The organism is Halosaccharopolyspora lacisalsi, assembly GCF_014137975.1.
GTDB lineage: Bacteria > Actinomycetota > Actinomycetes > Mycobacteriales > Pseudonocardiaceae > Halosaccharopolyspora > Halosaccharopolyspora lacisalsi.
On the sequence record NZ_JACGWZ010000001.1, the window covers coordinates 453,255 to 567,282 of the forward strand.

General features: G+C 69.3%; 103 protein-coding genes, 5 tRNA genes, 3 rRNA genes, 6 pseudogenes and 1 riboswitch (2 of these 118 only partly in view). Of the genes and pseudogenes, 67 read left to right on the forward strand and 50 right to left on the reverse strand.

The window, feature by feature from the left end:
- A protein-coding gene (locus FHX42_RS27230; protein WP_328795847.1) for a HigA family addiction module antitoxin crosses the window boundary here: on the forward strand, nucleotides 1–88 show its end. The gene continues 509 nt to the left of window position 1, outside the view; 88 of the gene's 597 nt are visible here — the last part of the coding sequence; its start codon lies off the left edge, out of view; the stop codon is at nucleotides 86–88.
- Nucleotides 89–312: 224 nt separating this feature from the next.
- Here FHX42_RS27230 and FHX42_RS02225 read toward each other — a convergent pair whose 3' ends face one another.
- From FHX42_RS02225 to FHX42_RS02250, 6 genes are all read right to left on the reverse strand, one after another.
- On the reverse strand, nucleotides 313–774 hold the full coding sequence (locus tag FHX42_RS02225) for a pyridoxamine 5'-phosphate oxidase family protein (RefSeq protein ID WP_182542491.1): 462 nt from the start codon (nucleotides 772–774) through the stop codon (nucleotides 313–315).
- Between the two features lie 30 nt (nucleotides 775–804).
- Nucleotides 805–1,497: a hypothetical protein gene (locus FHX42_RS02230; protein WP_328795848.1), complete on the reverse strand. Its 693-nt coding sequence runs from the start codon at nucleotides 1,495–1,497 to the stop codon at nucleotides 805–807.
- 33 nt (nucleotides 1,498–1,530) lie between these two features.
- Nucleotides 1,531–2,553 carry an ABC transporter substrate-binding protein gene (locus tag FHX42_RS02235; protein ID WP_328795849.1) on the reverse strand — a complete coding sequence of 341 codons (1,023 nt, stop codon included), beginning with the start codon at nucleotides 2,551–2,553 and terminating at the stop codon, nucleotides 1,531–1,533.
- An 18-nt stretch (nucleotides 2,554–2,571) separates the two neighbouring features.
- Nucleotides 2,572–3,348 (reverse strand): ABC transporter ATP-binding protein, encoded by a 777-nt coding sequence (locus FHX42_RS02240; protein ID WP_182542493.1) that lies wholly within the window; start codon nucleotides 3,346–3,348, stop codon nucleotides 2,572–2,574.
- Complete coding sequence (locus tag FHX42_RS02245; protein ID WP_220479780.1) at nucleotides 3,348–4,370, reverse strand: FecCD family ABC transporter permease; 1,023 nt, start codon at nucleotides 4,368–4,370, stop codon at nucleotides 3,348–3,350. The genes FHX42_RS02240 and FHX42_RS02245 overlap by 1 nt, the downstream gene beginning before the upstream one ends.
- A gap of 282 nt (nucleotides 4,371–4,652) precedes the next feature.
- A riboswitch (cobalamin riboswitch) is annotated at nucleotides 4,653–4,792 on the reverse strand.
- Nucleotides 4,793–5,248: 456 nt separating this feature from the next.
- Nucleotides 5,249–5,322 (reverse strand) — tRNA-Leu (locus FHX42_RS02250).
- 142 nt (nucleotides 5,323–5,464) lie between these two features.
- Between FHX42_RS02250 and FHX42_RS02255 the strand changes: the two genes are divergently transcribed.
- A complete protein-coding gene (locus tag FHX42_RS02255; RefSeq protein WP_182542495.1) occupies nucleotides 5,465–5,686 on the forward strand; it encodes a DUF3618 domain-containing protein in 222 nt (73 codons plus the stop codon).
- Nucleotides 5,687–5,721: 35 nt separating this feature from the next.
- On the opposite strand, the gene FHX42_RS02260 is transcribed toward FHX42_RS02255, so the two are convergent.
- The 10 genes from FHX42_RS02260 to FHX42_RS02300 all read right to left on the reverse strand — a co-directional run bounded on the left by FHX42_RS02260 (nucleotide 5,722) and on the right by FHX42_RS02300 (nucleotide 15,968).
- Complete coding sequence (locus FHX42_RS02260) at nucleotides 5,722–6,369, reverse strand: TetR/AcrR family transcriptional regulator (RefSeq protein WP_328795850.1); 648 nt, start codon at nucleotides 6,367–6,369, stop codon at nucleotides 5,722–5,724.
- Nucleotides 6,370–6,424: 55 nt separating this feature from the next.
- Nucleotides 6,425–6,745: a hypothetical protein gene (locus tag FHX42_RS02265; RefSeq protein WP_182542496.1), complete on the reverse strand. Its 321-nt coding sequence runs from the start codon at nucleotides 6,743–6,745 to the stop codon at nucleotides 6,425–6,427.
- Nucleotides 6,746–6,860: 115 nt separating this feature from the next.
- A complete protein-coding gene (locus FHX42_RS02270) occupies nucleotides 6,861–7,448 on the reverse strand; it encodes a nucleotidyltransferase family protein (RefSeq protein WP_182542497.1) in 588 nt (195 codons plus the stop codon).
- Nucleotides 7,441–8,547 (reverse strand): XdhC family protein, encoded by a 1,107-nt coding sequence (locus tag FHX42_RS02275; RefSeq protein WP_182542498.1) that lies wholly within the window; start codon nucleotides 8,545–8,547, stop codon nucleotides 7,441–7,443. Before FHX42_RS02275 ends, FHX42_RS02270 begins: the two co-directional genes overlap by 8 nt.
- 28 nt (nucleotides 8,548–8,575) lie before the next feature.
- A complete protein-coding gene (locus FHX42_RS02280; RefSeq protein ID WP_182542499.1) occupies nucleotides 8,576–10,036 on the reverse strand; it encodes an NCS2 family permease in 1,461 nt (486 codons plus the stop codon).
- A 235-nt stretch (nucleotides 10,037–10,271) separates the two neighbouring features.
- Entirely contained in the window at nucleotides 10,272–10,721 is a 450-nt protein-coding gene (locus FHX42_RS02285; protein ID WP_182543453.1) for a nucleoside deaminase, read from the reverse strand.
- 192 nt (nucleotides 10,722–10,913) lie between these two features.
- Nucleotides 10,914–13,235: a xanthine dehydrogenase subunit D gene (gene pucD / locus FHX42_RS02290; RefSeq protein ID WP_182542500.1), complete on the reverse strand. Its 2,322-nt coding sequence runs from the start codon at nucleotides 13,233–13,235 to the stop codon at nucleotides 10,914–10,916.
- On the reverse strand, nucleotides 13,232–14,620 hold the full coding sequence (locus FHX42_RS02295) for an 8-oxoguanine deaminase (RefSeq protein WP_328795851.1): 1,389 nt from the start codon (nucleotides 14,618–14,620) through the stop codon (nucleotides 13,232–13,234). The genes pucD and FHX42_RS02295 overlap by 4 nt, the downstream gene beginning before the upstream one ends.
- The gene (locus tag FHX42_RS26205) at nucleotides 14,617–15,096 is read right to left on the reverse strand and encodes a (2Fe-2S)-binding protein (protein WP_235986878.1); all 480 of its coding nucleotides are present in this window, start codon (nucleotides 15,094–15,096) and stop codon (nucleotides 14,617–14,619) included. Before FHX42_RS26205 ends, FHX42_RS02295 begins: the two co-directional genes overlap by 4 nt.
- Entirely contained in the window at nucleotides 15,087–15,968 is an 882-nt protein-coding gene (locus FHX42_RS02300) for an FAD binding domain-containing protein (protein WP_182542502.1), read from the reverse strand. Before FHX42_RS02300 ends, FHX42_RS26205 begins: the two co-directional genes overlap by 10 nt.
- A 266-nt stretch (nucleotides 15,969–16,234) precedes the next feature.
- Between FHX42_RS02300 and FHX42_RS02305 the strand changes: the two genes are divergently transcribed.
- The 4 genes from FHX42_RS02305 (at nucleotide 16,235) to FHX42_RS02320 (ending at nucleotide 20,671) form a co-directional block, all read left to right on the forward strand.
- A complete protein-coding gene (locus tag FHX42_RS02305; protein ID WP_182542503.1) occupies nucleotides 16,235–17,755 on the forward strand; it encodes a PucR family transcriptional regulator in 1,521 nt (506 codons plus the stop codon).
- 271 nt (nucleotides 17,756–18,026) lie between these two features.
- On the forward strand, nucleotides 18,027–19,274 hold the full coding sequence (locus FHX42_RS02310) for a type III PLP-dependent enzyme (protein WP_182542504.1): 1,248 nt from the start codon (nucleotides 18,027–18,029) through the stop codon (nucleotides 19,272–19,274).
- Nucleotides 19,275–19,354: 80 nt separating this feature from the next.
- Nucleotides 19,355–19,756 carry an adenosylmethionine decarboxylase gene (gene speD / locus FHX42_RS02315; protein ID WP_182542505.1) on the forward strand — a complete coding sequence of 134 codons (402 nt, stop codon included), beginning with the start codon at nucleotides 19,355–19,357 and terminating at the stop codon, nucleotides 19,754–19,756.
- Nucleotides 19,757–19,843: 87 nt separating this feature from the next.
- On the forward strand, nucleotides 19,844–20,671 hold the full coding sequence (locus tag FHX42_RS02320; protein ID WP_220479786.1) for a spermidine synthase: 828 nt from the start codon (nucleotides 19,844–19,846) through the stop codon (nucleotides 20,669–20,671).
- 150 nt (nucleotides 20,672–20,821) lie between these two features.
- Here the strand turns inward: FHX42_RS02320 and FHX42_RS02325 are convergent, their stop codons facing one another.
- A complete protein-coding gene (locus FHX42_RS02325) occupies nucleotides 20,822–21,940 on the reverse strand; it encodes a hypothetical protein (protein ID WP_182542506.1) in 1,119 nt (372 codons plus the stop codon).
- 87 nt (nucleotides 21,941–22,027) lie between these two features.
- Between FHX42_RS02325 and rbsK the strand changes: the two genes are divergently transcribed.
- Nucleotides 22,028–22,951, forward strand: coding sequence for a ribokinase (gene rbsK, locus FHX42_RS02330; RefSeq protein ID WP_182542507.1), 924 nt, complete (start codon nucleotides 22,028–22,030; stop codon nucleotides 22,949–22,951).
- Nucleotides 22,952–23,057: 106 nt separating this feature from the next.
- On the opposite strand, the gene FHX42_RS02335 is transcribed toward rbsK, so the two are convergent.
- On the reverse strand, nucleotides 23,058–23,423 hold the full coding sequence (locus FHX42_RS02335) for a histone-like nucleoid-structuring protein Lsr2 (protein WP_182542508.1): 366 nt from the start codon (nucleotides 23,421–23,423) through the stop codon (nucleotides 23,058–23,060).
- Nucleotides 23,424–23,783: 360 nt separating this feature from the next.
- Between FHX42_RS02335 and FHX42_RS02340 the strand changes: the two genes are divergently transcribed.
- Nucleotides 23,784–24,275: a histone-like nucleoid-structuring protein Lsr2 gene (locus FHX42_RS02340; RefSeq protein ID WP_182542509.1), complete on the forward strand. Its 492-nt coding sequence runs from the start codon at nucleotides 23,784–23,786 to the stop codon at nucleotides 24,273–24,275.
- A gap of 171 nt (nucleotides 24,276–24,446) precedes the next feature.
- Here the strand turns inward: FHX42_RS02340 and FHX42_RS02345 are convergent, their stop codons facing one another.
- Nucleotides 24,447–24,704, reverse strand: coding sequence for a hypothetical protein (locus FHX42_RS02345; protein WP_182542510.1), 258 nt, complete (start codon nucleotides 24,702–24,704; stop codon nucleotides 24,447–24,449).
- Nucleotides 24,705–25,409: 705 nt separating this feature from the next.
- Between FHX42_RS02345 and FHX42_RS02350 the strand changes: the two genes are divergently transcribed.
- The 4 genes from FHX42_RS02350 to ilvD all read left to right on the forward strand — a co-directional run bounded on the left by FHX42_RS02350 (nucleotide 25,410) and on the right by ilvD (nucleotide 32,379).
- Nucleotides 25,410–26,942 (forward strand): 16S ribosomal RNA (locus FHX42_RS02350).
- A gap of 294 nt (nucleotides 26,943–27,236) precedes the next feature.
- Nucleotides 27,237–30,333: ribosomal RNA gene (locus tag FHX42_RS02355) — 23S ribosomal RNA — on the forward strand.
- A 78-nt stretch (nucleotides 30,334–30,411) separates the two neighbouring features.
- A 5S ribosomal RNA gene (gene rrf, locus FHX42_RS02360) occupies nucleotides 30,412–30,529 on the forward strand.
- The 16S, 23S and 5S rRNA genes sit together here, the layout of an rRNA operon.
- Nucleotides 30,530–30,678: 149 nt before the next feature.
- Complete coding sequence (gene ilvD / locus FHX42_RS02365) at nucleotides 30,679–32,379, forward strand: dihydroxy-acid dehydratase (RefSeq protein WP_328795852.1); 1,701 nt, start codon at nucleotides 30,679–30,681, stop codon at nucleotides 32,377–32,379.
- Nucleotides 32,380–32,466: 87 nt separating this feature from the next.
- Here the strand turns inward: ilvD and FHX42_RS02370 are convergent, their stop codons facing one another.
- The 6 genes and pseudogenes from FHX42_RS02370 to FHX42_RS02395 all read right to left on the reverse strand — a co-directional run bounded on the left by FHX42_RS02370 (nucleotide 32,467) and on the right by FHX42_RS02395 (nucleotide 37,825).
- Nucleotides 32,467–33,222: an anti-sigma factor gene (locus FHX42_RS02370; RefSeq protein ID WP_182543456.1), complete on the reverse strand. Its 756-nt coding sequence runs from the start codon at nucleotides 33,220–33,222 to the stop codon at nucleotides 32,467–32,469.
- Complete coding sequence (sigK, locus tag FHX42_RS02375; RefSeq protein ID WP_182542511.1) at nucleotides 33,219–33,833, reverse strand: ECF RNA polymerase sigma factor SigK; 615 nt, start codon at nucleotides 33,831–33,833, stop codon at nucleotides 33,219–33,221. The genes FHX42_RS02370 and sigK overlap by 4 nt, the downstream gene beginning before the upstream one ends.
- A 3-nt stretch (nucleotides 33,834–33,836) precedes the next feature.
- A complete protein-coding gene (locus FHX42_RS02380; protein ID WP_328795853.1) occupies nucleotides 33,837–35,093 on the reverse strand; it encodes a cyclopropane-fatty-acyl-phospholipid synthase family protein in 1,257 nt (418 codons plus the stop codon).
- A 41-nt stretch (nucleotides 35,094–35,134) separates the two neighbouring features.
- A pseudogene (locus tag FHX42_RS26210) lies at nucleotides 35,135–35,856 on the reverse strand (DUF1365 domain-containing protein).
- A 14-nt stretch (nucleotides 35,857–35,870) separates the two neighbouring features.
- Nucleotides 35,871–37,136 (reverse strand): annotated as a pseudogene (locus tag FHX42_RS02390) (NAD(P)/FAD-dependent oxidoreductase).
- Nucleotides 37,133–37,825: an alpha/beta hydrolase gene (locus FHX42_RS02395; RefSeq protein ID WP_182542513.1), complete on the reverse strand. Its 693-nt coding sequence runs from the start codon at nucleotides 37,823–37,825 to the stop codon at nucleotides 37,133–37,135. The pseudogene FHX42_RS02390 and the gene FHX42_RS02395 overlap by 4 nt, the downstream one beginning before the upstream one ends.
- 594 nt (nucleotides 37,826–38,419) lie before the next feature.
- On the opposite strand from FHX42_RS02395, the gene FHX42_RS02400 reads away from it, so the two are divergent.
- A complete protein-coding gene (locus FHX42_RS02400) occupies nucleotides 38,420–39,289 on the forward strand; it encodes a cyclopropane-fatty-acyl-phospholipid synthase family protein (RefSeq protein ID WP_328795854.1) in 870 nt (289 codons plus the stop codon).
- A gap of 1 nt (nucleotide 39,290) precedes the next feature.
- A pseudogene (locus tag FHX42_RS02405) lies at nucleotides 39,291–40,083 on the forward strand (DUF1295 domain-containing protein).
- 80 nt (nucleotides 40,084–40,163) lie between these two features.
- On the opposite strand, the gene FHX42_RS02410 reads toward FHX42_RS02405, so the two are convergent.
- Nucleotides 40,164–40,511, reverse strand: a complete 348-nt coding sequence (locus tag FHX42_RS02410) for a type II toxin-antitoxin system PemK/MazF family toxin (RefSeq protein WP_182542514.1) — start codon at nucleotides 40,509–40,511, stop codon at nucleotides 40,164–40,166.
- Nucleotides 40,508–40,726, reverse strand: coding sequence for a hypothetical protein (locus FHX42_RS02415; protein WP_182542515.1), 219 nt, complete (start codon nucleotides 40,724–40,726; stop codon nucleotides 40,508–40,510). Before FHX42_RS02415 ends, FHX42_RS02410 begins: the two co-directional genes overlap by 4 nt.
- Nucleotides 40,727–40,747: 21 nt before the next feature.
- On the opposite strand from FHX42_RS02415, the pseudogene FHX42_RS02420 reads away from it, so the two are divergent.
- Nucleotides 40,748–40,909, forward strand: a pseudogene (locus FHX42_RS02420) (DUF1295 domain-containing protein); the annotation flags it as partial.
- A gap of 127 nt (nucleotides 40,910–41,036) precedes the next feature.
- Here the strand turns inward: FHX42_RS02420 and FHX42_RS02425 are convergent.
- Together FHX42_RS02425 and FHX42_RS27590 are read right to left on the reverse strand one after the other, a co-directional pair.
- A pseudogene (locus FHX42_RS02425) lies at nucleotides 41,037–41,198 on the reverse strand (DUF397 domain-containing protein); the annotation flags it as partial.
- 48 nt (nucleotides 41,199–41,246) lie between these two features.
- Entirely contained in the window at nucleotides 41,247–41,492 is a 246-nt protein-coding gene (locus FHX42_RS27590) for a Scr1 family TA system antitoxin-like transcriptional regulator (RefSeq protein WP_220479446.1), read from the reverse strand.
- A gap of 95 nt (nucleotides 41,493–41,587) precedes the next feature.
- Between FHX42_RS27590 and FHX42_RS26215 the strand changes: the two genes are divergently transcribed.
- A complete protein-coding gene (locus FHX42_RS26215; RefSeq protein ID WP_182542517.1) occupies nucleotides 41,588–41,773 on the forward strand; it encodes a DUF1707 SHOCT-like domain-containing protein in 186 nt (61 codons plus the stop codon).
- A gap of 8 nt (nucleotides 41,774–41,781) precedes the next feature.
- Here the strand turns inward: FHX42_RS26215 and FHX42_RS02435 are convergent, their stop codons facing one another.
- The 5 genes from FHX42_RS02435 to FHX42_RS02455 form a co-directional block, all read right to left on the reverse strand.
- Complete coding sequence (locus FHX42_RS02435; RefSeq protein WP_407926194.1) at nucleotides 41,782–42,654, reverse strand: slipin family protein; 873 nt, start codon at nucleotides 42,652–42,654, stop codon at nucleotides 41,782–41,784.
- An 87-nt stretch (nucleotides 42,655–42,741) separates the two neighbouring features.
- The gene (locus tag FHX42_RS02440) at nucleotides 42,742–42,969 is read right to left on the reverse strand and encodes a zinc-ribbon domain-containing protein (protein ID WP_220479449.1); all 228 of its coding nucleotides are present in this window, start codon (nucleotides 42,967–42,969) and stop codon (nucleotides 42,742–42,744) included.
- Between the two features lie 166 nt (nucleotides 42,970–43,135).
- Nucleotides 43,136–44,380: an amidohydrolase gene (locus tag FHX42_RS02445; protein ID WP_182542518.1), complete on the reverse strand. Its 1,245-nt coding sequence runs from the start codon at nucleotides 44,378–44,380 to the stop codon at nucleotides 43,136–43,138.
- Between the two features lie 139 nt (nucleotides 44,381–44,519).
- Entirely contained in the window at nucleotides 44,520–45,299 is a 780-nt protein-coding gene (locus tag FHX42_RS02450; RefSeq protein ID WP_182542519.1) for a phosphatase PAP2 family protein, read from the reverse strand.
- A 167-nt stretch (nucleotides 45,300–45,466) separates the two neighbouring features.
- Nucleotides 45,467–45,538: transfer RNA gene (locus FHX42_RS02455), tRNA-Lys, on the reverse strand.
- A gap of 343 nt (nucleotides 45,539–45,881) precedes the next feature.
- Between FHX42_RS02455 and FHX42_RS02460 the strand changes: the two genes are divergently transcribed.
- The 5 genes from FHX42_RS02460 (at nucleotide 45,882) to FHX42_RS02480 (ending at nucleotide 50,868) form a co-directional block, all read left to right on the forward strand.
- Entirely contained in the window at nucleotides 45,882–47,051 is a 1,170-nt protein-coding gene (locus FHX42_RS02460; RefSeq protein WP_235986879.1) for a L,D-transpeptidase, read from the forward strand.
- A gap of 78 nt (nucleotides 47,052–47,129) precedes the next feature.
- Nucleotides 47,130–47,735: a DUF6461 domain-containing protein gene (locus FHX42_RS02465; RefSeq protein ID WP_328795955.1), complete on the forward strand. Its 606-nt coding sequence runs from the start codon at nucleotides 47,130–47,132 to the stop codon at nucleotides 47,733–47,735.
- On the forward strand, nucleotides 47,732–48,427 hold the full coding sequence (locus tag FHX42_RS02470) for a hypothetical protein (RefSeq protein WP_182542522.1): 696 nt from the start codon (nucleotides 47,732–47,734) through the stop codon (nucleotides 48,425–48,427). The genes FHX42_RS02465 and FHX42_RS02470 overlap by 4 nt, the downstream gene beginning before the upstream one ends.
- 84 nt (nucleotides 48,428–48,511) lie before the next feature.
- The gene (ligA, locus tag FHX42_RS02475; RefSeq protein ID WP_182542523.1) at nucleotides 48,512–50,686 is read left to right on the forward strand and encodes an NAD-dependent DNA ligase LigA; all 2,175 of its coding nucleotides are present in this window, start codon (nucleotides 48,512–48,514) and stop codon (nucleotides 50,684–50,686) included.
- Entirely contained in the window at nucleotides 50,683–50,868 is a 186-nt protein-coding gene (locus tag FHX42_RS02480) for a type II toxin-antitoxin system RelE family toxin (protein WP_182542524.1), read from the forward strand. The genes ligA and FHX42_RS02480 overlap by 4 nt, the downstream gene beginning before the upstream one ends.
- Nucleotides 50,869–50,886: 18 nt before the next feature.
- Here the strand turns inward: FHX42_RS02480 and FHX42_RS02485 are convergent, their stop codons facing one another.
- Nucleotides 50,887–51,540, reverse strand: a complete 654-nt coding sequence (locus FHX42_RS02485; RefSeq protein ID WP_182543459.1) for an ACT domain-containing protein — start codon at nucleotides 51,538–51,540, stop codon at nucleotides 50,887–50,889.
- Between the two features lie 292 nt (nucleotides 51,541–51,832).
- Between FHX42_RS02485 and gatC the strand changes: the two genes are divergently transcribed.
- The 4 genes from gatC to gatB are packed head-to-tail and all read left to right on the forward strand — an operon-like array spanning nucleotide 51,833 to nucleotide 55,369.
- Nucleotides 51,833–52,132, forward strand: a complete 300-nt coding sequence (gene gatC, locus FHX42_RS02490; RefSeq protein ID WP_182542525.1) for an Asp-tRNA(Asn)/Glu-tRNA(Gln) amidotransferase subunit GatC — start codon at nucleotides 51,833–51,835, stop codon at nucleotides 52,130–52,132.
- Nucleotides 52,132–53,670 carry an Asp-tRNA(Asn)/Glu-tRNA(Gln) amidotransferase subunit GatA gene (gene gatA, locus FHX42_RS02495; RefSeq protein WP_182542526.1) on the forward strand — a complete coding sequence of 513 codons (1,539 nt, stop codon included), beginning with the start codon at nucleotides 52,132–52,134 and terminating at the stop codon, nucleotides 53,668–53,670. Before gatC ends, gatA begins: the two co-directional genes overlap by 1 nt.
- Nucleotides 53,667–53,864, forward strand: a complete 198-nt coding sequence (locus tag FHX42_RS02500; RefSeq protein ID WP_182542527.1) for a hypothetical protein — start codon at nucleotides 53,667–53,669, stop codon at nucleotides 53,862–53,864. The genes gatA and FHX42_RS02500 overlap by 4 nt, the downstream gene beginning before the upstream one ends.
- Nucleotides 53,861–55,369: an Asp-tRNA(Asn)/Glu-tRNA(Gln) amidotransferase subunit GatB gene (gatB, locus tag FHX42_RS02505; protein ID WP_182542528.1), complete on the forward strand. Its 1,509-nt coding sequence runs from the start codon at nucleotides 53,861–53,863 to the stop codon at nucleotides 55,367–55,369. The genes FHX42_RS02500 and gatB overlap by 4 nt, the downstream gene beginning before the upstream one ends.
- A 250-nt stretch (nucleotides 55,370–55,619) precedes the next feature.
- Here the strand turns inward: gatB and FHX42_RS02510 are convergent, their stop codons facing one another.
- Nucleotides 55,620–56,786 carry a PQQ-dependent sugar dehydrogenase gene (locus FHX42_RS02510; RefSeq protein ID WP_328795855.1) on the reverse strand — a complete coding sequence of 389 codons (1,167 nt, stop codon included), beginning with the start codon at nucleotides 56,784–56,786 and terminating at the stop codon, nucleotides 55,620–55,622.
- A gap of 112 nt (nucleotides 56,787–56,898) precedes the next feature.
- Between FHX42_RS02510 and FHX42_RS02515 the strand changes: the two genes are divergently transcribed.
- Nucleotides 56,899–57,627, forward strand: a complete 729-nt coding sequence (locus FHX42_RS02515) for a DoxX family protein (RefSeq protein ID WP_328795856.1) — start codon at nucleotides 56,899–56,901, stop codon at nucleotides 57,625–57,627.
- A 23-nt stretch (nucleotides 57,628–57,650) separates the two neighbouring features.
- Here the strand turns inward: FHX42_RS02515 and FHX42_RS02520 are convergent, their stop codons facing one another.
- Nucleotides 57,651–58,193: a PH domain-containing protein gene (locus tag FHX42_RS02520; protein ID WP_182542530.1), complete on the reverse strand. Its 543-nt coding sequence runs from the start codon at nucleotides 58,191–58,193 to the stop codon at nucleotides 57,651–57,653.
- A 320-nt stretch (nucleotides 58,194–58,513) separates the two neighbouring features.
- On the opposite strand from FHX42_RS02520, the gene FHX42_RS02525 reads away from it, so the two are divergent.
- From FHX42_RS02525 to FHX42_RS02560, 8 genes are all read left to right on the forward strand, one after another.
- Nucleotides 58,514–60,346, forward strand: coding sequence for an acetolactate synthase large subunit (locus FHX42_RS02525; protein ID WP_182542531.1), 1,833 nt, complete (start codon nucleotides 58,514–58,516; stop codon nucleotides 60,344–60,346).
- Nucleotides 60,347–60,354: 8 nt separating this feature from the next.
- Nucleotides 60,355–60,861, forward strand: coding sequence for an acetolactate synthase small subunit (ilvN, locus tag FHX42_RS02530; RefSeq protein ID WP_182542532.1), 507 nt, complete (start codon nucleotides 60,355–60,357; stop codon nucleotides 60,859–60,861).
- A gap of 54 nt (nucleotides 60,862–60,915) precedes the next feature.
- A complete protein-coding gene (gene ilvC, locus FHX42_RS02535; RefSeq protein ID WP_182542533.1) occupies nucleotides 60,916–61,911 on the forward strand; it encodes a ketol-acid reductoisomerase in 996 nt (331 codons plus the stop codon).
- A 192-nt stretch (nucleotides 61,912–62,103) separates the two neighbouring features.
- The gene (locus FHX42_RS02540) at nucleotides 62,104–62,349 is read left to right on the forward strand and encodes a DUF397 domain-containing protein (RefSeq protein ID WP_182542534.1); all 246 of its coding nucleotides are present in this window, start codon (nucleotides 62,104–62,106) and stop codon (nucleotides 62,347–62,349) included.
- 227 nt (nucleotides 62,350–62,576) lie between these two features.
- A complete protein-coding gene (gene serA, locus FHX42_RS02545; protein WP_182542535.1) occupies nucleotides 62,577–64,166 on the forward strand; it encodes a phosphoglycerate dehydrogenase in 1,590 nt (529 codons plus the stop codon).
- Between the two features lie 320 nt (nucleotides 64,167–64,486).
- Nucleotides 64,487–65,530 carry a 3-isopropylmalate dehydrogenase gene (locus FHX42_RS02550; protein WP_182542536.1) on the forward strand — a complete coding sequence of 348 codons (1,044 nt, stop codon included), beginning with the start codon at nucleotides 64,487–64,489 and terminating at the stop codon, nucleotides 65,528–65,530.
- Between the two features lie 425 nt (nucleotides 65,531–65,955).
- Nucleotides 65,956–67,611 carry a citramalate synthase gene (cimA, locus tag FHX42_RS02555; RefSeq protein ID WP_182542537.1) on the forward strand — a complete coding sequence of 552 codons (1,656 nt, stop codon included), beginning with the start codon at nucleotides 65,956–65,958 and terminating at the stop codon, nucleotides 67,609–67,611.
- A gap of 85 nt (nucleotides 67,612–67,696) precedes the next feature.
- Complete coding sequence (locus FHX42_RS02560; RefSeq protein ID WP_182542538.1) at nucleotides 67,697–68,479, forward strand: fumarylacetoacetate hydrolase family protein; 783 nt, start codon at nucleotides 67,697–67,699, stop codon at nucleotides 68,477–68,479.
- A 9-nt stretch (nucleotides 68,480–68,488) separates the two neighbouring features.
- Here the strand turns inward: FHX42_RS02560 and FHX42_RS02565 are convergent, their stop codons facing one another.
- A complete protein-coding gene (locus FHX42_RS02565) occupies nucleotides 68,489–69,721 on the reverse strand; it encodes an FAD-dependent oxidoreductase (protein ID WP_182542539.1) in 1,233 nt (410 codons plus the stop codon).
- Nucleotides 69,722–69,836: 115 nt separating this feature from the next.
- Between FHX42_RS02565 and gltX the strand changes: the two genes are divergently transcribed.
- The 6 genes from gltX (at nucleotide 69,837) to FHX42_RS02595 (ending at nucleotide 73,386) form a co-directional block, all read left to right on the forward strand.
- The gene (gene gltX / locus FHX42_RS02570; RefSeq protein WP_182542540.1) at nucleotides 69,837–71,336 is read left to right on the forward strand and encodes a glutamate--tRNA ligase; all 1,500 of its coding nucleotides are present in this window, start codon (nucleotides 69,837–69,839) and stop codon (nucleotides 71,334–71,336) included.
- A gap of 92 nt (nucleotides 71,337–71,428) precedes the next feature.
- On the forward strand, nucleotides 71,429–72,181 hold the full coding sequence (locus FHX42_RS02575) for an HAD family hydrolase (protein ID WP_328795857.1): 753 nt from the start codon (nucleotides 71,429–71,431) through the stop codon (nucleotides 72,179–72,181).
- A gap of 192 nt (nucleotides 72,182–72,373) precedes the next feature.
- Nucleotides 72,374–72,444, forward strand: a tRNA-Gln gene (locus tag FHX42_RS02580).
- A gap of 34 nt (nucleotides 72,445–72,478) precedes the next feature.
- Nucleotides 72,479–72,551: transfer RNA gene (locus FHX42_RS02585), tRNA-Glu, on the forward strand.
- Between the two features lie 177 nt (nucleotides 72,552–72,728).
- A tRNA-Glu gene (locus tag FHX42_RS02590) sits at nucleotides 72,729–72,801 on the forward strand.
- A gap of 321 nt (nucleotides 72,802–73,122) precedes the next feature.
- Nucleotides 73,123–73,386: a zinc ribbon domain-containing protein gene (locus FHX42_RS02595; protein ID WP_328795858.1), complete on the forward strand. Its 264-nt coding sequence runs from the start codon at nucleotides 73,123–73,125 to the stop codon at nucleotides 73,384–73,386.
- A 134-nt stretch (nucleotides 73,387–73,520) separates the two neighbouring features.
- Here FHX42_RS02595 and FHX42_RS02600 read toward each other — a convergent pair whose 3' ends face one another.
- A complete protein-coding gene (locus tag FHX42_RS02600; RefSeq protein WP_182542541.1) occupies nucleotides 73,521–74,222 on the reverse strand; it encodes an IclR family transcriptional regulator in 702 nt (233 codons plus the stop codon).
- Between the two features lie 106 nt (nucleotides 74,223–74,328).
- Between FHX42_RS02600 and leuC the strand changes: the two genes are divergently transcribed.
- From leuC to FHX42_RS02615, 3 genes are all read left to right on the forward strand, one after another.
- Nucleotides 74,329–75,729 (forward strand): 3-isopropylmalate dehydratase large subunit, encoded by a 1,401-nt coding sequence (gene leuC, locus FHX42_RS02605; RefSeq protein WP_182542542.1) that lies wholly within the window; start codon nucleotides 74,329–74,331, stop codon nucleotides 75,727–75,729.
- 52 nt (nucleotides 75,730–75,781) lie between these two features.
- Nucleotides 75,782–76,384, forward strand: coding sequence for a 3-isopropylmalate dehydratase small subunit (leuD, locus tag FHX42_RS02610; protein ID WP_182542543.1), 603 nt, complete (start codon nucleotides 75,782–75,784; stop codon nucleotides 76,382–76,384).
- Between the two features lie 223 nt (nucleotides 76,385–76,607).
- Nucleotides 76,608–77,564 (forward strand): HU family DNA-binding protein, encoded by a 957-nt coding sequence (locus tag FHX42_RS02615; protein WP_182542544.1) that lies wholly within the window; start codon nucleotides 76,608–76,610, stop codon nucleotides 77,562–77,564.
- Between the two features lie 33 nt (nucleotides 77,565–77,597).
- Here the strand turns inward: FHX42_RS02615 and FHX42_RS02620 are convergent, their stop codons facing one another.
- From FHX42_RS02620 to cofC, 3 genes are read right to left on the reverse strand one after another with little or no spacing between them, the layout of a single operon-like run.
- Complete coding sequence (locus FHX42_RS02620) at nucleotides 77,598–78,590, reverse strand: NUDIX hydrolase (RefSeq protein WP_182542545.1); 993 nt, start codon at nucleotides 78,588–78,590, stop codon at nucleotides 77,598–77,600.
- A gap of 7 nt (nucleotides 78,591–78,597) precedes the next feature.
- On the reverse strand, nucleotides 78,598–80,901 hold the full coding sequence (locus FHX42_RS02625) for an RNA degradosome polyphosphate kinase (RefSeq protein ID WP_235986880.1): 2,304 nt from the start codon (nucleotides 80,899–80,901) through the stop codon (nucleotides 78,598–78,600).
- Nucleotides 80,889–81,566, reverse strand: coding sequence for a 2-phospho-L-lactate guanylyltransferase (gene cofC, locus FHX42_RS02630; protein ID WP_328795859.1), 678 nt, complete (start codon nucleotides 81,564–81,566; stop codon nucleotides 80,889–80,891). The genes FHX42_RS02625 and cofC overlap by 13 nt, the downstream gene beginning before the upstream one ends.
- 117 nt (nucleotides 81,567–81,683) lie before the next feature.
- Here cofC and FHX42_RS02635 point away from each other — a divergent pair, with 117 nt between their 5' ends.
- The 4 genes from FHX42_RS02635 to FHX42_RS02650 all read left to right on the forward strand — a co-directional run bounded on the left by FHX42_RS02635 (nucleotide 81,684) and on the right by FHX42_RS02650 (nucleotide 85,281).
- Nucleotides 81,684–82,463, forward strand: a complete 780-nt coding sequence (locus FHX42_RS02635; protein WP_182542547.1) for a lysophospholipid acyltransferase family protein — start codon at nucleotides 81,684–81,686, stop codon at nucleotides 82,461–82,463.
- The gene (locus FHX42_RS02640) at nucleotides 82,456–83,475 is read left to right on the forward strand and encodes an NAD(P)H-dependent glycerol-3-phosphate dehydrogenase (RefSeq protein WP_182542548.1); all 1,020 of its coding nucleotides are present in this window, start codon (nucleotides 82,456–82,458) and stop codon (nucleotides 83,473–83,475) included. Before FHX42_RS02635 ends, FHX42_RS02640 begins: the two co-directional genes overlap by 8 nt.
- Before the next feature lie 12 nt (nucleotides 83,476–83,487).
- On the forward strand, nucleotides 83,488–84,597 hold the full coding sequence (locus FHX42_RS02645; protein WP_182542549.1) for a cystathionine gamma-lyase: 1,110 nt from the start codon (nucleotides 83,488–83,490) through the stop codon (nucleotides 84,595–84,597).
- Nucleotides 84,598–84,840: 243 nt separating this feature from the next.
- Nucleotides 84,841–85,281: a cysteine dioxygenase gene (locus tag FHX42_RS02650; protein WP_182542550.1), complete on the forward strand. Its 441-nt coding sequence runs from the start codon at nucleotides 84,841–84,843 to the stop codon at nucleotides 85,279–85,281.
- Here the strand turns inward: FHX42_RS02650 and FHX42_RS02655 are convergent.
- A complete protein-coding gene (locus tag FHX42_RS02655; RefSeq protein ID WP_328795860.1) occupies nucleotides 85,248–85,874 on the reverse strand; it encodes a class I SAM-dependent methyltransferase in 627 nt (208 codons plus the stop codon). The genes FHX42_RS02650 and FHX42_RS02655 overlap by 34 nt on opposite strands.
- A gap of 197 nt (nucleotides 85,875–86,071) precedes the next feature.
- Between FHX42_RS02655 and FHX42_RS02660 the strand changes: the two genes are divergently transcribed.
- A complete protein-coding gene (locus FHX42_RS02660) occupies nucleotides 86,072–86,704 on the forward strand; it encodes a hypothetical protein (RefSeq protein ID WP_182542551.1) in 633 nt (210 codons plus the stop codon).
- A 69-nt stretch (nucleotides 86,705–86,773) separates the two neighbouring features.
- Here FHX42_RS02660 and FHX42_RS02665 read toward each other — a convergent pair whose 3' ends face one another.
- Both FHX42_RS02665 and FHX42_RS27595 read right to left on the reverse strand, forming a co-directional pair.
- Entirely contained in the window at nucleotides 86,774–87,580 is an 807-nt protein-coding gene (locus FHX42_RS02665) for a DUF397 domain-containing protein (RefSeq protein ID WP_182542552.1), read from the reverse strand.
- A gap of 71 nt (nucleotides 87,581–87,651) precedes the next feature.
- Nucleotides 87,652–87,873, reverse strand: a pseudogene (locus tag FHX42_RS27595) (helix-turn-helix domain-containing protein); the annotation flags it as partial.
- 29 nt (nucleotides 87,874–87,902) lie between these two features.
- Here FHX42_RS27595 and FHX42_RS02670 point away from each other — a divergent pair.
- On the forward strand, nucleotides 87,903–88,100 hold the full coding sequence (locus tag FHX42_RS02670) for a hypothetical protein (RefSeq protein ID WP_182542553.1): 198 nt from the start codon (nucleotides 87,903–87,905) through the stop codon (nucleotides 88,098–88,100).
- 78 nt (nucleotides 88,101–88,178) lie between these two features.
- Here the strand turns inward: FHX42_RS02670 and FHX42_RS02675 are convergent, their stop codons facing one another.
- Nucleotides 88,179–88,829, reverse strand: a complete 651-nt coding sequence (locus tag FHX42_RS02675; RefSeq protein WP_182542554.1) for a pyridoxamine 5'-phosphate oxidase family protein — start codon at nucleotides 88,827–88,829, stop codon at nucleotides 88,179–88,181.
- A gap of 60 nt (nucleotides 88,830–88,889) precedes the next feature.
- On the opposite strand from FHX42_RS02675, the gene pdxR reads away from it, so the two are divergent.
- Nucleotides 88,890–90,293, forward strand: a complete 1,404-nt coding sequence (pdxR, locus tag FHX42_RS02680; protein ID WP_182542555.1) for a MocR-like pyridoxine biosynthesis transcription factor PdxR — start codon at nucleotides 88,890–88,892, stop codon at nucleotides 90,291–90,293.
- Between the two features lie 47 nt (nucleotides 90,294–90,340).
- The gene (locus FHX42_RS02685; RefSeq protein ID WP_182542556.1) at nucleotides 90,341–91,432 is read left to right on the forward strand and encodes a D-alanine--D-alanine ligase family protein; all 1,092 of its coding nucleotides are present in this window, start codon (nucleotides 90,341–90,343) and stop codon (nucleotides 91,430–91,432) included.
- 90 nt (nucleotides 91,433–91,522) lie between these two features.
- Here FHX42_RS02685 and FHX42_RS02690 read toward each other — a convergent pair whose 3' ends face one another.
- Complete coding sequence (locus FHX42_RS02690) at nucleotides 91,523–92,110, reverse strand: DUF3515 domain-containing protein (RefSeq protein ID WP_328795862.1); 588 nt, start codon at nucleotides 92,108–92,110, stop codon at nucleotides 91,523–91,525.
- 20 nt (nucleotides 92,111–92,130) lie between these two features.
- Nucleotides 92,131–92,364: an Lrp/AsnC ligand binding domain-containing protein gene (locus FHX42_RS26220; protein ID WP_182542557.1), complete on the reverse strand. Its 234-nt coding sequence runs from the start codon at nucleotides 92,362–92,364 to the stop codon at nucleotides 92,131–92,133.
- Nucleotides 92,365–92,458: 94 nt separating this feature from the next.
- Between FHX42_RS26220 and FHX42_RS02700 the strand changes: the two genes are divergently transcribed.
- The gene (locus FHX42_RS02700) at nucleotides 92,459–93,424 is read left to right on the forward strand and encodes a thiamine-phosphate kinase (protein ID WP_182542558.1); all 966 of its coding nucleotides are present in this window, start codon (nucleotides 92,459–92,461) and stop codon (nucleotides 93,422–93,424) included.
- Between the two features lie 46 nt (nucleotides 93,425–93,470).
- Here FHX42_RS02700 and FHX42_RS02705 read toward each other — a convergent pair whose 3' ends face one another.
- Nucleotides 93,471–94,814: an MFS transporter gene (locus tag FHX42_RS02705; protein ID WP_182542559.1), complete on the reverse strand. Its 1,344-nt coding sequence runs from the start codon at nucleotides 94,812–94,814 to the stop codon at nucleotides 93,471–93,473.
- A 368-nt stretch (nucleotides 94,815–95,182) separates the two neighbouring features.
- Here FHX42_RS02705 and FHX42_RS02710 point away from each other — a divergent pair, with 368 nt between their 5' ends.
- On the forward strand, nucleotides 95,183–95,860 hold the full coding sequence (locus FHX42_RS02710) for a uracil-DNA glycosylase (protein WP_182542560.1): 678 nt from the start codon (nucleotides 95,183–95,185) through the stop codon (nucleotides 95,858–95,860).
- A 343-nt stretch (nucleotides 95,861–96,203) separates the two neighbouring features.
- On the opposite strand, the gene rpmB is transcribed toward FHX42_RS02710, so the two are convergent.
- On the reverse strand, nucleotides 96,204–96,395 hold the full coding sequence (gene rpmB, locus FHX42_RS02715) for a 50S ribosomal protein L28 (protein WP_182542561.1): 192 nt from the start codon (nucleotides 96,393–96,395) through the stop codon (nucleotides 96,204–96,206).
- A 306-nt stretch (nucleotides 96,396–96,701) separates the two neighbouring features.
- Between rpmB and FHX42_RS02720 the strand changes: the two genes are divergently transcribed.
- The 14 genes from FHX42_RS02720 to FHX42_RS26930 all read left to right on the forward strand — a co-directional run.
- Nucleotides 96,702–98,270, forward strand: coding sequence for a DAK2 domain-containing protein (locus tag FHX42_RS02720; RefSeq protein ID WP_182542562.1), 1,569 nt, complete (start codon nucleotides 96,702–96,704; stop codon nucleotides 98,268–98,270).
- Between the two features lie 268 nt (nucleotides 98,271–98,538).
- Nucleotides 98,539–100,761 carry an ATP-dependent DNA helicase RecG gene (gene recG, locus FHX42_RS02725; protein WP_328795863.1) on the forward strand — a complete coding sequence of 741 codons (2,223 nt, stop codon included), beginning with the start codon at nucleotides 98,539–98,541 and terminating at the stop codon, nucleotides 100,759–100,761.
- Between the two features lie 211 nt (nucleotides 100,762–100,972).
- The gene (locus tag FHX42_RS02730; protein ID WP_182542564.1) at nucleotides 100,973–104,350 is read left to right on the forward strand and encodes a pyruvate carboxylase; all 3,378 of its coding nucleotides are present in this window, start codon (nucleotides 100,973–100,975) and stop codon (nucleotides 104,348–104,350) included.
- Between the two features lie 450 nt (nucleotides 104,351–104,800).
- Nucleotides 104,801–105,268, forward strand: a complete 468-nt coding sequence (locus FHX42_RS02735; protein ID WP_182542565.1) for a L,D-transpeptidase — start codon at nucleotides 104,801–104,803, stop codon at nucleotides 105,266–105,268.
- Nucleotides 105,269–105,344: 76 nt separating this feature from the next.
- Complete coding sequence (gene rsmD, locus FHX42_RS02740) at nucleotides 105,345–105,923, forward strand: 16S rRNA (guanine(966)-N(2))-methyltransferase RsmD (protein WP_182542566.1); 579 nt, start codon at nucleotides 105,345–105,347, stop codon at nucleotides 105,921–105,923.
- 54 nt (nucleotides 105,924–105,977) lie between these two features.
- A complete protein-coding gene (gene coaD, locus FHX42_RS02745) occupies nucleotides 105,978–106,463 on the forward strand; it encodes a pantetheine-phosphate adenylyltransferase (protein ID WP_182542567.1) in 486 nt (161 codons plus the stop codon).
- 159 nt (nucleotides 106,464–106,622) lie between these two features.
- Nucleotides 106,623–107,072, forward strand: a complete 450-nt coding sequence (locus FHX42_RS02750) for a ribonuclease domain-containing protein (protein WP_182542568.1) — start codon at nucleotides 106,623–106,625, stop codon at nucleotides 107,070–107,072.
- A gap of 193 nt (nucleotides 107,073–107,265) precedes the next feature.
- Nucleotides 107,266–108,003 (forward strand): DivIVA domain-containing protein, encoded by a 738-nt coding sequence (locus FHX42_RS02755; protein ID WP_182542569.1) that lies wholly within the window; start codon nucleotides 107,266–107,268, stop codon nucleotides 108,001–108,003.
- A 285-nt stretch (nucleotides 108,004–108,288) separates the two neighbouring features.
- Complete coding sequence (locus FHX42_RS02760; RefSeq protein ID WP_182542570.1) at nucleotides 108,289–108,864, forward strand: YceD family protein; 576 nt, start codon at nucleotides 108,289–108,291, stop codon at nucleotides 108,862–108,864.
- A 2-nt stretch (nucleotides 108,865–108,866) separates the two neighbouring features.
- Nucleotides 108,867–109,049, forward strand: a complete 183-nt coding sequence (gene rpmF, locus FHX42_RS02765) for a 50S ribosomal protein L32 (protein WP_182542571.1) — start codon at nucleotides 108,867–108,869, stop codon at nucleotides 109,047–109,049.
- Nucleotides 109,050–109,063: 14 nt separating this feature from the next.
- Nucleotides 109,064–109,819: a ribonuclease III gene (gene rnc, locus FHX42_RS02770; RefSeq protein ID WP_182542572.1), complete on the forward strand. Its 756-nt coding sequence runs from the start codon at nucleotides 109,064–109,066 to the stop codon at nucleotides 109,817–109,819.
- A 28-nt stretch (nucleotides 109,820–109,847) separates the two neighbouring features.
- Nucleotides 109,848–110,720: a bifunctional DNA-formamidopyrimidine glycosylase/DNA-(apurinic or apyrimidinic site) lyase gene (gene mutM / locus FHX42_RS02775; protein WP_182542573.1), complete on the forward strand. Its 873-nt coding sequence runs from the start codon at nucleotides 109,848–109,850 to the stop codon at nucleotides 110,718–110,720.
- Nucleotides 110,721–111,111: 391 nt separating this feature from the next.
- Complete coding sequence (locus tag FHX42_RS02780; protein WP_182542574.1) at nucleotides 111,112–112,380, forward strand: bifunctional glycosyltransferase family 2/GtrA family protein; 1,269 nt, start codon at nucleotides 111,112–111,114, stop codon at nucleotides 112,378–112,380.
- Nucleotides 112,377–114,028, forward strand: partial view of a glycosyltransferase family 39 protein gene (locus FHX42_RS26930; protein ID WP_182542575.1) — the 5' portion only. It continues 424 nt past the right edge of the window; the window shows 1,652 of its 2,076 coding nt (coding positions 1–1,652); the start codon lies at nucleotides 112,377–112,379; its stop codon lies beyond the right edge, outside the window. Before FHX42_RS02780 ends, FHX42_RS26930 begins: the two co-directional genes overlap by 4 nt.

Here is a 114,028-nt window from a genome sequence, read left to right on the forward strand (position 1 = left end):
CCGCCGGGAGCTCTACGACCTGGAGGTCGAGAAGGACCGCATCGGGTCAGAACTGGACCGGACCACACCCCTCCGACACGCCTGCTGACTTTCGGGCACGAGCGAGTGACCCTCACTCGTCGCGTCCTTCGTGCAGCACGGACGGGATCGTGGCCCGGTCGGCTCGCCCTCGGAGTTCAGCCTGGGCTCGCCGGATGGCGGCAGCGTTGTCCCGGGACGTCCGCGCGCACTCTGTCGGCTGTTCCGGCTCCCGTCGTTGACCGGCCACCGCCCGGGCTTCCCCCGGAACTCCCGCTCTGTGGCCCTTCGCCGTCACGCACGAGTCCGCCTGGACCAGCCGCGCGAGGTGTGCCAGGACTCGATCACGAGATGATCCGCTGGTGCGCCGACGTACGTGAGCGCGACTTCGCGGATGTCGACCCTGAAGAAGCTCGAACCGGCGAAGGGCCCCTCGGTCGGCCCCTCGATCTCGACGAGGCGGCCGGCCAGCTTCGCCTCGCCGCCCCACTCGCTCGGATCGGTCGAGGTGGGTTCCACCGTCGGGCTGTGCAGCGCTGTCCGCGGGTCGCGCCGCACGTCCAGCAGCTTCATCGACCCGGGCATCATCCCCAGCGTGATGTCGCTGTTCGTGAAGGTGATCTCATTCGCGCTGATACGGGGAGAGCCGTCCTCGCGCAGGGTCGCCAGCGTCTTGTTGGTGCCCACGTCGAAACGGTGTCGTACTCGTGCCGCGAATTCGGGAGCGTCGTCCGCGATCTCCGTCCATGAGGCCATGCGCGGAGGTGTAGCACGAACCCCCGACGCTCACCGCGTCCGAGGGGAGTCGTGCAGGACGCACTCGGCGCAGTAGCCGCCTCCTGTCCTGCGCCACCACTGGCAGCAGGTGCGCCTGCGCGCCCACGTGCCGGACAGCTCCGGGTCGATGCGCAGCAGCTCCGGTCGTCCCGTGGCGGCCGACAACCGCCGCGCGCTCTCCATCACGTTCCCCGGCATCCCGGCGCGCTCCAGTCGACCGAGCACCGTGCCCACCAGGCCGACCGGGTTTCCCCAGTACTCGTGACTGCCCGGCTTCGGTCCGCCGAGCGCGTGCAGCGCCTCGGTCAGCGGTGCGAACGCGGCCGAGACCTCCTCCCACCAGCGGCGCTCCGAGATCGGAGCCTCCACCGCCTCGCCCGTGAGCCGCAGGCCGGCCAGCCGGCCCCCGTCGTCGACGGAGACCCGCAGGCCTTCGAGCGACGGCAGCGCCGCGCCGAAGTGGTGCTCCGGCACCGTCGCGCAGGCGGCGAGCCAGCCGAAGCGGAACGCGACGAGCACCAGTCCCGCCCTGTGATGCCGGAATTCGCCGCGCTCCTGCCACTCCTCGGCGCAGCGCGACAGCCACGGGCCGTCCGGGTCGCAGAACTCCGGCCAGGACACCGTGGGCTCCGCCCGTTCGGCGGGCACCGATCCCGGACGCGGTAGCAGCCGGTCGCACTCGCGCAGCCTCCCGGACAGCACGGCCGGTGATGGTGCCGTTTCCGGCATTCGAACTCACTTCGATCGGTGCCACAGGTAGTCGGTGAAGGTGCGCACCGCCGAGGGGTTGCGGGGCCCCTCGACCAGCGCCGCGTAGGGCAGGGCGAAGAACCGCCGCTCCCGGACGGCGTCCACCCGTTGGAGTGGTGGGTAGCTCGTCAGGAAGTCGATCTTGTCCTGCACCGTCTTGCCCGCCCCGTAGTCGTTGATCAGGATGACGTCCGGGTCGGCCCGCACGACAGCCTCCCAGCTCACCCCGGTCCAGCTGTCGTCGAGGTCGGCGAAGATGTTGTGGCCACCGGCCTTGGCGATGATCTGACTGGCCGCGCCCCCGTTTCCGGAGGTGACCGGCTGGCTGGTGCCGGAGTCGTAGAGGAACACCTCCGGCCGTGGCCGCCCCTGCGGCACCGACGCGTGGGCCTCGGCCACGGTCCGCTCGTACCGGCTGATCAGTTCCTCGGCTCGCTCGGGGACTCCGAAGATCCTGCCGAGGTTGCGCAGGTCGGTGTGGAGGGCCTGGAGGGGTGGCATGATGCCGCGCTTCTCGCCGCTTCCACTCCGGCACGACTCGGTCAGGACGTAGGAGTCGATGCCCGCCCGGTCCAGGCGCCGGGGGGTGAAGCGCTCCGTCTCGCTGAAGCCGTATTTCCACCCGGCGAAGACCGTGTCCGCGTTGGCGGCCCGGACGACCTCCTTGTTGATCTCCTCGGCCAGGTGGGGGACCTGCTCGAACCGCTCGCGGAACGGCGAGCTCTCCACACCGCGCCGCTGCCCGTCGGAGAGCACGTATCCGGCCATCCGGTCCTGCAGCCCCAGGGCGAACATCAGCTCGGTGATGCCGATGTCGTTGGTCACCACCCGCTGAGGTGGCTCGTGGAAAGTACGCGGCCGGCCGCAGTTGGTGACGGTGATCGGGAAGTCGGCGGCGTTGGCGGCCCCTCCCGATCCGGGGTCCGGAGCGATTCGCGCCCCGCATCCCGTGATCAGCGTCATGCCGGTGATCAGCAGCGCCGTCCGGCGCAGCAGTCTGGTGGACACGTCGACCTCTCGTCGTGGTCATGCGGCGGGGCGGGAAGGTTCGAAGAGCAACTGGGGAGCTCCGGTGCCCGGGTGGTCGACCACGTGGGCCCGCACCCCGAACACCTCCCGCACGATCTCGGGAGTGAGGACCTCGCGGGGCGGACCGGCGGCGACGATGCGCCCCCGGTCGAGCACGTGGACCCGGTCGCACCACGAGGCCGCCATGTTGAGGTCGTGCAGCGCGGTCACGGTGGTCAGGCCGAGGCGGTGCACCAGGGCCAGCACGTCGAGCTGGTGGCGGATGTCGAGGTGGTTGGTCGGCTCGTCGAGCACGAGCACCTGCGGCTGCTGGGCCAGGGCGCGGGCGATGAGCACCCGTTGCCGCTCGCCGCCGGACAACGTCCGGAAGTCCCGCTCGGCCAGGTGCTCGCAGCCGACCTCGGACAGTGCTCGCGCGCGGATCCGCCGGTCCTCGTCATCGTGCCGCGCGAAAGTCGACTTGTGCGGAGCGCGTCCCATCGTCACCACCTCGGCGGCGGTGAAGTCGAACTCCGGTTGTGACTCCTGGGTGAGCGCGGCGATCATCCGGGCGCTGTCGCGCAGCGACATTCCCGCGACGTCCTCGCCACCGAGCCGGACCGTCCCCCGGTTCGGGGTCAGCGTCCGGAACACGCACCGCAGGGTGCTGGACTTGCCGCTGCCGTTCGGGCCGACCAGGCCGACGAGTTGGCCGGAGCGCACGTGCGCGTCGATGTCGGCGATGAGCCGTCGCCCGGACGCGGTCACGGTCAGACCGTCGAGTTCCAGATCCATCAGCGACCTCCGAACGAGTAGCCGCGCCGGCTCATCAGCAGCAGGAAGCACGGCACGCCGATCGCCGCCGTGATCACGCCCAGCGGCAGCTCCTCCGGGGCGGCCAGGGTGCGGGCGAGCACGTCCACCCACACCAGGAAGATCGCCCCGGCCGGGGGCGCCAGCAGCAGGACCCGCCGGTGATCCGAACCGGTCACCAGCCGCACCAGGTGCGGCAGCATCAGCCCGACGAAACCGACCGCCCCGCTGACCGCGACCACGACACCGGTCACGGCGGCGGTGACGACGAACAGCTCGCGGCGGAGCCGCTCCGGCGCCACTCCGAGGGTCGTGGCGGTCTCGTCGCCCATGGACAGGGCGTTGAGGCGGCGCGCGGACAGCAGCAGGTAGCCGATTCCCAGCGCCACCACGACGGTGGCCACCGGCAGGGAGCTCCAGGTGACGCCGCCGAGACTGCCCAGCAGCCAGAACAGGGTCGACTGGGCCGCGTTCCCGTTGGGTGCCCGGAACACCATCAGCGTCGTGATCGCCGAGAAGCCGTAGGACAACGCCGTTCCGGTCAGCACGAGTCGCAGCGGAGCGAGTCCACCTCCGGAACGGGCGATGAGGTAGACCAGCAGAGTGGCGCCCAGCGCGCCGAGGAACGCCGCCGTGGACAGCGCGTAGAGCCCCAGCGCGCCGAGGAACCCGAACAGGGCGACCGCGCTGGCGCCGACCGAGGCGCCGGAGGAGATGCCGAGCACGAACGGATCGGCCAGGGCGTTGCGCACCATCGCCTGCACCGCCACTCCCACGGTGCTGAGCCCGGCGCCGACCACGGCGGCCAGCAACACGCGGGGCAGTCGGATGTTCCAGACGATGGCGTAGGTGCCCGCGTCCTCGGCGCTGACGACACCGCCGCGCAGCGCCTCGTGGAGCAGCGACAACGCCTTGCCCGGCGCGATGCTGGTGGGCCCCAGGGCGACACCGCCGATGACGGAGGCCGCCAGCACCACCAGCGCCACGGCCAGCGTCAGCAGCAGGCGGCCGTGTTCGGAGGGCGATCCCTCGACGGGACTCGAATCGACTTCGGTCTCGGGAGCCTTCGTCGGGGCACTCACGACCGGGCGCCCGTCCCTCGTGGCAGCGGGAGCGGTGCGGGGCGAAAGGCGGGGTCGGGCACGGGGTACCTTCCTCGGTTCGGAGGTCGAGCAGGTACCCGGTGGGCACGTCGCCGTGACGGGAAAGCGCCGTTCCGGGCTCCCTGCCGCAGTCCTCGACGGTCGTGGAGCTGATCACTGCGCCGCGTCCGGTCGGACCGGAAGGACGCACTGGCGGTGGCGACGGGTCTTCGGGCTCGCTCGCCTGCGGCGAGCTCACCGTTGCGGGTCAGCGCCGGAATCGCACCGGCTTCCCCCGCCGCGCATCGATCTGTTCTGCGAGCATCGTCGTGGAGCCGTGTCCCGCGTGTCAAAGTTTGTGCGAAGCACCACCGCGGTCGGCCGCCGTCCGCCTCGGTCGGTGCGAGCGGTTTCCCCGGTGCGCGGTTCGACCGCACGACGGTTCGGCGATCAGTATCGCCAATGGGGTGAACGGACTTTTCCGGGACTCGCACCGCCGTCCCGGCTGCCCCCCGCGCACGCACCGGCAACGAATCGGTTCGGATCGGACTCGCTGCCACGGCCCGGTCGTCACACCGGCCGGAAGAGCCCGATCATCCGAGTGCTTCGGGACGTCGTGCGGTCGTGGCGCGCTTCGGCGCCGAAGGTCGGTTCGAGCGCCTGGGACCGTCCCGTGCTGGGAGCGAAAGCCGGCAGCCCCGCTCCTGGTTCCGGAAACGGAGCTGTGTGGGACTTGTGCACGCTGTTCGCACGTCGCACGCCTCGGCGTGCGGTGTTCGCTCTCCGGCGTCGCGGTTCGGTGAGGCCGGCGGGATTCGAACCCGCACTGCCTAGGACCTAAACCTAGTGCCTCTGCCTGTTGGGCTACGGCCCCGCTGCGTTCCAGCTTAGCGTGTCGCCGTGGGCGTGAGGACGGCGGTCGCCTCGCACGTGGGCGCGACACGCGGAGACCGCCAGTGAGTACGGTGCGAGCGCGTGATCTACCGTAGGTAGGAGCTGACCGACGAGGAGGACACGTGGCCCGTGACCCCGACGAAATCCAGCGCGAGATCGAGAAGGCTCGCGAGGCGCTGGCCGTGACGCTCGACGAGCTGGAGACCAAGGCGAACCCGACGCGCGTGATCGAGTCCGGCAAGGCCGGTGTGCGGGAGAAGCTCGAGGATCCGAGGGTGCGCTACGCGCTGATCGGCGTCGGTGCGGTCGTGACCGTCGCCCTCGTGCGCAAGCTGTTCCGCTGACCCCCACTGGGCGCGCGGCCGGCTGCCCGAAGCGCTCAGCGCAGCAGCGGCAGCAGGGCGTCGTACAACAGGCGGTCGACGAAGCGCTGATCCAGCGGTTCGCCGGTGAGCATCAGCCGGTGGATCAGCGCGGCGCCCGCCAGCTCGACGACGGTGTCCACCGGTGCCGCGTCGCGGATCTCACCGCGCTCGATCCCGCGGTCGATCAGCCGCCGCAGCATGTCGCGCTGGGGGAGCAGGAAGGACTCGCGAAACGCCGCGGCCAGTTCCGGCTCGTGCGGCAGTTCACCGACCAGAGCCTGCGCGGCCTTGCCGATCGGGCCCGACAGGAACGTGGCGAACGCGCTGAGGAACTCGCCGAGGTCCCGCTCGATCGAGCCGTGGTCGGGCTCGGGGATGTTGCGCTGGACCAGCTGGGTGCAGGTGTCGATGACCAGCTCCAGCTTGGACTCCCAGCGCCGGTAGATGGTGGCCTTGCCCGCCCGCGCGTGCGCGGCCACGGCGTCCATCGTCAGCGCCCGGTAGCCCACCTCGGCGAGCACTTCCAGCGCGGCGTTGCGCAGCGCCGCGTCCCTGGTGGCGTCGCGGGGACGTCCCCGTCCGGGGGACGTGGCGACCTCGGCCGTGGCGATCGCGGAGCCCTCGGCTTCGTGGCTCGACGAGCCACTGGTCGCGGCGTTCACGGAGAACACCCCCCAACATCCGTTTCGTCTCGAACGCTACCGGTCGTGGTGCCGCTCACCGAGTGGCGTGGCTGTTCTGACCCTTGTCGGCCGCAGCTGCCGCCGACTGAGCCGCGGCGTGCGTGGCCTCGTCGGAGAGGCCGTGCCGGGCCTGCAGATAGGCGGTGCTGAACGCGAAACCGTCGCCGTCGAGCAGGTGGATGACGACCCGACCAGCGGGGTTCGGCGCGAGCTGCTCGATGAGCTGGTCGGCCTTGTCCCGTGCCGCGATCAGACCGGGCGCTCTCGCGCTCTGCGATTCCGTTCCCGAGGTCACGGTGACCGACCAATCGTTGCCATCCGGCAAGTAGTTGGCGGTGATGTGTCCGGTAGCCATGGTGCCTCCGCGTCGAGCATGCTCCTGAGCGTGTGACGTCGCACTTCGACACCGACTGAGAACGGCCCCGCCCGGTATCGAAACAACTCGGTCACTCCACGCGTGTTCACTGACTTTACGTGTCGTGCTCCCGTAACTCTTCGGGGCGGTCGATGTCGTATCCCGAAGCGACGTCTTCGCAGGGCACAGGGATCACGTGCTGGCGCCGGAGGTAGTTTCGCGCACCGGAGTCGCCTCGTGACTCCTCGTGCACACCGTTCCAGTGGTCCCGGCCGAGCAGGACGGGATGGCCCCGGCTGCCGTCGTAGGTCGCCGCCGCCAGCGCCGAAGCGGTGGTGTGCGCGGCGACCCGGCGCGCGGCCTCCGGCGTGACTCCGGGCATGTCGACGGGCAGCACGAGCGCGGCCGTGACAGCGTCGTACCGCGTCGTCAGGGCGTCCAGCGCCGTGTGCAGCGAGGAGGCCATGCCGGTCGGCCAGTCCGGGTTTCGCAGTACCACCGCGCCGGGCAGGTCCGCCCTGGACACCACCGTCTCCGCCGCCGCTCCGAGCACCACCAGCACGGGATCGCACCCTCCCGCGCCGAGCACCTCGACGGCACGTTCGACGAAGAGCTCGCCCCCGTACTCGGCCAGCGCCTTCGGGCCGCCGAAGCGACTCCCGGCTCCGGCGGCCAGCACCACACCGGCCGGTCGGTCAGGCATGGGCGTGGATCGGTCCACTGGTGTGCGTCAGCGGCAGCGTGCTGGCCCTGGTGCGCAGGGCGACGATCTCCGCGGCGATCGAGACCGCCGTCTCCTCCGGGGTGCGGGCTCCGAGGTCGAGCCCGATCGGGGCGCGCAACCGGCTCAGTTCGCCCTCACCGGCCCCGTCGTCCCGCAGTCGACGGATCCGGTCGGCGTGGGTGTGCCGGGATCCCAGCGCGCCGATGTAGCCGGCGCGACTCCGCAGCGCCTCCCGCAGCACCGGTACGTCGAACCTGGCCTCGTGGGTCAGCACGCAGATCACCGTGCGGGAGTCCACGTCGGTCTCGGCGAGGTACTCGTGCGGCCACTTCACGACGACCTCGTCGGCGTCCGGGAAACGCTTGGCGGTGGCGAACACGGCGCGGGCGTCGCACACCGTCACGTGATATCCGAGGAACTTGCCCATCCGCGCGAGCGCGGCGGCGTGGTCGATGGCTCCGAACACGAGCATCCTGGGCGGTGTGCTCCAGGACTCGACGAAGAGGGTGCGATCCGCACTGCCGCCGTCGGCGCGCGGCTGGCACACCTCGCGCAGCCCCGTGACGTCCTGCTCCAGCATGGCCCCGGACTCGGCGGTGATGCGTTCGTCGAGGTCGGTGTCGCCGGTGCCGCCGAGCCGGTCGGAGTCCACGACGGCCAGCGCGGCACCGGTCTCCAGGACGCGAGCCAGGGCGACGCGGTGCCCGTCGCGCTCGGCCCGCAGGGCGGCCGTCAACGTGGTGGCGCGATCGGCGTCGACGGGCTGGACGTGGACGTCGATGTCCCCGCCGCAGGTCAGCCCCACCGACAGCGGCGCGGAGTCCGCCGTCGGTGCCTGCACGGCGGTGAAGCTCTCCCGCAGCGGCTCGCCGGTGGCCAGCGTTTCCATGGCCAGGGCGTGCACCGCGCCCTCGACGCACCCGCCGGAGAGGCTGCCGACCACGGTGCCGTCCGAGCGCACCGCCATGGCGGCTCCGACGCCTCGCGGGGCGCTGCCCCGCACCGAGATCACCGAGGCCAGCGCGAAGTGCTCACCCGCCTCGATCCACTCCAGCAGTTCCCCGGCGATGTCCCGCATGGCACTCCACTTCCTCTCCCCGTCGATACTAGCTCGCTCCGAGCAGGTCCTTGATCCCTTCGATGCCGAAGTAGACGGCGAACACGGCGGCCAGCACGCTCACGATCCACCCCAGGTCCCGGCCCCGACCCTTGATGATCTTGATGACGCAGTAGGAGATCAGACCCGCGCCGACACCGTTGGTGATGGAGTAGGTGAACGGGATGATCGCGACCGTGAGGAACACCGGCACGACGTAGTCGCTGTCGTTCCAGGGGATGTTGGCGCACTGGGCCATCATCATGCCGCCGACCAGCACCAGCGCCGGTGCCGCCGCCTGGGCGGGGACCACGGCGGCCAGCGGGGTGAACAGCATCATCGCGGCGAACAGCCCCCCGCTGACCACGCTGGCCAGTCCGGTGCGGGCGCCCTCGGCGACCCCGGCGGCCGACTCCAGGAACACCGTGTTCGGCGAGGAACCCGTGACACCGCCGGCGACCGCGCCGAGGCCGTCGACGAACAGGATCCGGCCCATTCCCTGCACCTTGCCCCGCGAGTCGGTCAGCCCGGCCTCGTTGCTGACGCTGGTGATGGTTCCCATGGCGTCGAAGAAGCCGGAGAGCACGAGGGTGAACAGGAAGACCGTGGCCGAGATCGCGCCGGCGTTGACGAAACCGCCGAAGAGGTCGATGTTGCCGAGCAGGCCGAAGTCCGGCAGCGAGACCAGGTTGTCCGGCAGCGTCGGGGCGACCCGTCCCCAGGAGTCGGCGGGGATGTCGAAGACCGCGTTGACCACGACCGACAGCACCGTGCCGGTGGCGATGCTGATCAGGATCGCTCCCGGGACGTTGCGGGCCGACAGCGCGAGCATCAGCAGCAGCGTGATGCAGAACAGCGCGATCGGCCAGCCGCCGAGGTGCCCGTCGGAGCCCAGCTGCACCGGCACGGTGCTGTCGGCCGAGTCCGGCCTGCGGGTGACGAAGCCGGCGCTGACCAGACCCACCAGCGCGATGTAGAGGCCGATGCCGACGGTCAGCGCGGTCTTCAGCGGTAACGGGATCGCGTTGATGATGCGCTCCCGCACCCCGCTGACGGCCATCAGCACGATGCACACGCCTTCCAGCACCACCAGCCCGAACGCCTGGGCCCAGGTCATCTCCGGCGCGATGGTGAAGGCCACCACCGGGATGACGCCGAGCCCGGCGGCCATCGACAGCGGAGCGTTGCCGACCAGGCCCATCAGGATGGTCGTCAAACCCGCCGACAGCGCGGTGGCCGTGGTGAGCTCCGCGGTTCCCAGCGTCGCCCCGGTGATGTCGGCCGTGGAGCCGAGGATGAGCGGGTTGAGCAGGATGATGTAGGACATCGCGACGAAGGTCGTCAGCCCGCCCCGCAGCTCGCGGGAGTAGGTGGAACCGCGTCGGGTGATGGAGAAGTAGCGGTCCAGGAACGAGCGCGGCTCGTTCGGCGTCGGTCCCTCGCCGGTGTCCTGGCTCAACTGCTGTGTCATGTGGTCTCCCGTGCCGGTGGGCGCCCCTGCTGCGGCGAACGCGTCCTGGCCGTGCTCGCGACGGAGTACGGTACTGAATGCTCGTCGGACGGCTTTCGGCATGTCCGCGCCCTTTCCCGGGGGCGTTTCGCGGTGTGAGTGGATCGCCACGTTCGGCGACCGCCGGACGACCCGGTCGTCGATTCCGGCTTCGAAAGCAAAGGGATTTCGGATCGAGTTGTGTCGTGCTCTCGGTTCAGTATTCGACGCGGTCGGACTTGGCCAGCCACGTGTCGAACGGTTCGGTGCGGTTGTCGGCGTGGACTCGCCGCACCGGTGTGGGCCACACCGCGTCGGGGTCGGTGAACAGGTCGTAGAAAGCCCTGTCGTCGAATCCGGCGACCGCGGCGTCGTGCCTGTCGGCGGCGTAGACGACGCTGTCCAGGCGGGCCCACAGGGCCGAGGCCATGCACATCGGGCACGGTTCGCACGAGGTCACCAGCACGTACCCGTCGAGCTTGAACGTGGCGAGTTCGCGGCAGGCATTGCGGATGGCGGTCACCTCGGCGTGCGCGGTGGGGTCGTGAGCGGTGGTGACGAGGTTGCTGCCGCGGGCGATGACGCCGTCTTCGGAGGCGATCACCGCGCCGAACGGTCCGCCCCCGTTCGCGACGCTGTCGGTGCCGATCCGGATCGCTTCGGCCATCCAGTCGTTCTCGGGTCTGTGGGCAGCTTTCACCAGGGACTCCTCATGAATACGGTACTCCGCGAAGGAGAATTCGGGTTCGTGGATTCCGGTCGCGTCCGTGACCCTTCGCGCGCGAAACGTCACGGACGCTCGGACGTGCGGAATCCGCCTCGGGGCCGACTTCGCCGCGGACGAGATCGGCCGGTTCTCTCACTCGCCGAAGTCGACGACGTGTTCGGGTGACACCGGGACGTGCGTCAGGTCCTTGCCCGTGGCGGCCCGGACGGCCGCGACCACGGCCGGGGTGGACGAGATCGTCGGTGGCTCGCCGACCCCGCGCACGCCGTAGGGCGAGTTCGGGTCGCCGCGCTCGATCACGTCGATCTTCATCGGGGGCGTGTCCAGGATCGTGGGGATGAGGTAGTCGGTGAACGAGGGATTGCGGATAGCGCCGTCGCCGACCCGGATCTCCTCCATGACGGCCAGCCCGAGACCCTGCGCCGAACCACCCTGGATCTGACCGACCACGGCGTCCGGGTTCACCGCCTTGCCGACGTCCTGCGAGCAGTCCAGCGCGACCACCTTGACCAGTCCCAGCTCGACGTCGACGTCGACCACGGCCCGGTGCGCGGAGAAGGCGTGCTGGACCTGCACCCGCTCGCTGGAGCCGTCCTCGGCGTCCATCGGGTAGGTCTCCCGGTGGTGGTACTCCCGCGTCTCCTCGATCACCTCGTCGCCGAGCACGTCGACGATCTCGGTCAGCACCCCGGTGCTCGCCGAGACGATCTTGCCGCCCGCCAGCGACAGGTCCCCGAAGGCCTCGCCGAACCGCTCGGCCACCCGGTCCAGCAGCCTTCGCCGGACGGCCTCGCAGGCGGTCTTGACCGCGCCCCCGGTCATGTAGGTCTGCCGGGACGCCGAGCTGGAGCCGGCCTTGCCGACGTCGGTGTCGTTGGGGTGGACGGTGACGCGTTCCACGCCGAGCTCGCTGCGGGTGATCTGCTGCTGCACGGTCACCACCCCCTGGCCGACCTCGGCGGCGGCCGTGTGCACCATCGCCGCCGGTTCGCCGCCGAGCGCCTGGAGCCGCACGCGGGCGGTGGAGTAGTCGTCGGCGCCCTCGGCGTAGCAGATGTTCTTGATGCACACGCCGTATCCGACGCCCCGGTACACGCCCTCGCCGTGGGTGGTGTTGGACGCGCCCCCGGGCAGCTCGCGGATGTCGAGCTCGGTGCCGTCGCGTTCGGGGGGCATCGGCAACGCCCGGACCCGCTCCAGCAGTTCGGCCACCGGCGCGGGGTAGTCCAGCACCTGGCCGGTCGCGATGCTCTCGCCTCGGCTGATGGCGTTGCGGATCCGCACGTCCACGGGATCCATGTCCAGCGCCTCGGCGAGCTTGTCCAGCTGCGCCTCGTAGGCGAGGGCGGGCTGGACCGCACCCAGCCCGCGCATCGCACCGCACGGCGGGTTGTTGGTGTAGACGCCCCACCCCTCGATCCGGACGTTGGGCACCACGTAGGGGCCGACGCCGAGGGTGGTGCCGTTGCCGACCACCACCGGGGTCTTCGACGAGTAGGCGCCGCCGTCGAAGTACAGCTTGGCGCGGACGTAGACCAGCCTGCCGTCGGCGTCGGCGCCGTGCTCGTAGTACATCGTGGCCGGATGCCGGTGGACGTGACCGTAGAAGGACTCCTCGCGGTCGTAGACCATCTTGACCGGCTTGCCGGTGCGCAGCGCCAGCATGCACACGTGCACCTGGATCGACAGGTCCTCGCGGCCACCGAACGCGCCGCCGACGCCGGACAGCGTCATCCGCACCTTCTCCTGCGGAAGCCCCAGCGCACGAGCGGTCTGGGCCTGGTCGGAGTGCAGGTCCTGAGTCGCCAGGTACAGGTCCACACCGCCGTCCTCGGCCGGGATGGCCAGCCCGGACTCCGGACCGAGGAACGCCTGGTCCTGCATGCCGAGGGTGTAGGTGCCGGAGACGACGACCTCGGCGGTGGCCTCCGGATCGCCCTTGAGGATCGGCTGATAGCGCACGAGGTTGCCGTCGGGGTGCACCTTGGGCAGCGTCTCGTCGTGCGCGGCCCGCTCGGCGTCGGTGACCGGTTCCAGCACCTCGTAGTCGACGTCGATGCGTTCCCTGGCACGCCGCGCGGTCTCCGGGTGATCGGCGGCCACCAGCGCGACCGCCTCGCCCTTGTAGCGCACCACGTCGGAGGCCAGCACCGGCTGGTCGACGTCCTTGAGCCCGTAGAGGTTGTCGCCGGGGACGTCCTCGTGCGTCAGCACCGCGTACACCCCGGGCGTCTTCAGCGCCCCGGAAACGTCGATCGAGCGGATTCGCGCCGAGGGGTGCGGACTGCGCAGCGTTACGCCCCAGAGCATGTCCTCGGCCCACAGGTCCGAGGAGTAGGCGTACTCGCCGCGGACCTTCAACGCACCGTCCGGACGTATCGGTGACTCGCCGATACCGCCGGCGATGGCGTCGTCGAGGTCCTGCGGGCTGCGTGCGGGAGCGTGGTCGTTCAACGAGGGGCCTCCTGCCCGGTACGGGCGAGCCGGCTGCCGGCCCGGCGCAGTTCGTGAGTGAGATCGGTTTCCGATGCCGACACCAGACGGCCGTCCTCGACCACGGTGTCGCCACCGCACAGCAGGCGCTCCAGCCGGGGGAGCGGCCCGAGCACCAGGGCGGCCACGGGATCGGCGATGCCCGCGTGCCCGAGCCCGTCGAGCCGCCACACCGCGACGTCGGCGAGCTTGCCCGGCTCCAGCGATCCGAGCTCGCTCTCACGGCCGAGACAGCGCGCACCCCCGCGCGTACCCATCCACAGCGCGTCGCGGACGGACAACGCCCGCGGGCCGTAGTGCGCGCGCGAGGTCAGCAGCGCCTGGCGGAGTTCGTCACCGAGGCGCCCGGACTCGTTGGAGGCCACCCCGTCGATGCCCAGACCGACGGGGACGCGCTCCCGCAGCAGCGGACTCACGGGGGCGACTCCGGCGCCGAGGCGGCCGTTCGAGCTCGGACAGTGGGCCACCCCCGTGCCGGTCTCGCCGAGCCGCCGCACCTGTTGCTCGGCCAGTTGCACGCAGTGCGCCAGCCACACGTCGGAGCCCAGCCAACCGAGGCTCTCGACGTACTCGACCGGGCCCATGCCGAACTCGGCCTCACACTGCTGCTGCTCGTCGAGGGTCTCGGCCAGATGGGTGTGCAGCCGTACTCCCCGGTCGCGGGCGAGTTCGGCCGCCGAGCGCATCAGTTCGGTACTGACCGTGAACGGCGAGCAGGGACCGACCGCGACGCGGACCCGCGAGTTCGGCGCCGGATCGTGGAAGCGGTCGATGGCCTCCCCGGTGCGATCCAGCGCCCGGTCGGTGTCCTCGACCACGGAGTCCGGCGGCAGGCCGCCGTCGGACTCGCCGCGGTCCATCGAACCGCGCACGCCGTGCAGGCGCACGCCCACGCGCTCGGCGGCGGCCACGATCGACCCGAAGACGTCACCGCCGTGGCGGGGAAAGACGTAGTGGTGATCGGCGGCGGTGGTGCAGCCCGACAGCGCCGCCCAGCCGAGCCCGGCGGAGGCCGCGGCGTGGGTGCTCTCCTCGTCGAGGCCCGCCCACACGGGGTAGAGCTCGGTGAGCCACTCGAACAGCGTCGAGTCGCACGCGTAGCCCCTGCTCGCCCACTGGTAGAGGTGATGGTGGGTGTTGACCAGCCCCGGGGTGAGCACGCACCCGCTGGCGTCGACGCGCCGCACCGGCACGGGCTGCGCCGGAGCAGGCCCCGCACCGACCTCCAGGATGCGCTCACCTTCGACGACCAGGTGCCCGTCGGAGTGCTCGGTGCCGACGCCGGTGGACGAGTCGACGGTGATCACCGACCCTCCCTCGACGACCACGCGCTCCGGCCGGCTCACGACCGGGCCTCCTCTGCCCTGCGGTCGGCGGCCAGCCGCACGGCGTCCATGATCTTCTCGTAGCCGGTGCAGCGGCACAGGTTGCCGGCCAGCGACTCCCTGATCTCGGAGTCGGACGGGCTGGGGCAGCGTTCGAGCAGGTCGTCGGCGGCCACCAGCAGGCCGGGGGTGCAGAAACCGCACTGCACCGCGCCCGCGTCGACGAAGGCCCGCTGGACGGCGTCGAGCTCGTCCTCCCCGGCCAGTCCCTCCACGGTGTCGACCTCGCGGTCCTGGACCTGACCGGCGGCCACCAGGCAGGCGCAGGCGGCGACACCGTCCAGGCGGACGGTGCACGAGCCGCACTCTCCCTGCTCGCATGCGTTCTTCGACCCAGGCAGGCCGAGCCGCTCGCGCAGCACGTACAGCAGGCTCTCGCCCTCCCAGACGTCGTCGGCCTCGGCCTGCCTGCCGTTGACGGTGAACTTCAGGCGCATTGCTGCCTCCCGGTGCGGTGTTCGTTCCAGACCCAACCCAGCGTGCGGCGGGCCATTACCGCCATCGCGTGGGTGCGGTAGTTCGCCGTGCCGCGGACGTCGTCGATGGGCGCGGTCGTCGCCGCCACCAGCTCGCCGAAACGCCGCACGACGGACTCGGGCAGCGGGCGCGGCCGGTTCCACTGGTCGGTGTCGGTCAGTTCCGCTGCGAGGAATTCCGCGGCCTCCGTGGCCGGGCGCGGCGTCGGAGCGGCCGAACCGAGACCGGTGCCCACGCGCTGCTGTTCGGGGTGCAGCGCCACGGCGAAGGTGCACACGGCGATGACCATCGCGTTGCGGGTACCGATCTTGGAGAACTGCTGAGCTCCGGTGGCGGGAGCGACGTGCACGGCGGCGATCAGCTCGTCGTCGGCCAGCACGTGGCGCTTGACCCCGGTGAAGAACTCCCCGACGGGCACCGTGCGGGTGCCGCGCAGCGACTGCACCTCGACCTCGGCGTCCGAGGCCAGCAGCGGCGGATGCCCGTCGCCGGCGGGGGAGGCCGAGGCGAGGTTGCCGCCGAGCGTGCCGCGATTGCGGATCTGCGGGGAGCCCACGGTGCGGGAGGCGATGGCCAGCCCGGGCAGTCGGTCCCCGAGCTCGTCGATGAGCCGCGCGTAGGGCACTCCGGCCCCGATGCGCAGCCTGCCGTCGTCGAGCGACCAGTCGGTGAGCTCGGGGACGCCGGTCAGATCCAGCAGGGTGCTCGGGCGCCGGCGACCGAAATTGATCTCGACCATGACGTCGGTGCCGCCCGCGATCGGTGTCGCGTCGGGATGGTGGGCCTTGGCGTCGAGCGCGTCGCGCCAGTGGGTCGGGCGGAGGAAGTCCACGGTTGTTCTCCAGGTCGCGGATGTCGCCGCGAGGGCCGGTCTCGGGGTGTGAGTCAGTACACAACTCCCACCCGGGTGTTGACTAGCGGCGGAAACCATGAAAAGGAGCGCGGCGTGGGCGGCGCGGTTCGTGCTTTCCTCCAAACGGCCGGTTCGGCGGTTTTCGTCGACAACGCCCTCCCGAGGTCGGGTGCCCCCTTCCGGCACCGGTGTATGCGTGGTCACAGCTTCGGCGGGACGTGGACGACTGCTATAGGGTGCGGCGGGTGCTGCTACGTGATCTTCTCGACGACCGGGAGCTCGGGCTGGTCCCGCTGACCGGTCGGCAGTACCTGGACCGGCCGATCCACGGGATCTACATCACCGATCTGATCGACCCCCGTCGCTACCTGCACGGTGGGGAACTGGTGCTCAGCGGCCTGGTCTGGCACAGCGAACCCGCCGACTCCGAGCGGTTCGCCGCCGCGCTGGCCGACGCGGGGGTGGCCGGGCTCGCCGCGGGAACGGCGCGCCTCGGTGGTGCCCCGCCCGACCTGGTCCAAGCCTGCGCCCGGCACGCCGTACCGCTCGTCGAGGTGCCGTTGGCGGTCAGCTTCAACACCCTTTCCGAACACGTGCTGCGCTTCCTGCGCCGGGACACGGCGCCTCGGCGCGACCTCGTCGACGCCGTGGCGGCGGGCGCGGAGCTCCCGCGGGTGCTGGCGCTGGCCGCCGAGCAACTGGACACCGACTGCTGGGTGCTCTCGGCGGCCGGAACGGTCGTCGGCACGGCCGAGCTCACGGAACGGAGCCGGCGCTGCCTGGTGCGGGGCTTCCTCGGCTCCGTCGAGCCCCCCGGGACGGTGACCGCCCCGGTGGACGAGACCGGCGGGGCGTTCGTGCTGTGGCCGGTCGGGTCCGAGGCCGAACCGCGCGCGGCGCGCTGGTTCGTCGCCCTCGCCGGTGACCGGCAGGAGTGGGGCCCGGAGGCGGAGGCGATCGCCGCGGACCTGGGCACGGCCGTGGCACTGCTGCGTTCCAGACTGGAGGAGGGCAGGCAGGCCGCGAGTCGTTCGGTGCGGGCGGCGCTGCACCGGCTGCTCGACGGCTCGGCGAGTCCACCGGAGGTCGGCGCCCGGTTGGAGGCCGCCGGTCTTCCCGCCGACGAGCCGCTGCGGGTCGTCGCCGTCGAGGCGGGTGATCACTCCGAGGCGGCGACGAGGCTGCTGCGCGAGATCACGGCCGCGACCGGACTCGCCGCGGTCACCGCCCCCCTGGAGCCCGGAGCGCTGGCCCTGCTGGCCGCCGACCACGGTGAGCTGGCCGGGATCGACGAGCGCCTGCGCCGCGTGCTCGACGACGTCGAGCACGGCGGGGACGAGAACCTGGTGATCGGAGTCAGCGACATCAGCGACACGTCCAGCCTGCGCGGTGCGGTGGAGGAGGCCCGGCACGCGCGTGATCTCGCCGCGCATCGCGGTGGCAGGCGCGGGATGGCCACCGCCGCCGAACTCGCCTCCCACCAGGTCCTGCTGGCCTCGTTGCCCGAGCGGCTGCGGTGCTCCTACCGCGACCGGCTGCTGTCACCGCTGATCGACTACGACCGCGGGCACCAGTCCGAGCTGGTCCGCACGCTGCGGACGTTCTTGGAATTCTCCGGTTCCTGGTCGCGTTGTGCCCAGACGCTGCACGTGCACGTGAACACCCTGCGTTACCGAATTCGCAGGATCGAGGAGATCACGGGGCGCGACCTGACCGACTTCGCGACCCGTGTGGACTTCTACCTCGCCCTGCGACTGCTCACATAGGAGTATCGCGAACAGCTCCACGAGAGGTGTGGCTCACCCGGAAAGTCTAAGCTGACCACCACCCCTCGTGTTCATGGTCACGTCGTGCTCGGCTAGCCGGGGGAAAGGCGGCTCACTGTTGGCGTCGCTACTTGTGAGACCGGTAGGATTTTCGGTCGGCATGAGACACCCAGCTCGCGATGATCACCCTTATGGCAACGCCGGTGTCGACCGGTCTACGGGCGGTAAGGGCGCTGACCCACCCCGCTGTTGAGGAACGGAGGTATCGGGATTGACCGACCTGTCCGCCACCACTGGTGTGACGGACCGCCCGAGCGGTGCCAGCGCCGCGCCCCGCGCGGCGGATACGTCCTCGTGTGTCCGAGACTTCCTGGATCGGCAGGTCCCTCCGACACCGTGCCTGGTGCTGGACCTGGCCGTGGTACGCAGCCGCTACACGGGTCTGCGGTCGATGCTTCCCGACGCCCGCGTCTGCTACGCCGTCAAGGCGAACCCGCAACCGGAGGTGGTGGCCGAGCTGGTCGGCCTGGGGGCCTCCTTCGACGTGGCCAGCCCCGGTGAGATCGACCTGTGCCTGGCCAACGGCGCTACACCCGAGTCGATCTCCTACGGCAACACCATCAAGAAACCCGTCGACATCGCACGGGCCCACGAGCTGGGTGTGCGCCTGTTCGCCACCGACAGCGCGGCCGACCTGGACAACATCGCCGCCGCCGCGCCCGGCGCGAGCGTCTTCTGCCGCGTCCTCGTGGACAACGAGGGTTCCCGCACGCCGTTCGGCCGCAAGTTCGGGTGCGACCCGGAGACCGCCGCGCGGTTGCTGGAACGGGCGAGCCGGCTCGGTCTCGACCCCTACGGCGCGTCGTTCCACATCGGTTCCCAGCAGCACGACCCCGAGGCGTGGGAGCACGGCATCGTCGCGGCCCGCGAGGTCTTCGACCAGGTCACCGGTGTCAGGCCGCGCATGGTCAACCTCGGTGGTGGGTTGCCCGCCTCCTACACCCAGGCAGCTCCACCGCCACGGGACTACGCCGAGCGCATCGAGGCCGCGCTGGACCGGAACTTCGGTTCCGAGCGGCCCGAGCTGCTGATCGAGCCCGGTCGTCACCTGGTCGGCGACGCCGGCGTGCTGCGCAGCGAGGTCGTGCTCGTCACTCCCGAGACCGGCGGACAGCGCCGTTGGGTGTACCTGGACGTCGGCCGCTACAACGGGTTGGCCGAAACCGAGGGCGAAGCCATCACCTACCGACTGCGTACCGCACGCGACGGTGACGCGACCGGACCCGTGGTGCTGGCCGGCCCCACCTGCGACGGCGACGACGTGCTCTATCAGGACACCAGCTACGAACTCCCGGTCACGCTGCGCGGCGGAGACTGGGTGGACCTGCTCAGTGCGGGGGCCTACACGGCCAGCTACTCCTCGGTGGGCTTCAACGGATTCGCGCCGCTGCCCACCTACTGCCTGGACAGCCGGGCAGTCGGTCACACCGCCGGTGATGTGCGAACCGAGCGACCCTGACCGCCGCACACGCGGCGGTGGGCAGCGGCTCGCGAGAGTTTTTCCCAGGCGGAATCTGCGAAATGTTGGGAGGTCGATAGATGTCGATTGACGCCGGAACCCTGCAAACCCCCGTGGGTTTGTTCACCGGGCAGCACGTCCTCGCCGAACTGGAGGGCGTCGAAGCGAGCCTGCTCGATGACGAGCAGTTCCTGCGGGACACCTTGCACAGCGCGTTGGAGCGTTCGTGGGCAACCGTGTGTGATGTGATGGCCAAGCGATTCGATCCGCAGGGCGTTACCGTGTTGGCACTGCTGTCGGAGTCCCACGCTTCGCTGCACACCTACCCGGAAAAGGGCTCGATCTTCATCGACGTGTTCACCTGTGGTGACCAGGCGCAGCCGGAGCGGGCGGTGGAGTTGCTCGCCGAGGCGCTGTGTCCGAGCTCGGTGCACAGCCAGACCATCCGCCGTGGTCGTGATCAAGACACCGAACTCGCGTGAGGATCGGTCGAGGGACTTTTCGTGAAGGAGCAGGAGTTGATCGAGCTCGACGGCAAGCACTGGATCCAGGAGCCGCTGGGTGAGGACATGCGGCGGCTCTGGCGGGTCGACGAGGTGCTGTGGGAAGGAGACACCGCTTACCAGCACGTGACGATCGCACGGACGGGACAGGGCGTCTCGTTGTTCTGCGACGACGATCGGCAGAGCACCGAGTACTCCCAGCTCGTCTACCACGAGGCGCTCATGGTGCCGGGATTCCTGCTCGCCGACAAGATCGAACGGGTGCTCGTCATCGGTTCGAGCGAGGGTGTGGCCAGCAAGATGGCCGTCGACGCCGGGGCGAGTCGAGTCGACCACGTCGACATCGACCACGAGTGCGTGCGGGCCTGCGCCGAGCACCTGCCCTACGGTTACCGCGCCGCGGAACTGTCGGAGCTGGAACAGGGTGACGGGACGATCACGCTGCACTACTCCGACGGGTGGAGCTTCCTCGACCGGGCACTGGGCAACGGGGACCGCTACGACCTGGTGGTGGTCGACCTTCCCGACGAGCGGGCGGACGACGACGAGAGCCAGCACAACCGGCTCTACGGGGTCGAGTTCATCCGCCGTTGCCAGGCGGTGCTGGCTCCGGGGGGCGTCGTCGGCTTCCAGGCCGGCAGTCCCACGGTGTGGCGCAACACCACCCTGACCCGGGCCTACAACCGGTTCCGCACGGTGTTCGACACCGTGACCTACTTCGGTTCCGACGAGCACGAGTGGTCGTTCCTGTTCGGCAGGGTCGAACAACTCGACGACCCGATCAACGTCATGCTCGAAGCTCTTCCGGAGTGCTCCTACGAGCCGGTGTCGGTGGACGACGCGAGCCTCATCGGTTCCACCGTGCCGCCCTACTCCGTTCGTCACCAGGAGTGAGGCGTTCGGGAGTCCTCCCGGGCCGGCTCGCGTAGCGGTGCTGGCAGGGGGAACCTCACGAGGCTTTCCCAAAGGGGCGAACGGGCCGTTTCGGGCACTCACACCGCCGAAACGGCCCGTTCACCGGCCACCTGCGGAGGTGGCCACGACTCACCGCAGGTACGGGTGGATCCCCTCGGTCGTGGCCGCGTCCCGCCGCTGCTGGAACCACTGGTCGAAGGCCAGCCCGCGAGTGCGCAGTTCGCCCTCGACCTCCTCGATGCGCAACGGGGAAACCTCGGACTCCTCGAGGCTCTTCGTGGTGAGCGGAAAGTCGATCTCGTACAGACTCTCGTGCTCGTTGTCGGCGAAGGGCCCCAGCGCCGTGAACACCGCTTCGCTGTCCTCCCAGCTCATGAGCTCGGCGGCTTCCAGCACCATGCGAGCCTCGTCGATGAACAGCCGCAGCGCCAGCGTCTCGGCCACCGTGCGCGGCGGGGTCCAGATCGATTCGGTCAGGGCGGAGGCCACCGCCGCCGAGGCCAGCAGCAGCCCACGAGTGAACCGCGCGTCGTAGCGGTGCTGGTAGCAGGACGGGAGTTCCTCCAGCACGAGCAGCCCGACTGCCTCGGAGACGGTGGCGTCGTTGATCGTCAGGGCCAGCTCGTCGTAGAAGAGCTCGTCGGTGACCACGTGAACGGCGTGCACGAGCGCACCCGCGGCCATCCTGGAACGCTCCTCGTCCCGATCGAGACCGCCCGGGGTGAAAGCGCCGAGGTCGAAGGCCCGCAACCGGGAGCTGAGATCGACGAGTTCGTCCTTCCAGGACCGGCTCTCCGCCTGCTCGACCTCCTCGGAACCCTCCAGGGCCTCCTCGACCGCCGCCTCCAACGCCGCCTCGGCCTCGCTGCGCGGTTCCTCGTCGGTCTGGTCCTCGGCCGCGGCCAGGCTCTGGTTGAACTCGTCCTCGGTGATCCGGACCTCGGACCGCGCCACGGTCCACTCCGGCAGCGACTCGCTCTCGGCGATCAGCTCGTTCAACACCGTCTTGGCGGCCTCCTCGGCCGCCCGCAGCGTGGGAGCGTCCAGCGCGAGCATCACGTTCGCTCCCTCGGAGGTCACCGCGATCCGATAGTCCAGGACGTCGATGCTCTCCTCTTCCGGACCCGCCACACCCTCGATCTGGCCGAGCTGGCGGTCCAGCAGTGAGACCACTCCCTCCTGCTGTAGTGCGTCCAGCCTCGTGGCCTGCACCGGCGGTTCCACTGCCGCCGTGACTACGTAATCCACCGGGTCTCGCCTTCCCTTAACGGTTGAGACGCATGGTACGTGCCCGTACCGGACCGAGTCGGTGCCCGCACCGCATCATGGGTGAGTATGAACGACGTGAGAAAAACCGTGACCGTATTCGGTAGTTGCAACATGGATCTGGTGACCTACGTCGAGACGGCGCCACGGCGCGGCGAGACGGTACACGGCAAGCGGTTCCACACCGTGCCCGGCGGCAAGGGCGCCAACCAGGCCATCGCGGTGGCGCGGGCCGGCGTCGACGTCGGGATGATCGGAGCCGTCGGCGCCGACGAGTTCGCCGCGCAGATCCGCGAAACGCTTTCCGCGGCGCACGTCGACGTCGCGGGAGTGCGAACCGTGTCGGGGCACAGCGGGACGGCGCACATCGTGGTCGACGACGACGGGGGAAACTCCATCATCGTGATCCCCGCGGCCAACGGAACCGTCGACGGGCTCGCCGCGGGAGACGAGGAACGCATCGCCGGTTCGGCGAGCCTGCTGCTGCAGCTGGAGACTCCGCTGGAGGGGGTGGCCGCCGCGGCCGAAGCGGCCCGGCGCCACGGGGTTCAGGTGGTACTGACCCCGGCCCCCGCCGTGGAGCTGCCCGCCGACCTGCTGTCCCGGGTCGACCTGCTGGTACCCAACGAGCACGAGGCCGCGGTACTGACCGGCTACGAGGATCCCAACCGCGCGCTGCCCGCACTGCTCGAACTCGTGCCCGAAGTCGTCATCACGTGGGGTGGCCGAGGGCTGCTGTACGGCGACCGCTCCGGTGAAGTCATCGAGATGCCCGCGCATCAGGTACCCGTGGTGGACACCACGGCGGCGGGGGACACGTTCGTCGGCGTACTCAGCGCGGCGGTGGCCGCGGGGGTGGATATGCGGGAGGCCCTACGCAGGGGAACGGCCGCGTCGGCATTGTCGGTCCAGCGCAATGGTGCCAGCAGTTCGATGCCCACCGATCGGGAGATAACCGAGTTCATGTCCGGTGAAAACCGGGCGAAGGACTGATGACAATCAGTGTGGTCGTCGTGGCTGCGCGTGAGCGGAACGCCGACGATCCGGGCGGCCGGGACGAAAATTGACCGCGAAACCCGGCCGCCCCGGGACTGACTTCTTACTGGGCCTTGTCGTACGCGTCGACGATCTCCGCGGGAATGCGCCCCCGGTCGGAAACCTGCATGCCCTGTTGCCGCGCCCATTCGCGAATCGCCTGATTGCGCTCGCGGTCGGCGGCGGTGGGGGCCTTACCGGCTTTCCCGGACTTGGCGGCGGCCTTGCTCGACTTGGTACCGGTGCGTTTGCGGCCGCCGGTGCGGCGAGCGCTGGCCACGTAGGACGCCAGGGAGTCGCGAAGCTCTGCGGCATTGTCGGCCGACAGGTCGATCGTGTAAGTAACGCCGTCCAGGGCGAACTCGACGGTCGACTCGGCTTCCGAGCCGTCGATGTCGTCCAGGAGTTGAACGGTGACCTTCTGAGCCACGGGTAACCTCGATTCGGGATCGCTTTTCTCGATCGTCGGACAGTTTGCGACGAACTGCGGGCGCACAATAAACGACTGTTGCCGGAAAGCGCCAACCCGGGCGGCGCGAAGAGCGGGAGAGGTCGGCGATATGTGCGCGAGATTACTCGTGGCGCTTTCCTGTCGACTTCCGCTCGCCGAAGGTGTCGACGAGTCTGTCGTCGGCCGAGGTACGGGCGGTTCCCGAGGCCGTGGAAGGCTGTTCTATGGTTGGGTGCGAGACAACCGCGACGCGACGTGCTACAACGGGGATGGGTCGTACGGGGTCTCGCCTGCAAGTGTCGCGGATCGAGGCGGGGCACGTTCCCGAGACAGGTGATCATGGCCGAGCGGATTCAGGTCGAACTCGTCGATGACATCGACGGGTCCGAAGCGCAGCAGACGGTGACTTTCGCGCTCGACGGCGTGGCGTACGAAATCGACCTGAACGAGCAGCATGCTCGGCAGTTGCGATCGGTGTTCGCCCGTTATGTCGAGCAGGCGAGGACTCCGGAACGACAAACACCTCGTACCACGCGTCAGCAGGAGCGTGAGCAGCGTCGTGAGCGGCAGACGAACCGTCAGCTCACCGAGCAGATTCGGGGTGCGGCTCAACGGTCGCGGGAGCGGTTGAACAAGTCTCAGGACGAGACCGAGCAGCAGCCGGCCGAAGCGGAACAACAGCAGGAGCAGCAGGAGGAGCCGATCCTGCTCACTCGGGAGGCGACTGCCGAGGCTGCTCCGGAGGCCACTTCGGACTCGGATTCGGAGGAGGACGCCGCCGACAGGCACGCCCCCGCCGTCTCGCTGCCGCAGTTCTCCGCGGCCGAGTAGGGCCGCGATTTTTCGCGCGTGGGCGCTCGACTCCTCCCTGAACGATGAGTCGGGCGCCCACGAACTCTCTCATCGGGTGACGGGGAACTTTTTCGACGAATCACCGACCCGATGGTGGTGACGCTCGCATCCCGCGAGCGCGCGATCCGGGGCCGTGCGCGAGCGCGCTCGTCAGTCCTCGGCCCGGTGCCTTCGGCCACCACTACGACTGGCGTGCTTCTTGGGCGACTCGTCCCATCCAACCTCCGACTGCGTCTCCTCCTGCACGCTCGCCTGCTCCTGGGAGTGGGCGGCGTGCTGAGCGGCGTGCTGAGCGGCCTGCTGATGGAGCGCGGAGGCGAACTCCGGTGGGGAACTCGTGCCCCAGTTGTCGTCCTCCGGGTCGATCAGCGTCTGCTGTAGTTCGGTGTAGATCGGTGTCGAGTCCACTCTTACCCCCGTTCTCGCGGTTGGGGCCGAGGTTACCCCGCGCCACCCCGCGGTCACGAAGGACCGCCGACGATCAGCCCGCACGCGAGTTCGGCTGCCGGTAGAGGCCGGGTGCCCGTGCGGTGTGGGTGTTCATCCGCGATTGAACCCGTGTTGTGCTGGTGTTTCGGTGGTGAGTGGGGGTGGGTGTGCGGTGGGTGGTGGGTGGGATGTAGATTATTCGTCGTCAGCACGGAACGGACTGCGCGGTGGGCCGGGTGCTGGGGGTCGGATTCGGTCTGCTGGTGTTGCTGGTAGGGTGGATGCGGCGTTGTTCCAATATTGTTTCGGGTGACCTTGAGGTCGTGGTCGGGCCAGCTGTGGCTGGGTCGGGTGGGGCTGTAGTTGGTTCCGTGGAGCGTGCTCCGTGGGACTTGCCGGGTGTTCGGGGGGTGACCCCCGGGTGAATGCCGGGTTGTGGGTTTGCTAGAGTGGTGTTGGAACGAAGCGAAGGATAATTGATTCTGCGGTGTGTCCGTGGGTGCCTGCCGGTGGGTGGGTGTGTTCTTTGAGAACTCAACAGTGTGCCTGTTTTGGTGAGTGTTTGATGCGGAGCCGTTGATTCGGTTTTGTTTTTTGTCAGCGCCATGCGGGTCCGGCCGGTGATGCCCTGTTTGTGGGGTGTTGGGTTGGATGTGTGTGGTGTGCTGGGGTTTTGATGATCCATGGATGGAGAGTTTGATCCTGGCTCAGGACGAACGCTGGCGGCGTGCTTAACACATGCAAGTCGAACGCTGAAGCCCTTCGGGGTGGATGAGTGGCGAACGGGTGAGTAACACGTGGGTAATCTGCCCTGTACTCGGGGATAAGCCTTGGAAACGAGGTCTAATACCGGATAGGACATCTGGCCGCATGGTCTGGGTGTGGAAAGTTCCGGCGGTATGGGATGAGCCCGCGGCCTATCAGCTGGATGGTGGGGTAATGGCCTGCCATGGCGACGACGGGTAGCCGGCCTGAGAGGGTGATCGGCCACACTGGGACTGAGACACGGCCCAGACTCCTACGGGAGGCAGCAGTGGGGAATCTTGCGCAATGGGCGAAAGCCTGACGCAGCAACGCCGCGTGAGGGAGGACGGCCTTCGGGTTGTAAACCTCTTTCGACACCGACGAAGGCCCCGTGTGGGTGTGACGGTAGGTGTAGAAGAAGCACCGGCTAACTACGTGCCAGCAGCCGCGGTAATACGTAGGGTGCGAGCGTTGTCCGGATTTATTGGGCGTAAAGAGCTCGTAGGCGGTTTGTCGCGTCGGCCGTGGAAACCTGCCGCTTAACGGTGGGCGTGCGGTCGATACGGGCAAACTTGAGTTCGGTAGGGGAGACTGGAATTCCTGGTGTAGCGGTGAAATGCGCAGATATCAGGAGGAACACCGGTGGCGAAGGCGGGTCTCTGGGCCGATACTGACGCTGAGGAGCGAAAGCGTGGGGAGCGAACAGGATTAGATACCCTGGTAGTCCACGCCGTAAACGTTGGGCGCTAGGTGTGGGGACTGGTTCCACGGTTTCCGTGCCGTAGCTAACGCATTAAGCGCCCCGCCTGGGGAGTACGGCCGCAAGGCTAAAACTCAAAGGAATTGACGGGGGCCCGCACAAGCGGCGGAGCATGTGGATTAATTCGATGCAACGCGAAGAACCTTACCTGGGTTTGACATGCGCCAGATTGCCTCAGAGATGGGGTTTCCCTTTGGGCTGGTGTGCAGGTGGTGCATGGCTGTCGTCAGCTCGTGTCGTGAGATGTTGGGTTAAGTCCCGCAACGAGCGCAACCCTTATCCTGTGTTGCCAGCACGTGATGGTGGGGACTCGCGGGAGACTGCCGGGGTCAACTCGGAGGAAGGTGGGGACGACGTCAAGTCATCATGCCCCTTATGCCCAGGGCTTCACACATGCTACAATGGCCGGTACAGAGGGTGGCGAGACCGCGAGGTGGAGCGAATCCCTTAAAGCCGGTCTCAGTTCGGATCGGGGTCTGCAACTCGACCCTGTGAAGTCGGAGTCGCTAGTAATCGCAGATCAGCAGTGCTGCGGTGAATACGTTCCCGGGCCTTGTACACACCGCCCGTCACGTCACGAAAGTCGGTAACACCCGAAGCTCATGGCCCAACCACACTGTGTGTGGGGGGAGTGGTCGAAGGTGGGACTGGCGATTGGGACGAAGTCGTAACAAGGTAGCCGTACCGGAAGGTGCGGCTGGATCACCTCCTTTCTAAGGAGTTCAGTGGGACCATCAAACCCGCGCGTGGACGATGCCTCCGGATGGGGGTGTGGACGTGTGGTCGCTCTCGGCGTGGTTTCCCCGTGTGGGGGGACGCGGTGGGGGTGTGCTCGCTGCAGGCATGCTGTTGGGTTCTGAGGGAACATGCCCCCGGAGCCCGCCCGTGAAGGTCGGAACGGTGTTTCGATCTGGGGGTGGGTGGGGTGGGTGTGTTGTCTGGGTTGTTGTTTGAGAACTGGATAGTGGATGCGAGCATCTGTGCTGTAATTTGTTTGTGTGGCTTGTGTGGCAAGTTAGACGGGCACATGGTGGATGCCTAGGCACCAGGGGCCGATGAAGGACGTGGGAGGCTGCGATAAGCCTCGGGGAGTTGTCTACCGAGCGGTGATCCGAGGATGTCCGAATGGGGAAACCCAGCCCGAGTGATGTCGGGTTACCCGCACCTGAATGTATAGGGTGTGTGGAGGGAACGCGGGGAAGTGAAACATCTCAGTACCCGTAGGAAGAGAAAACACTGGTGATTCCGCTAGTAGTGGCGAGCGAACGCGGAACAGGCTAAACCACGCGCGTGGAAACCGGATAGGGGTTGCGTGTGTGGGGTCGTTGGGGCCCGCTGGGCGGATCTATTCGTCTGCCAGGGTCGTGCTGTGGTGAGCCGAACACCGTGGAGGCGGTGACCGGAGTGGGTGATGAGTCCCGTAGGTGAACACTGCAGGCATGGCCTGGGGCGGTGGCCCCGAGTAGCAGCGTTTCCGTGGAGGGCGTTGTGAATCGGGCGGGACCACTCGCTAAGCCTAAATACTTCCTGGTGACCGATAGCGGATAGTACCGTGAGGGAATGGTGAAAAGTACCCCGGGAGGGGAGTGAAAGAGTACCTGAAACCATGTGCCCCCAAACCGTCAGAGCGCCCTGTGCGGGTGTGATGGCGTGCCTTTTGAAGAATGAGCCTGCGAGTCGCGGCTGCGTGGCGAGGTTAACCCGTTGTGGGGTAGCCGGAGCGAAAGCGAGTCTGAATAGGGCGTCGAAGTCGCGTGGTGCGGACCCGAAGCGGAGTGAGCTACCCATGGCCAGGGTGAAGCGCGGGTAAGACCGTGTGGAGGCCCGCACCCACCAGGGTTGAAAACCTGGGGGATGAGCTGTGGGTAGGGGTGAAAGGCCAATCAAACTTCGTGATAGCTGGTTCTCCCCGAAATGCATTGAGGTGCAGCGTCACGTGGTGCCCGGGTGGGGTAGAGCACTGGTTGGTGGCGGGGCCCGATGAGGGTTACCAACGTCAGCCAAACTCCGAATACGCCCGTGGTAGCAGCGTGGCAGTGAGTCCGTGGGGGAAAAGCTCCACGGTCGAGAGGGAAACAGCCCAGAACACCGGCTAAGGCCCCTAAGTGTGCGCTTAGTGGAAAAGGATGTGGGATTGCCCAGACAACCAGGAGGTTGGCTTAGAAGCAGCCATCCTTGAAAGAGTGCGTAATAGCTCACTGGTCGAGTGATCCTGCGCCGATAATGTAGCGGGGCTCAAGCGTACCGCCGAAGCCGTGTCACCGTGCCCAACACTGTTGGGTGGGGTGGGTAGGGGAGCGTCCCCCACTGCGCGGAAGCATCGGTGTAAACCGGTGTGGAGTGTGGGGGAGTGAGAATGCAGGCATGAGTAGCGCATGGAAAGTGAGAATCTTTCCCGCCGAATGACCAAGGGTTCCTGGGGCAGGTTCGTCCGCCCAGGGTGAGTCGGGGCCTAAGGCGAGGCCGACAGGCGTAGTCGATGGACAACGGGTTGATATTCCCGTACCCGTGGGCACGCGCCCATGGCGGAACCGGGGACACTAACCATCCCGCTGCCCGCGCCGGCTTTCGAGCCGGTGTGGAGTCCAGTGGCATGGGACCTGATCCGGGAGTAGTCAAGCGATGGGGTGACGCAGCAGGGTAGCCCGAGCCAGTGAGTGGTAGTACTGGTGTAAACCCGTAGCCCGCCGTCCAGGCAAATCCGGACGGCTGCAGGGGTGAGAGGTGAGACCGAGCCGTTGTGGCGAAGTCGGTGATCCCGCACTGCCGAGAAAAGCCTCTAGCGATGTGTGTCCATGGCCCGTACCCGAAACCGACACAGGTGGTCTGGTTGAGTATACCAAGGCGATCGGGTGAACTGTGGTTAAGGAATTCGGCAAATTGCCCCCGTAACTTCGGGAGAAGGGGGGCCACCCCCGGTGTAGCACCGCGCGTGTGAAGCTCGGGGTGGCCGCAGAGGCCAGGGAGAAGCGACTGTTTACTAAAAACACAGGTCCGTGCGAAGTCGTAAGACGAGGTATACGGACTGACGCCTGCCCGGTGCTGGAACGTTAACAGGACTCGTTACCCACCATGTGGGGAAGCGGAGAATGGAAGCGCCAGTAAACGGCGGTGGTAACTATAACCATCCTAAGGTAGCGAAATTCCTTGTCGGGTAAGTTCCGACCTGCACGAATGGCGTAACGACTTCTCCGCTGTCTCGACCACAGGCCCGGTGAAATTGCAGGACGAGTAAAGATGCTCGTTTCGCGCGGCAGGACGGAAAGACCCCGGGACCTTTACTATAGCTTGGTATTGGCGCGGGCTACGGCTTGTGTAGGATAGGTGGGAGACTGCGAAGCCCTCTACGCCAGTGGGGGTGGAGTCGTTGGTGAAATACCACTCTGGTCGCAGCGTGCGTCTCACGTCGAACCCTGATCGGGTTCACGGACAGTGCCTGGTGGGTAGTTTAACTGGGGCGGTTGCCTCCTAAAGAGTAACGGAGGCGCCCAACGGTTCCCTCAGCCTGGTTGGCAATCAGGCCGCGAGTGTAAGTGCACAAGGGAGCTTGACTGTGAGACTGACGGGTCGAGCAGGTGCGAAAGCAGGGACTAGTGATCCGGCACTGGCAGGTGGAAGCGGTGTCGCTCAACGGATAAAAGGTACCCCGGGGATAACAGGCTGATCTTGCCCAAGAGTCCATATCGACGGCATGGTTTGGCACCTCGATGTCGGCTCGTCGCATCCTGGGGCTGGAGTGGGTCCCAAGGGTTGGGCTGTTCGCCCATTAAAGCGGCACGCGAGCTGGGTTTAGAACGTCGTGAGACAGTTCGGTCCCTATCCGCCGCGCGCGCAGGAGACCTGCGGAAAGCTGTCCCCAGTACGAGAGGACCGGGACGGACGAACCTCTGGTGTGCCAGTTGTCCCGCCCGGGGCACGGCTGGTTGGCTACGTTCGGCACGGATAACCGCTGAAAGCATCTAAGCGGGAAGCCCGTTCCCAGATGAGGTCTCCCACCCCCAGTGGGTTAAGGCCCCCACCCGACCAGTGGGTTGATAGGCCCGACATGCACGCACAGCAATGTGTTCAGTGGACGGGTACTAACCGGCCGAGGACTTACCCCACACCACACCGCACAGCACCACTACTCGCATCCACCATCCGGCTCTGAAACAACAACCCCCAACCCCATACAGACTTGTGGTCGGTGGCCACAGCGGGGCGGGACACGCCCGGACCCATCCCGAACCCGGAAGCTAAGCCCCCCAGCGCCCAAGGTACTGCACCCCCACGGGTGTGGGAGACTCGGACACCGCCGACCACATTCACCACAAAGAGGCCCCCGCACCCCGTGCGGGGGCCCCTTTCACATCACCGAACCGTGTCCGGTTACGTCCACATCGTGGGCTCGTGGCCCGCATGCCGGACCAGGTTTCTGTCTCGCATCGTGGGCGCATTAGAGTCGGAAGCGTGACCGATGAGAATGACGCCGCGAACGCCCAGCGCACGACCAAACCTCGCAGCCACGAGGTCACCGAGGGGATGGAACGTGCGGCAGCCCGCGGGATGCTCCGCGCAGTGGGCATGAAGGATGCCGACTTCACCAAGCCCCAGATCGGTGTGGCCTCCTCCTGGAACGAGATCACCCCGTGCAACCTGTCCTTGCAGCGCCTCGCGCAGGCAGGTAAGGAGGGCGTACACGCGGCGCACGGTTACCCGCTGGAGTTCGGGACCATTTCCGTCTCGGACGGCATTTCGATGGGGCACGTCGGAATGCACTACTCGCTCGTTTCGCGGGAGCTCATCACCGACTCCGTCGAAACGGTGATGGAGGCCGAGCGGCTGGACGGATCGTTGCTGCTGGCGGGCTGTGACAAGAGCCTGCCGGGAATGCTGATGGCGGCGGCCCGCCTGGACCTGGCCTCGGTGTTCGTCTACGCCGGCTCGATCCTCCCCGGCAAGGTCGACGAGAAGGAAGTCACGATCATCGACGCCTTCGAGGCGGTCGGTGCGTGTTCGCGGGGGCTGATCTCCCGCGAGAAGGTGGACGAGATCGAGCGCGCGATCTGTCCCGGCGAGGGTGCTTGTGGTGGTATGTACACCGCGAACACGATGGCGTGCGCGGCGGAGGCGCTGGGGATGTCGATGCCCGGCTCGGCCAGCCCGCCCTCTGTGGATCGGCGCCGTGACTCGGGTGCGCGTGCGGCGGGCGAAGCCGTCGTCGGCATGATCGAAAAGGGCATCACCGCCCGGCGCATCATGACCAAGCAGGCGTTCGAGAACGCGATCTCGGTGGTGATGGCCTTCGGCGGCTCGACCAACGCGGTGCTGCACCTGTTGGCGATCGCCAACGAAGCCGGCGTGGAGCTGACCCTGGAGGACTTCAACCGTGTGGGGGACCGCGTTCCGCACCTGGCGGACGTGAAGCCGTTCGGCCGTCACGTGATGCCCGCGGTGGACCGCATCGGCGGTGTCCCCGTCGTGATGAAGGCGCTGCTCGACGCGGGGCTGCTGCACGGCGACTGCCTGACCGTGACGGGTCGTACCGTCGCGGAGAACCTCGCCGAGCTCGACCCGCCGGAGCTCGACGGCGATGTCGTGCACAAGTTGTCGAATCCGCTGCACCCGACCGGTGGTGTGACGATCCTGCGTGGATCGCTGGCTCCGGAGGGAGCCGTGGTCAAGAGCGCCGGTTTCGACGTGACCTCCTTCGAGGGGACCGCCCGGGTCTTCGACGGCGAGCAGGAGGCCATGGACGCCGTGGAGGCGAACTCCCTGCAGTCCGGGGACGTCGTCGTCATCCGCTACGAGGGGCCGCGGGGTGGTCCCGGAATGCGGGAGATGCTGGCTGTGACCGGGGCGATCAAGGGCGCGGGCCTGGGCAAGGACGTGCTGCTGCTGACCGACGGTCGCTTCTCCGGCGGCACCACGGGGTTGTGCATCGGCCACGTCGCCCCGGAGGCCACCGACGGCGGCCCGATCGCGCTCGTGCGCGACGGTGACCCCATCACGCTGGACCTGAACGAGCGCACGCTGAACCTCGGAGTGCCAGACGCCGAGCTCGCTCAGCGGGCCGAGGGGTGGAAGCCGCCGGAGCCCCGGCACCGCGGCGGCGTCCTCGGCAAGTACGCCCGCCTCGTCGGCTCGGCGGCCCAGGGCGCCGTCTGCTGAGGTCCCCCGAAGCGTTGACCGCCTTGCGGTGACCGGTGGTTACCCGGTTTCGCGCGAAACCGGGAAAGCCCGACTGGGTCGAGCGGCTCACAGTGACATGGTCATCATGGGGTCGTTCGTCGGTTCGCTCGATCCACCCGCCGGTTCCAGCGTGACTCCCATCGCCGTGGTCGCCTTCGGCATGGGAGCCACGAGGGGCTCCACGCGTCCGGCTCGGTCCTGCTGGATCAGCCCCGCAGAGGTGGCTCCGAAGGGGCCCAGGAACCACAGCTGGTAGCTGTGCCCCGCGGGCGGCTGTTCGATGCCGGTGCTCATGAACATCGCCCTGTGCAACTGCTCGGACATGACGGTGGTGGCCTTCATGCCGTTCTGGCTGGTGACCACCACTCGCGCGTCCGGTGCCTCCATCAACCGGGCCATGGCCATGGACGATTCGCTGACCTGCTCGAAACGGTGCCGCGCCTGGGCGAGTTCCTGTTGGCTGTGCCAAGCGAGCCCGCCGAACGTCGCCGCCAGCGCCACTCCGACCACCGCGGCGGCCGCCGTGAGACGCATTCCCCACGGGGAGGCACTCCGAAGGATCTGGCGGCGATGACCGGTTTCCCCGCCGCCCGGAGGGCTCTGCCCGGTTCGGGAGACCTCGGCCAGGACCCGCCGCTTGAGGTCCTCGGGAGGCGCGGTCTCCGCCGCAAGACCCAGGCGCGTCACGGTCTCGCGGAGCTCGCGAACCTCCTGTGCGCAGTCCCCGCAGGCGGCGAGGTGGCGTTCGAACCGCGCTCGCTCGATCTCTGTCAGCGCGTCGACGGCGTAGGCACCGGTCAGGGTCGCCATGTCGGTACTCATCTGCCCACCCCCAAGCAGTCGCGGAGACGGATCAGCCCGTCTCGCAGCCGGGTTTTCACGGTCGAGGACGGTGCGCTGAGCAGACCGGCCGCTTCGCGGAACGTGTATCCCTGGTAGTAGGTCAGCATCACCGACTCGCGCTGCAACTCCGTCAGGGTCGACACGCAGCGGCGGACCTGTTGCCGCTCCCACCGCGCGGTCACCGCCTCGGAGACTTCGTCGAACGGCCTCCCCCGATCCTGCGAGCCCGCTCGCGCCTCCCGGGCGGTGGCGGCCTGAGCGGAGCGCACCCGGTCGACGGCCCGGCGGTGCGCCAGGGTCAGCACCCAGGCCTGCACGCTGCCGCGCTCGGGCCGGTAGTGCGTGGCCGTGCGCCAGACCTCGACCAGCACCTCCTGAGCGACCTCCTCGGACTGGGCCGCGTCACGCACGATCCGCTGGATCAGTCCGAACAGTGCCCCCGCGATCATGTCGTAGAGCTGCTCGAACGCGCGTTCGTCGCCCTTGGCGACCTCGGCGAGCAGTTGTCGCGCGTCCGGGGGCGCTTCCTCTTCCTCGGCGCTCCCGAACCAGCGCGCTGGTCGTTTGCTGGAGCTCGTGGACTCTTCCATGTCTCAGTCTCCTCGTGACAACGCTCGCGAGGCTTCGGGTTCCACTGCCGAGCCGCCGGTTGGTTTTTCGAAACCGAGCTGCCAGACGTCGAGGTAGTCGGCGCGAAAACCCGCTTCACTGTAGGCCAGGGAGAACTCCCACATCCGCCGGAAGGTGTCGCTGAACCCCAACGCGGCGGTTTCGTCCCACCGGTCGAGGAACCGGCCGCGCCATTGGCGCAGGGTCTCGGCGTATCCGGGGCCGAAGGAGAACCGTTCGGCGGGGATCAGATCGGTGTGGGCACGTACCTCGTGCTCGATGGCCGGTAGGGACGGCAATTGCCCGCCCGGAAAGATGTACTTGTGGATCCAGGTGTAGGAGTCACGGGTGGCCAGCATCCGGTCGTGGGGCGTGGTGATCGCCTGCACGGCCGCGCGACCGCCGGGTAGCAGCAGCCGGTCCAACGTCCGGAAGTGCTCCGACCAGTACTCGCCGCCGACCGCCTCGATCATCTCCACGCTGACCACCGCGTCGTAGCGGCCCTCGGCCTGCCGGTAGTCGCACAGCCGGGCGTCGACCCGGTCGGACAGGCCGGCGGCCTCGATCCGTTGCCGAGCGAGGTGCAGCTGTTCCGCGGACAGCGTCAACGTGGTGACGTGGGCACCGCGTTCGGCGGCGCGCAGGGCCAGTGACGCCCACCCGGTGCCGATCTCCAGCATCCTGGTCCCCGTCCCGACATCGGCGAGGTCGAGCACGTGGTCGATCTTGTCGCGTTGCGCCTGGGCCAGGTCTCGCGTCCCGGGGCGGAACAGACCCGCCGAGTAGGTCATGATCACGTCGAGGAAGGAGGTGAAGACGTCGTTGGACAGGTCGTAGTGGTGCTCGACGTTGCGCCGGGCGTCGCCCGCGGTGTTGTGCTCCGAGCCCGGTTTCGCCGCGTCCACCCAGCGGCGCAGGGCTTGCAGCGGTCGGGGCACCAGCCGGGCGAGCCGTTCGGCGAACGGTGTGAGCAGCTCGGCGGGATCCGGACTCGTCCGGTCACCGACCATGTAGGACTCGCCGAAGCCGATCTTGGCGTCCACGCCGAGCCGGTGGAAGAACGCTTCCGGGCGATGAACGCGCATCAACGGTGAACTCGGTCCACCGGCCCCCAGCCGCTGCCCACCGGCGAGCGCGACACGGACCGGCAGGGTGTTCACGGCGTGCCGGAACAGCCTCTCGGCGATCCGGGCTCGTGCCGGTGCGCGGGGTGCCGCACCGACCGAGTCCCACAGGGGCACCGCCCGCGTGACAGGGCGTGAGGGGGCAAGGCTGGCAGGAGTCAACGGACACCTTTCGAGACGTGCTGTCGACGGGCGACGATCGGGACGCGGCGCAACCACAGCGCCACGCCGTGCAGGCGGATGAGCGCCGAGACGCGGTGCGGTACCAGCGGCCTGCTCAGCGTCGAGCGCACCAGTTGCACCCGGGTGGCGGGCCGTCGTCGTCCGGTCATCACGGCGGTGAGCAGCGGGCCGTCGTCGCCGCGGAGCTGGACGTGGACCCCGAGTCGTTGTCCCGGACGGTCGAACCGCATCACGTAGCGGCCCTGCTCCGGCAGGAACGGCGAGACGTGGAAGTGCTTGTCGGTGTGGGCGCGGCCGGTCTCGTCCGGCCGCAGCAGGTAGCAGTGTCGCTGACCGTAGGTGTTGTGCACCTCCGCGACCACGCACTCCAGCGTCCCGTCGGGCAGGTGGCACCAGTACACGGTTATCGGGTTGAACACGTGGCCCAACGCCCGGGCGTGGGCGAGCATCAGACTCGCCCACCGCCCAGGTCGACCCCTTGCCCGGCCAACCACGCATCGAGGTTTTCGCGGATCGAGACCCGCTCCGGCCCCAGGTGGTCGCGGGACTCGAACCGCGCCAACGGGCGCAGCCACCAGGGGAGTCGCGGGAGGTCGTCCAGGTCCACCAACCAGGTGTGGAGCCGGTGGCGGAACGTCTTGTGGACGTCCACGTGACGGGTGTGACCGACGACGTCGTAGAGAGCGGGGGCGACCACGTCGCTGTCCACACTCACCACCCCGCCCCGAACGCGGTGGCCGCCCGCACTCCGGAGGCGCAGCCGTCCTCGTGGAAACCCCAGCCGTGGTAGGCCCCGGCGTACTGCACGACGGTGTCGCCGAGCTCGTCGAGGTGGTGCTGCGCGGCGACGGACTCCGGGGTGTAGATCGGGTGCCGGTAGGTCGCCCGTGCCAGCACCCGGTTCGGGTCGACGTGGTCGGAGGCGTTGAGCGTGACCAGGTAGTCGCGCGGTTCGGCGAGCCGCATCAGGCGGTTCGTGTCGTAGCTGATCAGCGTCCGGCCCGAGTCGGCCCCGCAGCGTGGTTTGAGGTGGTTCCCCCCGGCCCTCGCGGCGGGCGCGTCCGGCAGCGGCGTGGTGTCGGTGTGCAGCAGGGCCTCGTTGGTGGAGTACTCGAAGGCACCCAGGACCTTGAGTTCGGCGGGGGGTGGGGTCGGCCAGCAGGGACAGCGCCTGGTCGGCGTGGCAGGCGAGCACCACGTGGTCCACCGGGTGCACCGTGTCCGAGTCGTCGCGGATCTCGGCACCGTGCGCCGACCGGTGCACCGATCGCACCGGGGTGGGCAGGTGCACCGCGTCGATTCCCCGGGCGACCCGGCGCACGTACTCCCGCGAACCGCCCACCACCGTCCGCCAGGTCGGGGACCCGGTGACCGACAGCATCCCGTGGTGGCGGAGGAACTCGAACAGGCAGCGCGCCGGGTACCGCCCGCCGGTCTCGTGGTCGGTCGACCACACCGCGGAGACCAGCGGCAGGGCGAAGTGGTCGACGAAGTACTCGGAGTGGCCTCCCGCGCGCAGGAACTCGCCGAGGGTGGGGTCGCCGGCGCCCTCGGGGGCGCCGAGCAACCGGTTCGCCTGCCGGTGGAAGCGCGTGACCTGGGCCAGCATGGACAGGTAGGCGGGGCGGGCGAGGTTGCGGCGCTGGGCGAACAACCCGCCGAGCCGCTTGGCCCCCGCGTACTCCAGGCCGCAGCCCCGGCAGTGCACGCTCATCGACATCTCGGTCGGCTGGGTGGGCCCTCCAGCTCGGAGAACAGCCGCAGCAGGTTCGGGTACGTGCGGTCGTTGTGCACGATGAACCCGCTGTCCACCGCGAGGTCCTGCCCGTCGGCCGTGCGGACGTCGTGGGTGTGGGCGTGGCCCCCGATCCGTTCGTCGGCCTCGAACAGCACCACGTCGTAGCGTCGTCGCAGGAGGTAGGCGGCGGTCAGCCCGGAGACACCGCCACCGATCACGGCGACTCGTCGCCGGCTCACGAGATACCTCCCGTCGCTTCGGGACGTTGCTCGTCGCTCGAGACCGCCTCGCGGGCGAACCGGCGTACCAGGGAGGTCCAGGTTCCGGGGCGGCGCAGCATCGCGTGCCCGTCACCGGCTACGGGCACGAACCGGACGTCGGGATGCCAGCGGCTCGCGGCGCGCACGTACTCGGCGGAAGCGTCCGACGAGGTCGTCCGGTCCCGGTCACCGTGGAGGACGAGCACCCGCCGACCGGCCAGCTGCCGTACCGGTTCGTCGCGTTCGATCCAGGGTGCCAGCGCGCACACCGCGCTCACCCGGTCCGCACCGGCCAGCCGCAGCGCGGCACGCCCGCCCATCGAGTGCCCCAGCAGCACGACGTTCGCGTTCGGGTGTTCGTGGTCGATCCGTTCCAGCACGCGGCTCGCGTCGACCACGGGATGGCGGTGCGGTTCGTTCCACCCGCGCAGCCGGTTGCGCAGCAACCACACGGACGTGTGCTGATCCGCCGTCGCCCGGTGCACCGAGCGTGCGAACGGGACCATGCGCCGGTAGGCGAGCTGCCACGATCGTGTCGGTTCCTCGCTGTGCTGTCTGCCTCCGTGCAACACCAGCACGACGGCGCGGGTCCTGCCGCTGTCGGAGGGCAGTATCCGCAGCGAGGGATCGTGCCGGTCCCGAGGACCGGCAGGGTGTTGGTCGCGCATACCCCTTGTTCGGTACCGCCGGGTAACTCGCTTGGTCGCTGTGAGGGTGAGCACAGAACCGCCTCGGCCGCCAATCCCGCCGCCCCAGGGCTTCGAACCAGTACCGAACCGCGCCGGCGGGGCGGTGATTCGAAACCAGTACGGGAGGACTCGCGTGCTCGAGGGCCGGATTCCGGCGCGACCGCGGCCGGTGGGCGCGGCCGTGCGGATCGAGCGACTGATCACCGAACTGTTCGGGGTGGCACTGCCGGTGGGGATCACCGCCTGGGACGGCGGCAGCGCCGGACCGCCCGGAACCCCCCGCGTGCTGCTGCGGCATCGTCGCGCACTGCGCCACGTCGTGTGGAGCCCGGGGGGGGCTGGGGCTGGCGCGAGCGTTCGTCTCGGGGGACCTCGACGTGGCGGGCGACCTTGCCGAGGGGTTGCGTCGTTGCTGGGCACTGGCTCGTGAGCAGCGGACCGGCCACCTGCGGTTCGATCTCCGGCAGTGGCACCGGATCGTCGGTGTCGCCGCGCGGCTCGGGGCGATCGGCCCTCGGCCCGAGATCCCCGCGAGCGAGGCGCGGCTTTCGGGGGCGCTGCACACGCGGGGCCGTGACCGCTCGGCCGTGGCGCACCACTACGACACCGGCAACGAGTCCTACGAACTGCTGCTGGACCCGCACGTGGTCTACTCCTGGGTACTGGACCTCCGCGGCCGCCGACTACACGCTGACCGACGCCCAGGAGGACAAGCTCGCCCTCATCTGCCGCAAGCTGGGCCTGACCGGCGGGACCCGATTGCTCGACGTCGGCTGCGGCTGGGGCTCGCTGATCCTGTACGCGGCCCAGCGCTACGGAGTCCACGCCACGGGAGTGACGCTGTCGCGGCAGCAGGCCGACCACGTGCGGCGACGCGTCGAACAACTCGGTCTGCGCGGGCGGGTCGAGGTCCGGCTCCAGGACTACCGGGAACTCGACGACCAGCCCTACGGCGCCGTTGCCTCGGTGGAGATGGGCGAGCACGTCGGCGAGTCGAACTCCCCGGTGTACGTGCGGACGCTGCATCGGTTGCTGCGCCCGCGCGGGCGGCTGCTGCTGCAACAGGTGTCCCGGGCAAGCACGGCGCCCGGTGGTGGTGCGTTCATCGAGTCCTACATCGCACCGGACATGAGCATGGTTCCGGTGGGACGCACGCTCGACCACCTCGAAGAGGCCGGTTTCGAGGTGCGCGGCGTTCAGGTGATGCGCGAGCACTACGTGCGCACGATGCGCTCGTGGGCGCGCACCCTGGACGAGCACTGGGACGAGCACTGGGACGAGGCCGCGCGACTGGTGGGTGTCGAACAGGCGCGGGTGTGGCGGCTCTACCTGGCGGGCGGTGCGCTCGCGTTCGAGGAGAACCGCATGGGCGTGAACCAGGTCCTGTCGGTGCGGCCCGCCTCCGACGGGGGCAGCGGGATGCCGCTGGTCTCGGAGGGCTGAGATGAGTATCGCGTCCGTGGCGGGGCTCGCCGCGACGGGACTGGCCGCGGCGCTGGTCACCGTCTCCGTCACTTTCGTCCTCGCACGCCGCCGTGGCCGCTACGACACCATCGACACCGCGTGGGGTGCGGGGTTCGCGGTGATCGCGCTCGTCTCCTTCGCCGTCGCCGGTGCGTGGGATCCGCGCGGTACGGGGCTCGCGGCACCGGTGGTCACCGCGCTCACCGTGGGGGTGCGGTTGTCGGTGCACCTGCCTCGGCGGAATCGCGGCAAGCCGGAGGATCCGCGCTACCAGGAGATGGTGCGTCGGGCGGGCGACAACCCCGCCCCGCACATGTCGTGCGGGTTTACCTGACGCAGGCGGCGGTCATGTGGTTCGTGTCGCTGCCGGTGCAGCTGGCTCATTCGGCCGGGGGTCCGGTCCGCTGGTGTGGCTGGGGGCGTCGTCTGGGGGGATCGGTCTCGTCTTCGAGGTCGTGGGTGACGAGCAGCTGCGCCGGTTCCGGGCCGACCCGGCCAACGCGGGTGAGGTGCTCGACCGGGGGCTGCGGCGCTACACCAGGCATCCCAACTACTTCGGTGACGCCTGCGTGTGGTGGGGGCTGTACCTGGTGGCCTGCTCGGTCCCGTTCGGTGCGGTGACCGTGCTCTCGCCGGTGCTGATGACCTGGTTGCTGGCCCGGGGCACCGGCAAGCCCCTGCTGGAGCGCGGCATCGCCAAGCGTCGTCCTGCCTACGCCGACTACGTCCGCCGCACCAGCGGCTTCCTGCCCCTACCGCCCAAGCGGGGGTGAGGGCTGCGGCGGAAGGCACGCAACTCGAACTCGGTTCGAGTCTCCCGGGCAGACGATGCACACGCTCTGAACCCGGGATGTCAGCTCGACTGAACGTCGATGAGCCCGCGAAGCGCGAACTTGATGGTCTCGACCTCGTCCGGGGACAGGCGTGCTCGGTGGCGCCATCGGAGCCGTTCTCGACTGATGGATTTCACGTGGTCACACATGGCGAACGTGGGTCGGGACAGGCTGTTTAGCCGCGGCTGGTAGGGCAGGCCCCGATCGGTGGTGGTGCCGGGTACCACGATCGCCAGCCCGTTCGGCAGGGCACACTCGAAAGCGGTGGAGATGATGACCGCGGGCCGGAGTCCGGCCTGTTCGTGACCGACCTGCGGGTTGAAGTCCGCCCACCACACTTGCCAGGGCGCGAGGTGCTGGTCGCTCATGCGGGTAGGTCGGGGTCGGTCTCGGCCAGGCCTTCGTGCTCGTCGCGGTAGTCCTGAAGCTCGGCTTCGTCCAGTCGGGCCAGGGCGGCGAACGACTCGTGTTCCCAAGCCAGTCGCGCCACGGTCTCGTCCAGGCTCGCGCCGCCGAAATCGCGTTCGGCGATGCGGGCCAGCGCGTCCCGACTGCTCGTCGTGATCCGCATACTCGTTTGCATACTATGAGCATACACCCGTTCGGTGCGGTGACCGTGCTCTCGCCGGTGCTGATGACCTGGTTGCTGGCCCGGGGCACCGGCAAGCCCCTGCTGGAGCGCGGCATCGCCAAGCATCGTCCTGCCTACGCCGACTACGTCCGCCGCACCAGCGGCTTCCTGCCCCTACCGCCCAAGCGGGGGTGAGGTCGTGAAACTCAAACTCGGTTTTGGTTTCACGTACAGCGACGCACAAACCTAAAAGCGGGTTTGAGTTTGTCGAGAAGCGAGGCACCCCCGGCCCGTGAGGCTGGGGGCGCCTCGCTGTCGCGGATCAGGCGAAGCGGTCGGCCTTGATCGCGGCGACGAACGCCGACCACTGTGCGCCGGTCGTGGTGAAGTGGCCGGTGTCGCGATCCTTCGTGTCGCGCACCGCCGCGCCACCGGCGATGTGGCCGAACTCGACGCAGCTGGTGCGTTGGCTCGAGCGGCTCGGCCTACGCCACCCGTTGGGCTGTGGAGTCGTGTCGCACCGTCCTCCCGATCATCTGCACGGGTGACGGTGAACTCTCTTGATACCTCGGGGCATCGCCACCTCGTGGAGGTTGGGGACCGCTTCCTGGTACGCGGCGGCGGTGTCCGGGCCGTGCAGGGTGACGGACGAACGGGGGTGCTCCGTGCGCACGATGGGAGCGACCTTGTCGAACTCGAAGAGCACGAACGAACCCGCAGAGGAGGGTGGAGCCTGGTTGAGCCACCGCGCAGGATGCGCACGTCGATGTTCGGCCACTCCGCTCTTCGCTCTCCTCCGGGCGGTGGAACGGTTAACCTGGCGGTAGCCGTGCGGAAGATGTGACCGTGGAGTGCGACTGTGGGAGTGCGGTTGTGAACGAGGACGTTCGCGCTTCGGACACGGAGCGGGAAGCGGTGATCGAGCGGCTTCAGCGGGCGCTGTCCCAGGGGCGGCTGAACGTGGCCGAGTGCGACGAACGCATCGCCTCCGCCTACGTCAGCACGACGCGGGCGGAGTTGGCGCTGCTGACGCGGGACCTTCCGGGCAACCTCTGGTAGGGGCGATGTCAGTTCTCGGTGCTGGTGGGGCCGTCGTCGGTCCGACCATCGGCGCGCCATCGTGCCGGGGACGGTTCGGTGTCGGACTTCGACTCGGTCGGTGTCGGATCCTGGTTGATGGTCTGCCCGGTGGCGTGCTCGAAAAAGCGCAGCACCTCCACCGGGAACGGCATCACCAGCGTGCTGTTCTTCTCCGCGGCCACTTCGACCACCGTCTGCAGCAGGCGCAACTGCAGGGAGCCCGGTGACGCCTCCATCGCGTCGGCGGCCTCGGCCAGCTTGTTCGACGCCTGCAGCTCACCTTCGGCGTTGATCACCCGGGCACGCCGGTCGCGCTCGGCCTCGGCCTGCCGCGACATCGAGCGCTGCATGCCCTCGGGCAGCGAGACCTCCTTGGTCTCGACCCGGTCGATGCTGATGCCCCAGTCCTCGGTCGGTGCGTCGATGACCCCGCGCAGCTCACTGTTGATCTGCTGGCGGTCCGTCAGCAGCGTGTCCAGGTCGGCCCGGCCGATCACCGAGCGCAAGGACGTCTGCGCGACCTGGGAGGTGGCGTGCAGGTAGTCCGAAACATTGATCACGGCTTTGACCGGGTCCTCCACCCGGAAGTACACGACGGCGTCCACGGCGATCGAGACGTTGTCCCTGGTGATGGCTCCCTGGGCGGGGACGTCGAGCACGGTGGTCTGGACCGGCACCTTCCGCATCCGGTCCACGAACGGCACGATCACGCGCAGTCCCGGTTCGCGCACCGGTGACAGCAATCGGCCGAAGCGCAGCACCACTCCGCGCTGATACTGCTGAACAGCGTTCAGTCCCGCGCCCACGAGCACGAGCACGAGCAGGACGATGACGACGATCGCCGTCCACACAACTTCCACCGGCTTACGCTCCTTCCGCGCAGCGGAGCTCCGCGCACTCTCCGCTTTCACACAGAATACGCCCCGATACTGTGCGGAACCGGTGCGTCACCGCAAGCGCTGTGCCTGTTCCTTGCTCACGCGGGAGGTGGTGGCGCATCGCGTGCAGGTCAGCGTCCGGCGGACGCGCACGGGAAGCAGCGGGACGAAGAACAGGCTGAACTTGGTCACGACCTTGTCCAGCGCCGCGGCGAAGGTTCCGCCGCAGACGGAGCAGTACCGCATCACCACGGCCAGCCGTCGGGTCGAGCTCCGCAGCCCGAAAAGAATGAACAAGGGTGCCTCCTCGCCGCGTCACCACGCCCACGGTAGGCCCGAAACCGACTTGGAAGCGCGCGGATCGGCTTGCTCGGCGGGTGCGGGTGGGCCCGGGCTGGCCCGCCCCGCCGGGTTGTGCGATTTTCCCTAAACTTGTGCCACAACTTCAGGGAAAATCGCACCGTCACCAGAGCTCGCCGAGCGCGGCGGTGACGAGGGTCTCCACTCCGGTGCGCAGCGTCGGGTACAGCACCGGGGCGAACAGCGGTGAGTGGTTGGAGGGGATGTCGCGGTCGACGGTATCCGCCGCCCTGGCCGCCGCGACGCGCTCCGGGTCCATCCCCCCGACGAACCAGAACACCGCGGGCGCCTCGGCGGCCGTGCCGAACGTCCCGAAGTCCTCGCTGCCCGCCACCAGCGGACCCGAACGCACGCGGTCCGGCCCGAAGTGGGCGCGGAACCGCTCGGACACCCGCTCGGTGGCCGACTCGTCGTTGACGTTGCTCGGGAACGAGGTGATGGGGGTGATCTCCGGGGGCTTCGGCGCTCCGGCCGCCTGCGCCTCGGCGTGCACGATCCGGTGCGTGGCCGCGACGACGCGTTCGCGCACCTCCGGGTCGAACGAGCGGATGTTGACCGTCAGTTCGGCCTCGGACGGGATGACGTTGTGCGTGGTTCCCGCCTGCAGCGATCCGACGGTCACCACGGCCGACTCGGTGGGTGCGACCTCGCGCGAGACGATGGTCTGCAACCGCAGCACCGTCGAGGAGGCGAGCACGACCGGGTCGGTGGTCGCCTCGGGACGTGAGCCGTGTCCACCCCGGCCGAACATCCGCACGCGGAAGGCGTCGGTGGCCGCCATCACCAGCCCCGGGCGGGTGAAGACCTCGCCGGCGGACATGGGCCCCACGTGCTGGCCGAAGGCGATGTCCGGGCACCCGAACCGCTCGAAGAGCCCGTCCTCGATCATCCCCTCGGCACCGCCGCCCGCCTCCTCGCCGGGCTGCAACACCACCTGGAGCGTCCCCGACCACTCGGACCGGCCCGCGGCCAGCAGACGCGCGGCCCCGAGCATCCACGTGACGTGCATGTCGTGCCCGCAGGCGTGGGTCACCGGCACCACGTCCCCCTCGTCGTTGGTGGCGGTGGCCGCACTGGCGTAGTCCAGTCCGGTCCGTTCCCGGACCGGCAGCGCGTCCATGTCCGCTCGCAGCAGCACGGTCGGTCCCGTCCCGTTGCGCAGCAGACCGACCACGCCGGTGCGGCCCACACCGGTGGTCACCTCGAAGCCCGCGTCCCGCAGCGCGCGGGCGGCGATGCCGGCCGTGCGGTGCTCGGCGAACGACAGCTCGGGATTCCGGTGCAGGTCGACGTAGAGGCTCTCGTACTCGGGCAGCAGGGCTTCCAGCCCGTCCAGTACCGACGTCATCGTTCCTCCCGGGATTCATCGATCACCGCGAGTCTCGTCCCGGAACTACCCACCCACGGGGCGGGGCGAAGCACCCGACGGGACGGGCACCCCCGCCGGGAGCGGACCCGGTCGGTGCGGCGGTCCGGGACGGCTGCGCTCACTCCGGCGGTTTTCGCCGGTGGGCGCGGGCGACGAGGTGGTCGACGAGGTGCTGGAGGGGATACGACAGGGACCACAGGCTCACCGCGCCGACGGCGCAGACCACTCCGAGAATCCACCCCGCCACGACGTCCGAGGGGGCGTGGACGCCGAGGATCACCCGGGACAGGCCGACGACCGTCACCAGCAGCAGGGCCGTGGTGACGGTGGCCGCGCGGGAGGCCCGCGAGCTCAGCACGCGCAGCAGCAGGAAGACGAGCACCAGGTACACGGCAGCCGAGTGGCTCGAGTGCCCGGACGGGAAGCCGAAACCGTCCTCGGGGGTGGCCAGCGGGGCCGGGGCCGGGCGGGGTCGTGCGACGAGGAGTTTGATCAGGAACACCGCGAGGGCGTCGATGACGCCGGTCACCGCCAGCAGCAGGGCCGGAACCCAGGACCGGGTACGTACGCGCAGGTACACGGCCGCCACGACGCTCACTCCGGTGAGCACCAGGTCGTCCCCGATCCAGGTGAGCACCCCGAAAGTCGTGACCAGAGCGTGAGTGCGGATCGCGGCGACGAGTTCCAGCAGGCGCCGGTCCAGTCCGAGCAGCGGGCCGCCCTCGTGAACCTGCTCGGCCAGCTCCCCGAACATCCACAGTCCGAGCGCGACCAGCAGCAGTCCCGCCACGGGGGGCAACCACGGGTACGCGGCGGCCAGGTCGCGCAGGCTCGCTCGACGCTGCTCGCCGGAGTCGCGTGTGGGCTCGTCGTTGCTTCGCGCGGAAGCCACTGTCACGGATCACGCTCCGAAGGATGTCGTGAACAGGTTCCGCGGTCGGATTCTACCGACATCCGGGCCGGTTTCGGTGTTCGTGAACACACCATCACCGCGAACGGCGGGTTCCGTGGCGGGCACGACCCATGAGAAGCGAAAACCCCAGGTCGAATGAGCTGGGGTAGCGGTGCGCCAAGAGGGACTCGAACCCACAACCCACTGATTAAGAGTCAGTTGCTCTGCCATTGAGCTATTGGCGCTTTGAGTTTGTTGGCCGACTTGCGTTCCGTCCGGAATCTTTCCTTGCCGGCGACAAGTAGAACTCTAGCACGGTTGTCGGGGGTGCGATTCGAGGGGGGGTCTCGAGCGGTGGAGCTCTCGCCGCGGCGTCGAGGTAACGCGGGAGTGACGGTTTCGGGCCGGACGCAACCCGTCCGGGTGGGGGCGCGTCCCACGGGTGGCAACCAAGAATTATTACACTACGTGTACGATTGCTTGCAATTGTACCGATCGGGTGAGCCTTGAGGCTGCCCGATCGGGACGTGTCGGATCGGGATGAACGAAATGTGGCGCATGCGTAACTCATCCAGGAGAGCAGCACCCTTGCTCCGTCGGGGGCTCTCCGTGCTCGTCGTCGGCGTGGTCGCCGTTCTCCTCGCAAGTTGTGGCGGTGCGGTCCAGAGCGCGGGCGGCAAGCGGTCGGTCACCGTTCCTCCGGAGGAGCCCTCGGTGCGGTTGGCCCCCGGGGACGGGGCCGAGGACGTTTCACCGACGGGTGAGATCAAGGCCACGGCGACCAACGCGAAGATCACCGAGGCGGTGCTGACCAACTCCTCCGGCGAGCGGGTCGAGGGCGAGCTCACGTCAGAGGACACGACGTGGAAGGTGGCCGAGCCCCTCGGCTACGGCAAGTCCTACACGCTGCGGGTCACCGCCGAGGGGCCCAGCGGCGAACCGATCACCCGCACCAGCGAGTTCGGCACCCTGACGCCCGAACACCAGACCTACGTGTCGATGAACCCGGTGGACGGCCAGACGGTCGGTGTCGGCCAACCACTGGCCTTCTACTTCAGCGAGGACGCCCCCGCGCCGGACAAGAAACGTGCCGAGAAGGCGATCGGCATCCACACCGAACCCCACGTCGACGGCGCGTTCTACTGGTTCGACGACCGCGAGGTGCACTGGCGACCCAAGGAGTACTGGAAGTCGGGGACGAAGATCACGGTCAACGTCGACGTCTACGGCGAGAACCTCGGCAACGGCGTCTACGGCAAGGCCGACCGCACCGCCACCATCACCATCGGGGACAGGGTGATCCTGCGCGCCGACGGTGCCACGCACCAGATGTCGGTCGAGGTCAACGGTCAGGTCCTGCGCACCATCCCGGTCTCGTTGGGCATGCCGAAGTATCCGTCGCACAGCGGCGTCCACGTCGTCATGCGCAAGCACGAGGAGTATCTGATGGACTCCACGACCTTCGGCCTGGGGCTGGACGAGGGCGGCTACAAGACGAAGGCCAAGTGGTCCGTGCGGATCTCCAACGGCGGGGAGTTCCTGCACGCGGCGCCGTGGTCGGTGGGCGCCCAGGGCGAGCGCAACGTCAGCCACGGCTGCGTCAACATGAGCCTCGCCGACGCCAAGTGGGTCTACGACCTCGTGGGCAAGGGTGACGTCGTCACGATCACGAACTCCGGAGGGAAGCCGCTGCCCTCCTGGGACGGTTTCGGTGACTGGCAGGTTCCCTGGAGCGAGTGGACGGGCGGTAACTACTGACCACGAACGGGCCCCGATTTCGTCGTTTCGGCCCGCCGTGCCCCGTGAACTGGTAAGAACGCGGCCGTGCGAAGCGATGTGGGTAGTGACGAGGTCGAAAGGTTCCGGTGGATACGCTCCAGCGCCGTGCAGGACGCGGGCTGCCTGACCCTGGTGCGTTCCCCGGACACCGCCGGAGTGGCCGCGGCCTTCGGGGCGGTGCTCGACCGGGCTCGCGGTTGGGGGTTCGACGAGTTCTGCGAGGAGTCCTTCGCCCGTTTCGAGCAGCACTCGATGATCGCGGTGCGATCGCGGGGGAACTGGACCCTGGTCGCCGAGGAGAACGGGTTCGAGGGCAGTCGTCCCGAGGTGCTGTGCCGGGTCAGCGCGGGGACCGAGGCGGTCTCGGTGTTCTGGAACGTCGACGCGGAGACGGAGTTCAACCACGCGGTCGGCGGGGAGGTCCGGACTTCCTTCGAGGCCCTGTTCCCCGACCAGCGCGCGGGCACGGACCCGGACGCGCTGGAGCGGATCCGGGGTGACCTGCCCTGGGGCCGGGTACTCGACGGGGTCGACACCGTCGGACTGATGCTGGCGCTGGCCGCCCGGGTCACCGGCAGGGTGCTCACTCCGGAGTGCTTCGAGGGCGAGTTCACGACTTACCCGGTCGCTTCCCGGGACGATGCGACCGGGGGAGCACGATGAGGGGCGTGTTGCGGTTTCTGCGCCGCCGCTTTCGCGGTCACGAGTCCGAGTCCGGTACCGATGTCGCCACCGACGCTCGGGTACGCGCGTTGACGTTCTGGCAGCGGTGGTACGACCTGCTTCCCGAGGTCAGCGCCGCTCTCGGCGACGGCGAGTCGAGTCGGGTCGACCACCAGCTCGCCGAGGCCGTCGCGCTCGTGCACCCGCGGCTCACCTTCTCCATCGAGCGCGGGAACCGAGCGGTCTACGCGCTGGTGGTGACCGGTCAGGCCGATCCCGAACTGCGGCCCTACACCGACGCGTGGAGGGCCGCGGCCCCTGAAACGGACTCGCTGTGGGAGTACCACGACGCCGTCCCCCCGGTTCCGGATCCGACGCAGGTCACGGTCAACCTGCACGGCGGGAAGTACCCGCTGGAGCAGGTGCTGGTCGCTGCTCAGGTCGACGCCGGCCTGGTGGACGTGGCCGTCTACCACCCCGGCTTCGCCGAGCTCGGCGAAGCCGAGCGCGAGGCGCTGACCTTCCTTCCGCTGCACGCCACGCTCGGCGAACGCGTGGCCGCCGACCGCCTCGGCCGGGTGGAGACCGCCGAGCGGGAACCGCAGGGCAGCATGGACCTGCTGGAGTTCCGTGACCTCGTGCGCGGCTTGGACGGGGAGCCGGGTGATCCCGAGCGGGGGGAGGACTGCTGAGCGCGGGCGGTGTTTCCCACCGGAAAACGCCCCCACCGCGAGGCACCGCGTGTCGCTGTCGGGGTTGCTGGTTAGTCTCGTGACGTGACCAGCACCGGCCCAGATCGCGCGCTCGACGACCGCACCGCTTCCGGAACCGCCCTGCCCGCGGAGAACGCCGCGGGCAGCACGGCCGAGGGCGCCGAGGACATCCCGAGCGAGGTGCGCGAACGCCACGGCGCCCTCGCCGAGGAAGTCCGCGCGCACCAGTTCCGGTACTACGTGCTGGACTCGCCGACGATCACCGACGGCGAGTTCGACGAGCTGCTCGAGCGGCTGCGCGAGCTGGAGGACGAGCATCCGGCGCTGCGTTCGGCCGACTCGCCGACCCAGCAGGTCGGCGGCACCTTCTCCACCGAGTTCACCACCGTCGACCACCTCGAGCGGATGCTGAGCCTGGACAACGCGTTCGACACCGGGGAGCTGCGGGCGTGGGTCGAGCGGGTCGAGCGCGAGACGGGTACCGGCCCGCACTACCTGTGCGAGCTCAAGATCGACGGGCTGGCGGTCAACCTGCTCTACAGGGACGGCCGCCTGGAACGCGCGCTGACCAGGGGCGACGGGCGCACCGGTGAGGACGTCACGCTCAACGTGCGCACGATGTCCGACGTGCCCGAGCGGCTGTCGGCCGAGTCGGAGTACCCGGTCCCCGGTCTGGTGGAGATCCGGGGCGAGGTGTTCTTCCGGCTCGACGAGTTCACCGAGTTCAACGCCTCGCTGGTGGACGCGGGCAAGACCCCCTTCGCGAACCCGCGCAACGCTGCCGCCGGATCGCTGCGGCAGAAGGACCCCCGGGTGAGCCGCGACAGGCCGTTGCGCATGATCTGTCACGGGTTGGGCAGGCGTGAGGGCTTCGAGCCGGTCAGGCAGTCGGAGTCCTACGAGGCGCTGCGGGCGTGGGGGCTGCCGGTCTCGCGCCACACGGTCGTGCTCTCCACGATGAACGAGCTCGTCGACCACGTTCGCTACTGGGAGGGGAACCGGCACGCCGCCGAGCACGAGATCGACGGTGTCGTGATCAAGGTCGACGAGGTGTCGCTGCAGCGCAGGCTCGGCACTACCGCGCGTGCGCCGCGGTGGTCGATCGCCTACAAGTACCCGCCCGAGCAGGCGACCACCGAGTTGCGCGACATCCAGGTCAACGTCGGCCGCACCGGGCGGGTGACGCCGTACGCGGTGATGGAGCCGGTCAAGGTGGCCGGTTCGACGGTGGCGATGGCGACCCTGCACAACGCCGACGAGGTGCGCCGCAAGGGGGTCCTGATCGGGGACCGGGTCGTCATCCGCAAGGCCGGCGAGGTGATCCCCGAGGTGCTGGGGCCGGTGGTCGACGCGCGCGACGGCGGTCAGCGCGAGTTCGCGATGCCCACCGAGTGCCCGGAGTGCGGATCGACGCTGCGCCGGGAGAAGGACAGCGACATCGACATCCGGTGTCCGAACTCGCGATCCTGTCCGGCGCAGCTGCGGGAGCGGCTGTACCACCTGGCCGGCCGCGGCGCCTTCGACATCGAGGTGCTGGGCTACGAGTCGGCCACCGCGCTGCTGGACTCGGGGGTGCTGACCGACGAGGGGGACGTGTTCGCGCTCGACCGGAACAAGCTGCTGGCCACGCCGCTGTTCCGGACCAAGGAGGGCACGCTCTCGGCCAACGGCGTCAAGCTGCTCGACAACCTGGAGGAGGCCAAGCACCGTCCGCTGTGGCGGGTGCTGGTGGCGCTGTCGATCCGCCACGTCGGGCCGACGGCGGCTCAGGCACTGGCCAGGGCGTTCGGCTCCATCGACCGGATCGAGGAGGCCACCGAGGAGGAGCTGGCGGCCGTGGACGGCGTCGGTCCCACGATCGCGTCCGCCGTCGTGGAGTGGTTCACCGTGGACTGGCACCGCGACGTGGTGCGCAAGTGGTGCGCGGCGGGCGTGCGGATGGCCGACGAGCGGGACGAGTCGGTGCCGCGCAACCTTGAGGGGCTGTCGATCGTGGTCACCGGGTCGATGGAGAGCTACTCCCGCGACGAGGCCAAGGAGTACATCATGAACCGCGGTGGTCGCGCCGCCGGTTCGGTGTCGAAGAAGACGGCCTTCGTCGTGGCCGGGGACTCGCCCGGTTCGAAGTACGACAAGGCCGTGCAGCTCGGGGTGCCGGTACTGGACGAGAACGGCTTCCGGATCCTGCTCGACCACGGCCCGGACGCCGCCGCCGACGCCGCCCTGTCGGTGGAGTGAGCGCGGCCATCGACCAGCTCGCCGGCAATCCTCGGCCCGCCGGCGTGGCCGCCGTGAAATCCCCGCCCGGCTGCTTGCGGCTCCGCGTCGGCGATTACCGCGTGCTCTACGAGGTCCAGGACCACCACTTGGTCGTGCTCGTCATCGACCTCGGTCGTCGCCGTGAGATCCACGATCGCTGAGTGCTCTTCGTCAGCCCCTCAGCTGTCGAGGACGACGGAGACGATTCCGGCCAGGTGGGTGAGCCGGGCGACCTCGGAGGCGCGGAACATCGGACCTCCCGGACGTCCGGCCAGCAGCACCCGGTCGGGTTTGCCGATGGGGGTGGCGGCGAGCTCGGTGCCGAGTTCCTTCCAGGTGTGCGGCACCCACTCCTCGTCGGAGTCCAGTATGGTCGCCCGGGGCAGCGGCAGCCACGGCACGTCGAGGTAGTCGTCCTGCGGTGCCGAGGTGCTGGAGGCCAGGTGCTCGGCGCCGCCCGTGCGGTGCCCGAACACGATCGCCCACCCCGAGCGAATGATCTTGGGGACGCCCTCGGCGAACAGGTGCAGCCCGCGCCCGGGCTCGGCGGCGATCTCCTCCACCAGCTCCAGCTCGCGGTGGGTGTCGAGCACTCCCGCGTAGGGGCGCACCGCGTCGACCTCCACGCCGTTGATGGACTCCGCCGCGGTGATGAGCACGTCCGGCAGCCGTCCGGAGGGCAGCTCCACGACCATGTCGTCGACGGCGATCTCGCTGCCGCGTTCGACGACGTCGACGCTGAGGATGTCGGCACCGACCTCGCCCAGTGCGCCGGCCACCGCCCCCAGGATTCCGGGGCGGTCCGGGACTTGCACCCGGATCAGGAAGGACACCGGAGACCACGCCTTCACGCTTCGTGCGCGGCACCTTGCCGGCCGCGCGGGAGTGCGCACGCGCGGACCTTCGACATCGACCGCGGTGCGAGGAGCAGGCGGCACAGATTGTGGCAGACATGGCCAGTGTCGCGGTGAGCCCGCCGTGACCGTGGCCTTAATTCCGCCCCCGCCCGGCGGCCCGCCGCCACCCCCATAAACTTGGGGTGATATCCCGGACCCGGCGCGACCGCGCCGGTGCCGGGTATGAGCAGTGACATCACCCATCGGACATGCTCAGGGAGCCCGCGCAGTGCCCACGATCTCCCGTGACGAGGTGGCCCACCTCGCCGGATTGGCCAGGCTGGCCGTCACCGAGGCAGAACTCGACACCTTCGCCGGTCAGCTCGACGACATTCTCGATTCGGTGGCCAAGGTGAACGAGGTCGCCGCCGAGGACATCCCACCCACCTCGCACGCCGTGCCGTTGACCAACGTCTTCCGTGAGGACGTCGTCCGCCCGGGGCTCTCGCGCGAGCAGGCGCTCGCGAACGCTCCCGCGACGGAGGAGAACCGCTTCCGCGTGCCTCGGATTCTCAGTGAGGAGGCCTGATGACCTCGACCGCATCCGGCGGTGACGCCGAACTGACCGGTTTGAGCGCCTCCGAGCTCGCCGCCAAGATCTCCGCGGGGGAGACCTCCTCGGAGGAGGTGACCCGGGCGCACCTGGACCGCATCGCCGCCGTCGACCCCGAGGTGCACGCCTTCCTCCATGTCGACGCCGACGGCGCCGTCGAGGCCGCGCGGGGAGCCGACGAGGCCCGCTCGGCGGGCGGGGCCGCTTCGCCGCTCGCCGGCGTTCCGCTGGCCCTCAAGGACGTGCTGACCACCAGCGACATGCCGACCACGTGCGGCTCCAAGATGCTGGAGGACTGGACGTCGCCCTACGACTCCACGGTCGTGCAGCGGCTGCGCGCGGCAGGAGTGGTCGTTCTCGGCAAGACGAACATGGACGAGTTCGCGATGGGCTCCTCCACCGAGAACTCCGCCTACGGCCCGACGCGCAACCCGTGGGACACCGACCGCGTCCCCGGCGGGTCCGGCGGCGGCTCCTCGGCCGCGCTGGCCGCCTTCGAGGCGCCGCTGGCCATCGGTACCGACACCGGTGGTTCCATCCGCCAGCCCGCCGCGGTGACCGGCACCGTCGGTGTCAAGCCCACCTACGGTGGCGTGTCCCGGCACGGGTTGGTGGCGTTCTCCTCCTCGCTGGACCAGGCCGGTCCGTGCGGGCGGACCGTGCTCGACGCCGCCCTGCTGCACGAGGTCATCGCCGGCCACGACCCGATGGACGCGACGTCGATCGACGCGCCGGTGCCCAGGGTCACCGCCGCCGCGCGGGAAGGCGCGGCCGGTGACCTGCGCGGCGTGCGCGTCGGTGTCGTGCGCGAGTTCGGCGGTCAGGGCTACCAGGAGGGCGTGCAGCAGTCCTTCCGCGCCGCCGTGGACCAGCTCACCGAGCTGGGCGCCGAGGTCGTCGAGGTCTCCTGCCCGCACTTCGAGCACGCGTTGAGCGCCTACTACCTCATCGCGCCCAGCGAGTGCTCCTCGAACCTGGCCCGGTTCGACGCGATGCGCTACGGCCTGCGCGTCGGCGACGACGGCAGCCGCAGCACCGAGGAGGTCATGTCGCTGACCAGGGAGGCCGGCTTCGGCCCCGAGGTCAAGCGTCGGATCATGCTCGGCACCTACGCGCTGTCGGCGGGCTACTACGAGGCTTACTACGGCCAGGCGCAGAAGGTCCGCACCCTGGTCACCCGCGACTTCGCCGCCGCCTTCGAGCAGGTCGACGTGCTGGTCTCGCCGACCACGCCGACCACGGCCTTCCGCATCGGCGAGCGGGTCGAGGACCCGATGGCGATGTACCTGGCCGACCTGTGCACGATCCCGTCGAACCTCGCGGGCAACGCGTCCATGAGCGTTCCGTCCGGCCTGTCCGCCGAGGACGGCCTGCCGGTGGGGTTGCAGATCATGGCACCGCCCATGGCCGACGACCGGCTCTACCGGATCGGCGCGGCCTACGAGACCGCCCGCGACGCCGCCACGGGCGGCACCCTGCTCGACCGCGTTCCGCGACTGGAGGTGGCGTCATGAATCCGAAGACCAAGGCGGCCGTGCTGGTGGCTTCCCAGGTCGCCGGAGCCTTCGGGCTGCCGGCCAAGATCCGCGAGGCCCGCAGGGACGGGGACCGGCTCGCGCTGCTCGACGCGGTGGTGACCGCGCTCAGCATCATCACCGGCACCGCGCTTGCGGTGCGCACACTGCGCCAGGAGGAGGTCGAGAAGTGACCGCCGTCGCCGAGATCATGGATTACGACGAGGTCCTGGAGCGCTTCGATCCGGTGCTCGGTCTCGAAGTGCACGTGGAGCTGTCGACGGACACGAAGATGTTCTGCGGCTGCCCCAACTTCTTCGGCAGCGACCCCAACACCCAGGTGTGCCCGGTGTGCTTGGGAATGCCCGGTGCCCTGCCGGTGGTCAACGGCAAGGCGGTGGAGTCGGCGATCCGGATCGGACTGGCGCTGAACTGCGAGGTCGCCGAGCAGTGCCGGTTCGCCAGGAAGAACTACTTCTACCCGGACATGCCCAAGAACTTCCAGACCTCCCAGTACGACGAGCCGATCGTCTTCGAGGGGCACCTCGACGTCGTCCTCGACGACGGCGAGACGTTCCGGGTGGGCATCGAGCGCGCCCACATGGAGGAGGACACCGGCAAGTCGCTGCACGTCGGCGGCGCTGACGGGCGCATCCACGGTGCCGAGCACTCGCTGCTGGACTACAACCGTGCCGGCGTGCCGCTCATCGAGATCGTGACCAAGCCGATCACCGGGGCCGGTCACCGTGCCCCCGAGGTGGCGCGGGCCTACGTCACCGCGCTGCGCGACCTGCTGCGGTCGATGCACGTCTCCGACGTGCGCATGGACCAGGGGTCGCTGCGCTGCGACGCCAACGTCTCGCTGAGCCCGAAGGGGTCCGGGGAGTTCGGTACCCGCACCGAGACCAAGAACGTCAACTCCCTGCGCAGCGTCGAGCGGGCCGTGCGCTACGAGATGCGGCGCCACGCCGCGGTGCTGGCCTCCGGCGGCGAGATCGTGCAGGAGACGCGGCACTTCGACGAGTCGACCGCTTCCACCTCGTCGGGCAGGCCCAAGGAGACCGCCGAGGACTACCGCTACTTCCCGGAGCCGGACCTGGTTCCCATCGCGCCGTCGCAGGAGTGGGTCGAGCAGCTGCGCACCACGCTGCCCGAGCTGCCGTGGCAGCGCCGGCGCAGGGTGCAGCAGGACTGGCAGCTTTCCGACGAGGAGCTTCGCGACCTCGTCAACGCCGGTGCCCTTGACCTGGTCGCGGCGACCGTGGACGCGGGAGCGTCCCCCGCCGAGGCGCGGTCCTGGTGGGTGGCCTACCTCAGCCAGCAGGCCAACGAGCGTGGCGTGGACCTGGCTTCGCTGCCGATCACTCCGGAGCAGGTGGCCCGGGTCGTCGAGCTCGTGGGCGAGGGCACGTTGACCCACAAGCTCGCTCGCCAGGTCGTGGACGGTGTGCTGGCGGGTAAGGGCGACCCGGACGAGGTGGTGGCCGCCGAGGGAATCGAGGTCGTCTCCGACGACTCGGCCCTGCAGAGCGCGATCGACGAGGCACTGGCGGCTCAGCCGGACGTCGCGGACAAGATCCGAGGTGGCAAGGTGCAGGCGGCCGGGGCGATCGTGGGAGCGGTCATGAAGGCCACCCAGGGGCAGGCCGATGCCAAGCGAGTGCGCGAACTCGTTCTCGCCTCCTGCGGGCAGGAGTAGGGTCCGCGGATCGACTTGCTCGGACAGCGCGCGGACCGGTTTGTGGAGCGGTGCGGGTGGGAACCTCGCTGGATCCGCCCGTGCCGGGGTGGTGCGATTTTCCCTAAAGTTGTGCCACAACTTTAGGGAAAATCGCACCACCACCGCGTACCTGACGATCATCTGCTGCGGAGTGGGTGGTTCCTACCGATTCGCACGGTCACTGAAGAGTTCTTCGGGGCGGATTCCACTCGATCGGGTGGAATCCGGCCTACTCCTTGTCGGCGGTGCCGCCGGAGGGGGGCTTGATGCGGATCACCCGGTCGTCGCTGGAGATCGGGTTCCCGCCCGCCTTGTTCGCCGTCCCCAGCCAGAGCAGCCCCTTCGGCCCGCGCGCGGCGGCGGAGAACCGACCGTAGGTGTCCCGCATCGTCGTTCGCGGTTCCCCGGTGAACCCGCCCGAAGCGGCCGGGCGCATCGTGTACAGGGCTTCGGCATCGGTCAGGCCCACGACCAGCATGCCCTTCATCGCCACGCAGGCGGAAGCTCCGGGACTGTCCTGCCAAGTCCACGAGGGCGCCCCGAGCGGCTCTCCCGGCCGCAGCCGGTACAGGGCGTCCCGGTTCCGTTCGTGGTCGGTGATCCAGTAGGCCGACCCGCCGGGCGCGGCGCACATTCCTCCGGGCTCGGTCACTCCGGAGGAGACCACGGGTTCGGTCGGAGTCGGGTTCCCCTCGGCCGGATCGCCGAAGGCGTTGATGCGCAGCACCTTCCCGGCCAGTGACGCCGGGTCGCCGGCCCGGGCGGGAGAACCGGCGTTGCCGGTGGCCACCAGCAGCGCGCCCTTCCCGTCGGTGGTGATCGCTCCGGCGTTGCCGGAGGGGCCCCGGGGGATTCCGGTCAGAATCGGTTCCGGCGGATCGCCCGGCGCGATCCGAACGACCCGGTTTCCCGTCGCGGTGGTGGCGTAGGCGTAGGCGAGTCGGTCCTCGGCGTAGCTGGGGGACAGCGTGAGGCCGGTCAGCCCTCCTCCGCCGGTGGCGTCGACGGGGATGCGGGCCACCTCGACGGGAGCGCTCCCCTCGCTGACTCGCAGCACACGGCCGGTCGATCGCTCGCCGACCAGGGCGCCCCGCCCGTTGGGCAGCACCGCGATGGCCCCGACCGGGTCCAGGCAGGTGGCCACCACGGCGGGGTCCGGGTCCTGACATCCCCGGGGAGGTGGTGGTGACGTCTCGGGAGGGGTGAGGCGGCTGGGAGGTGGCTGTTGCCCCTCGACATAGGGTTTCGGCCCGGCCTTCGGCTCCAGCGAGGGGTTGGGGTGCCAGGCACGGGAGTGTTCCTCGGGGAACTGCGCGCACCCCGCCAACGCGATGCTCAACACCAGCGCCGCCCCCACGCGGGACGGAGCACGACGGTCGCGGAACCAGGTTGCCACGGTCCGTCAGCCTAAACCCCGAGCGGTGAACACACGGTGAGCGCACGGAGATCGCCGCGGCGGTTTGCGAGAAAGGGTCGCACCGCGGGGAGGGATGTTCTACTGTGCCGCCGTGAGCACTCAGGATGATCGCCCCGGTGCCGGGGGCGGCTACACCGACGATCGCTACTACGGCAACGCTGCCGCGGCACCGGGAGGGGTTCCGCCGTCGCGGCCGACCACGCCGATGTCCTCCGGCGTGGATGACTACGACGACTACTACGACGACGCCTACAGCACTCCGCGAACGCCGGGGGACTACGTCGAGGACTACTACGCGGAGGATCCCACCGGCCGCTCCGAGCGACCCGGCTGGAACGGCGGCGCCGACCTCGGTCTGCTGGTGCTGCGGTTGGCACTCGGCGGCGTGTTCCTCGCTCACGGCGCGCAGAAGCTCTTCGGTGCTTTCGGCGGCCCCGGTATCGACGGGTTCGCCCGTGGTCTGGAACAGATGGGGTTCCAGCGCGCCACCGTGCTGTCGTGGGTGACCGGAATCACCGAATTCGGTGGCGGTGCGCTACTGGTGTTCGGGCTGTTCACGCCGCTGGCGGCGGCGGGACTGCTCGGTGTGATGGTCAACGCCCTGGTCATGAAGTTCGACGGGGCCTTTTTCGCCTCGTCGGGAGGTGTCGAGTACGAACTGGTGCTCGGTGCGCTGGCCCTGGGCCTGCTGTTCACCGGACCCGGCCGGGCGGCCCTGGACAACGGGCGTTCCTGGTTCCGCCATCCGCTGGCCGGCGGAGGTGTCTGCCTGCTGGTCGCGGCCGCCGCCTCGGCGGTGGTGCTACTGGTCCTCCACTGAGGACGCGACGGGCCGGCGGTCCGTCACTCCCGTTCTGCCGCGGCCTGGTCGGACTCGGCCCGCTCCGTTCCGGTCCGGTCGGTCTCGACCCGGTCGGTCTCGGTGCTTTCGGGCTCGGCCGAGGGGTCCGAGACTCGATCCCCGCTCATCACGGCCAGGCGCGGCAGGTCACGCACTCGCACGGAGGGCAACCGGATCTCCTTGCCGGAAACCAGCACCGCCCGGATCCAACGCCGCTCGTCGAGCCGGAGGAACTGAAGGTCCTGCCAGGCGATCTCGGACTTGCCGAACAGGGTGCGTGCGGTGATGCCGCCACCGTGCACGGTGGTCCGGACGCGGAGCACCCACACCAGCAGTAGCAGCGGCAGCGCGTAGAGCGTCAGCAGCCACGGCACAGCCAAGGCGACGGGGGACACGCAGATCATCACCGTGAACACGCCGAGCAGGGACACGGGAGTGATCCGGAAGGTGAGCTCGTCGGGCAGTCGGTCGGCCGTGGCGGATCCGGAGGCCCGCGGTTCGGTTTCCGTACCGGACTCGGTGGAGGGCGCGGAGGAGTCGGTCACTTCTCGATGGTCTCACCTGCGTGAGCGGAGAGCGCGCAGCCTGCCCACGAGTCGTGGGACACGGCTCCCGAGTCGCGGGCATGGCTGCGAGTCACTCCTTCGTGCCCATCATGCGGGAGGATTGTCCCGCAGGATTGACTCCTGAGCGGTGCGGCGGCTAGCGTTCGACCCATGCTGCGCATCCACGACATTCTCGTACTTCCCCGGCGCGTCGACGCCTAGGAAGTTCGCAGCGTCGACGCGCCAACCCTCGTGCGGCCTTTCGTGGCCGGCGGGGGTTTTTTCGTGCCAGGCTCCCTCATCGACGACGAGGCAAACCGATGACCAGTGCCAACACCAGGCAGAACCCGGTCCCGGCGGCACCGCCGGGACATCGCCCCAAACCCGCCCCGCCCAACGGTGCTCCGGTGAAGGCCACCGGTGCCCAGTCGCTGGTGCGTTCCCTGGAAGCCGTGGGATGCGAGTTCGTCTTCGGCATTCCGGGTGGCACGATCCTGCCGACTTACGACCCGTTGCTGGACTCGGCCAAGGTGCGTCACGTCCTCGTGCGTCACGAGCAGGGCGCCGGGCACGCCGCCACCGGTTACGCGCAGGCCACCGGCAAGACCGGGGTGTGCATGGCGACCTCGGGGCCGGGGGCCACGAACCTGGTCACCGCGCTGGCCGACGCGCAGATGGACTCGGTGCCGCTGGTGGCCATCACCGGGCAGACCGCGCGCGGCATGATCGGTACCGACGCGTTCCAGGAAGCCGACATCTGCGGGATCACCCTGCCGGTGACCAAGCACAACTTCCTCGTCACCGACCCGGCCGAGATCCCGCGCATCATCGCCGAGGCCTTCTACATCGCCTCCAGCGGACGTCCCGGCCCCGTGCTGGTGGACATCCCCAAGGACGTGCAGCAGGTCACGACCTCCTTCGCGTGGCCGCCGGAAACGCATCTGCCCGGCTACCGGCCGACGAGCAAACCGCACGGCAAGCAGGTCCGCGAGGCGGCCAAGCTGATCAACTCGGCGCGGCGCCCGGTGCTCTACGTCGGCGGTGGCGTGATCAAGGCGGACGCCTCCGACGAATTGCTGAGCCTGGCCGAGAGCACCGGCATTCCGGTCGTGACGACGCTGATGGCGCGCGGGGCCTTCCCCGACTCGCACTCGCAGCAGCTCGGGATGCCGGGGATGCACGGAACCGTCGCGGCGGTGGCCGCGATGCAGCGCTCCGACCTGCTGATCGCGCTGGGCACCCGGTTCGACGATCGGGTGACCGGGCAGCTGTCCAGCTTCGCCCCCGACGCCAAGATCGTCCACGCCGACATCGACCCCGCGGAGATCTCGAAGAACCGTCCGGCCGACGTGCCCATCGTCGGTGACTGCAAGGACGTCATCGCCGATCTGACCGAAGCCGCCGCGGCCTACCGCCAGGAGGAGACACCGGCCGATCTGGCCCCGTGGTGGAAGCAGCTCGACGGCTGGCGCGAGACCTTCCCCCTGGGCTACGAGTGGCCCTCCGACGGCACCCTGTCGCCTGAGCACGTCATCGAGCGGCTGGGCAGGATCAGCGGGCCGGACTCCGTCTACGTCGCCGGTGTCGGGCAGCACCAGATGTGGGCGGCGCAGTTCGTCGACTACGAGAAACCACGCACCTGGATCAACTCCGGTGGTCTGGGCACCATGGGCTACGCCGTGCCCGCGGCGATGGGAGCCAAGGCCGGCGTTCCGGAGACCACGGTGTGGGCCGTCGACGGCGACGGCTGCTTCCAGATGACCAACCAGGAACTGGCCACCTGCGCCATCGAGGGCATCCCCATCAAGGTCGCGGTCATCAACAACGGCAACCTGGGTATGGTCCGGCAGTGGCAGAACCTGTTTTACGCCGAGCGCTACTCACAAAGTGACCTCGGTACCCACAAGCACCGCATCCCCGACTTCACGATGCTGGCGGAGTCGCTGGGCTGCGTGGGTCTGCGGTGCGACTCCCGCGAGGACGTCGACAGCGTCATCCAGCGGGCGATGGAGATCGACGACCGACCCGTCGTGATCGACTTCGTGGTGGGCAAGGACGCCCAGGTGTGGCCGATGGTGGCCGCGGGAACCGGTAACGACGAAATCATGGCGGCGCGCGGTATCCGCCCGCTGTTCGACGACGACGAGGGGTGAGCGCGCCGATGACCCGACACACGCTGAGCGTGCTGGTGGAGAACGTGCCGGGAGTGCTGGCCCGGGTCTCGGGTCTGTTCTCCCGCCGCAGCTTCAACATCGAGTCCCTGGCGGTGGGACCCACCGAGCACCCCGAGATCTCGCGCATGACGATCGTGGTCTCGGTCGGTGAGCAACCGCTGGAGCAGGTCACCAAGCAGCTCAACAAGCTGATCAACGTGATCAAGATCGTGGAGCTGGAGCCGGACTCCTCCGTGCAGCGCGAGCTGCTGCTGGCCAAGGTCCGTGCCGACTCCTCGGTGCGCAGCCAGGTGCTGGAGACCGTGCAGCTGTTCCGCGCCAAGGTGGTCGACGTCTCCCCGGAGGCACTGACGATCGAGGCCACCGGCGACAGCGACAAGCTCGACGCGTTGCTGCGAATGCTGGAGCCCTACGGCGTCCGCGAGATGGTGCAGTCCGGCATGGTCGCGATCGGCAGGGGCCCGCGCTCCATCACCGCCACCGCGGTGCGGTGAGCACCACCGCGACGTGACGACTCAAGTCCTGACGACCGATATTTGAGAGGAAACATGAGTACCGAGATCTTCTACGAGCAGGACGCCGACCTGGGCCTGGTTCAGGGGCGCACGGTCGCGATCATCGGTTACGGCAGCCAGGGCCACGCCCACGCGCTGAGCCTGCGCGATTCCGGTGTGGACGTGCGCATCGGGCTGCCGGAGGGCTCCAAGTCGCGGGCCAAGGCCGAGGAGGAGGGCCTGCGGGTGCTCACCCCGTACGAGGCCTCCGCGGAGGCTGATCTGATCATGATCCTGGCGCCGGACACCAAGCAGCGCCAGATCTACGCCGACGACGTCGCGCCGAACCTCAGCAGCGGGGACGCGCTGTTCTTCGGGCACGGCTTCAACATCCGCTACGGGCTGGTCCAGCCGCCGTCCGATGTGGACGTGGCGATGGTGGCGCCCAAGGGGCCGGGTCACCTCGTGCGGCGCCAGTTCGTCGACGGCAAGGGCGTGCCGTGCCTGATCGCGGTGGAGCAGAACCCCTCGGGCAACGGCCAGGCGCTGGCGCTGGCCTACGCGGCCGGTATCGGCGGTGCTCGCGCCGGCGTCATCAAGACCACCTTCACCGAGGAGACCGAGACCGACCTGTTCGGCGAGCAGAGCGTCCTGTGCGGCGGGACGAGCGCGCTGGTGCAGACCGGGTTCGAGGTGCTGGTCGAGGCCGGTTACCAGCCGGAGATCGCCTACTTCGAGGTGCTGCACGAGCTCAAGCTCATCGTGGACCTGATGTGGGAGGGCGGTATCGCCGGGCAGCGCTACTCCTGCAGCGACACGGCCACTTACGGCGACCTCACGAGGGGGCCGCGCGTGATCGACTCGCGCGTCAAGGAGTCCATGCGCCAGGTGCTCGCCGAGATCCAGGACGGTTCCTTCGCCAAGGAGTGGGTGGCCGAGGACGAGGCCGGCAGGCCGAAGTTCAACCAGCTCCAGGAGGAGGGCAACGCCCACCAGATCGAGGAGGTCGGCAGCAGGTTGCGCTCGCTGATGTCCTGGACGCGCAAGTGACGGCGACGTGCCGCTGAGGCCGTCCCCGTAGCCGTCCCCGACGGATGTGGTGGTTTGCCGGTTTCGCGCGAAACCGCGTTTCGGCGGTTTCGCGCGAAACCGCGCACCCGCGCGCGCCGGAGGGGTCACTCCCGTCCGCGACGGTGGTGGCCGTGGTCAACATCCCCGGTTGGGGCGGCTACGCTGTGCGGCGTGAGCGAAGACAACGAGCCGGTCGACGACAAGGCCCACATCCGAGACGAACTCGACTTCACCGACGCCGAGTGGATCGCCAGCACCGACGACGATGACGAGCCCGGTGTCGAGATCGCTTTCGTGCAGGGCTACATCGGAATGCGCAACGGTGCGGACCCGGAGGGCCCTGTCCTGGTGTTCACGCCCGAGGAGTGGGACGCCTTCGTCGCGGGCGCCAAGGACGGCGAGTTCGACGAGCCGTGACGCACCGCCCCGGCCCCGCTGTGCTCGCGGGGTCGCATTCACGGTGGTGAAGAAGCTCACCGGGGCACCGCTGCGTTACTGCGCACCCGGCGCGGCACTCCGAACCGGGGTGTGACGCAGCCAACACCGGCGGCGATGGAAGTTCGCATCCCGGGTAAACTCCGGCACCGTCCGGGCACAAAGTCGTGCCCTCCTTCGACCGTGATGTCTCTCTCTGGAGCGCGCCCGTGACCAACCGTCCTGTCGTCCTGATTGCCGAGAAGCTGGCCCCGTCCGTCCTCGAAGCCCTCGGGGACTCCGTCGAGATCCGTCATGTCGACGGAACCGACCGGCCGGCTCTGCTCGATGCCGTAGCCGACGCCGACGCACTGTTGGTCCGTTCCGCGACCAAGGTCGACGCCGAGGTATTCGCCGCGACGAGCAGACTGAAGATCGTCGCCCGTGCCGGTGTCGGCCTGGACAACGTCGAGGTGCCCGCCGCGACCGAGCACGGCGTAATGGTGGTCAACGCGCCCACCTCCAACATCGTTTCCGCCGCCGAGCACGCGATGGCACTGCTGCTGGCCGTGGCGCGCAACGTCGCGCCCGCCGACGCGAGCCTGCGGGCGGGCGAGTGGAAGCGCAGCTCGTTCGGCGGCGTCGAGCTCAACGGCAAGACCGTCGGTGTCGTGGGCCTCGGCAAGATCGGACAACTGGTGGCCCAGCGCGTCGAGGCGTTCGGCACCAAGATCATTGCTTACGACCCGTACGTGTCGGCCGCCCGCGCGGCCCAGCTCGGCATCGAGCTGGTCACCCTGGAGGAACTGCTCCAGCGCGCCGACGCGCTCTCGATCCACCTGCCCAAGACGGCGGAGACCCTCGGCCTGATCGGTGCCGAGGAGCTCAAGAAGTGCAAGCAGGGCGCCCTCATCGTCAACGCCGCGCGTGGTGGCCTCATCGACGAGGAGGCTCTCGCGGACGCGCTGCGCGAGGGTCACATCGGAGGTGCGGGCATCGACGTGTACCGCACCGAACCGACCACCTCCAGCCCGCTGTTCGAGCTCAGCAACGTGGTGGCGACTCCCCACCTGGGTGCCTCCACGGTCGAGGCCCAGGACCGGGCGGGAATCGACGTCGCCCACTCCACGCTGCAGGCGCTGCGCGGTGAGTTCGTGCCGGACGCGGTCAACGTCCAGGGTGGTGCGGTCGGCGAGGAGGTCCGCCCCTACCTGCCGCTGACCCAGAAGCTGGGTTCGCTGTTGGCGGCCGTGCTGGGGACGACGCCGACCTCGGTGACCGTCGAGGCGCGCGGTGAGCTCGCCGACGAGAACGTGTCGGTGCTGCAGCTGGCCGCCCTGCGCGGGGTGTTCGACGGTGCGGTCGACAGCCAGGTCACCTTCGTCAACGCGCCGCAGCTGGCCGAGGACCTCGGGGTGAGCGTCGAGGTCAAGGCAGGCGGGGAGAGCCCGACCTACCGCAGCGTCGTGTCGGTGCGCGCCGGGCTGGCCGACGGCCGCACCGGTGTGGTCTCCGGTGCGGTGGACGGGCCGAACCTGGTGGAAAAGCTCGTCGAGGTCAACGGGCGCCACTTCGACCTGCGCGCCGAGGGCAACGTGCTGCTGCTGGAGTACCCGGACCGCCCCGGCGTGATGGGCAAGGTCGGCACGCTGCTCGGCGAGGTCGGCGTCAACATCGAGGCCGCGCAGATCAGCCAGACCACCGACGGTTCGGACGCGATCATGCTGCTGCGGGTGGACCGTCCGATCGAGGTGGGTGTGCTGGAGCCGATCGGCGCGGCCGTGGGCGCGCGCACGGTGCGCACCGTCAGCTTCGAGTAAGACAACTCACCCCGCACCGGGTGCTCTGACACGATCGGGTGGAATTTCCCGCATCCGGTGCGCTGCTCAAGTCGCGAGCGGGTCGTCACGGAATACCGTGGCGGCCCGTTTCGTGTTTGTGGCAGCGGCTCGAATTCTCCAGCGCAACCGGGGGGCCGAGGACACGGGAGTCAGCGCCTCACCTGTTCGGGTGTCCCGCTTCTCGGGAAGGATCGACCAGTTGGTGGGTCCGGCGTGCTTGAGCGTTACCGGGTGACGGTAGCCTTCGGCGCAACAGTCCAAGCCCCGCGAGGGCGGGGTGATTCTCGGGAGGTGTGCGAATGCGGCTCGCTGTGATCCCAGGTGACGGCATCGGGCCGGAGGTGACGGCCGAGGCCCTCAAGGTGCTCGGTGAGGTCGTCCCCGACACCGAGATCACCCGCTACGACCTGGGGGCGGCTCGCTGGCACAACACCGGGGAGCTGCTGCCCGAGTCGGTGTTGGGTGAGCTTCGTGAGCACGACGCCATCCTGCTCGGTGCCGTCGGTGATCCCTCCGTGCCCAGCGGAATCCTGGAGCGTGGGCTGCTGCTGCGGCTGCGCTTCGAACTGGACCACCACGTGAACCTGCGTCCGGCGCGCCTGTACCCGGGAGTCTCCAGCCCGGTGACCAACCCCGGCGAGGTCGACATGGTCGTGGTGCGCGAGGGAACCGAGGGGCCGTACGCGGGCAACGGTGGCCTGCTGCGCAAGGACACCGCGCACGAGATCGCCACCGAGGTCAGCCTCAACACGGCCTTCGGCGTCGAGCGAGTGGTGCGCGACGCCTTCGCCAGGGCCGCGGCTCGCCCCCGCAAGCACCTGACCCTGGTGCACAAGACGAACGTGCTCACCCACGCCGGTTCGCTGTGGTCGCGGATCGTCGAGGAAGTCTCGTTGCAGCACCCCGACGTCACGGTCGCTTACCAGCACGTGGACGCCACGACCATTCACCTGGTCACCGACCCGGCGCGGTTCGACGTGATCGTGACCGACAACCTCTTCGGTGACATCATCACCGATCTGGCGGGCGCGGTCACCGGTGGTATCGGCCAGGCTGCCAGTGGCAACATCGACGCCACCCACCGCAACCCCAGCATGTTCGAGCCGGTGCACGGCAGTGCGCCGGACCTCGCCGGGCAAGGTGCGGCCGACCCCACGGCGGCGGTGCTGTCGGTGGCGTTGTTGCTGGACCACGTCGGCTACACCGAAGCGGCTCGTCGGGTCCAGGCCTCGGTGGCCTTCGACCTGGCCACCCGGGACCACGCGGCCCCGGGAGCGACCTACGCCATCGGTGATCGGTTGGCCGCGCTGGTCTCCTCCCGAGAGGTCGCCCAGCAAGTTTAGAGAACCCGTTTCACAACGGATTGCGCTGCGGATCGGGTAGGGAGTCCTCACACGCCGCCCGCCCGTAACCCGACCAACCACTCCTCCGGGAGGCGCTGCGCGCCGCAGCGCCTCCCGGAGGAGTGGTTGGTCGCGGGGCGACGCCGGAGAACCCCCGGTTGGTCCAGTTGCTCGCACGGGGGCGAAGCGGCTGCGCCGCTTCCGAAAGAACCCAAAGAGTCCACATTGTGGGCGGGGGAGACCACTTGATGGGGTCGGTGTGGGTTGTGGCAGGATAGGGGCATGGTCGGCTACAGCACCATCATTATCGGCAGGCGCGTCGGGTAACGGACTCCGCATACCCGGCGCGCAGACCTCTCGCATTCCGCGGGGGGTCTTTTTTGCGTTCCGGCCCCCATCAACCGCACATCGCCCTGGAGAAGCCAGTGACTCGTACCAGCCCGGCGGAAACCCCCTTGGGAGACTCCTTCCACGTCTACGACACGACCCTGCGCGACGGTGCGCAGCGGGAAGGGGTCTCGTACTCGATCACGGACAAGCTCGCGGTGGCGCGGTTGCTGGACTCCCTCGGCGTCGGCTTCATCGAGGGCGGCTGGCCCGGTGCGCTGCCCAAGGACACCGAGTTCTTCCAGCGGGCGGCAGCCGAGTTCGAACCGCGGCACTCGGCGCTGGTGGCCTTCGGCTCCACGCGCCGTCCCGGCGCTCGGGCCGACGAGGACTCGCAGGTGCGGGCGTTGCTGGACTCGCAGGCGCCCGTGGTCACGCTGGTGGCCAAGTCCGACCGCCGCCACATCGAGCGGGCGCTGCGCACCGACGTGGCCGAGAACTGCGCGATGGTCGCCGACACGGTGCGCCACCTCGTGGACCGGGGCCGTCGGGTGTTCCTGGACGCCGAGCACTTCTTCGACGGCTACGCCCACGATCCGGACACCAGCCTGCGCGTGCTGGAAGCGGCGATGGGCGCCGGTGCCGACGTCGCCGTGCTGTGCGACACCAACGGCGGCCGGCTGCCGACCGGGATGGCCGAGACGGTCACCGAGGTCATCGCCCGCACGGGTTTCCGGGTGGGGGTGCACTGCCAGGACGACACCGCCTGCGCGGTGGCCAACACGATCACGGCGGTGGAGGCCGGGGCCACCCACGTGCAGTGCACGGCCAACGGGTACGGGGAGCGGGCGGGCAACGCCGACCTGTTCTCCGTGGTCGGCAACCTGGCCACGAAACTGGAGATGCCGGTACTGCCGGAGGGTGGTCTCGGTGAGCTGACCCGGGTCTCGCACGCCCTGGCCGAACTGGCCAACATCGCCCCCGACGACCACCAGCCCTACGTCGGGAACTCGACCTTCGCGCACAAGGCCGGGCTGCACGCCAGCGCGATCAAGGTGGATCCCGAGCTGTACAACCACATCGAGCCCACCACCGTGGGCAACGACATGCGGATCCTGGTCACCGAGATGGCCGGGCGGGCGAGTCTGGAGCTCAAGGGAGCCGAGCTCGGGCTCGACCTGAGCTCCTCGCCCGACGCGATCACCGGTTCCGTGCGTCAGGTCAAGGAGCTGGAGGCGCGGGGCTGGTCGTTCGAGGGGGCCGACGCCTCGCTGGAGCTGCTGCTGCGGCGGGAGCTGGCCGCCGCCGAGGACCACGAGACCGGAGTCGACGAGACTCCCGACGCCCCCTTCGAGCTGGAGTCCTACCGGGTGTCGTTGGATCACCGGCCCGACGGCGAGGTGGTGTCCGAGGCCACGGTCAAGCTGGTGGTCAACGGTGAGCGGGTCATCGTCACGGCCGAGGGCAACGGTCCGGTCAACGCGCTGGACGCCGCTCTCCGCCAGGCACTGGTCCCGTACCTGCCCTGGCTCGACGACGTGGAGCTGGTGGACTACAAGGTGCGAATCCTCACCGACGCGTCCGGGACCGACGCCGTGACCCGCGTGCTCGTGGAGTCCCGCGACCGGGAGCGGGAATGGACCACGGTCGGCGTGCACGGCAGTATCGTCGAGGCGAGCTGGCTGGCACTGTGCGACGCGCTGGCGTTCAAGGCCCTGCGTCGCGACGAGCAGCGGATCGGCGGGGGCGTGTAGCCGGGTGGCCCTCGACCGGTGAAGGCGCCGGTGAGCGGGCACGGATAGGCTGGTCACCGTTCACATTCGTTGACGGAGGTTTCTTTTGCGCCTGGCCCGCGTCGCCCATTCCTCGGGAGTGTCGTTCGTCTCCCTGGAGCCCGATCCGGCGGCTCCCGGCGAGAAGGTCCTCGCTGTCGAGATCGACCAGCACCCCTTCGGTCAGCCGTCCTTCACCGGCAACAAGTGGCCGATGGCCGATGTGCGGCTGATCGCGCCCATCCTGCCGACCAAGGTGATCTGCGTCGGCAAGAACTACGCCGAGCACGCCCGCGAGATGGGTGGGGAGCCCCCGGAGAACCCGGTGATCTTCATGAAGCCCTCCACCGCGGTGACCGGGCCCAACGTGCCGATCAAGCTGCCCTCCAACTCCGAGCGGGTCGACTTCGAGGGCGAGTTGGCGGCCGTGGTCGGCCAGCCGTGCAAGGACGTCCCCGAGGCGCGGGGCAACGAGGTGTTGCTGGGCTACACGATCGCCAACGACGTCACGGCCAGGGATCAGCAGCAGGTCGACGGGCAGTGGACCAGGGCCAAGGGCTACGACACCTTCTGCCCGCTGGGGCCGTGGATCGACACGGAGGTGGACGCCTCCGACCTGGCTCTGCGCACCGAGCTCGACGGCGAGGTGCGGCAGGACTCCCGGACGTCGCTGCAGCAGCACGACGCGGGGGCCCTGGTCTCGTGGATCTCGCGGGTGATGACCCTGCTGCCCGGTGACGTGATCCTCACCGGCACCCCGTCCGGTGTCGGCAAGATGGAGGCGGGCCAGAAGGTCTCGGTCTCCGTCGAGAACCTGGGTACGCTCACCAACCCGGTCCAGCAGGCCTGAGGGCTCTCCTCACCGCAGGGCGGTCTTCGGCGGGCGTTCGCGCATGGCACCGTAGGCGAGCAGGTACGCGGGTACCTTGCGCAGCCGCGGCAGCTTCGTCAGCGTCCTCAGCGGACGTGGGATCCGCGCCCGTTGGTCGAAGTCGATCTCACCCCGCAACGCCGGCTCGACGACGTTGTCGTGGATCAGGCGCTGTAACCGCTGGATGAGCACGGTCGTCGGCCAACGCCGCCGCTGGACCGCCGCGACGTGCCGGCGTCGTAGTCTGCCCTCGCGCAGCGGCTCGGCCAGGTGCCGAGCCGCCGCGACGGCGTCCTGCACGGCCAGGTTGATGCCGATGCCGCCGACCGGGGACATCGCGTGCGCGGCGTCGCCGATGCACAGCAGTCCGGGAGCGTGCCACTTGCGCAGGCGGTCCAGTTTGACGTGCAGCAGCTTGACGTCCTCCCACTCCCGCACCAGCTCTCGCCCGTCGTCCAGCCACGGCAGGTACTCGACGAGCTGCCGGTTGAACTCCTCGACCGGCTCGCGGCGGTCTTGCGCGTCGGTGCCCTTGGCGATGATCGAGGCGGTCTGGAAGTAGTCGCCGCGGTCGAACATCACCGTGAACGTCCGGCCGCGGATGACGCCGATGCCGCCGGCGAAGTCGTCGGGACGGCGGGGCACCTTGAACCACCGCACGTCCATCGGGGTGGGGAAGTCGTGCAGCCGCAGCTCGGGCAGGCTGCGGGCGAAGGAGTTCCTCCCGTCGCAGGCGACGGTGATCGTGGCGCGGATCTCGCCGGACTCGCCGTCGTCGGTGCGGTAGCGGACACCGTTGACGCGACCGTTCTCCCGGACGAGCTCGGTGGCCTCGGTGTTCATGCGCAGCGTGAAGGTCGGTTCCTGCTTGCCCGCGTCGGCCAGCAGGTCGAGGAGGTCCCACTGCGGGACCATTGCGACGTAGTTGTACCGGGTCGGCAGCGTTCCGAAGTCACCGAGCGTGAGGAGCTCGCCGTCGGGACCGATCGGCACCCCGATCCGGTCGATGCGCCGCTGGGGCAGCTCGGCGAAGCGTTCGGCCAATCCGAGGTCGTCCATGAGCTGCAGGGTCGTCGGGTGCACGGTGTCGCCGCGGAAGTCCCGCAGGAAGTCCCCGTGCTTTTCCAGCACCGTGACGGACACACCCGTCCTGGCCAGCAACAATCCGAGGATTATGCCGGCGGGGCCGCCGCCGACGATGCAGCAGGTGGTCCGCTCCATCGAGTTGCCTCCCGCTCGTCGAGTCCTTATTCAACGCTTGTTGAATAATTCCAGCATGGGCTTGTCGGAAGCGCCGGTCAATCCCCCGGAGGGGACTGGATATGCTGAGGAGGTCATGAGCACGCCAGAGGTCACCCCCACGCCCCAGCAGCCCCACGAGGTCCGCGCCCGGTTCTGCCCGTCGCCGACCGGTACTCCGCACGTCGGGCTGATCCGTACCGCCCTGTTCAACTGGGCCTTCGCCCGTCACAACGGCGGCAGCCTGGTGTTCCGCATCGAGGACACCGACGTCAGCCGGGACAGCGAGGAGTCCTACCAAGCGCTGCTGGAAGCGCTGCGCTGGCTGGGCCTGGACTGGGACGAGGGTCCCGACCTCGGCGGCTCCTATGGTCCCTACCGGCAGAGCGAGCGCCGGGAGATCTACTCCGACGTGGCGCGGCGCCTGCTGGAGGCGGGGGAGCTCTACGAGTCGTTCGCCACGCCGACCGAGATCGAGCAGCGGCACCGGGACGCCGGCCGTGACCCCAAGCTCGGCTACGACAACTCCGACCGCGACCTCACCGACGAGCGCAAGGCCGCCCTGCGAGCGGAGGGACGCTCTCCGGTGCTGCGGTTGCGCATGCCCGAGCGCGCCATCGGCTTCACCGACCTGGTTCGCGGCGAGGTCTCCTTCCCCGCGGGCACGATCCCGGACCCGGTGCTGGTGCGGGGCAACGGTGATGCCCTGTACACGCTGACCAACCCGGTCGACGACGCGCTGATGCGGATCACCCACGTGCTGCGCGGTGAGGACCTGCTGGCCTCCACGCCGCGTCAGATCGCGCTGTACGAGGCGCTGATGCGCGTCGGGGTCACCGACTTCGTCCCCGCCTTCGGGCACCTGCCGCACGTGATGGGCGAGGGCAACAAGAAGCTCTCCAAGCGCGACCCGCAGTCCGACGTCTTCCACCACCGAGACCGGGGTTTCCTGCCCGAGGGGCTGCTGAACTACCTGGCGTTGCTGGGCTGGGCCATCGCCGAGGACCGCGACGTGTTCGGCATGGACGAGATGGTGGAGGCCTTCGACATCGGCCGGGTCAGTGCCAACCCGGCCCGGTTCGACCAGAAGAAGGCCGACGCGATCAACTCGGCGCACCTGCGCGCGTTGACCCCGGACGACTTCGTCGACCGGATCGTGCCGTACCTCGTCGCGGGTGGAGTGCTGCCCGAGCAGCCCACCGAGCAGCAGCTGGAGACGGTCCGTGCGGCGGCACCGCTGGTCCAGGAGCGGCTGGTCGTGCTCTCCGACGCGGTGGGCATGATGGGCTTCCTGTTCGCGGGCGGGGGTTTCGCGCCGGAACAGGCCTCGGCGGACAAGGCGCTGGGCGAGGACGCGCGCCCCGTGCTCGACGCCTCGATCACGGCACTGGAGCAGCTGCCGGAGTGGAACGCCGCGGCCGTCGAGGAGTGCCTGAAGCGGGTCGTCGTCGAGGACCTGGGACTCAAGCCGCGCAAGGCCTTCGCCCCGGTGCGGGTGGCCGTGACCGGACGCACGGTGTCTCCGCCGCTGTTCGAGTCGATGGAACTGCTCGGCCGCGAAACCTCCCTGGAGCGGCTTCGCAACGCTCGTGACTGATTTCACCCAGTGGGATTCACGGCCATTTCGGCCACCGGGATTCACCATTGTGGCCGAGTCGAACACCCCCGGTGGGCGCCTAGCCTCACGGGGTGACATCCGCGCTGGAGATTTCGACACCGCAAGAGCCCGCCCGAATGGCCGTGTGCCTGGACATCGACGACACGCTGTTGGACAACGAGAGAGCCTCGCGTGGCGGGCTGCGGGCGTTGACCGGAAACGACGCCGCGTGGCCGATGTGGCGGCGTCTGACGGAGCACCACTACGCGCGGTTCGTCGCCGGCCGGGTCGACTACGACACCATGCGGTGGGAGCGCACGCGCGCTTTCTTCACCGCCTTCGGTGAGCGGCTCGGCGACGAGGAGGTCCTCGCGCGGGAACAGATGCGGATGGCGGCCATGCAGCGCTGTTGGAGCCTGTTCGACGACGTGCTGCCGTGTCTGGAGAACTTGCGCGCTCGCGGGCTGCGGTTGGCCGCCGTCACCAACGCCGCCGGGGAGTACCAACGCAGGAAGATCGCCGCCGTCGGGCTGGGCGATGTCTTCGACGCGATCGTCATCTCGGAGGAGGCCAGGGTCGCCAAGCCGGACCCCCGCATCTTCGAGACCGCGTGCTCGGCGCTGGGGCTGCCCGCCGAACGGGTGGTCCACGTCGGCGACCGACTCGACGTCGACGCGGGAGGGGCGGCGAGGGCGGGCCTGCGGGGGGTCTGGTTGAACCGGGCCGGTGACGCCGGAACCGTTCCCGAGGGAGTGTCCGTGATCACGTCCCTGTCGGAGCTTCCCGAACTGATGGCGTGGGCCCCTCGACCGATTCTCGACGAGCGTGGTTCGCTCGTCCGGTGACCATCGCGCGGAGGTGGGGCGCCCCCGCCTCCGCTTTCCTCTCGTTCACCTGCGATTTCGCCATAAAAGGGGGGGTGGTTACACGGCCGCCTCGGACATGGTCTAGTATTTTCACCAACGCAATGAACAGCGGGGCCGATCCGGACTTCGATCCGAGAAGACCGGTTAGGAACCGCTGGGCATGGTGCCCGGTGGGGTATGGTGTAATGGCAGCACGGCTGATTCTGGTTCAGTTAGTCTAGGTTCGAATCCTGGTACCCCAGCTGGAGATCGACGTGACACCACGTTGATCTTTCCGCTCCCGTCGTCTAGTGGCCTAGGACGCCGGCCTCTCACGCCGGTAACGTGGGTTCGAATCCCATCGGGAGTACGGGACAACGGGTGAGTGCGTTGGCGCGCTGAACCCTTGTCGTCTCTTCGCGGGGCCGATTCCCCGTTGACCCCCGCGGTACGGTGGTTGCCTCGGGGAGGCTGCCTGTGCTGGCAGCGTGCCGAATCGCCGAGTCACCGGAGTGTTCCTCGGCAGCGGCGGTGGGGACCACTGCTTGCTCCCGTCGTCTAGTGGCCTAGGACGCCGGCCTCTCACGCCGGTAACGTGGGTTCGAATCCCATCGGGAGTACTTCACGAAGAAGGGCCGGTGCGCGAGTGCGCACCGGCCCTTCTTCGTCGTTCAGGAGGGCGCCCCAGCCGCACCGGTTTTTCTCGGGGTAGCCCGAGGTCGAGCGCGCAAGCCCAGTGGTTACTCAGTAGCGACAACCGTGCAAAAAGATCAATATGCGGGCGGCGTACAAGTGCGGGCGCCTGGTGTGGAACGAGCCCCTCGACGCGCGGCACCGCCGCTGGCACACCGAAGGCCGGCCCCCTCGTCCAAGGAAACCGACGCGGCGCCGGGGCAGTGGAAGGGAACCGTGAGCTGGCGTTCCCGCCCGAGGTGCCCTCGGTGCCGTTGCAGCGGGTCTTGCGGCATCAGCACACCGCGTTCGGAGGGTTCCGCCGCCAACTGGAATGCAAGGCCGAACGCGCCGGTAAGCGCGTCGTCGCGGTGAACCGCTGGTACCCGTCCGGCACAACGTGCTCTGCGTGTGGGCACCTGCTGAACCATCTGAAGCTGTCCGTGCGGGCGTGGACGTGCCCGCACTGCCGCACCCGGCACGACCGGGACGTGAACGCGGCGCAAAACATCCTCGCCGCTGTCGAGCGGTAGCCGGGGAGAACCCCGCCGAATCCTGTGGAGCTGGTGTCGGTCGGCAAGGGTCCTCCCTTCCGCGGTCGGCCGCGAAGCAGGAACTATCGGGCGCGAGCCAGATGGGAATCCCCGACCTTGAGGTCGAGGAGCGGTCAAAGTCGGTTCTGCAGTCCCTCGGCGGCGGCGAGCAGGTCGGCCGCCCACCGGCCACCCGGTTTCCGTCCCATCCGGTCGATGGGGCCGGACACCGAGATGGCGGCCACCACGGTTCCTCCGGAGTCCCGCACCGGCGCCGACACGCTGGCCACCCCCGCCTCGCGCTCGGCGACGCTCTGGGCCCAACCGCGCCTGCGCACCTCCATGAGAGTGCGCTCCCCGAAGACGGCCTCGGCCAGCACCGCGCGCTGCGTGGCGGAATCGCCCCAGGCGGTCAGCACCTTGGCCGCGGAACCGGCGGCCATCGGCAGCGAGGTGTTGACCGGTACCGTGTCGCGCAGCCCACTCGGCGGTTCCGCCGTGGACACGCACCGGCGCTGCATCCCGTCCCGTCGGTAGAGCTGGACGCTCTCGCCGGTGACGTCCCGCAGTTTGGGCAGCACCACGGAGGCCGCCTCCAGCAGCGGATCGACCGCCCCGCCCGCGAGCTCGGCCAGCGCCGCACCGGCCCTCCAACGGCCGTCCGAACCGCGGCGCAGCATCCGGTGCACTTCCAGGCCGACGGCCAGCCGGTGCGCCGTGGCCCGGGGCAGCCCCGTGCGGTCACACAGCTCGGCGAGCCCGCACGGTTGCTCGGAAACCGCCTGAAGTACGGCCACTGCCTTGTCCAACACTCCGATACCGCTATGCTGTCCCACGTAACGATATTAACGTCCCGGAATCTGAGAAGTCCACTCAGTGGGACGCCGGTTCGGGTGTACCCGTGGAGAGATGGGTCACCCACAGCCTCGATGGGGAGGAGCGATGGGTAAAACGCTCGCCGAGAAGGTTTGGGAGACGCACCTGGTGCGCCGTGGTCAGGGACACGAGCCCGACCTGCTCTACATCGATCTCCATCTGGTTCACGAGGTCACCAGCCCGCAGGCCTTCGAGGGGCTGCGGTTGGCGGACCGCTCCGTGCGCCGCCCCGACCTGACCCTGGCCACCGAAGACCACAACGTGCCGACCACCGGCGTGAACCTGCCGATCGCCGACCCGACCTCGCGGACCCAGGTGGACACGCTGCGGTCCAACTGCGAGGAGTTCGGCGTCCCGCTGTACCCGATGGGCGACGCCGAGCAGGGGATCGTGCACGTCGTGGGGCCACAGCTCGGCCTGACGCAGCCGGGTGCCACCGTGGTCTGCGGAGACAGCCACACGTCGACCCACGGCGCCTTCGGTGCGCTGGCCTTCGGCATCGGCACCTCGGAGGTCGAGCACGTGCTGGCCACCCAGACGCTGCCGTTGCGGCCGTTCAGGACGATGGCGATCAACATCGAGGGCAGCCTGCGCCCCGGCGTCACGAGCAAGGACGTCATTCTCGCCGTCATCGCCCGGATCGGAACCGGTGGCGGTCAGGGCTACGTCCTGGAGTACCGGGGCAGCGCCGTCGAGGAAATGTCCATGGAAGCACGCATGACGATGTGCAACATGTCCATCGAGGCGGGCGCGCGCGCCGGGATGATCGCCCCGGACGAGACCACCTTCGAGTACCTGCGGGATCGCCCCCGGGCGCCCGAGGGCTCCGAGTGGGACACCGCCGTGGAGTACTGGCGGTCGTTGCGCACCGACGACGACGCGACCTTCGACGCCGAGGTGACCATCGACGCCGACGAGCTGACCCCGTTCGTCACCTGGGGCACCAACCCCGGTCAGGGGCTCCCGCTGAGCGAGAACGTCCCCGCCCCGGAGGACATCGCCGACTCCGAGCAGCGGTATGCCACCGAGAAGGCACTGGACTACATGGGGCTGAAGGGTGGTGTCCCGCTGCGCGAGGTGACGGTGGACACCGTCTTCCTGGGGTCGTGCACCAACGGGCGCATCGAGGACCTGCGCACCGCCGCCGAGCTGCTGCGCGACCGCAAGGTCGCCACCGACGTGCGGATGCTGGTGGTGCCCGGCTCGATGAAGGTGCGGGAGCAGGCCGAGCAGGAGGGTCTCCACGAGGTCTTCACCACGGCCGGAGCCGAGTGGCGCGCGGCCGGATGCTCCATGTGCCTGGGCATGAACCCCGACCAGCTCACCCCGGGGGAGCGGTCGGCATCGACCTCCAACCGCAATTTCGAGGGGCGTCAGGGCAAGGGTGGACGCACCCACCTGGTTTCACCGGTCGTGGCGGCCGCCACCGCCGTGCGGGGCACCTTGTCTTCCCCGGAAGACCTGTAGGCGCGAGCCGCACGGCACGAAAGACTCACGTTTCCGGACTTGGAGGAGCTCCATGGAACCGTTCACCAGCCACACCGGTGTGGGCGTGCCCCTGCGCCGGTCCAACGTGGATACCGACCAGATCATTCCAGCGGTCTATCTCAAGCGGGTCGCCCGCACCGGTTTCGAGGACGCGTTGTTCGCCGCATGGCGTTCCGACGAGAATTTCATTCTCAACTCGGAGCCCTTCCGCAGCGGAAGTGTTCTGGTTGCCGGTCCGGACTTCGGCACCGGATCCTCCCGCGAGCACGCGGTGTGGGCGCTGAAGGACTACGGATTCCGAGTGGTCATCTCCGCGCGCTTCGCCGACATCTTCCGGGGGAACGCGGGCAAGCAGGGACTGCTCGCCGCCGAATGCGATCAGTCCGATGTGGAACTGATCTGGAAGTTGCTGGAAAACGAACCCGGCACTCCGGTCACGGTGGATCTCGAGCAGCGGACCATCCGGGTCAAGGACCTCACCGTGTCCTTCGGCATCGACGACTACACCCGCTGGCGCTTGCTGGAGGGCTTCGACGACATCGGGCTGACCATGCGTGAAGCCGAAGCGATCGCCACGTTCGAGGAGAGCCGACCGAGCTTCGCTCCCAGCACGGCGCCCGCCCCGACGGAGTGAGCGAGTGTTCCCGCGGGCGTGTTTTCGCCGACCGAGGCCGAAAATGCGCCCGCGCGGAGCCATTCGAGAAGCCTCGCCGTCACGGTGGGGGCGAGCGTGAGCATCCGGTGTTTGCCGCCATCCCAACGAAAAGGGGTGCGACGAATGGCATTCGGCTGTGTGTGGATTTACCGTGGCCTTGAGTCGGCCCGACGGGGTCGTTGTCGTCCTGGGAGGGACTGACATGAACAAGGCCCAACTCATCGAGGCGCTGGCCGAACGCCTCGGGGACAAGAAGACCGCGAATCAGGCAGTGGAAGACGTCACGGACATCATCGTCCGCAACGTCAACAAGGGCGAGAAGGTCAACATCACCGGTTTCGGTGTTTTCGAGAAGCGTGCTCGTGCGGCCCGCACCGCGCGCAATCCCCGTACCGGGGAGGCCGTTCGGGTCCGCAAGACCAACGTTCCCGCCTTCCGCCCGGGCACCCAGTTCAAGGAGGTCGTGGGAGGTCGCCGCAAGCTCTCCCGCGCCGGTTCGGCGAAGACGGGCGGCACCACGGCGACCACGCGCGGGACCGCGAAATCCACCACCACCAAGAGCACCACGAGCGGAACGACTGCGGCGAAGACGGGCGCCGCGAAGGCGAGTACCGCGAAGGCGCCGAGTACGTCCAAGGCGGCGTCGTCGAGCAAGACCAGCGCCGCCAAGGCGAGCACAGCCAAGACCAGTACCGCCAAGGCGCCGAGTGCCGCCAAGGCGAGTGCGTCCAAGGCGACTACCGGGGCCTCCAAGGCGAGCACCGGGACGAGCAAGGCGTCGTCGAGCAAGACCAGCGCCGCCAAGGCGAGCACAGCCAAGACCAGTACCGCCAAGGCGCCGAGTGCCGCCAAGGCGAGTGCGTCCAAGGCGACTACCGGGGCCTCCAAGGCGAGCACCGGGACGAGCAAGGCGTCGTCGAGCAAGACCAGCGCCGCCAAGGCGCCGAGTGCCGCCAAGGCGAGTGCGTCCAAGGCGACTACCGGGGCCTCCAAGGCGAGCACCGGGACGAGCAAGGCGTCGTCGAGCAAGACCAGCGCCGCCAAGACCAGCTCGGCGCAGCCGACTACCGCCAGGACGAGCTCGGCGAAGAGCGGTACCGCGAAGGGGGGCACCACCAAGAGCAGCACGAGCAAGTCCACGCGCGGCACCAAGAAGTGACCCGCGAATCGCTGAGCTCGGGAGGAGCCGGAATCACACCGGCGGTGGCAGGTAGTCGGCCGCCGCCAGTCGGAGACCCGTCCCGCTGTCCGAGTCCGCTCGCAGCGTCAGCGTCCACACGCTCGCTTTCTTGGCCGGTATCTCCTCCAGGACCAGCCCGGCCGCGGACGCCAGCCGCCGCACGAGGTCGGGGATGACATCGCCCTGACTGCAGACCAGGGCGGTACCCGGCGACGAGGCGATCCGCAGCAGCCGGTCGACCGCGGCCGGCGGGTCCTGCCAGTACTCCTGTTCCGTCAGCAGGGGCTCGGGACCGATGTCCGCACCCAGGTCCTCGGCCACGGGTTCCACGGTCCGTTCACAGCGCACTAGCGGTGCGGAGTGCACGCGCTGGGGACCGAACAGGGGCAGCAATGTCCGCAGCGCTCGCTGCTGGCGCACTCCCGCCTCGCTGAGGGGACGCAGTGCGTCCTCCCCGCTGAACTCGGAGCTTTTGCCCGCCTTGGCGTGTCGCACCAGCAGCAGGGTGACGACGTCGGTGGGCAGCTCGTCGAAGGCGTCGAGGACCATCCCGTCATGGGCGTGGGTGAGCTGTTCGCGCGCCTTGTCGGTGGTCATCCACCGCAGCTCGTCGACCTCGTCGTTGGCAACGAACGTCCCTTCGCGCACGTGTGCGCAGAAGTAGTCCACGAACTTGGCGGACCAACCGTCGTCCACCGGGACCCGGTAGGTGATTCGCCGCAGGTACCGCGACAGCACGCACGTCAGCCCGGTCTCCTCGGTGACCTCGCGCGCGGCCGTGTGGGCGACGGTCTCCCCGGGGTCGAGCTTGCCCTTCGGCAGTGACCAGTCGTCGTAGTGGGGACGGTGCACCAGCGCGATCTCCGGTACTCCGTCGGTGCGTGCGCGCCAGACCACGGCACCCGCCGCACGCACGATTCGCGTGCCCTCCCGAACCGGTTCGGGCGCTTCCTGTCGTGCGGTTGCCGGATCGGACTCCGCCTCGTCGACCACGTTCTCGGTCATCGGTTCCTCAAACCTTCGCACCGTGACGGCGCAGCATTTCCATCTGGTGATCGTTGACGTACTCGCCCTCGCGGGGCGAGGCCTCCCAATTTCCCCTGGCGTTGAGCACCCAGCACCGGGTGTTCGGATGCAGCGCGGAGTCGAACAGCGCGTCGATTTCCGCGGTCAGGCGGGAGTCGGTGACCCGGACCTGGGTTTCCACGCGCCGGTCCAGATTGCGGTGCATCATGTCGGCGCTGCCGATCCAGTGCTCGTCGGCTCCGACGAAGTGGAACACCCGCGAGTGCTCCAGGAACCGTCCCAGGATCGAACGAACCTCGATGTTCTCGCTGAGTCCGGCGACACCGGCCTTCAACGCGCAGATACCCCGCACGACGATGCTGACGGGCACTCCGGCCAGCGAGGCGCGGTACAGCGCGTCGATGATCTGCTCGTCGACCAGCGAGTTCACCTTCATCCGGATCCCGCTGCCCTCACCGGCGCGGGCGTGGGCGATCTCGCCCTCGATGCGTTCGACGATGCCGGTGCGGATGCCCTGGGGCGAGACCAGGACTCGCCGGTAGGTGTCGTGGCGGGCGTAGCCGGTGAGCACGTTGAACAGGTCGGTGAGGTCGGACCCCACCTCGTCGTCGGCGGTGAGCAGGCCCAGATCCTCGTAGGTGCGCGCGGTCTTGGGGTTGTAGTTGCCCGTGCCCAGGTGGCAGTAGCGACGCAGCGAGGCCTCCTCCTGGCGCACCACCAGCGCGATCTTGCAGTGCGTCTTCAGCCCCACCAGGCCGTAGACGACGTGCACCCCGGAACGCTCCAGCGTCCTGGCCCACTGGATGTTGGCCTGCTCGTCGAAGCGGGCCTTGAGCTCGACCAGGGCCACGACCTGCTTACCCGCCTCGGCGGCGTCGATGAGCGCGTTGACGATGGGCGAGTCACCCGAGGTGCGGTACAGCGTCTGCTTGATCGCCAGCACGTTCGGGTCGGTGGCGGCCTGCTCGATGAAGCGCTGCACCGACGTGGAGAAGGCGTGGTACGGGTGATGCAGCAGGCTGTCGCCCTCGCGCAGCGTGGCGAACACGCTCTTGGGCGTGGGGCTCTCGGCGAACGCCGGGTGCGTCGCGGGTACGAACGGCCCGTCCTTGAGGTCCGGACGTTGCAGCCTGTCCAGCTGGAACAGGCACGACAGGTCCAGCAGTCCGTGCGCCTGGACCACGTCGTGGCGGTCGACGTCGAGCTCCCGCAGCAGCAGCTCGAGCATCGTCTCGCTCATGGTGTCGGTGATCTCCAACCGCACCGGGGGACCGAACCGGCGCCGTGCCAGTTCCCGTTCCATGGCCTGGAGCAGGTCCTCGTCGCGGTCCTCCTCGACCTCCAGGTCGGCGTTGCGGGTGACCCGGAACACGTGGTGCTCGATGACTTCCATCCCGGGGAAGAGCTTGTCCAGGTGCGCGGCGATGAGGTCTTCCAGCGGAAGGAACGTCGCCTGCTCGTGGTCGCGGTTGTCCTCGATGCGTATCAGGCGCTGCACGTTGTCCGGAACCTTGACCCTGGCGAACCGGCGAAGTCCCTCGTCCGGGTCGGCGACGGTGACGGCCAGGTTCAGCGACAGCCCCGAGATGTAGGGGAAGGGGTGGGCCGGATCGACGGCCAGCGGCGTGAGCACCGGGAAGACGTGTTCCTCGAAGTACCGCTTGAGCCGGTCGCGGTCGTGGGTGCCGAGTTCGTCCCAGCTCACCAGGAAGACCCCGTTGGCCTCGAGCTCGGGCAGCAGTTCCTCGTCGAAGACCCGGGCGAGTTTCTCGACGAGATCCTGGTTGCGGACCGAGATGCGGGTGAGCTGTTCGTGCGGTGTCAGGCCGTCGGCGCTGCGTACCGACAGCCCGGTCTCCTCGCGGCGCTTGAGCCCGGCCACGCGCACCATGTAGAACTCGTCCAGGTTGGAGGCGAAGATCGCCATGAACCTGGCGCGTTCGAGGACGGGCTGGGACGGGTCCTCGGCCACGGCCAGCACCCGGGCGTTGAAGTCCAGCGCGGAGAGTTCGCGGTTGAGGTAGCGGTCCTCCGGCAGGTCGGTGCTGGCCGCCGCGCGGGTCACCGCCGGTGGCGCCGCGGGGACCTTGACCTCCTCGACGCCGGTGTCCTCGCCGTGCTCCGGCTGTCCCGGAGCGTGCTCGCCGGTGCGGCGGGTGGCCGGGCGCGGAGTACGGTGCGCGTTGCCGCGCCTTCTGGTGGAGCCCGCCGCCTTCGTGCGGGGGCTTGGTTCTTCCCGGGACTCTTTCTGGTCGGGCTGGCGGGCGTCGTCCGTACTCACGTCTCCCATTGTCGCGCACCCGGTGCTGAGTCCGTGCTCTCGATGGGGACACCGCGCAGCCGGGCGCTGGTGCGCGGGCCCAGTCCCAGCTCGGTGGCGGCGACCAGGTCCGCTGCCGTGTCCACGTCGCAACGCAGGGTCTCCCAGGGGCCGTCCAGTCGCTTGGCGTCCTCGACGTGGGCCCGAGCCGATCCCGGCCCGAACCGGGGAGCCAGCGGTGTTCCCGCCGCGGCCACCAGCAGTGTCGTCCCGGTGCCCTGGCGGTCGGGGCAGAAGGCCCGCTCACCGCCGGCCGCGTCCAGCGCCGCTTCCAGGTCGGCACCGCGCAGGGCGGGCAGATCCGCCTGGAGCGCTCCGATCCGCGCGTTCCGGTTCCTGCCGCGCAACACGCCGTCGGCGTGTTGCAGCGCGGCGTTCAGCCCCGCGGAGGGAGAATCGGGCAGGACTTCGATCCCTTCGGCGGCGAAGCAGGTGCTCAGATGTGGGTCGGAGGTGACGACGACGATCGTGCGCACCCCGGCGGCGTCGCGTGCGGCGGAAACCGTGTCCCGCGCCACGGCCGTGACGAGCGCCGCGTGATCCCGTGTCCGCCCGTCCTCGGTGCTACCGAGCAGCCGGGACTTGGCGACGTGGAGCGGTTTGATCGGTACGAGCAGCTGCACACCGGCGGTCACCGCACCATGGTGCGCTCTCGCGGTGGATTCTTGCCACGACCGGTGGTCCGGCGCGGCGGGCAGGACCGCGCCGGGTAAATTCGACAGCTGCTCAGGTGCGCGGACAAGGAGTTTGGCGTGGCGGAACCGAAGAGTCTCAGGCGCGAACGCAGGCAAACCAGGGAAACCGGGCGCAAGGGCGCGGGCAAGCTCTGGCTCGGCCTGGCCGTGGTCGTGTTCTACCCGATCAAGGCGTTGCTGGCCCGGACGAAGGTGATCGGTCTGGAGCGGCTGCCAGCCGAGGGGCCGGTGCTGCTGGTGCTCAACCACGTCTCGCACCTGGACCCGATCTACGACGCGGTCACCGTGCACCGCGCCGGGCGAGTTCCCCGCTTCCTGGCCAAGAACACGCTGTGGAACGTGCCGGTGCTGAACAGGGTGCTCGACGGGGTCGATCAGATCCCGGTGTACCGGGGGACCTCCGACGCGCACAAGAGTCTGCGGGAGGCCCACCGGGCGCTGGAGCGGGACAAGGTGATCCTGATCTATCCCGACGGCACGATCACCAAGGATCCGCAGGGGTGGCCGATGATGCCGCGGATCGGCGTGGCACAGCTGGCGTTGGAGCACGACATCCCGGTCATCCCGGTGGCTCGCTGGGGCACGCGCGCCGTCTACGACCACTACAACAAGAAGTTCCGGCCGCTTCCCCGCAAGCAGGTCAGCATCAAGCTCGGTGAGCCCGTCGATCTGTCGGAGTACCGCGGTCGCGAGTTGGACAACCGGACGTTGCGCGACGCGACGAATCTGATCATGCGGCGTGTGCGGGACCTGCTCGGTGAGATTCGCGACGAGCAGCCGCCCGCCGAGTTCTACTCGACCCGCAAGTCCCGCGTCGCCGAGGGCGAGAATGAGTGAGCACGCCGTGCATCGGGTCGCCGTCCTCGGCGCGGGCACGTGGGGCACGACGTTCGCCAAGGTGCTCGCCGACGCGGGCTGCGACGTGACGCTGTGGGCGCGGCGAGCGGCGGTGGCCGACGCGGTCAACGCGAAGCGGATCAATACCGAGTACCTGCCCGACGTGGAGCTTCCCCCGTCGCTGCGGGCGACCGACGACGCGGCCGAGGCGCTGCACGGCGCCGATGCCGTGGTCCTGGCCGTTCCCAGTCAGTCGTTGCGCGAGAACCTGGCCGGCTGGCAGCCGCTGCTGCCGCCGGCGGCCACCCTGGTCAGCCTCGCCAAGGGCGTCGAGCTGAGCACGCTCAAGCGGATGAGCGAGGTGGTCGCCGAGGTCGCCGACGTCGCCATGAGCAGGGTCGCGGTGGTCTCCGGACCGAACCTGGCCCGCGAGGTCGCCGAGGAGCAGCCGACCGCCACGGTGGTGGCCTGCGGGGACCACGATCGGGCCGTGGCGTTGCAGCACGCCTGCTCGACCGGGTACTTCCGCCCGTACACCAACACCGACCTCGTGGGCGTCGAACTGGCCGGTGCGTGCAAGAACGTGATCGCGTTGGCCTGCGGGATGGCCTCCGGTCTCGGCTACGGCTCCAACACGATGTCCACCCTGATCACCAGGGGACTGGCCGAGACCGGCAGGCTCGGAGCGGTGCTCGGTGCGGACCCGATGACCTTCGCAGGGCTGGCCGGGCTGGGCGATCTCGTGGCCACCTGCGCCTCACCGCTGTCGCGCAACCGCACCTTCGGGCAGCGGCTGGGACGGGGGGAGTCGCTGAGTCAGGCGCAGGAAGCCGCGCACGGTCAGGTGGCCGAGGGCGTGAAATCGTGTTCGTCGCTGCGCGAGCTGGCCGAGCGGCACGGTGTCGAGATGCCGCTCACCGACGTCGTCTACCGCGTGTGTCACGAGGGGGTCGACCCCGGACCGGCGGCGGGGCGGTTGCTCGGCCGCGAACGCAAGCCCGAGCGTTCCTGAACAGGAGACACCATGACGGAATTCGACGGTGACGGCACGAGGTGCGTGCAAGGGGGCCATCCGGCCCCGGAGGCGGGCGCGCCGTTTCTGTCGGGGCCGGTCCTCGCCGCTCCCTACCACCTCGGGGGAGCCGATCGGGTGGGTGGAGCCGATTTCTACGGTCGCGCGGGCAATCCCACGTGGCGGGCGCTGGAGAAGGCCGTCGGTGACCTCGACGGTGGGCAGTGCGTCCTGTTCCCGTCCGGCATGTCGGCCATCAGCACCCTGCTGCGCGTGCTGCTGAGCCCCGGTGACGCCGTGGTGCTGCCCGGCGACGGCTACTACGCGACGCGCCAGTTCGTGCGCGAGGAACTCGCCGAGTACGACCTCGACGTGCGCGAGGTCCCGACGCCGGGACCGTGGCCCGACGACGTTTTCGACGGGGCGCGGCTGGTGCTGCTGGAAACGCCGTCGAACCCGGGCATGGACGTCTGCGACATCGCCGAGCTCGCCCGGCGCGCGCACGAGGCGAGGGCTTTCGTCGCCGTGGACAACACCACGGCGACCCCGCTGGGGCAGCGTCCGCTGGAGCTGGGTGCCGACGCCGTGCTGGCCAGCGACACGAAGGCGCTGTCCGGCCACAGTGACCTGTTGCTCGGGCACGTTTCCGTGCGTGACGAGGAGTTCGTCCACGCGCTGATCCGGGCGCGCACGCTCTCCGGTGCGGTTCCGGGACCGTTCGAGACGTGGCTGGCTCATCGCAGCATGGGCACCCTGGACCTGCGGCTGTCCCGGCAGGCCGAGAACGCCCGCGCGCTCGTCGAGGCGCTGAGGGACCACCCGGGTGTTTCCGACCTGCGGTGGCCGGGGTCGCCCGACGATCCCTCGCACGAGCTCGCGAGCACGCAGATGCGGCGCTGGGGCGGTGTCTTCAGGTTCCGGCTCGCCGGGGCGGAGAAGGTGGCCGAGTTCGTGCGGCGCAGCGCGCTCGTCGCCGGAGCCACCAGCTTCGGCGGCATCCACAGCACGGTGGACCGCCGCGCGCAGTGGGGGGATCCGGTGCCGGAGGGCTTCGTGCGGTTCTCGGCCGGGTGCGAGGACACCGCCGACCTCGTCGCCGACGTCCTGGCTGCCCTCGGCTGACCACCATCGTGTGAGTTTTCGCGCTGCTGCCCGGGGGGCGCCTTGACCCGGCGCGGTCCAGCTGGTTCAGTGTGTGACGTGTTGAAGCGCGTGATGAGCAGCAGGCGGGGTCATATCGACCTGCGTCGTGTCGCCAGCGCACTTTGTCCTCGGCGGTGACCCCTTCCCGCTGTGCGGGCTGACGGCGCTGCCGTCCGCCCGCGTCATTCACGCCCTTCCTAGTTTTCGAGGACTGTTTTTTTCGTGTTCGCCGTTCCCCCGAATACCGTCGCGCTCCCGTACGACCGTGCGCTCGCGCATCCGGCGCGCATCGCGCGCGACCTCGCCGCCGATCGGCAGGCTTGGGCGTATCTGCTCCGGTACGACCCCGACCATCGCTGGTTCGAACTCATCGAACGTACCGAGACCCACGAGGCCTGGCTGCTGAGCTGGCTGCCGGGCCAGCACACCGACCTGCACGATCACGGCGGCGCCACCGGCGCGTTCACCGTCGTCTCCGGCGTGCTGTCCGAGCGGGCGATCCAGCACCGCGAGGGCCGGGAGGCCGAGGCGCTGCACACGCTGACCGTGGGTCAGTCGCGCGTGTTCGGCCCGCACTACACCCACCGGGTGCACAACGACGGCCCGGACCCGGCCATCAGCATTCACGTCTATCGTCCCGGCAGGCCGTCGATGCACTCGTGAGTGGCGCTCCGGGGTCGCCGGGCGACGGAGACGGCGGCGGGTGGCAGGTTGCGCCAGACGGTCGGACTCAGACTGACCTGCTGGAACGCCGCCCGGAGCTGGGCCCGTTGGCGGCGGGCGGGTGGAGCCCACCGGGTCCACGTGTAGCCGAACTGGGTGTAGACGCCCCCCGACGTCAGCGACGAGGCGATCGTGTCGATCAGGTCGCCGCCCGCGAACGCCGACCAGGGCAGTCCGCTGACGACGACGTCGGCGCTGCCGCACCCGTGGTGGGCCAGGATCTCCGGCAGCCGCTCGGCGGTGTCGGTGACCACCGAGAGGTTCCGGAACCTCTCGGACAGGTGGTCGGCGAGCCGTTCGTTCAGCTCGACGGCCACGTGCTGCCCGCGCCCGGCGAGCCGTTGCTGGATGGCTGCGGTGAACGCGCCGGTGCCCGGACCCAGCTCGACCACCGTCGGTTCCCCGCGCGCGTCGATCGGCGCGACCATGGGTGCGCTCAGGTGCGGTGAGCTGGGCAGCACCGAGGCGGTGTTCAGGGGAGAGCGGACGAACTCGGTGAGGAACAGCCCCCTCCCCGACGAGGGTTTCGCCACTGCTTCGCCTCCCTGGTCGTGGTGTCCCGGCTCGGCCGAGCTTATCCACCGCGCGGTGAAGGTTCCGGCAGTTCGAAGTTGATTCGCGCTGATGTCTGTGACACGAACGGGTAACGGTGCCGAACTCGGGGGAACGAGCCCGTGTGGTGTGCGTCTCCCGAAGGACAGCAGTGGAGCAGACCTCCGGGAGTTCGATCATGCGTTTTCCGAGTGTCCGAGCGATGGCGGCCGGTGTCGGCGCGGTCGCGTTGACGGCCGCGGCGTCCGTGGCGGCGGCACCCGTGGCGAGTGCCGCTCCGGCCCCGCCGCCCGAGTGCGGAGCGGGCTGCGAGCAGGTGTTCCACCTCTCGTTCCCGAACGACGCCAGTCTCTCGGGATGGCGGGACAACACCGCGCCCGGTGGGCGCAGCGTGCTCGCCTACTCCGTGAGCGGCCAAGTCCACGACACCGCCGTGCTGGAGCACAAGGGCGTCACGGACGCCGCCTGCGGTTGGCAGGGTGACGCACAGCGCTGCGCCGTCACCTTCTACACCGGTGCGCACAGCACGGGGGCGCTGTCGGCGCTGCTCACCTGGAACGGGGGCATCGAGATCTCCGACGAGATCCTCGGCGGCGCCCCGGGCGCGACCCTGCGTCAGCTCGACGGCAGCGGCCGCCCCGACGTGGCGCTGCGGCAGAGCACCTACGAGCCGAGCTACGCCGACGCCCCGCAGTACTGGGAGACCTACCTGGAGTTCGACGGCGAGTTCGTCCGCACCGGATGTACCCGTCCGGAGCAGGGGAACTCCCCGGCACCGACCGAACCCGTCTACGGCAGCTGCCGCTTCTGAGGTCCGCTTCGGGGCTGTCCCAAAGGGTGGACGGACCGTTGTGGCGGTGTGAGTGCCACAACGGTCCGTTCACCCTCTGGGGTCCCGGCTGTGGTGGACGGTGGGGAGGAAGCTGGTCCACTGGGCGGTGGTGAAGCCCAGGTGGCCGTGGTGGGGAGCCTTGGAGTCGCGGACGTCGGTGCCGCGGGCAGTGAAGCGGGCCTCGACGCAGCTGTTGTTGTTACCGCCGCTGTAGCTGCTGGTGAACCAAGGTCCCAGAGGCTGTTCAGCCGCTCGTGGTCGATCTCCTCCGCGCGCTGCGCGATGAACACACGCGATTCTTCCGGGCCGAGCGCCACGGCACGCAGCCTGTCGAGCGCGCGTGCACTCGGCGATATCGTGATCTTCGATGGCGTAGACACCACCGCCGGTGAAGGTGGGCTGATGCACGATATCCGGTGCTTGGTCGCCGAAGCGAAGGATCTCCAAGGAACCACCGAGCAGTGGGTGGTCCACGATGGCCAGTGGAGCCACCTGGATCACGACATGGGGGTGTCGCTCGATGCCGTCGAGTAGCTGAAGAAGTTGCTCGTGGAGGATGTCCCAACGGCCCATCGGGCGGCGCAGAGCCGCTTCGCCGATGACGAACCACATTTGTGGAGGTTCCTCACGCGTCACCAGCTCTTGTCTGTCCAAACGGAACTGGACGCGGGGCTCGATGTCATCGGGAGTGGTCTCGACGCTGGCTGAGCGAGCGATACGGATCAGCGCACGAGCATAGTCCTCGGTCCGGAGCAAGCCGGGGATGAGCTCGCCCTCGGCGTAGTAGATCTCGGTGGCGTCCTGCTCGTCGTCGCTGAGCCTGCGGAAGGCTCCGGGGAGCGCGTCGGAGTGCATGCGTCGTGGCTGCCGCTGGCGAGCGATCTGGGCGAGTTCAGCTGATCTGCGCGCGGGGACTCCCTCGGTGCGCCGTAGAAGTCCAGCAGCGCCTCGATCTCCAGCACCTTGAAGGCGCGCTCGCCGCGCTCCACGCGGCTGATCTGGCTGATGTCGCACTCGATAACCGCTGCTGCTTCCTTCTGCTGCTTGTCTGCGGCCTCCCGGAGTCTGCGTAGTTCGGCACCGAGCTGGCGGCGTTCGAGCGTGGCTCGTGGTTTGCCCATCTCGCGAGACCACCCATTCGGGGACATGTGGCACTGCCAATTGCCAGCCAGGTTGGGTGTCACAGCGCACGTGGAAGTCCGACGGCGAGCGTGGCTACTACCTGCGGGAGAGCTGCATCGTCTGGAGCGGTGACGAGGTGTTCACCACCCACGTCGAGGACAGCCGGGTCAACTTCGAGGGCGCGTGCGCGCTGACCACCCAGGCCGACGCCTCCGACGGTCTGCTCCGCAGCGAGGCGCGAACGTCCCGGTGAACGGACCGTTTTGGCGGTGTGAGTGCCAAACGGTCCGTTCACCCTCTGGGAAAATCCGCCCCCCCCCACACACACGGGTCACTGCCGGGCGCGGACGTGCTCCGGCACCGGAAAGCCGTCGGCCAGGTCCGGTGACGGTTCGGGCTCACCCCAGCTGCTGTGCAGCGGCAGGACACCGGCCCACGCGTCCCCGGCGGCGATGTCCTCCTCGTCGTCCCCGGGACCACCGGTGCGGATCTTGACCGAGGCCTCGTCGAGGCTCAGGGCCAGCACCGCCGTGGCCGCGAGCTCGCGCCTGTCCGGTTGCCGCGCGTGCTCCCACGATCCCGGCGCCAGGTGCTCGGTCACGGCACGCAGTGCTTGCCACTTCTCCTCGGGGGCGCTGACCTCGCGCGGGCGCCCGTGGATCACCGCCGAGCGGTAGTTGGCCGAGTGGTGGAACGCCGAGCGGGAGTAGACGATGCCGTCGAGCAGGGTCACCGACGCGCACACCTCGGCCTCTTCGATGCCCTCGCGTAGGCTGCGCGCGCCGGTCGACCCGTGCAGGTACAGCGTCTCGCCCAGCCGAGCGAAAGCGGTCGGCAGTACCCGGGGCGAGCCGTCGACCTGCATTCCGAGGTGGCAGATCACCCCCTCGTCGAGGATCGAGTGCAGGTCGGTGCGATCGGTCCCGGCGCGCTTCTTGCCGCGGTGGACGGTGCTGCGGCCGGTGGGGGAGAGCTCGGTCATGCCGACCAGGATCACGGGCGAAGTGGCATCATTGAAGTGCCAATTCAGGAGAATCTCGAAATGCCACACACCGTGCCCGCCACGTCACCGCTGCTGGAACTGGCCATCGACCTGGACCGTTCCGACCGGCGTCCGCTGGCGGTCCAGCTGGCCGACGCGCTGCGGCAGGCCGCCACCGGCGGTCAGCTCCGCAGCGGGGACCGACTGCCCTCCACCCGCGCCCTGGCCCGCCACCTCGGCGTCAGCCGCACCGTGACCGCGGCCGCCTACGAACAGCTCCACGCCGAGGGCTGGATCGTGGGTCGCCACGGCTCCGGCACCTACGTCACGACGAGCCCACCCGGTACGACCCCGCAGGGGTTCGGCGTGCGGGGAGACCGCGAAACCCCGGCTCCGGAGGTGAACCTGACCCCCGGGGCGCCCTGGGTGGACGGGATCGACCGTGCCGCCTGGCGTCGCGCGTGGCGCGCGGCGGCCGACGTCGGACCCGCCTCGCTGCCGTACCGCGCGGGGATGCCGGAGTACCGCGCCGTGGTCGTCGAACACCTCCTGCGGCATCGTGGCCTGGTACTCGGCGGCCCCTACGAGGACTCGGTGATCGCCACGGCCGGGACGACCGCGGCCGTCAGCGAGCTCGCGGGCACGGTGATCGAGCGCGGTGACACGGTCGCCGTCGAGGAACCCGGTTACCAACGCGCGGTCGGCGCGCTGCGGGCGGCCGGAGTGCGGGTGGTGCCCGCTCCGGTCGACCACTCCGGAGTCGTCGTCGACGCGGTACCGCGAGGGGTGCGGGCGGTGTACTGCTCGCCGGCCCACCAGTACCCCATCGGCGGCAGACTGCCCGCCGAGCGACGGATCGCGCTGGTGGAGCGGGCGCGCGCCGAGGGGTGGCTGATCATCGAGGACGACTACGACGGCGAGCTGCGTTACGACGTCGCCCCGCTGCCGGTGCTGGCCTCGATGGCCCCGGACGTGGTGGTGCACCTGGGCACGACCAGCAAGATCCTCACCCCGACGCTGGGCGTGGGGTGGATGCTGGCACCGCCGCGGGTCGTCTCGGCCGTGCTCGAACACCGGGAACGCACCGGCACCCGGCCCGCTCCGGCCGGACAACGGGTGCTCGTGGAGCTCGGGCGTCACGGCGACCTCGGGCGACACCTGCGTCGGCTGCGGCGGGAGATGTCGCGGCGCAGGGAGCTGATCGTCGGGCACCTGACGGACGCGGGCGTCGAGGTCTTCGGTGACCGGGCCGGAGCTCACGTGGTGCTTCCGCTGCCGGACGCTGAAAGCGAGCAGCGCGTGACCGAGCGGGTGCGCGCGCACGGCGCCGTGCTGGACGGGCTGCGCCGCCACCACTTCGGACCGCAGCAGTGGCACGGTCTCGCGCTCGGATACGCCGCGTGCACCCGCGATGACCTGGAGTCGACGCTGCCCGTGGTGGTCGGGGCGGTGCGGGGGAACTGATCCGGCTGGCGGCGCAAGCGGCTCTCGACGCGGGTATGGTCCGGCGCATGACACAGCGCAAGACCCGGGTGGCGGTCGTTTTCGGCGGGCGGAGTACCGAGCACGGCATTTCCTGCGTCTCGGCCGGGAGCGTGTTGGAGCATCTTGATCGGGACCGCTTCGAGGTCCTCCCGGTCGGTATCACCCCCGAGGGCGCGTGGGTGCTGGGTACCGACGATCCCGAGACGCTGCGGATCCGGGACCGCAAGGAACCGGAGGTGCTGCCGAGTACGCCTGTGGCGCTGCCCGGTGATCCGACCCGGCGCGAGCTGGTGGTGCTCGAGTCCGGCCGGGGCGGCGAGGTGCTGTCGTCGGTCGACGTGGTCTTTCCCGTGCTGCACGGTGCCTTCGGTGAGGACGGCACCGTCCAGGGCCTGCTGGAGATGGCCGAGGTGCCCTACGCGGGTGCGGGAGTGCTCTCCAGCGCGGTGGCCATGGACAAGGAGTACGCCAAGAAGCTGCTGGCCGCCGAGGGGCTGCGGGTGGGCACCTACGAGGTGCTGCGCCGCGACGAGGAGACGTTGAGCGCGGAGCAGCGGCAGCGGCTCGGACTGCCGGTGTTCGTCAAGCCGGCCCGCGCCGGGTCCTCTCTGGGCATCACCCGTGTGACCGACTACGGCGACCTGGAAGCGGCGATCGCCGAGGCGCGCCGCACCGACCCGAAGGTCATCATCGAGTCCGCGGTGACCGGCCGTGAGGTCGAGTGCGGGGTGCTGGAGTTCCCGGACGGGCGCGTGGAGGGCTCGTTGCCGGCCGAACTGCGGGTCACCGGGGACAGCGACTGGTACGACTACGAGTCGAAGTACCTCGACGACGTCACCGAGTTCGACATCCCGGCCAAGATCGGGGACGACGCCGTCGAGCGGGTGCGCGAGGACGCGGTCACGGCGTTCCGCGCGCTGGAGTGCCAGGGGCTGGCCCGGGTGGACTTCTTCGTGACAGAGGACGGGACGCCGATCGTCAACGAGGTCAACACCATGCCCGGATTCACCTCGATCTCGCTGTATCCGCGCATGTGGGCCCAGACCGGCGTGGATTACTCGGCGCTGCTGAGCACCCTCATCGACACCGCCGTGGCCCGAGGCACCGGCCTCCGCTGAAGTGACGGGAGCGCAACCGGCGGGGGTAACCGCCCCCGCTTTTTCGGTGGTTACCTGTTTTCGCGCGAAACCGGGTAACCACCGTCCCCGCTAGGGGAACACGTCCTGCTTGGGTAGAGTTCGGGCGATCACCTTGGAGACCTCCTGGATCGGGCCGGTACCCACCTGCTGCGAAACGGTCAGCGCGATGTGGACCGGCCGGTCGGCGGCCAGCCACGTGGTCCTGCCCCCCTGTCTGATCGCCAGCCACTCGACCCCGGAGACGGCCGTGAGATGCGAGGTCGGTGTGAGTTCGCGGGGAGCCCGCAGCCCGCAGCGCAGGGTGACGGGATCGTGCTCGGCATCGCCCCAGGCGACCGTGGCCTCCGGTGCGGGCCGGGCCAGTTCGCGTCGCGGTACCGGATCGTCGTGGATCGACAGCTCGGGGGGGAGGGCCGCCAGCACCGTCGCGCACTCCCGACTACCGGCTTCCGGTGCCCGGACCGGCGGTACCGCCAGTGGCCCGCTCCGCCGCGCCTGCTGTTCCGCCTGCTTCGCGGCGGCGGCCCGGTCCCGCTGGGCCTCGCGATGTTGCCCGATCAGTCCGATCGTGGCGACACCGGCCGCCAACAGCACACCGAGCGTGACCGCCACGATCAGGACGACGCGCGGTGCTTTCGGCTCCGACTGGTCACCCACGTCGCCCACTGTAGGCAGGCCTACAGATGAACCACCGGACAGGTGAGGGTACGAGTGATGCCTTCCACTTCCTGGATGTTGGCCACCACCATCTTGCCGAGCAGATCCACGTTCTCGGCCTCGGCGCGCACCACCACGTCGTACGGGCCGGTGACGTCCTCGGCGCTGATGATTCCGGTGGAGCCGGAGATCGCGGAGGCCACTTCGGCCGCCTTGCCGACCTCGGTCTGGATGAGGATGTATGCCTGGACCACGGTGTGCCCCTTCAGTAGCCGGTGCTCGAGTAGGAAACTGTCGCAGAAGTTATCCCATTGAACCGAGCGAGTGCTCAAGAAAGGAAGGTCTCGGTTGGGTCCGGATTCGTCACAGGACGCGCAGACCGTCTCACAACTGGGTGAGTTCGGGCTCATCCGACGAGTGACCTCCGGCCGCGGGCAGTCCCCGGGGACCCTGCTCGGTCCCGGGGACGACGCCGCCGTGCTCTCGGCCTCCGACGGCCGGGTGGTGGCCACCACCGACGTGCTCGTGCAGAACGTGCACTTCCGGCTGGACTGGTCCACGCCGCACCAGGTCGGCCGCAAGGCCGTGGCGGTGAACCTGTCCGACATCGCCGCCATGGGGGCGGTCCCGACCGGCCTGCTCGTCGGCCTGGCCTGTTCGGCCGAGGAGTCGACCACCGTGGTCGACGGACTCGCGGCGGGCATGTGGGAGGAGGCGCGCGGGGTCGGCATCGACCTGGCCGGTGGTGACATGGTCACCTCCACCACGCTGACCGTCTCCGTGACGGCGCTGGGGGAGCTGGAGGGACGTGAGCCTGTGACGCGGTCCGGGGCCCGTCCCGGCGACGTCGTCGCGGTCGCCGGACGCCTGGGGTGGGCCGCTGCCGGGTTGGCGGTGCTGGCTCGCGGATTCCGCTCGCCGCTGGCCGTGGTCGGCGCGCAGCGGGTCCCCGAACCGCCGTACGAGGCCGGGCCACTGGCCGCGGCGGCGGGCGCGACGTCGATGATCGACATCTCCGACGGGCTGCTGGCCGACCTCGGTCACGTGGCCGAGGCCTCGCAGGTGTCCATCGACGTGCGCGGTGATCAGGTGGAGATTCCGCAGCGCCTGATCGAGGTCGCCTCGGCGCTGGGGGCCAATCCGCAGCACTGGGTGCTCACCGGAGGGGAGGACCAGGCGCTGGCCGCGACCTTCCCGGCCGAGCGGTCGCTGCCGCAGGGCTGGACCGCGGTCGGGACGGTGGGCCGAGGCCGAGGGGTCACCGTCGACGGCGCCGACTACGACGAGCAGGAGGGCTGGCAGCACTGGAGATGAGGCCGCCGGTGGTGGCACGCGGACTCGTGCCACCACCGGCAGGAGCTCAGACGGCCTTGGTGGTCGGGGCCCCGCTGGACGGGGCGTCCTCCACCAGCGGCTGGCCCGCGGTCTCCTTCATCAGCAGCACCGGGACGATGCCCAGCGCGGCGGCGGCCATCAGGTAGTAGGCCGGGAAGAAGGCGTTGCCCGTCGCGGTGACCACGGAATCGTTGATCAGCGGGGTCGTGCCCCCGATGGCCGAGGTCGCGACGTTGTAGCCGATGCAGAAGGCCGCGTAGCGCACCTTCGTCGGGAACATGGCCGGCAGGGTCGCCGCCAGCGGTCCGATCAGCTGGACGTGGCAGATCCCCATCAGCGCCAGCCCCAGCAGGGTGGTGATCCAGGTTCCCTGGGCGATGAGCATGAAGGCCGGGTAGGACAGCACGAGGAAGCAGACGCAGGCCGACAGGAACACCGGTTTGCGGCCGACCCGGTCGGAGAGCCGACCCACGAACGTGATCAGCGCCAGCATCATGATGATGACGAGGACCAGGGGAACCAGTGCCGCCGTGTCCGTGATGTCCAGCGTCTGCTTGAGGTAGGTGGGCATGTAGGTCAGCAGCGTGTAGTTGCCGACGTTGATGATGACCACGATGCCCATCAGCACCAGCAGCGTGCGCCAGTGCTCGACGATCATCGACTTCAGCGGGGACTTCGCCAGGCTGTTCTGCTGCTTCAGGTGGTTGAAGGCCGGTGTGTCCTCGAGCTTCTGGCGCAGGTAGAGCCCGACGCCGCCGAGCGGGCCGGCGATGAGGAAGGGGACGCGCCATCCCCACGAGTGCATGTCCGACTCGCTGAGGCTGATGATCAGCCCGGTGGGGACCAGCGCGCCGAGGCCGAAACCGACCAGCGTGCCGAACTCCAGCCAGCTGCCGTAGAAACCGCGGCGCTTGTCCGGGGCGAACTCCGCGATGTAGGTGGCGGCGCCACCGTACTCACCACCCGTGGAAAAGCCCTGCAACATGCGGCACAGCAGGAACAGGACCGGCGCGAAGATGCCGATCACCGAGTACCCGGGCAGCAGGCCGATCACGAATGTGGAGCCCGACATGAGCAGGATCGTGACCGCCAGCACCCGCTGACGACCGATTCGGTCCCCCAGGGGGCCGAAGAACAGGCTGCCGAAGGGACGTAGCAGGAATGAGACGGCGAAGACGCCGAAAACCGAGAGCGTCTGGACCGCTGCGTTGTCGCCGGGGAAGAACGCGGCCCCCACGTAGGTGGCCACGTAGGCGTAGACGCCGAAGTCGTACCACTCCGTACAGTTTCCGATGGCCGCCGCGGCCACCGCACGGCGTAGCAGGGACCGCTCCTTGGGCGGTAGTTCACCCGTGTCCGTTGAGGTCATGAGCTTGTGGGCCACCTCCGGTGTGTCATCTACGGTGCGTGAGCGATTCGAGTGCTCGGAACGTAGCCGAAAGAGCGGTGTCAGACCACCAAAGCACCTTGTTGTTTGATTGTCGACGATCGTTTCGCGAACTTGAGTTACCTTCGAGTTACGATTGGTTGCCGTGTGAAGCGGTAGTGAGTCGCAGCTGGTGGTTGGCGGGGCGATGTTGTCGCTCGGCAGTGGTGGCGGCCATTGTGGGGCAGCACACTACGCGGATCCACCCAAAAGAGTGTGATGACGATCACAGTTCCTATTCGTTTCGCATATGTGATGAGCGACGAGGGGTGTTCGCGGAGTGGATCACCCGCCTCGCTACGCTCGGGTGCGTGACGGCACGTCCTTTGCATGAGGTGATGGAGCCCGGTTGGGCCGAGGCGCTCGAACCGGTGGCGGATCGGATCGCCGGGATGGGTGACTTCCTGCGTGCCGAAGTGGCGGCGGGCAGGCGCTATCTTCCGGCGGGCGAGAACGTCCTGCGCGCGTTTCGGCAGTCCTTTCGCGGTGTTCGCGTTCTCATCGTCGGCCAGGACCCCTACCCGACACCGGGGCATCCGGTGGGGCTGAGCTTCTCCGTGGCTCCCGATGTCCGGCCGGTGCCGCGCAGCCTGGCCAACATCTTCACCGAGTACTCCGAGGATCTCGGGCACCCCCAGCCCGGCAACGGTGATCTCACGCCGTGGACCGAACGCGGTGTGCTGCTGCTCAACAGGGCCCTGACGGTCGAACCCGGCAAGTCGGCCTCGCACCGGGGCAAGGGGTGGGAGGAGATCACCGACCAGGCCATCCGCGCGCTGGCGGCACGCCCGGAACCCATGGTGGCCGTGTTGTGGGGACGTGACGCGCGCAGCATGCGTTCCCTGATGCCCGACGTGCCGTGCGTCGAGTCCCCGCACCCGAGTCCGATGTCGGCGAACAAGGGTTTCTTCGGGTCGCGGCCCTTCAGTCGCGTCAACGACATCCTGCGCGAGCGGGGGGAGGACCCCATCGACTGGAAACTGCCCTGAAGAGGTGTTTCCGCTCACCGCGACGCCTGCCGCATGCGGGTGATCCCTCCTGGCCGGGGCCGGTCGCCCGGCGAAGAGGGGGTAGAGCGCGCGGTCGGCAGCGAGCAGCACTTCGTCCGTTGCGGCAGCTGCCGGCGGTTTCGCGCGAAACCGGGTAATCCGCACGAGGACGGCGAAGGTTACGTGGCCTTACGTCGTCCGAGTGCTTCGTCGCCTCGGAAGGCAACTGCGTCGAGGACAGCGCCGGGTTCCCACGGCCGCCGGAGAGCCCCCGGCGGCCGACACGGAAAAATCCCGGGACGGCTCACTCGGCCGCCCCGGGGGCTCAGACGTACGGTGTCGCTCAGCCGCGCGAGACCTTGCCTGCCTTGATGCAGGAAGTGCACACGTTCATGCGCTTGCGCTGCGAGATCCCGACCTTGGCGTGCACGGTCTGAATGTTCGGGTTCCACCGGCGCTTGGTGTGCCGGTTCGAGTGGGAGACCGCATGGCCGAAGCCCGGCCCCTTGTTGCAGACGTCGCAGACGGCAGCCACGTCAGACACCCCTAACTTCGCGTTGATGTCCTCCCTCGCACGCGGCGGGGAAGCCTCGGTGACAGCGCTGAGGGGCCACGCGTCGACTCTCACATGAGGTCTTGTCACCCCAGGGTGAATGCGCGCTCACCGCCCCTCCGGCGGTACCGTCCCGGACGGGCCGGTCCACAGCCTCCGGAACGGACAAAGTCTATCGCACCGGCCAGCGGTCGCTGACATCACCTCACCCGGCGCGGCAGTGCCCGGTCCTCACGACCTGTGTGGATATCCTCGAACCGGAGCAACGGACGTGGGAGGAGACCGAGGGTGCTGCGGGCACTGGACGGAGCGGCCGCCATTCGCTGGGCCGAGTTGTCGGTGGCCGCGCTGGCCCACGACCGCGATGCCCTCGACCGCATCAACGTCTACCCGGTGGCCGACGGCGACACCGGTACGAACCTCCTCCAGACCATGCGCTCGGCCGTGTCCGGGCTCGATCCGACGACGCACACGAGCCTGCGTCAGGTGCTCGGCACCCTCGCCCGGGGCGCGCTGCGGGGTGCCCGCGGCAACTCCGGCATGTTGCTCTCGCAGGTGGTGCGTGGTCTCGCCGAGGAGCCGGAAGAAGCCCCGGACATGGACGGGGAGTCCTTCCGTCGCGCCCTGCGGCGAGCGCACGAGCGGGCGCGGCAGGCGGTGGCCGAACCCGCCGACGGCACGCTGCTGTCGGTGCTGCACGCCGCCGCCTACGTCGACAGCCGGGCGGCGGAGCTGTCCATCGCCGTGCGGGAGGCGACCACGGCCTCGATCCGGGCGCTGGAGGCGACCACGCGCCAGTTGCCGGCCCTGACCGCCGCCGGGGTGGTGGACGCGGGCGGGCGTGGGCTGGTGGTGCTGCTGGACGTGCTGCACGCCGTGGTCAACGACGGAGACCGGCTGGCCCCGGAGACCCCGGAGGCCGCCGGGTCCGAGGCGTCGCGGCACGGATCCCGCTACTGCTACGAGGTGATGTATCTCCTCGCGGAGAGCACCGAGGAAGCCGTGAGCGGGCTGCGCGACAGGCTGGTGAGCCTCGGCGACTGCGTCTCCGTGGTCGGTGACGGCGAGTCGTCCTGGGCAGTGCACGTGCACTGCGATGACATCGGTGCCGCCATCGAGTCCGGTATCGGGACCGGCAGAGTGAGCCACATCCGGGTGACCCGCTTCGCCGATCAGGCGTCCCCGGGGGCCAGGCCCGAGCGTGCCGTGCTGGCCTGCACCCGGGGTCCCGAGGTCACGGAGCTGTTCCGCTCCGAGGGGGCCACTGTGCTGCGCCTCGATCCGGAACGTCCCGCGGGTGTCGACGACCTGGTGGCCGCGATCGACGACACCGGCGCCCGGCACGTGCTCGTGCTGCCGAACGACGGGACGCTGACTCCGATCGCCGAGGAGGCGGCCGGGAGAGCCACGGGAGAGGACCGCGAGGTCGTGGTGGTGCCGACAGCCTCGCCGGTGCAGGGGTTGGCGGCCCTCGCCGTGCACGATCCGCGGCGCCGTACGACCGAGGACACCGTGGCGCTGGCCGAGGCGGCCGCGGCGACCCGGCGGGGCGAACTGCTCGTCGCGCGGCGGCGGGCACTGACCTGGGTCGGCTACTGCGAACCGGGCGACGTCCTCGGGCTCGCCGACGGGGAGGTGGTGCTCATCGGCGGTGATCTCGTCGACTCGGCCCGCGACCTGGCCGACCGGATGCTGACCACGGGCGGCGAGCTGGTCACCGCGTTGATCGACGAGAACGCTCCGGACGGGCTCGCCGAGGAGCTCGAGCAACACCTGCGCCGCACCCACCCCGAGGTCGAGCTGAGCTGCTACCGCGCCGGTGATCTCGCCGAGGTGCTGTTGCTGGGTGTGGAGTAGTGATGTCGGTGAGGTCGGATAACGTGCTCGACGTGCACGAGAGCGGAGCTGATCAAAGTGCGCAGATCTCTCGCTTCGGCGGTGGGGTGAGCACGTTGCTACGATCACGCTGCCTGGTGATGACCAAGCTGGGCGCTGAATTGGCGGGCGGGCAGTCCGTGCCAGCCTGTGGAGACCTCTGGGTAACCATGTCTGCGAAGCAGGAACCACCCGTCGGTCGCAGGGCCGACGGGAAACCCCCGGCTCCGGCCGTGGGAGGAAGTCAAGCGTGATGACCACCGGGGATACCAAGCTCGATCGGGTGCTGGGCGCCAAGACCGCCAAGGCGTTCGACTCGTCCCTCGGCCTGTCCACGGTGGGCGACCTGCTGCGCCACTACCCGCGTCGCTACGCCGAGCGCGGGGAGCTGACCGCCATCGCCGGGCTGGAGATCGGCGAGCACGCCACGGTGCTGGCGCAGGTGGAACGCGTGAGCAAGCGCAGCATGCGTTCGCGGCGCGGCACCATCGTCGAGGCCCGCATCACCGACGGCCACCGCTCGCTGAACTGCACTTTTTTCAACCAGGCCTGGCGAGAGCGCGAGCTGCTGCCGGGTCGCAAGGGCCTGTTCGCCGGTAAGGTCACCGCCTACCGCAACCAGCTGCAGTTGGCTCACCCGGAGTACCAGCTGTTCGACGCGGTCACCGAGCAGGACGAGGAGGAGCACTCGGCGGCCGAGCAGTTCGCCTCCGCGCTGATCCCCGTTTATCCGGCCGCGCAGGGGCTGCCCTCCTGGTCGATCGCGCGGTGCGTGCGTCAGGTCCTCGACGTCTGGGACGGAGCCGAGGACCCGCTGCCCCGGCAGTTGCTGGAGCGCAGGGAGTTGGAGGAACTGGAGCAGGCGCTGCGGAAGATCCACCAGCCCGCGCAGTTCTCCGAGGTGGAGTCGGCCCGGCAGCGGCTGAAGTGGGACGAGGCGCTGGCGGTGCAGCTCGTGCTCGCGCGGATGCGCGAGTCGGCCCGCGAACATCCCGCTCCGGCCTCGCCCGTTCGTCAGGAGGGTCTGCTGAGCGCGTTCGACCGGAGGCTGCCGTTCGAGCTCACCGCCGGCCAGCGCGAGATCGGCGAGCAGGTCGCCGCCGACCTGGCGCTGGAGCACCCGATGAACCGCCTGGTGCAGGGCGAGGTCGGCAGTGGCAAGACCGTGGTGGCGCTGCGCGCGATGCTGCAGGTGGTGGGCTCCGGGCGGCAGGCGGCGATGCTCGCGCCGACCGAGGTGCTCGCCGCCCAGCACGCCCGGTCCCTCTCGGGGCTGCTGGGCGAGCTGGGCACGGGCGGGGAGCTCGGTGCGCCCGAGCACGCCACTCGCGTCACGCTGCTGACCGGCTCGATGTCCGCCGCGCAGCGCAAGCAGGCCCTGCTGGACGCGGCGTCCGGGCAGGCGGGCATCGTCGTGGGGACGCACGCCCTGATCCAGGACCGGGTTTCCTTCGCCGACCTCGGCTTGGTGGTGGTCGACGAGCAGCACCGTTTCGGCGTCGAGCAGCGTGACGCGCTGCGCGCCAGGGCCGGTGACGAGGTCTCCCCGCACGTGCTGGTCATGACGGCCACACCGATTCCCCGCACGGTCGCCATGACCGTCTACGGCGACCTGGAGACCTCGGCGCTGCGTGAGCTGCCGAACGGGCGGTCGCCGATCGCCACCACCGTCGTCCCGGTCGCCGAGAAGCCGAGCTGGCTCGAGCGGGTCTGGCAGCGCGTCCGCGAGGAGGTCCAGGCCGGTCACCAGGTCTACGTGGTGTGTCCACGGGTCGGTGACGACGAGGCCGGGAAGAGGACCGCGGAGCCGGAGGACGGGACCGAGGAGCCGCCGTCGGACGAGGGCGAGGGGCAGCGCCGCCCCCCGCTGGCGGTGCTCGACATCGCCGAACAGCTGAGCGCGGGACCGTTGTCGTCGGTGCGGTTGGGCGCGCTGCACGGCAGGTTGCCCACCGACGAGAAGGACTCGGTGATGCGCTCGTTCGCGGCGGGCGAGCTCGACGTGCTGGTGGCCACGACCGTGGTCGAGGTCGGCGTCGACGTCCCGAACGCGACCGTCATGGTGATCATGGATGCCGACCGCTTCGGGGTCAGCCAGCTGCACCAGCTGCGCGGCCGGGTGGGGCGTGGCAGCGCGGCGGGGTTGTGCCTGCTGGTCAGCGAGGCGATGGAGGGGACGACGACCCGGGAACGGCTCGACGCGGTCGCCTCCACCACCGACGGCTTCGAGCTCGCGCGCCTCGACCTGCAACTGCGCCGGGAGGGTGACGTCCTCGGCGCGACGCAGGCGGGCCGCAAGTCGACCCTGCGGATGTTGTCGTTGCTGTCCGACGAGGAGCTGATCGCCCAGGCGCGCGCGGAGGCCGACGCCTTCGTCGGTGACGACCCGGAGCTGACCCGCTACCCGGGTCTGTCCCGGATGGTCGCCGAACTCGTCGGCGACGACCGGGCCGACTTCCTCGACAAGACCTGACACGACTGTCGATCAGTGACTGAGAATTTCTTTCGCTAAAAAATATTGGATTTTTTCTCATGTGGCCGCTCTTGTGTCTCGATTCGATTGAGCAGGTCAGCGGCCAAACGCGGGTAATCGCCACTTCCATCACGCGGGATGAGTTGCCGTGGAGGAGAATTTTCGGGGTAGTGTTCGGATATCGTCCGCACTGTCCCAGGAGGTAGCCGGCATGTTCGGCAAGGTCCTCGTCGCGAACCGCGGCGAGATCGCGATTCGTGCTTTCCGCGCCGGATACGAGCTCGGAGCGGGCACCGTCGCGGTGTTTCCCCACGAAGACCGGAACTCGTTGCACCGGTTGAAGGCCGACGAGTCCTACGAGCTCGGCGAGCCGGGCCACCCCGTCCGGGCCTACCTGTCCGTCGAGGAGATCATCAACGCGGCACGCAGAGCCGGTGCCGACGCGATCTACCCCGGTTACGGATTCCTCTCGGAGAATCCGGAGCTGCCCAGGGCGTGCCGTGAGGCGGGCATCGACTTCGTCGGCCCGAGCCACGAGATCCTGCAGCTGACCGGCAACAAGGCCAGGGCGGTGCAAGCCGCCCGCGAGGCCGGGGTGCCGGTCCTGGAGTCCTCGGACCCCTCGTCCGACGTCGACGAACTGATGCGCACGGCGGAGGGCATGACGTTCCCGCTCTTCGTCAAGGCCGTCGCCGGTGGTGGCGGACGCGGGATGCGCCGCGTCAACGAGCCGGAGTCGCTGCGCGAGGCGCTGGAAGCCGCGATGCGCGAGGCCGAGTCGGCCTTCGGGGACCCGACGATGATCCTCGAGCAGGCCGTGGTCAACCCGCGCCACATCGAGGTGCAGATCCTGGCCGACGGCGAGGGCAACGTGGTGCACCTCTACGAGCGGGACTGCTCGGTGCAGCGACGCCACCAGAAGGTCGTCGAGATCGCCCCCGCGCCCAACCTCGACCCCGCGCTGCGCGAGCGCATCTGCGCCGATGCCGTGGCCTTCGCCCACCACATCGGCTACGTAAACGCGGGGACCGTGGAGTTCCTGGTCGACGAGCACGGCAGGCACGTGTTCATCGAGATGAACCCGCGCATCCAGGTCGAGCACACGGTGACCGAGGAGGTCACCGACGCCGACCTCGTGCAGTCGCAGATGCGCATCGCCTCCGGCGAGACCCTGGCCGATCTCGGCATGTCCCAGGACGCGGTACGGCTGCGCGGTGCGGCCCTGCAGTGCCGGATCACCACCGAGGACCCCACCAACGGTTTCCGCCCGGACACCGGCCTGATCAGCGCCTACCGCTCGCCGGGCGGTGCGGGCGTCCGGCTGGACGGCGGCACCTCCTTCGCGGGCACCAGCGTCAGCGCGCACTTCGACTCGATGCTGGTCAAACTCTCCTGCCGGGGCAAGGACTTCGGGACCGCGGTGGCCCGGGCGCGCCGCGCCGTGGCCGAGTTCCGCATCCGAGGCGTGGCGACCAACATCCCGTTCCTCCAGGCGGTGCTGGACGATCCGGACTTCGCGGCGGGCAGGATCGACACCTCGTTCATCGAGCAGCGCCCGCACCTGCTGACCGCGCGGCACTCCGCCGACCGCGGCACCCGGCTGCTGAGCTACCTCGCCGACGTCACGGTCAACCGGCCCAACGGCGAGCGCCCCACCGCGCCCGATCCCGCCGACAAGCTGCCCGAGATCGACCTGTCGGTGGATCCGCCCGCCGGTTCCAAGCAGCGGCTCACCGAGCTCGGCCCCGAGGGGTTCGCCCGCTGGTTGCGGGAGTCCGAGGCCGTGGGCGTGACCGAAACGACCTTCCGCGACGCGCACCAGTCGCTGCTGGCCACCCGAGTGCGGACCAAGGACCTCAAGGCGGTCGCCCCGCACGTGGCGCGCATGACGCCGGAGATGCTGTCCCTGGAGTGCTGGGGCGGAGCGACCTACGACGTGGCGCTGCGCTTCCTGGCCGAGGACCCGTGGGAGCGGCTGGCCGCCCTGCGTGAGGCGGCGCCGAACATCTGCCTCCAGATGCTGCTGCGCGGGCGCAACACCGTCGGCTACACGCCCTACCCGACCGAGGTCACCGAGCACTTCGTGCAGGAGGCCACCGACACCGGCATCGACATCTTCCGGATCTTCGACGCCCTCAACGACGTCGAGCAGATGCGCCCGGCGATCCGGGCGGTGCGCAACACCGGCCGCTCGGTCGCCGAGGTCGCATTGTGCTACACCGGCGATCTGTCGAACCCGAACGAGGACCTCTACACCCTGGACTACTACCTGCGGTTGGCCGAACGCATCGTCGAGTCCGGGGCGCACGTGCTGGCCATCAAGGACATGGCCGGCCTGCTGCGGCCCCCGGCCGCCGCGACGCTGGTCTCGGCGCTGCGGCGCGAGTTCGACCTGCCGGTGCACCTGCACACCCACGACACACCGGGTGGCCAGCTCGCCACGTATCTCGCGGCGATCCAGGCCGGCGTGGACGCCGTGGACGGTGCCTCGGCCTCGCTGGCGGGGACCACTTCCCAGCCGGCTCTCTCGGCGGTGGCCGCGGCCACCGACCACACCGACCGGGCCACGGGACTGGACCTGCGCGCGCTGTGCGACCTGGAACCGTACTGGGAGGCGGTGCGCAAGGTCTACCGGCCGTTCGAGTCCGGGCTGGCAGCGCCGACCGGCCGGGTCTACAGCCACGAGATCCCCGGCGGTCAGCTGTCCAACCTGCGCACCCAGGCGGTCGCCCTCGGGCTCGGTGACAAGTTCGAGGCGATCGAGGCGATGTACGCCGCCGCCGACCGCATGCTGGGTCGGTTGGTGAAGGTCACCCCCTCCTCGAAGGTCGTCGGTGACCTCGCGCTGCACCTGGTCGGCGCCGGGGTGGACCCGGAAGCCTTCGAGGCGGAGCCGCACAAGTTCGACATCCCGGACTCGGTGATCGGCTTCCTCCAGGGCGAGCTCGGAGACCCTCCCGGCGGCTGGCCGGAGCCGTTCCGGAGCCGGGCGTTGCAGGGTCGTCCGGTGGGGCGTTCGGTGACCGAGCTGTCCGAGGAGGACCGCAAGGGCTTGGTCGACAACCGGCGCGAGACCCTCAACGGGCTGATGTTCACCAAGCCCACCAAGGACTTCGCCGAACACCAGCACTCCTACGGGGACACCTCGCTGCTCAGCAGCAAGGACTTCTTCTACGGGCTGCAGTCCGGCGAGGAGTACGCGGTGGACCTCGAACCCGGTGTGCGGTTGCTCATCGGGGTGGAGGCCATCAGCGAGGCCGACGAGCGCGGCGTCCGCACCGTGATGGCGATCCTCAACGGACAGATGCGGCCGGTCCAGGTGCGCGACCGCTCGGTGGCTTCGGCGCTGCCCGCGGCGGAGAAGGCCGACCGCGCTCACCCCGGCCACGTGCCGGCCCCGTTCTCCGGTGTCGTCACGCTCTCGGCGTCCGAGGGGGACGTGGTCGAGACCGGTCAGACCGTGGCCACGATCGAGGCCATGAAGATGGAGGCGGCGATCACGGCACCGCGCGAGGGCACCGTCAAGCGACTCGCCATCGGATCGGTTCAGCAGGTGGAGGGAGGAGACCTCCTCCTCGAAATCGGTTGATTCGGAGGCTCTCCGGTCGGCCTGCGTTGCGGGTCGGGTAGGGGGGCCTCAGGCCCGCCAGTAACCCGGCCACCGCCCCCTATGGAGGCGCCGCGCGCCGCAGCGCCTGCAGCTGTGGGAGCCCCGACACCGTGTAGCCGTGCACCACGTCGGGGCTTTCCGCGCGAGGCGACGTCTGAGAACCCCGGCGGGACGGCCTGCGTGGGTGGGGAGAAAGCGGCTTCGCCGCTTGCCTGACGATGGGGACGGCTGGGCGGCGGGCCGCTGAGCCATGCAGTTCCGGAGACCGGTAGCGCCCGGCCGTGCGACCTGCGCGGTCGGGAACCGGAGCTGGTAGGTGATTGCACTCATAGGGCTCAACTTCGTGAAGTCTTCTCGCTTCCGCCTATCGTGAGCACCACGGGTCCGACTTCGGCCCGGGCCGGAGAACTCCACGAGGGGAGCTCGCAGATGCGACGCAGGAAGTCGTTCACGGCCACGGTGGCCGCGCTGACTCTCGGCAGCGTCCTCGGCGGTGGTGCCGTGGCCCAGGCCGCGCCCGCCCCACCTCCACCGGCACCGAGTGAGACGCCGTGCGCTCCGACGGCGAGGGCCTGCGTGGACCTGTCCACGCAGCAGACCTGGTTGCAGGAGAACGGTCGTGTGACCTACGGCCCCGTGCCGATCACTTCGGGCAAGCCCGCTGCTCCGACGCCGACCGGGACCTTCCAGGTGCAGTGGAAGGACGTCGACCACCGCAGCAGTGAGTTCGACAACGCACCCATGCCGTACTCGGTGTTCTTCACCCTGAACGGCATCGCCTTCCACCAGGGCAGCCTGGAACGTCCCTCCAACGGGTGCATCCACCTGTCGACCAGTGCGGCCCCGAAGTACTTCGACTCGCTGGCTCCCAGCGACGAGGTGCAGGTCGTGCGGTGAAAACCGGTGCGTCTTCCGGGTCGGTGTGGCAGCCCGGAAGACGCCCGCCGTCCGGTCTGCGCGATGATGGTTCCCCGTGACACGCATCGTGGCCGGAGACCTGGGAGGACGACGCATCGAGGTTCCTCAGCGCGGCACCCGACCGACCCGTGAGCGGGTCCGGGAGTCCCTGTTCAGTGCCCTGGAGTCCGCGCTGGACCTGACCGACCTGCGGGTGCTCGACCTCTACGGCGGCTCGGGCGCCCTCGGACTGGAGGCGCTCTCGCGTGGCGCGGCCCACGCCACCTTCGTCGAGTCCGACCGCAACGCCGCGCGCCTGCTGCGCCGAAACGCCGAATCCCTGGGGGTGGGGCGGCAGGTGGGTATCGAGCAGACACCGGTGGGCACGGCGCTGGCCGCGCACCCGCGCGAGCCGTACGATCTCGTGCTCGTCGACCCGCCCTACGCCGTCGAAACCACGGTCCTGAACCGCGAGTACGGCCTGCTGGTGGCCAACGGGTGGGTCGGACCGGGCAGTCTGGTGATCGTGGAGCGCCCGGTCCAGAGCGCCGGCCCCGGCTGGCCGGAACCTCTGGCGGCGCTGCGTGACAAGAACTACGGCGACACGGTGGTGTACTGGGCCGAGTACCCGACCGACGAGCACGGGGATCCGTGACCCCGGCCACGTCGTCCTGAGTGCTCAGGGGATGTGCTGCTACCGTCATCGCTCATGAGGCGCGCCGTCTGTCCAGGCTCTTACGACCCCGTCACCAACGGTCACTTGGACATCATCGAACGGTCCGCGGGGTTGTTCGACGAGGTCGTCATCGCGGTGCTGGTGAACAAGAGCAAGAAGAGCCTGTTCGACGTCGAGGAACGCATGGAGATGCTGCGCGAGGTCACCGCCCAGTGGCCGAACGTGCGCATCGACTCCTGGCACGGTCTGCTGGTGGACTACTGCCGTGCGCACGGCATCGGCGCGATCGTGAAGGGCTTGCGGGCGGTCAGCGACTTCGACTACGAGCTGCAGATGGCCCAGATGAACCAGCGCCTGTCCGGAGTGGAGACGCTGTTCATGTCCACCAACCCGCTCTACAGCTTCCTGGCGAGTTCGCTGGTCAAGGAGGTGGCCACCTACGGTGGTGACGTCTCCAACCTGCTGCCGCCCAAGATCGAGCACCGCCTCCGGGAGCGTCTCGCCGAACAGGCCGGTTAGGGCCGATCCCGCACGGGCGCCGTGAGCGCCACGGGTTCCGTGCGGGTAGACGCCGCCGAAGGCCGCAGCGCGGTGGATCGGCGCGTGATCGTCGCGGTGTCGTTTCCGGTTCACGCCAATGTCGTTGCGTGATCACGTGGCCACATTACCGTTCGCGGTATGAGACACATCTCCATACGAGCAGCCAGGACCCTGTTGGCCGGTCTGATCACGGTGGTGGGAGTGCTCGGCTTCCACGCGGGCGTCGCCTCGGCGGTGGCTCCCGCGCCGACCCCGGCTCCGATCACCGCTCCGGCCGCCCAGCCCGAGTGCGGTGACCTCTCCGGGTTCGAGCAGGTCGCGCTGTCGGACCTGCCGCCGGAGGCCACCGACACCGTGCGGCTGATCCAGCGGGGTGGCCCTTACCCCTACCCGCAGGACGGCGGCGTCTTCCACAACCGCGAGGGCATCCTGCCGGACTGCTCGGACGGCTACTACCACGAGTACACCGTCGAGACCCCGGGCAGCGACGACCGCGGTGCGCGCAGGTTCGTCGTCGGCTCCAACGGTGAGTACTTCTACACCGCCGACCACTACGAGAGCTTCAGGTCGACCGACATCAACGCGTGAGGAGTGCGACCGGCCGGCGTGTCATCGTCGACACGCCGCCGACGGTGATATCCCGGCCGGTCGGCTTCGTGGTGGGCAGACTGGGGGGACGAGAGGTGTCCCTCCGCGGGGTGATCGGCGCCGCCTCGGTGTGTTCTGAGAGGCTAGTCCTTCGCGGAAAACCCGCCGTGGATACGAGTGCAGGGAGATCGACGTGTACCGGGTGTTCGAGTCGCTCGACGAGCTCGTCACGATCGTCGAGGAGGCGCGCGGCGTGCCCATGACCTCGGGGTGTGTGGTCCCCCGGGGCGACGTCCTGGAACTGCTCGACGAAGTGCGGGACTCCATCCCCTCGGAGTTCGACGACGCCCAGGACGTGCTCGACCATCGCGACGAGGTCGTGACCAAGGCCAAGACGGAGGCCGACCAGAACCTCAACAGTGCTCGTTCGGAGGCGGACAAGACCTCGGCGGAGGCCCGCGCCGAAGCCGAGCAGATGCTCACCGACGCCCGCGAGCGCGCCGAGCAGATCGTGTCCGAGGCCCGCGCCGAAGCCGAGCAGACGGTCACCAAGGCTCGTCGCGAGTACGAGGACTACATCAGTCGCGCCCAGTCCGAGGCGGACCGGATGGTGCAGGCCGGCCGCGCCGCCTACGAGCAGTCGGTCCACGAGGGCAAGTCGGAACAGGAGCGGCTGGTCTCCGAGACCGAGGTCGTCCAGGAGGCCCAGGACGAGTCCAAGCGGATTCTCGACGAGGCCAACACCGACGCGGAACGGCTGCGCGGCGACTGCGACGCTTATGTCGACTCCCGGTTGGCGGACTTCGAGGAACTGCTCGGGCGCACGATCCGTACCGTGAGCAAGGGGCGTCAGCAGCTGCGCAGCCCGGTGGGGGCACCGTTCGACTACGAGGGCTGGCAGGACCCCGCGGGCGGCGCTTCCTCGAAGTGATCGCCGTACCGGGGGATTCTCCCGTGCCGGGCGGCGTCACGTAGGCTGAGGGGGCTGGCCTGGAGCAGTACCCGTACCAGTGCTCGTACCGGTGCCCGTTTCGCATCGGTGCTCGCCCGCTGATAAGTGGCCGCAGTGGAGTGGCTGCGAACGAGAGTACCGTGAACGAGTGCTGCCAATAAGTACTGGAAGTCGTTTCTCGGGCCTCCCGTGGGGACGCTTCAGCCGGTCCTTGCCCGTACCGTCCCGGCCACCGGGACGCCAAAGTACCTACCGAAACCTGTGATGTCTCAGAAGCACGATGCCGCGCGTGCCGCTCCGGCAGGCCCCTGGGTGCTCGACACCCGGGACTTCGGCCGCCGCGCGGGTGCCAGCCGCACCTACACGCGCCGTCCACCGGCTCCGGCCGGGTTCGGTCTCGACATGATCAGGGTGCCCGAGGGCGACCCGGTCGAGCTCGACCTGCTGTTGGAGGCCGTGGTGGAGGGCGTGCTGGTTTCCGGCACGGCCAAGGCCTCGGTCACCGGGGAGTGCGCGCGCTGTCTGGATCCGATCTCCGACGAGGTCGAGGTCGAGTTCCGCGAGCTGTTCGCCTACCCGGACAGCGCCACCGACGCCAGCACGGACGAGGAGGAGGTCAGTCGGGTCGTCGACGACCTGATCGACCTCGAACCTCTCGTGCGGGACACGATGCTGCCCACTCTCCCGATCGCACCGGCGTGCTCGCCGGACTGTCAGGGACTGTGCTCCGGGTGCGGCGCCAAGTGGGCCGAGCTCGATCCCGAGCACCATCATGAGACGATTGACCCTCGCTGGGCCGCATTGCGTGAGCGGTTCGGCGGTACCGAAGAGGAGAAATAGTCGTGGCTGTCCCCAAGTTCAAGAAGTCGCGGTCCAACACCCGTAAGCGTCGTTCGCAGTGGAAGGCCACGGCGCCGACACTGGTGAAGTGCTCGAACCGCGCTTGCCGTGAGCAGAAGCCGCCGCACATCGCCTGCCCCTCCTGTGGCCAGCACGCCGGCCGCCAGGTCGTCGAGCCCGCCTGAGAGGACGACCGCGAGTGAGCGGAAAGCAGCCTTCCAACCACGCTGCGGACCGGACCGCGCTGCTCGAGGCTCTCGGTGTCGACCTCGACTCCGAGCTGCTGACGTTGGCTCTGACCCACCGTTCGTACGCTTACGAAAACGGTGGGTTGGAGCCCAACGAGCGACTGGAGTTCCTGGGGGACTCCGTGCTCGGGCTGGTGATCACCGATCACCTCTACAACGAGCATCCGGGACTTCCCGAGGGCCAGCTGGCGAAACTCCGGGCCAGTGTGGTGAACATGCACGCGCTCGCCGGTGTGGCCCGTGACCTCGGTGAGGGCGGCCTCGGAACGTACCTGCTGCTCGGGCGTGGCGAGGAGTTGACCGGGGGCCGGGACAAGGCCAGCATCCTGGGCGACGGCTTGGAGGCGATGCTGGGGGCGATCTACCTCCAGCACGGCATCGAGGTCGCGCGCACGGTGATCCACCGCCTGTTCGCGCCCCTGCTGACCGAAGCGCCCCAGCTGGGCGCCGGTCTGGACTGGAAGACCAGTTTGCAGGAGTTGACGGCGGCCGCCGAGCTGGGCGTACCGGAGTACCGGGTCGAGGAGCAGGGGCCGGACCACCGCAAGGAGTTCAGCGCCTTCGTCGCGGTCGGCGGCGACACGATGGGCACCGGCAGTGGCCGGACCAAGAAGGACGCGGAGCAGAAAGCCGCCGAGATCGCCTGGCGCGCCCTGTCCGAGCGGATCGAACAGTCCAAGCCGAGCCCGAGCGGCGACGGGCAGTAGCAGGCGGTCGTTCCGCCGGGTGGTGTGCGTGCCGGAGTTACCCGAAGTCGAAGTCGTCCGTCGTGGCGTCGCCGAGCACGTCGTCGGTCGCACCGTGTCGAGCGTGGAGGTGCTGCACCCGCGTGCAGTGCGCAAGCACGTTCCGGGTCCGGAGGACTTCTCCGGACGGCTGACCGAGCGGCGGCTGGCGGCGGCGCGCAGGCGCGGCAAGTACCTGTGGCTGGAGCTCGACGACGCGCCGGACGAGGCGCTGCTGACCCACCTCGGCATGAGCGGGCAACTGCTCGTGCGGCCCGAGGGGGCACCGGACGAGACGCACCTGCGCGTGCGGTTCCGCTTCGCCGGTGGTGGTGCCGAACTGCGCTTCGTCGACCAACGCACGTTCGGCGGGCTGAGCCTGGCCGATCTCGTGGACTCCGGGACGCGGACCGTGCCGAAGCCGGTGGCCCACATCGCGCCGGACCCGCTGGACCCGGACTTCGACGGCGAGGTGGTCGTGGAGGCCATGCGTCGCCGCCGCACCGGTGTCAAACGGGCGCTGCTGGATCAGAGCCTGATCTCGGGAATCGGCAACATCTACGCCGACGAGGCCCTGTGGCGGGCGAAGCTGCACTGGGCGCGCCCGACGGCGACGCTGACCCGGTCGGACGCGCGTGGCCTGCTCGACGCGGCGGCCGAGGTGATGCACGACGCGCTGGACGAGGGCGGGACCTCCTTCGACGCGCTGTACGTCGACGTCAACGGCGCGTCCGGTTACTTCGCCCGCTCCCTGGCCGTCTACGGGCAGGCGGGCCGGGCGTGCTCGGTCTGCGGCGCCTTCGTTCGCCGCGACGTGTTCATGAAGCGTTCCTCGTACACCTGCCCGGTGTGCCAGCCACAGCCCCGCAACGCCCACTGGTGAAGCTTTTGGCGGTTCCGCGCGAAACCGCAGAACCCTCACTCGAAGGTGTTGCACTCTGACGCTCGGGTAGGCGGGCCGTAACGGGCGGACATTCCCGTGCGGTGGCGTTGCCGTGTAGTGGTGTCCCCGTGCGGTGACGTCCCCGTGCAGTGGCCTCCTCGTGCAGCCGCGCTCGGCTGGCAATCGTGTGTGAATCCGCCGGGAATTCCCCGGCCGCGCTCGCCCACGGCCGCTCCGAAATTCCCCCGCTCACCGGCTGGGCCCGTACCGAGCACCGTCCTCTTCCCAGCTCGTTGCCAGCGAACGTGCGGTTCCCCCACACCTCGGTCCGGCTTCCTGGACCCGGGTCGGCTTTTCCGACTCCGGCCCGTGGGAAGAGAGGTGGTCGGACATGGACGCAGCCGCGGCCCCGCAGCACGCGGGGCGATCGGACCGGGGCACGGAGCACGATCCCGTGTTGCCCGCCACGGCGACGGTCGATCTCGTCGTCCCGGTCCACAACGAGCAACGGGCACTGCCCGGATGCGTGGAGGTGCTGCACGAACACCTGAGTGAGTCGTTCCCCCTCGACTGGTCCGTCACGATCGTGGACAACGCCAGCACCGACGACACGTTGCGGGTGGCCCACGAGCTGGCCGAAGCCACCGACGGGGTCCGGGTGCTGCACCTCGACCGGAAGGGGCGGGGCCTGGCGCTGCGCACGGCGTGGAACTACAGCGACGCCGACGTGGCCGTCTACATGGACGTGGACCTGTCCACCGGCCTGGACGCGCTGCTGCCCCTGGTGGCTCCGCTGGTCAACGGACACTCGGACCTCGCCATCGGTTCCCGGCTCGCACCGGGAGCGCGGACCGTCCGCGGTGCCCGCCGCGAGTTCGTCTCCCGCTGCTACAACACGGCGCTGCGGTGGAGCCACGGCGCGCGGTTCTCCGACGCCCAGTGCGGCTTCAAGGCGGTGCGCACGAAGGTGATCCGCCCCCTGCTGCGGTACGTGCACGACGACTCCTGGTTCTTCGACACCGAGCTGCTGCTGCTCGCCGAGCACAACGGGTTGCGGGTGCACGAAGTGCCGGTGGACTGGGTCGAGGACGTCGACAGCAGGGTGAAGGTGGTCCGGACGGTGGCCGACGACGTCGCGGGCCTGATCCGGGTGGCCCGCGAGAAGGTACGCGGCACCGCACGGGTGCGGGGACTGCCGCAGCGTCCGGAGCCGCGCGCCGCCCACCCGGGAGCGGTGCTCGGCCGGAGGGAGGACGGGCTGCTCTGGCAGCTGCTGTCCTTCGGCGCGATCGGAGCCGCGTCCACGGCGTTGACCTCGGTGCTGTACGCGCTTTTCCGCGTGTGGTGGCCGCCGCTGCTGGCCAATCTCGGGGCACTGGTGCTCACGACGCTGTGGAACACCGAGGCCAACCGCAAGTACACCTTCACAGCGCGGAAGAGCTCTTCGGGGCGGGTTCACCTGCTGGGGTTGCTGGTGTTCGCCCTCTACTACGCGGTGACCTCGGGGGCGTTGCTCGTGTTGCAGCACGTGAACCCCGATCCGTCGCGCTGGCTGGAGATCGCGGTGCTGATCGTGTCCTCGGTCGTCGGTACGGTACTCAGGTTCGTGTCGTTGCGGCTCCTGGTCTTCCGCGACGCTCGGGAAGGGGAAGGGACATGACCGCGACCACGTCGCCCACCGCCGCGAGCAGCGATCCGGAACGGAAGGTGGTGCCGACCGGCGGACGGTTCCGGTACCGGATCGCGCTGGTGGCCGTTTGCGTGCTCGCCGGTTCCCTCTACGCCTGGGGCATCGGCGACTCGTGGGGGAACTCCTACTACTCGGCCGCCGTCGAGTCGATGTCGCGGAGCTTCGAGAACTTCCTGCTCGGCTCCTTCGACCCGGCCGGTGTGATCACCGTCGACAAGCCGCCGATGGCGCTGTGGGCGCAGGTCGTCTCGGTGTGGATTCTCGGCTACTCGCCGGTCGCACTGCTGCTTCCTCAGGTGCTGGAAGGGGTGGCCGCCGTCTTCCTGCTGCACCGCACGGTGCGGCTGTGGGCGGGGGAGCACGCCGCGTTGCTGGCGGCGCTGGTCATGGCGGTGACGCCGATCACGGTGGCGATCAATCGGGACAACAACCCGGACACGCTGCTCGTCCTGCTGGTGATCGCCGCGGCCTACGCGCTCACGAGGTCGATCCGAACGTTCGTCAGGGGCCGGTCCACCTGGTGGCTGGTGCTGTCGGCCTTCCTGCTCGGCTGCGGGTTCCTGACGAAGATGCTGCAGGCGTGGATCGTCGTCCCGGTGTTCGTGCTGGCCTACCTCGTCGGCAGCAGGGACCCCTGGCCCCGGCGGCTGCTCGATCTCGGCGCGGCGGCGGTGACGCTGCTGGCCGGTTCGTTCTGGTGGGTGGCCGCCACCGCGCTGTGGCCGGAGCCGAAGCCCTACATCGGGGGCAGCGAGAACGGATCGGCCTGGAACCTGATCATCGGCTACAACGGCCTCGGCCGGATCTTCGGCCAGGGCGGCGGTGCTCCCGGTGGATCGGGTGGTCCCGGTGGCGGTGGTCCCGGTGGCGGCCCCGGCGGGGGTGGTGGTTTCGGCGGGCAGGCCGGTCCGCTGCGCCTGTTCAACGAACAGCTCGCCGGTCAGATCAGCTGGTTGCTACCGCTTTGCCTGTTCGTACTGGTCACGATGCTCGTCGTCGCCCTGCGCCGGTGGCGCGGCGGGATGGCGGTGAACCGCGAGCGAGCCGCGGGCTGGGTGCTCTGGGGCGGCTGGCTGCTGCTGGTCGGTGCGGTGTTCAGCTTCGCCGAGGGAACCCTGCACCCGTACTACACGACGATGCTCGCTCCCGCCGTGGGAGCCCTCGTCGGGGCCGGACTGGTCCGCTTCGGGGACCGGTATCGCCGGTCCCGCGGGCTCGCGGGGTGGCTGCTGCCCGCCGGTGTGGCCCTGACCGTGGTGTGGGCCGTCGTCCTCGTGCTGCGCACTCCGGACTGGAACGGCTGGGCGGCCCCGGTCGTGGGAGCGCTCGGAGGGGCGGCCGTGCTGGCGTTGGCCCTCGGACGGTGGAACCGCGCGGTGTTCGGAACGTCCCTGGTGCTGAGCCTGGTCGCCGTCCTGTTCGTACCGGTGACCTGGTCCACGGCGACCGCGCTCGGAGGGAGCGGCGGCATGGGGGGGACCAACCCGACCGCGGGGCCCTCCACCGGTGGTCCGATGGGTGGCCGGCGGCCGGGTGGCCCGGGAGACGCGGCTCCCGGAAGGGCCGGTCCGGCGCAGATGTCGGGGCGCCCCGGCCAGGGTGGTCCGATGGCCGGTGG

Coding starts and splice junctions, on each gene's coding strand:
- FHX42_RS02225 (WP_182542491.1), bottom strand. CDS start 774: ATGGCCTCATGGACGGAGATCGCGGACGACGCTCCCGAATTCGCGGCA.
- FHX42_RS02240 (WP_182542493.1), bottom strand. CDS start 3,348: ATGGATCTGGAACTCGACGGTCTGACCGTGACCGCGTCCGGGCGACGG.
- FHX42_RS02265 (WP_182542496.1), bottom strand. CDS start 6,745: ATGGCTACCGGACACATCACCGCCAACTACTTGCCGGATGGCAACGAT.
- FHX42_RS02270 (WP_182542497.1), bottom strand. CDS start 7,448: ATGCCTGACCGACCGGCCGGTGTGGTGCTGGCCGCCGGAGCCGGGAGT.
- FHX42_RS02275 (WP_182542498.1), bottom strand. CDS start 8,547: ATGCGGGACATCGCCGGGGAACTGCTGGAGTGGATCGAGGCGGGTGAG.
- FHX42_RS02280 (WP_182542499.1), bottom strand. CDS start 10,036: ATGACACAGCAGTTGAGCCAGGACACCGGCGAGGGACCGACGCCGAAC.
- FHX42_RS02285 (WP_182543453.1), bottom strand. CDS start 10,721: ATGGCCGAAGCGATCCGGATCGGCACCGACAGCGTCGCGAACGGGGGC.
- FHX42_RS26205 (WP_235986878.1), bottom strand. CDS start 15,096: ATGCGCCTGAAGTTCACCGTCAACGGCAGGCAGGCCGAGGCCGACGAC.
- speD (WP_182542505.1), top strand. CDS start 19,355: ATGTCGATTGACGCCGGAACCCTGCAAACCCCCGTGGGTTTGTTCACC.
- FHX42_RS02320 (WP_220479786.1), top strand. CDS start 19,844: ATGCGGCGGCTCTGGCGGGTCGACGAGGTGCTGTGGGAAGGAGACACC.
- rbsK (WP_182542507.1), top strand. CDS start 22,028: ATGAACGACGTGAGAAAAACCGTGACCGTATTCGGTAGTTGCAACATG.
- FHX42_RS02340 (WP_182542509.1), top strand. CDS start 23,784: ATGGCCGAGCGGATTCAGGTCGAACTCGTCGATGACATCGACGGGTCC.
- FHX42_RS02370 (WP_182543456.1), bottom strand. CDS start 33,222: ATGAGTACCGACATGGCGACCCTGACCGGTGCCTACGCCGTCGACGCG.
- sigK (WP_182542511.1), bottom strand. CDS start 33,833: ATGGAAGAGTCCACGAGCTCCAGCAAACGACCAGCGCGCTGGTTCGGG.
- FHX42_RS02395 (WP_182542513.1), bottom strand. CDS start 37,825: ATGCGCGACCAACACCCTGCCGGTCCTCGGGACCGGCACGATCCCTCG.
- FHX42_RS02410 (WP_182542514.1), bottom strand. CDS start 40,511: ATGAGCGACCAGCACCTCGCGCCCTGGCAAGTGTGGTGGGCGGACTTC.
- FHX42_RS02415 (WP_182542515.1), bottom strand. CDS start 40,726: ATGCAAACGAGTATGCGGATCACGACGAGCAGTCGGGACGCGCTGGCC.
- FHX42_RS02445 (WP_182542518.1), bottom strand. CDS start 44,380: ATGACGTCGGTACTGGACGGGCTGGAAGCCCTGCTGCCCGAGTACGAG.
- FHX42_RS02470 (WP_182542522.1), top strand. CDS start 47,732: ATGAGGGGCGTGTTGCGGTTTCTGCGCCGCCGCTTTCGCGGTCACGAG.
- gatA (WP_182542526.1), top strand. CDS start 52,132: ATGACCTCGACCGCATCCGGCGGTGACGCCGAACTGACCGGTTTGAGC.
- FHX42_RS02500 (WP_182542527.1), top strand. CDS start 53,667: ATGAATCCGAAGACCAAGGCGGCCGTGCTGGTGGCTTCCCAGGTCGCC.
- FHX42_RS02525 (WP_182542531.1), top strand. CDS start 58,514: ATGACCAGTGCCAACACCAGGCAGAACCCGGTCCCGGCGGCACCGCCG.
- ilvN (WP_182542532.1), top strand. CDS start 60,355: ATGACCCGACACACGCTGAGCGTGCTGGTGGAGAACGTGCCGGGAGTG.
- ilvC (WP_182542533.1), top strand. CDS start 60,916: ATGAGTACCGAGATCTTCTACGAGCAGGACGCCGACCTGGGCCTGGTT.
- FHX42_RS02550 (WP_182542536.1), top strand. CDS start 64,487: ATGCGGCTCGCTGTGATCCCAGGTGACGGCATCGGGCCGGAGGTGACG.
- FHX42_RS02565 (WP_182542539.1), bottom strand. CDS start 69,721: ATGGAGCGGACCACCTGCTGCATCGTCGGCGGCGGCCCCGCCGGCATA.
- gltX (WP_182542540.1), top strand. CDS start 69,837: ATGAGCACGCCAGAGGTCACCCCCACGCCCCAGCAGCCCCACGAGGTC.
- leuC (WP_182542542.1), top strand. CDS start 74,329: ATGGGTAAAACGCTCGCCGAGAAGGTTTGGGAGACGCACCTGGTGCGC.
- leuD (WP_182542543.1), top strand. CDS start 75,782: ATGGAACCGTTCACCAGCCACACCGGTGTGGGCGTGCCCCTGCGCCGG.
- FHX42_RS02615 (WP_182542544.1), top strand. CDS start 76,608: ATGAACAAGGCCCAACTCATCGAGGCGCTGGCCGAACGCCTCGGGGAC.
- FHX42_RS02620 (WP_182542545.1), bottom strand. CDS start 78,590: ATGACCGAGAACGTGGTCGACGAGGCGGAGTCCGATCCGGCAACCGCA.
- FHX42_RS02625 (WP_235986880.1), bottom strand. CDS start 80,901: ATGGGAGACGTGAGTACGGACGACGCCCGCCAGCCCGACCAGAAAGAG.
- FHX42_RS02640 (WP_182542548.1), top strand. CDS start 82,456: ATGAGTGAGCACGCCGTGCATCGGGTCGCCGTCCTCGGCGCGGGCACG.
- FHX42_RS02645 (WP_182542549.1), top strand. CDS start 83,488: ATGACGGAATTCGACGGTGACGGCACGAGGTGCGTGCAAGGGGGCCAT.
- FHX42_RS02660 (WP_182542551.1), top strand. CDS start 86,072: ATGCGTTTTCCGAGTGTCCGAGCGATGGCGGCCGGTGTCGGCGCGGTC.
- FHX42_RS02665 (WP_182542552.1), bottom strand. CDS start 87,580: ATGCACTCCGACGCGCTCCCCGGAGCCTTCCGCAGGCTCAGCGACGAC.
- FHX42_RS02675 (WP_182542554.1), bottom strand. CDS start 88,829: ATGACCGAGCTCTCCCCCACCGGCCGCAGCACCGTCCACCGCGGCAAG.
- pdxR (WP_182542555.1), top strand. CDS start 88,890: ATGCCACACACCGTGCCCGCCACGTCACCGCTGCTGGAACTGGCCATC.
- FHX42_RS02685 (WP_182542556.1), top strand. CDS start 90,341: ATGACACAGCGCAAGACCCGGGTGGCGGTCGTTTTCGGCGGGCGGAGT.
- FHX42_RS02705 (WP_182542559.1), bottom strand. CDS start 94,814: ATGACCTCAACGGACACGGGTGAACTACCGCCCAAGGAGCGGTCCCTG.
- FHX42_RS02730 (WP_182542564.1), top strand. CDS start 100,973: ATGTTCGGCAAGGTCCTCGTCGCGAACCGCGGCGAGATCGCGATTCGT.
- FHX42_RS02735 (WP_182542565.1), top strand. CDS start 104,801: ATGCGACGCAGGAAGTCGTTCACGGCCACGGTGGCCGCGCTGACTCTC.
- coaD (WP_182542567.1), top strand. CDS start 105,978: ATGAGGCGCGCCGTCTGTCCAGGCTCTTACGACCCCGTCACCAACGGT.
- FHX42_RS02750 (WP_182542568.1), top strand. CDS start 106,623: ATGAGACACATCTCCATACGAGCAGCCAGGACCCTGTTGGCCGGTCTG.
- FHX42_RS02760 (WP_182542570.1), top strand. CDS start 108,289: ATGTCTCAGAAGCACGATGCCGCGCGTGCCGCTCCGGCAGGCCCCTGG.
- FHX42_RS02780 (WP_182542574.1), top strand. CDS start 111,112: ATGGACGCAGCCGCGGCCCCGCAGCACGCGGGGCGATCGGACCGGGGC.